We start from the raw sequence: 88344 nt of genomic DNA, 5'->3' as shown, positions 1-88344 counted from the left end.
AAGCAGCACCACAGGCAGCAGCCCCACCCGAACCACCAGCCCCACCACCGCCCGACCCGCCCGCACCGCTGCCGCCAGCCGAACCGATCAGCGATCCGTGGAGTGGCGACTGGAACACCGACGACACCAACCCGAAACCGTTCTGATTCGCGAAGTACTTGCGCACACCGCAGGGCCGACCGGTCCGCACGCGTACCGCAGGCTGTTTTCGCCGTCGGCCCTAACGACCGCAGCGCGACCGACTTGAGGTTCGCGAAGCGCTGCTCATAGCGTGCGGCCAGCACGATGAGCAGTATGCCCCCGCCACCGAGCCAGAGGAACCACGGCATCGCGCTGTAGGCGAGGGAGATCCACGGCACGCGCCCGGGCCGAAGCCGGTGCAACGCCCGCGGCGGTTTCAAAGCGGATGCGCCCGATCAGCTCGGCGCGCCGCTCCAACGCCAGTGCGGCCTCCGTTGAACTGACCAGGAGCTCAGTCGATGACGGATGCCGCAGATCGAGCCGACAGACGGAACACACCGCCGACTTCAGCCCCGCGTGGCAGGCCGGGCAGAGTGCCGGGTCGGTGAGGTCGAGGGAGTCGCGCGGCCAGACGATGCGCCCGGCGTGCCGGAGGTAAAACTGTCCACGCTGAACTGGCTCGTGCTCTGACATCGATATCCCCGCGTCGATCGCCCTCCGCACAGGCTATCGGGCGGAGAAAACCTCCGGCTGGGCCGACGCGGCGGGTCTGCACAAGCGGGGGCGGTGAAGGAGCGCTGCCGATCAGAGGTTGTTCGTAGCGAGCCATCTGATCAGCACACGCTGAAATTCCAGCGGATGCTCCACGCTCGGCAGGTGCGCGGTGTCGCGGAACGTGCATCCGCTTGATTGCGGCAGCATCTCCAGCAGAAATTCATAATGGGCCAGCGCTGAAGTGACGTCGAGCTCGCCCACGGTGACGAGCGCCGGAACATCGATGTCGCTGACCCGGTCGAGCGCGGGCGGCTCAAGCGGAATCGAGATCGGCGCCTCCGTGGCGTGGATGACGTTGCGCAGGTTGAGTTCTTGCGCCAGGGCGAGAAAGGTCGGGTCGACGTCGGCCGGCTTACGGGTCGGCCCGACCGCCCACAGGGTGACCTCAAGCCGGGCCAGCCGGGGCCACTGGCGGGCGGTGAAGGCCGCATCGAGCTTGTCGAACAGGGCGTCTTCCCGCTCGGTGAGCGCCACCTCTGGAAATCCGCTGGGGCCGGAGCCGATCGTGACCAGGCCCGCCACCCGCTCGGGACTGGCCACGGCCAGGTCGATCGCAATCGTGCCACCGCGTGAGCAGCCGATGAGGGTAGCCCGAACGACGCCGAGATGATCGAGCAGCGCCGCGGCATCCGCTCGATTGGAGAATTCCACATTCTCGGTCGTCGTCTGGCCGAAACCGCGGGCATCAAAGCGAATGACGAAGTGGTGCGCAGCGAGTGCCGCGACCTGCGGATCCCACATGCGCAGGGTCGCAATGTCGGCGTGCAGCAACAGCAGGGCGGGGGATTCGGGGTCGCCCAGCGTTTCGTAGTAGAGCGAAGCGCCGGGAACATCGAGTCTGGGCATGCCCCGAGCGTAGCGCCACGTCCGGTGCGCCCGAAAGACCGGGCTCGTGCGATGGTTGGAATCGGCAGAGGCTGTTTTGACCTGGTGCGCGGTCCGAAACCCCTAGGCTCAACATAATGGGCGGTGTACTGGTCGGGTTTTCGATTATCGGATTTGTGATCCTGATCGGGTACTTTGTTGAGCGGTTCGGCATCGTCGGTGTCGGCACCGGCCGGGTGCTCAATCGGATGGCCTTCTTCGTGGCGACTCCGGCGCTGCTGTTCACGGTGCTCTCGCACGCGGATGTGACCGTGCTGTTCTCTGAATTTCTGCTCGCCATTGTCTGCACCATCGTGGTCGGTGTCGTCGTCTATGTCATCGCCGCCCGCTTGTTTTTTCGTCGACCGCTGGCCGAGACGGTGCTCGGTGCATCGACCGCGACGTACGTCAACGCCAACAACATCGGGCTTCCGGTAGCCATCTACGTGCTCGGCAGCGCGCAGTACGTGGCTCCCGTGCTGCTGCTGCAGCTGGTCATTCTGGCCCCGACCATTCTGGCCATTCTCGACCTCGCCACCCAGGGCCGAGCGTCGTTTCGGTCGATCGTGACTCAGCCCATTCGCAACCCGATGATTATCGCCTCGCTCGCCGGTGTGCTCGTGGCGATGCTGGGCATCACGCTGCCCAAACCCGTGCTGGCCCCGTTCGAGCTGATCGGCGGTGCCGCCATTCCCCTGGTGCTGCTGTCGTTTGGCATGTCGCTGCACGGCCAGCGCCTGCTGAAGGCCGGAACCGGGCGCAAACAGGTCGTCGCCGCGACCGTGATCAAGGTCGCGCTCATGCCGATCGTCGCGTACCTGTTCGGGCACTTCGTGTTCGACCTCGCCGGTGCCGAATTGTTCGCCGTCGTCGCCGTGTCGGCGCTGCCGACCGCGCAGAACATCTTCAACTTCGCCTCGCGCTACGACCGGGCCATGGTCGTCACCCGCGACACCGTGTTGCTCACCACGATCCTGTCCATGCCCGCCCTGCTCGTGATCGCGGCCCTCCTTGCCTGAGTGCCGGCAGAACTGCGGAGATTTTGCTCACATCTCCCGAAATCACTGGGTCACCGCACGGTGCGTTCGCGCGTGACCGTGAAGTTCTCCGCAGGTATGCAGGGGCACCAAGTGATTTTGCACGTGAAAGGATGAAAATGTCGCTCAGCACCCCCGAGGCCGGCTTGCCGGCCCCGTTCTCCCCGCCGAAACCCACCAGCCTGCCGATCAGTGACTCGGCCGACCGGTTCTACCTGAACCGGGTCTACTGCGTCGGCCGCAACTACGCCGACCATGCGCGAGAAATGGGCAATGACCCCGATCGGGAGCCGCCCTTCTTCTTCGCCAAACCGGCCGACGCCGTGTTCGCCGTGACCGAGGGTGTTCCCGCCCGGGGCGTGGGTGCGCGTGAGGTTCCCTACCCGCCCGAGACCGACAACCTGCACTTCGAGATGGAACTCGTTGTCGCGATCGGCGTTGGCGGCGCCGACATCGCGGCAGCGGATGCCCTCGGTCACGTCTTCGGCTACGCCGCCGGCGTCGACCTCACCCGCCGCGACCTGCAGGATGCAGCCAAGGCCGTGCGTCGCCCGTGGGACCTCTCCAAGGGCTTCGACTTTTCCGGACCGTGCTCGCCGATCGTCGCCGCGGCCACGATCGGTCATCCGGCCGCGGCCCGCATTTGGCTCGACGTCGACGGTGACACCCGCCAGGACGGGGACCTCGCCGACCAAATCTGGCCCGTCCCCGACGTGATTGCCGCGCTGTCCCGCTTCGTCACGCTGCGTCCGGGTGACCTGATTTTCACCGGGACTCCCGCCGGTGTCGGCCGCATTGAGCCCGGTGACGACGTCACCGCCGGAATCGAGGGGATCGGCGAGCTCGCGTTCCGCGTCGTCTGACCGGCATCCGCTTGCCTGGCAGCTCAGGCCAGCAGCGCGCCGAGGGCGGTCGTGGCGTGGCCGCGATGCTCATCGAGCAGGCCGATGACGAGCTCGGTGTCCCCGGCGGCGAAGGCGTCGACGATGGCGGCATGCTCGTGCTCGACCAAAGCCCGGTTGCCCGCCTGCTCGTAGTAGAGCCGGCGGTAGGCTTCGGTCGAATCCCAGAGCGCACGCAGAATGCGTTCCAGCCGGGGGAGCCCGGATGACGTCACGAGTACGAAGTGAAACCGCCGGTTGGCCTCGTTCATGGCGAGCAGGTCGCCGGCCGCATTAGCCCGCTCCACCTCGACGGCGGTGGCGCGCAGTGCGGTGAGCACGTGTTCGCCGCCGCGCGCGATCGTGGCGCGCACCGCCTCCGCCTCGAGCAGCTGCCGCAGTCGGTACACTTCGAGCAGGTCGGCGACCGAGAGCTCGGTCACCCGGTAGCCGCGATGCGGCTCGTGCACGACGTGCCCCTCGGTTTCGAGCGTGTTGAGGGCCTCCCGCACCGGAACCCGGCTGACGCCGAGGCGTTCGGCCAGATCCTCCTGTCGCAGTGGCTGCCCGGGAACAAACTCGCCGACGGCGATCAGGCGCCGCAGCTCAGCGAGCACGAATGCCGGAACGGTCGGCGGGCGCTGGGTCGGATTGGGAGAAGACACTGTCAAAACTCTAGCGAAAGGCCGGGATACCAGTGATGTGCTGGCCGAGAATGAGGGTGTGCACCTCGTCGGTGCCTTCGTAGGTGCGCACGCTTTCGAGATTGTTGGCGTGGCGCATCGGGGAATAGTCCAGCGTGATGCCGTTGCCGCCGAGCATGGCGCGGGCCTCCCGGCAAATGGCGATGGCTTCGCGGCAGTTGTTGAGCTTGCCGACCGAGATCTGGTGCGGAGCGAGCGTGCCGGCGTCCTTGAGCCGGCCGAGCTGCAGGGCGAGCAGCGTGCCCTTGTTGATTTCGAGCGCCATGTTGACGAGCTTCTGCTGGGTCAGCTGGTAGCCGGCGAGCGGCTTGCCGAACTGCATCCGTTCCTGCGAGAAGGCCAGCGCCGTAAGGTAGCTGTCGCGGGCCGCACCCATGACGCCCCAGACGATGCCGTAGCGGGCCTCGTTCAGGCACTCGAACGGGCCGCGCAGACCGCGCGCCTTGGGCAGCATCGCCGAGTCGGGCAGGCGCAGCTCGGTCAATTCAATCTCGCACTGAATCGAGGCTCGCATCGAGAGCTTTTGCTCGATCGGCGTGGCGACGAATCCGGGGGTATCGGTGGGGACGACGAAGCCGCGGATTCCGTCATCCGTCATCGCCCAGATGATGGCGACCTGTGCGATCGAGGCCAGGCCAATCCAGCGCTTGGTGCCGTTGAGAACCCAATCGGTGCCGTCGCGGCGCGCGAAAGTGGTCATGCTCGCCGGGTCGGAGCCGGCCGAAGGCTCGGTCAGCCCGAAGCAGCCGATCACCGAACCGGCGGCCATGCGCGGCAGCCACTCGTTTTTCTGCTCCTCGGAGCCGTGCTTGTGGATTGCGCTCATCGCGAGCGACCCCTGCACGCTCACGAAGGTGCGCAGCCCAGAATCGCCGGCCTCGAGTTCGAGCGCGGCGAGGCCGTACTCGACCGAGCTGCGCCCGGGGCAACCGTAGCCCGTAAGGTGCATGCCGAGCAGGCCGAGCCTGGCCAGCTGCGGAATGATCTCGAGCGGAAAGAACGCGTTCTCGTACCACCCGGCGATGTTCGGTTTGATCGTGGTGTTGACGAAGACCCGCACCGCATTGCGCAGGGCGATCTCGGGCTCGGTCAGCAGGGAATCGATGCCCACGAGGTCGGCGGCGTCGGTCAGATCGGTGTCAATGGCGGTAGTCATGAGTCGTCTTCCTTCAGTAGAGCGGATGCTTATGGTCAGAAAAAGGTCGCACCATTGTGTTCCCCGAGCAGTGGCGGCGGGCGCCGGTATCGTGCGGGGGTCGCGGAGAGGCTGATCGGGTTGGCGATCTGCTGGCTCACCCGCGACCGGTTCGAATCGGTCACCGGCACGACCGGGGCGAGGCCGAGTTCGGTGGCCAGTTCGAGCGCCTCGGCGATCGAATTCACCTTGCCGGCCGGCACACGCGCGGTCGCCAGCAGTGCGGTCCATTCCGTGGCCGGACGGGCGGCGAGCCGCGCTTCGAGCAGCTCCTTGAGCGCAGCGCGATGTGCGAGGCGGTCGGCGTTGCAACCGAACCGGTGGTCGCGTGCCAGCTCGGGGCGGTCGAGCACCTGTACGAGCGCGCTGAACTGCTTGTCGGTGCCGACCGCGATCGCGATCGGGTCGTCCAGGGTTCGAAACGTTTCATAGGGCGCGATGCTCGGGTGGGCGTTGCCAAGGCGCTGGGGGGCGACCCCGGTGGCGAGGGTGCTCGAGGCCTGGTTGACCAGCCCGGCGAGTAAAGACGAGAGCAGATTCACCTCGACTCGCTGGCCCAGGCCGGTCTGCTCGCGCGAGCGCAGTGCGGCGAGAATGCCGACGACCGCGTTCTGCCCGGTCAGTACATCGACGAGGGCGACCCCGACCTTGCTCGGTTCTTCGGCGGCCGAGCCGGTCACGCTCATCAGCCCGCCGACCGCCTGCACGAGCAGGTCGTAGCCGGGGAGCGCCGCGCCGCCGGCGCGGCCGAATCCGGTGATCGAGCAGTAGACGAGCTCGGGGCGCTCCGCGGTCAAACTGGCGTAGTCGAGGCCATATTGTTCCATGACGCCCGGGCGAAAGTTTTCGATCAAGACGTCGGCGCTCAGCGCGAGGGCGCGCGCTTCAGCCAGGCCGTTCTCGGTGCGTAAATCGCAGACCACAGAGCGTTTATTGCGGTTGACGCTCGCAAAGTAGCTACCCATGCCGTTCGGGTCGACCGGCGGCACCCATGCGCGGGTGTCATCGCCGAGCGGGTGCTCGATTTTGATCACGTCGGCGCCGAAATCGGCCAGCATCATGGCGGCAAATGGCCCGGCGAGCACGCGAGAAAAATCCGCAATACGGATGCCGTCCAGCGGACCCGTCGTGCGCGCCTCGTCAATAATCCCGGTCATTTGGATACTGTATCCAATTTGGCTAGGGAGGGAAAGGGCCGGACGCCTCGTGCGGTCATTGTGGGCACGTTTAGGGCGACCGCGGGCAGGGGGTAAGCCCTTCGTTACCAAACGGTTACGGGGGCGAATGGGTCGTCAAATATGGCGCAATGCCCATATTCCTGCGAGACTAGAGTTTTGAGCTTGCTCGCACCTCGAGTAATCACGTCCAGTACGTCGGGCATCCCAACAAAGGAATCCCATTGACGGATCAAACATTTCAACTCATTGCAATCGTTCTATATCTCGCAGGCATGGTCGCCATCGGCTACTTTGCCTTTCGTCAGACCAAAGACCTTGACGACTACATGCTCGCCGGCCGAGGACTCAAGCCGGGCACAGCAGCCCTGAGCGCGGGTGCTTCGGACATGTCCGGCTGGCTGTTGCTCGGTCTGCCCGGAGCCATCTACGTGTCCGGTCTCGTTGAGGCCTGGATCGCCATCGGCCTCACCATTGGCGCCTGGCTGAACTGGAAGTACGTGGCCCCGCGGCTGCGCTCCTACACCTTCGTGTCGAAGAACTCGATCACCATCCCGAGCTTCTTCGAGAACCGACTGAAAGACACGTCGCGCCTGCTGCGCGTGGTCTCCGGTCTTATCATTTTGGTGTTCTTTACGTTCTACGTCTCCTCCGGTATGGTTGCCGGAGGTGTGTTCTTCGAGGAGTCTTTCGGCTCCACGTTCGTCACCGGCATGCTGATCGTGGGCGGCGTCACCCTGCTGTACACCCTGTTCGGCGGTTTCCTCGGCGCAACCCTCACCGACGTTGCCCAGGGCCTCCTGATGCTCGCGGCTCTCATCGCCGTTCCCCTCGTAGCGCTGAACGCCACCGGCGGAGTCGTTGCGACCCTCGACTCCATCCGGGAGTTCAACCCCGACCTGCTGTCTTTGACCGCCGGCGGATCCGTGCTCGGTGTCATCTCGGCTGCCGCCTGGGGACTCGGTTATGTCGGCCAGCCGCACATTATCGTGCGTTTCATGGCCATGCGTACCCCGCAGGACGCCAAGGCTGGTCGCCGCATCGGCATCGGCTGGATGATCCTCACCGCCCTCGGTGCTATTGCGACCGCCCTGATCGGTATCGCGTACTTCCAGCAGAACCCCGACCTGGATCTCGCAAACCCGGAGACTGTGTTCCTCATTCTCTCGCAGACCCTGTTCCACCCCTTCATCGCGGGCCTCGTGCTGGCCGCCGTGCTTGCCGCGATCATGAGCACCATCTCCTCGCAGCTCATCGTCTCGTCGTCGGCGCTCGTTGAAGACCTCTACAAGATTGTGGGCAAGGATGCCGCGCCCAAGCAGCTGGTCATGCTCGGCCGTATCGGCGTGCTGCTCGTGGCCGTCATCGCAGGACTCATCGCGCTGCAGCAGAACTCGACCATTCTCGACCTGGTCGGGTTCGCCTGGGCGGGCTTCGGTGCCGCCTTCGGCCCGGTGGTCATCCTCTCGCTGTACTGGAAGAAGCTCTCCACCTGGGGTGCCTTGGCCTCCATGATCACCGGCGCTGTCGTCGTGTTCATCTGGGGCAACTCCACCCTCGGCGACACCCTGTACGAGATCGTGCCCGGCTTTGCGGCCAGCATGATCGTGGCCGTCGTGGTCTCCCTCGCCACGTACAAGCCGAACGCCGAGATCGATGCCGAATTCGACCTTTCCGCTGAGCAGGCACACCCGAAGTACAAGGCTCCGGAGAAGGTCTCCGTCTAACCAGTCCCAGACCGCGCACACCAACGGCACCCTACGTCGGCCTCACGGCTGACGTCGGGTGCCGTTGGTGTTGATATCAGCCCACCGGTGCCACGACGAGCAGATCATCGATGGTGCCGATCACCGGAGCATTCGTTGCCGAACTCGACAGGTAGACGGTGACACCAACACCACCGGCCGTCTGGAGCGATGCCGTGGCATCTGTTATGGCGCGCTGCCAGGTTGTGGGTTCGGTCGCTCCCAGCTTCCAGACCTTGGCCCGGATCGTGGTCGGGCTCGTTCCGGTGACCTGCAGCCGCATCTTGAGTTGATCGCCGGCGGCGAAGCTGAGGCTCGGCGCGTTGGTCGCCGACTGCAGCGTGACTTCCCCCGCTCCGGCCGAGTTCACCCTCGAGAGCGACAGGCCAACCAGCCCGGTGGAGCGCAGCACGATCTTGGCCCGGTAGGCGCCGACGCCGACGATGTTTCGTCCGCTTGCCGAGACGTAGATACCGGTTCCGGTGGGCATTTTGTCGACGGACACGGTGAACAGCAGGTCGCTCGCGGTGGAGGACACCTGGCCCAGGAAGGCGTTGGCCGTGGTGCCCGGGGTCGCGAGACGGATTCGGCCGGTACCGTCGACCGAGTACATGCTGACGCTGCCGGTGGTGGTCCAGGGTCCGCCCGAAAGCGCCGTACCGAGGCCGTTCGTCACCGCGCGCGTGAAGGCGTCGGTTGCGAGCACGGTGGCGTCCGGTGGCTTTGCCGGGCTGACGCCGCGCGTTGTGCTGTCGGTGGCGCTCGCAGCGTCGGTCACGGTCACGGTCAGGGTCACCGTGTAGTTTCCGGCAATGGCGTAGTCGTGGCTGGCGACCCGGCCGGTTGCGGTTGCTCCGTCACCGAAGTTCCAGGCGTAGCCGGCGATGGTGCCGTCCGGGTCAAATGACGCTGCCGCATCGACGCTGCAGGTCAAACTGGGACAGACGGCGGTGAAGGAGGCTACCGGGAGCTGGTTTTCCTGCGGACCCCCCGAAGCGATGGTGAAAGCATCCGTGAACGTGCCCGTTGCCGGCATAAACCGGGCAGCGAGTGAGTCCGGGGTGACCGACACGTCGAGGTTCCCGAAGCTGGGAGTGAGATTAAGTCCGGAGGAGGAGGCAAAATAGGGGGCTTCCGAGTCGGTCGTGACTACGTCCCGCAGGGGCGTGCCACCGGTACCCACGATGGCGAACACCGTTCCGGCGCCCTTCGAAAGGGCATTGTCGCCATCGGCGACGCAGCCGGCCGAGTAGCTCCCCGGCACGATCTGGCTGCAGGAGGCACCCAGAGCGAGCTGCCTGCTGCGGGCATACACGTGCTCATGACCGCTCAGGACGAGGTCTACACGCTTGTTGACCAGCAGATTCAGCAGTGCGGCACCGGGGTCGCACGCGTACTGACCAACCGACAGGCACGGCTTGTGCATTCCCACCACCACCCACGGAATCGCTTTCGTTCGGGCGTCGTCGATGGTGCTGGCGGTCCACTGGTAGCGCGGGCTGCCGGCGGCGTAGGACCAGACTCCATCGGGGTAGGTGAGTGCGGGGGAGATCATGACGTAGCGCACGAGCGGATTGACCTGCGGAACATCCACGTAGTATTGCCGCCCATACGTTCCGACCACGCCCGGAAGCTGATTGGGCAGACAGGCCGCGAAATCATTCACGTTGCCGTTCAGACCGTTGCTCTCGTGGTTTCCCGAGATGACTTCGAACGGGAACCCGGCTCCTACCCTGGAGGTGACGAAGTCACACCAGGCCTGTTCGGCGCCAGTGGCACCGTAGGACAGGTCGCCGAGCGCGAGGTGGAGGTCCGGCGCGATCGCGGCCACCTGGGTGAGTGTCGCCGCTGCCCCCGCACTGGCCGAAATATCGCCGGAGGCGGTGAAGTGCACCGAGGTGGCGGTAGCGGCGGCAGCAGCCTCGAACGCGGCGGGCGACGAGACTGAGCCCACGCACGCGATTAACACCAAGGTTGCCCCAGCAACTCCGGCCATAAAGGAAGTGACTGCCCGCATGAGCCTGCTCCTTGCACAGGGGAATGAATCGCGTTCGGGCGGTGGTGCGTGCGCCGCAGTCGGAGCGCGCGCCAGACGTCTTGCCCAGCAGGCTAGACCCTGCAGGTGGGGTGGGACAACCCCTCGGTGCGGCAGAAGAGACGAGGGCCTAGAAGATCATCGGGCGGTCGTCATCGTCGCCGCCCAGATCGAGGTCGACGAGCACCGGAACGTGGTCGCTCGGGGCGTCGCCCTTGCGCTCGTTGCGGTGGATGCTGGCATCCGTTACCAGATCGGCGAAGGCGGGCGAGCCGAGGATGAAGTCGATGCGCATGCCCTCGTTGCGCGGAAACCGCAGCTGCTTGTAGTCCCAATAGGTGAAGCCCTCCGGCACGATCGGGCGCACGACGTCGGTCAGGCCGGCTGCCTGGAAGGCCTCGAACGCCGCGCGTTCCGGCGGCGAAATGTGCGTGGAGAGACCGGGAACCAGCGTCGGGTCGCCGGCGTCTTCGTCGCGGGGCGCGACGTTCCAGTCGCCCATCATGGCCAGCGCGAGCGTGGGATGGGCCTCGAGCTCCGCGACCGCGTGGGCTTCGAGGGCCTTCAGCCAGGCCAGCTTGTAGTCGTAATGCGGGTCGCCGAGCGCCCGCCCGTTCGGCACGTACAGGCTCCACAGGCGCAGGTCGTTCACGGTCACGCCGAGCGCGCGCGCCTCGAGCGGCTGGTCTGGACCGACCGCACCCTTCAGAAAGCCGGGCATATTCGGAAAACTGGTGACGACATCCGTCATCGGCTCGCGGCTGGCAAACGCCACGCCATTCCACTGGCTCAGACCGTGAATGGCGAGGTCGTAGCCGGCGTCCTCGAACACCTGCGAGGGAAACTGCTCGGGCTTGCACTTGATCTCCTGCATGGCGAGAACGTCGATGTCTTCGCGTTCCATCCAGTCGACGATTCGTCCGGAGCGGGCACGAACGGAATTGACGTTCCAGGTGGCGATGCGCATGCCTCCAGCCTATAAGGGCCAGCGTGCCGCCCGGCCAAGCGGATGCCGCCTTCCGCGGTATCGAACGCAGCCCCGACCGTGTTGCGATTGAATGGACACGGATACACGGTAATGGGCGGAAAGGTTATTTTGACGGAGTTGCGGATTGGCTACGCGGCCATGTTGGAGCAGTTTGCACCGGCTGAGGCGGTCGCACTGTCGGCCTACGCGGAGCAGCACGGTTTCACCGGCGTGATGGCGGCTGACCACTTTCAGCCGTGGGTTCCAGCGCAGGGTCAGTCGAGCTTCGTCTGGAGCGTGCTCGCCTCGATCGCCGAGCGCACCACGGGCGACTTCGGTCCCGGTGTGACCGCCCCGACCTTTCGGTGGCACCCGGCGATGGTGGCCCAGGCTTCGGCGACGCTCGCGTCGATGCATCCCGGCCGGCACTGGCTGGGGCTCGGCAGCGGCGAAGCGCTGAACGAACACATCGTGGGCGCGTACTGGCCCGAGGCTCACGAGCGCATTAACCGCATGTTCGAGGCCATCGAGATCATCTCCAAGCTGTTCGCCGGATCCCTGGCCGACAAGGACGTCAAGCACTCCGGGCAATTCTTCAAGCTTGAATCCACCCGGCTGTGGACCATGCCCGAGGTCGCCCCCGAAATCCTGGTAGCCACGGCCGGCCCGGTCACCGCCAAACGCGCCGGTCGGCTGGCGGACGGCCTGATCACGGTCGGCGCCCCGCTGGAGAAGATCGCGATGCTGTTCGGCAAGTTCGACGGCGGCGCCCGCGAGGCCGGCAAAGACCCGTCGACCATGCCCAAGGTGTTGCAGTTGCATATGAGCTGGGCCGAGACCGACGAGGAAGCCATGACCAATGCCCTGCACGAGTGGCCGAACGGCGGCATGAAGTTTCCGAAGAGCGATATTCGATCGCCGTTCGAGTTCGAGCAGCTGGCCAAGATGGTGCGTCCGGAGGACTTTGAGGGCCGCATGGTCATCTCGGCCGACCCCGACGAGCACCGCAAATACATTCAGAAATTCGTGGACCTCGGCTTCGATCGCATCTACCTGCACAACGTCGGCCGCAATCAGAAGCAGTGGATCGACGTGTTCGGCGCATCCGTTCTGCCGAAGCTGGTGCGCTGATGCCGCACGACGCCCGGCCCGACGCGGCCGCCGCGGAAGTGGGGGCAATGGAACTGTTCGGCCTGAAGGTGTTCACCCTCGGTGGGTTCGGTGAGATCACGGCCGGTGACGACCTCGCAGCCCTAATCGCGGAAGCCGCTCGGTCCCGCCTGATTGACGGCGATATTGTGGCGGTGACCAGCAAGATCGTTTCGAAGGCCGAGGGGCGGGCTGTGCCAGCGGCCGACCGCGAACAGGCGATCACCGACGAGACCGTTCGGATCGTGGCCTCACGCGCCTACCCGGGCGGAGTCACCCGCATCGTCGAGAACCGGCAGGGACTCGTGATGGCGGCGGCCGGCGTCGACACCAGCAACGCGCCCGCGGGCGTAGTGCTGCTGCTGCCGGTCGATCCGGATGCCTCCGCTCGCGCGCTCTGCACAGCCCTTCGCGAGCGCACCGGCCTGCGGCTCGGCGTGCTGATCACCGATACTGCCGGGCGCCCGTGGCGCGAGGGCCAGACCGACATCGCTATCGGTGCGGCGGGGCTTGCGGTACTCGACGACCTGCGCGGTACAACGGATGTCTCGGGTCGCCGCCTCGACGTCACCGTCGCGGCGGTCGCCGACGAGATCGCCGGAGCCGCCGATCTGGTCAAGGGCAAGACCAGCGGCAACCCGGTCGCCGTGCTGCGCGGACTCGGCCGGCTGGTCGGCGACCTCGATGCCGTCGGCGCCCGGGCGTTACAGCGCCCGAGCGACACCGACATGTTTAGGCTCGGTACCACCGAGGCCCGCGCCGAAGGGTATCGCGAGGGGTTCGCCGCCGGGTTGGCTGCAGCAGCCGAGAAAAGCTAGATCGAGATCGTGAGGTTCTGGATCAGGCCGGTCTCGGCGGCGAGCTCGAAGCGGTAGCTGAGGTCGACGCTGCGGCCGGGAAAGTTGCCCTCGATGCGGTTGATGACGGTCGTTGCCGCCTCGTCCTTCTCGGTGCGCAGCAGGGTGGTCGTGTATTCGAACTCGGCGGCGCTGCCGGCCAGCCAGGCCGTTATGGCCGGCTCGCCGGTGTACGTCTTGCCGTCGTCGTCGACGACAGCGTTTTCGACAAAGGTCGCTCGAGCGGAGGCGGGCTTGGCGCTCGCGCTGCGCTCCAGATAGGTGACGATCGCCATGGGAAGCGCGCGAGCCTGTGCGGTGAGTGACTGTGACATGGGACCTCCTGGGCCGTTCAATCGAACGTACGGATGTTGACTACTCGACTCCTGAGGCTACCGCTTGCCGGGTTGCGCGGGGTTGCGCGGGTTTGCCGGCGGCGCGCTGATAGCGTGTTTACCGTGGATCAGACTCGGTGGGTGGTGGTCGTCCCGGTGAAGGGAACCGCCGGGGCGAAGAGCCGCCTCGGGGCCGGGGCCGGGCGGGCGGCGCTCGCCGATGCGTTCGCGTTGGACACGGTAGCGGCGCTGGTGGCGGCATCCGCTGTGGAGCGCGTGTTCGTGGTGACCGCGAGTGCACGGCTCGGCGTGCTGCTGGCCGCACTCGGCGCGGTCATCGTGCCGGAGGTGCCGGGCCCGGAGGCGGGGCAGGACCGATTGAACGCCGCGATCGAGCAGGGTGCCGAGGCCGCCCGGTTCGCCTGCCCCGACGCGAATCTGGCCGTTGTGACCGGAGACCTGCCGGCCCTGCACGTGGCCGATGTAGAAACGGCGTTCGCGCTCGCGGCCACGCACCCGCTCTCGATGGTGGCCGATGCGGAGGGCGTGGGAACAACGACGCTGCTCGCGCAGGCCGGCTACAGGTTCACTCCGCGGTTCGGTCTCGGCTCCCGCGCCGCGCACGAGGGCGACGGGCACGTCGTGCTGGACTTGCCGCCGAGCTCGTCGCTGCGACGCGACGTCGACACCGCAGCCGACCTCGACACCGCCCGGGCGCTGGGGCTCGGGCCGCACACGAGCGAACTGGTCTAGCTTCTGGCTCCGGGCCACAGCGCCAGGGCGGCGGCCGCCATCGCGGTCGTGGCGGGCAGGTCGGTCATCCACAGCGGCACAGCGGCAGAGCGGATGCCGGCGGCCCCGAGAGCGGGCAGGGCCACGGCATCCGTTTCGTCGATGAGCCAGCCGTCGAGGATGCCGCCCCGGCTGCGGGCACCGTAGTGCAGCCCGACCGCGAGTGCACTGGTCTCGACCCCGATCGTGCGGAGGCAGGCGTCGGCCATTCCGCGCACCGCCGCACCGCCGACAATCGGAGAGACGCCGACCACGCGGGCCGCGGTCGACCGCAGCGCATCACGTATGCCCGGAACGGCCAGGATCGTGCCGACCGACACGACCGGATTCGACGGCGGCAGCACGACGAGGTCGGCCTCGGTGATGGCTTCGAGCACCCCCGGCGCGGCGACCGCGTCAGCGAGTCCCCGCTGCTCGAACCCGGTGATCGGCACCTGCGCCCGGTAGCGAACCCACCATTCTTCGAAGTGGATATAGTCGCCCACGGAGTGCTCATCTATATTCTCGGCGAGGCATACGTGGGTTTCCACGGGCTGATCACTCATCGGCAGCAGCCGCACGCCGGGCTGCCAGCGGCGGCAGAGAAATTCCGTCGCCTCAGAGAGCGTCGAACCGCTGCGCAGCAGATCGGTGCGCACGATGTGGGTGGCCAGATCGAGATCGCCGAGGGTGAACCAGGACCAGCCGCGACCGTAGGCCGCGATCTCGGCGGAGGTCCTCCGGGTCTCGTCGGGGCGGCCCCAGCCCTGCTCCTCGTTGATGCCGTCACCGAGCGTGTACATGACCGTGTCAAGGTCGGGGCAGATGCGCAGCCCGTCCAGCCACATGTCGTCGCCCGTGTTCACAATCACCGTCACGGTGGCGTCGGGAGCTTCCGCCGCGAGCTGCGCCAACATGCCGCGGGTGAAACGGGCCCCGCCGACACCGCCGGCCAGAACGGTCACGCGCTTCAGGCTCGTCATGCCGACGCCGCTCATGCCGACACCGAAGCAGCCGCATAGACGATGACCGGATGACCGCCGCGCGGATGCTCGAGAATGTAGCAGTCCACGCCGTAGACGGCGCCGATGATCTTGGGGGTGAGCACCGCAGCGGGCGTGCCGGAGGCTACCAGCAGGCCGCCATCGAGCAGCAGGATGTGGTCGCAGTAGGCCGCGGCGAGGTTGAGATCGTGCAGGGCCATGATCGCCGTCACGCCCAGCTCGCGCACCTGCTCGAGCAACGAGAGCTGGGCACTCACGTCGAGGTGGTTGGTCGGTTCGTCGAGCAGAAGCAGGCTCGGTTGCTGCGCCATGGCCCGGGCGATCTGCACGCGCTGCTGCTGCCCACCGCTCAGAGTGTGCCACGACCGCTCGGCCAGAGTTTCCGCGCCGACCAGTTCGAGGGCGTCGAGAGCGACCGTGCGATCCTCCTCGCCGCTGAACGAGCCCATGAGTTTGGTGCGGTGCGGAATGCGCCCCAGCAGCACAACCTCGAGCACGGTCAGTTCCACACTCGGAGCCGCGTTCTGTTCGAGCAGCGCGATCCGCCGGGCCGCCTCGCGCCGCGGAAGGGAGCCGATGGCGACGTCGTCGAGGGAGGCGGTGCCGGCATCCGCTGTGTCGATACCCGCGATCAGGCGAAGCAGGGTGGACTTGCCGGCGCCGTTCGGCCCGAGCAGGCCGGTGACGCTGCCGGTGGGCAGTGACGCCGAAACGTCCCGCAAAATGCTGGTGCCGTCGATGCTGAACGACAATCGATCGAGTTCTACGCCCACAGCTTCGACTTCTTTCTCTTGATCAGCAAAATGAACACCGGCACGCCGATGAACGCGGTGATGATGCCCACCGGCAGCTCGCGCGGGTCGAACACGGTGCGCGCGAGAGTATCGGCGATCACCAGGAACAGCGCCCCGCAAACCGCGACCAGCGGCAACAGGCGGCGGTGGCCCGGGCCACTGATGCCGCGCACCAGGTGCGGCAGAATGAGTCCGACGAACCCGATGGACCCGCTCACGGCCACCATAGCCCCGGTGAGCAGAGCGACCGAACCGAGCAGCGCCCAGCGGGTGCGATTGACATTGATGCCGAGGCTGGCCGCCGACGTGTCACCGAAGGCGAACGCGTCGAGCCGGGTCGCCGACAGGACAATGCCGGTGCCCACGACCAAAACGGCTGTCGCCGCGATCATTACGCTCTGCCAGGTGGCACCGGCCACCGAGCCGAGCAGCCAGTTGAGGATCTCGCGGTAGGAGTCGCCCTTGGCCGCCCAGAAGATGATGAACGAGGTGAGGGCACCTGCGAGCTGGGCGATGGCCAGGCCGGCGAGCACGGCCCGCACCGGGGTGATCGTTCCGCCGACCTTGGCGATGCTGAGCGTCGCCACTAGGGCCAGCAATGCCCCGGCAAACGCTGCGGCCGGCAGGGCAAATCCGATGCCGAGAATGACCACGCACACCGCACCAACGGATGCCCCGCTCGATAGCCCGAGCAGGTACGGGTCGGCGAGGGGGTTGCGCGTCACGCTCTGCATCACGGCGCCGCTCAGGGCGAGGCCCGCGCCGACCAGGGCGGCCGTGAGCACGCGCGGTAGTCGGAGCTGCCAGACGATCGAGTCGATGAGTAGAGGTACCGGCTCGACGGGCAGACCGAGGTGCGCGCCGATGCTGCCCGCCACCTGGGCGAGGCTCACCGCTGCCGGCCCGATGGTCACGGCGACCGCGCACCCGAACACGAGCAGAGCGGCTGCCGCGACCAGCCACCCGAGGTACTTACTGCGGGTCACTCGTCGAGCGCGGCTAGCTGCGAGATCGTGGACGCCGTCGCTTCGACGTTGCGGATGCCGGCCTCGGTCGCGGCGAACGGCAGGATGATGTAGCGCTGGTTCTTGACGGCGTCGAGCACCTGCGTGGCCGGGTCGGACTCCAGGTGGGCGATCTTCGACTCGGCGGTGTTCCAGGTGGCGTCGACGAGCACGATGACGCTCGGGTTGGCCTCGATGATCGACTCCCAGCCCGCCGAGGTCCAGGTGTCGCTCACGTCGGCGAAGATGTTGGTGAGCCCGGCGGCGTCCATGATCATCTCGGGTGAGCCGATACCGGCACCGACATAGGGGGTCGTGGTGCCGCTCGAGTACCACAGGGCCGTGGTGTCGGTCGCGGTCGGCTTGAGGGCGGCGAGGTCGGACTGCAGGCCGCTGACCAGCTTGGCTGCGGCATCCGTTGCGCCGAAGATGGCACCGGCCTCGTCGATTTCGGCGAAAACCGTGTCGAAGGTGAGCGGGTTCGGCATGGAGTCGCCCTTGCAGGCGGCCGGCGAGACGTAGGTGCCCACGCCGAGAGCCTCGAGGGCGGGGCGCTCGCCCACGCCGTCGGCGCTGAAGTTGGATTCCCACCCGCCGTAGATGAAGTCGGGGTTCAGGCCAAGCACCGCCTCCTGTCCGGGCAGAAAGTCGCTGATCACGGTGAGGTCGGCACCGGCTGCCGCGAGCGACTCAGGCAGGGGGCCGTCGAGAAAAGCCGAGCCGACGATGCGGTCGCCGAGCCCAAGGGCGAGCAGCAGTTCGGTGGCCGAGGACTTGATCGACACGATCCGTTCGGGGGCGGCTGCGACGGTGACGCTGGTGCCGCAGTTGTCAGCCGTGATGGGGTAGCCCGCGCGGGCAGTTGTTGACGAAGCGGGGGACGAGGCCAAAGTGGCGGCGGGCGTTGTCGTGGCGGCGCATCCGCTGAGCAGCAGGGCGGCGTTGATGCCGACGCCGATAAACAGAAAACGGGAACGACGGAGCATGCTGGACCTCACAAAATTTGGGCGCGGGAAACTGGACTGTCCAGCGACCTGCTGCCCAAATCGAGGCAAGCTCAACCAATAAAATCTAATCGGTGGTCGTGAACACCGTATCAGGGGCGCAGAAAAAACAGGGCATAGGCTGAACAGGCTGAGTAACTCGACGAGGGAGAGCGCATGTTGAAGCTGGGACTGAAGGCGTCGGCGGAGCAGTTCGCACCGCGAGAATTGGTCGAACTCGGTGTCATGGCCGAAGAACACGGGCTCGACAGCGTGACCGTGAGCGACCACTTCCAGCCCTGGCGGCACGAGGGCGGGCACGCGCCGTACGCCATGGCCTGGATGGCCGCCGTCGGCGAGCGCACGAAGCGGGTGCAGATCGGCACGTCGGTGATGACCCCCACCTTTCGCTACAACCCGGCCGTGATCGCCCAGGCCTTCGCCACCATGGGCTGCCTATACCCGGGGCGCATCATGCTCGGCGTCGGAACCGGCGAAGCCCTCAACGAGATCGCCACCGGTTATCAGGGTGAGTGGCCCGAGTTTAAGGAGCGCTTCGCCCGCCTGCGCGAGGCCGTTGACCTCATGCGCCAGCTCTGGACCGGCGAACGAACCGACTTCGACGGTGAGTACTACAACACGGTCGGTGCCACCCTGTACGACGTTCCGGATGCCCCGGTGCCGGTCTACATCGCGGCTGGCGGCCCCGTCGTGGCCCGTTACGCCGGCCGGGCGGGTGACGGCTTCATCTGCACCTCGGGCAAGGGCATGGAGCTCTACACCGAGAAGCTCCTGCCCGCCGTCGCTGAGGGCCTCGAAAAGGTCGGGCGCCCGCAGGACGACATCGATCGCATGATCGAGATCAAGATCTCCTACGACACCGACCCAGAGGCAGCCCTCGAGAACACCCGCTTCTGGGCGCCGCTGTCACTCACCCCCGAACAGAAGCACTCCATTCAGGACCCGCTCGAGATGGAGGCCGCCGCCGACGCCCTCCCGATCGAACAGGTCGCCAAGCGCTGGATCGTGGCGTCCGACCCCGACGAGGCCGTCGCCCTGATCAAGCCCTACCTCGACGCGGGCCTCAACCACCTGGTCTTCCATGCCCCCGGCCATGACCAGAAGCGTTTTCTCGACCTGTTCGAGCGCGACCTGGCCCCCCGGCTGCGTCAGCTGGGCTGATCCGCGCGCTGGCCGAAGCCCGCTACGCCCAGCGCGCCCCGACCTCGTGCACGGCCGAATCAAGCGGATGGGCCGCCGCGGCCAGGGCCTCGGCCACCGGCCGAATATCGTCGGGCAGGGCACCGGCGGTCACGCGAATGAACGCGGGACCGCCGGTGCTGGAAAGGTGCGGGGTTGCGAGAAACGGCGAGCCGCCGGCCACCCGAATGCCGGAGGCGGCCAGGCGCACCATGGCGTCCCGTTCGTTTTGCACCGGCAGCCAGGTGTTGATGCCGTCGGCCTGCACCACGTCGAGGCCGAACTCGCCCAGGGCATCGGCGAGGGCACGCTGCCGGGCGAAGTAGATGCGCCGGGCCTCGCTGATCTGCGCCATGCTCTCGCCGTTGGTGAGCAGGTCGTGCAAAATTGTCTGGAGCATGCGGCTGGTCCACCCCGGGCCGAGCATCCTGCGGGATACGATCGGGTCGATCAATGCGGCCGGACCGCCGAGGGCGGCCATTCGGAGGTCGGGGCCGTGCGACTTCGAGAAGCTGCGCACGTGCAGGGTTCGTTCGGGCAGCCAGACGCCGAGACTCACGTCGGGGGCGATGCTGATCTCGGCGGAGTGGTCGTCTTCGATCACGATGGTGTCGGCGCTGGCCGCCGTTGTGCGCAGCAGGTGGGCGAGTTCCTCGGCGCGCTGCACGGTCATCGACGCGCCGGTGGGATTGTGCGCGCGCGGCTGCAGGAGCACGACGGCCGGACCGAGCTTGAGGGCTTCGGCGAAGTCGGCCGGGATGATGCCGTGCTCGTCGACGGCCACCGGCAGCCGTTCCAGGCCGAGCTGGTCGAGCAGGTCGAAGAACGGCGGGAACGATGGGTTCTCCACGATGACCCGGTCGCCGAAGCGAGCGACCGCATCGAGGCTGCGCGAGATGGCGTCGAGGGCACCGTCGACGATGGTGATCGTCTCCACCGGGTATGGCCACGAAGTCCGCAGTACCTCGAGCAGCTCCGGAATAATGGGCAGATCCTGATAACTCGGCGTTTCCGCGCGCTGCGCTACCCGGGAGAGCGCCGGCCCCAGCGCCGGTAACAACCGCGGGTCTGGCGTGCCGCGGGAGAGGTCGAGGCGGGCCGGACCGACCTCGCCGATCATGGACTGGCTGCGGGCCGGCAACCACCTGGGCGCGGCATCCTGAACGAAGGTGCCGCCGCGACCACGCGACACGATCAAGCCGACCGCGGAGAGCGCCTGCCAAGCGTGGCTGACGGTCGCGGGGCTCACGCCGAGCTCGCCGGCCAGCAGCCGCACGGTGGGCAGGCGGTCGCCCGGTGCGAGGCGACCGGAGGCGATCAGCCGCCCGATGGCCGCGGCAATCCCCGCCGGGGTGCGCTGCTCAATCTCGTCGATAAAGTTCTGCATTGCTCTTGCCCCTGGGTGCGTCGGCCGACAGGATGATTAATGCGTGCGATACACAGAGAAACACATTTGAAATGTTTACGTCAAATAATAACAAAACGAACAGCGCGGTTCGTTACGGTCATTGACTAACGAAGCAAGTGGAAGGCACAGCATGAGTAACGGCACCACCTCCGACACCAGAAACATCGTTCGAACGGCGATCACTCAGGCCACCTGGACCGGTGATGAAGAATCCATGATTCAGAAGCACGAGGGATTCGTGCGCACCGCGGCCGCCCAGGGCGTTCAGGTGATCTGCTTTCAGGAACTCTTTCACGGCCCCTACTTCGGCATCGTGCAGGACGCCAAGTACTACGACTACGCTCAGCCCGTTCCCGGCCCCATCGTCGAGCGGTTTCAAAAGCTCGCGAGCGAGTACAACATGGTCATCGTCGTGCCGATGTACGAGGAAGAACAGCCCGGCGTGCTCTACAACACCGCCGCGGTCATCGATGCCGACGGAACCTATCTCGGCAAGTACCGCAAGCACCACATTCCGCACCTGCCCCAGTTCTGGGAAAAGTTCTACTTTCGCCCCGGCAACACCGACTACCCGGTTTTCGACACCAAGTACGGCAAGATCGGCGTCTACATCTGCTACGACCGCCACTTCCCGGAGGGCTGGCGCGCGCTCGGCCTGAACGGCGCCGAGATCGTGTTCAATCCCTCGGCGACCAAGCCCGGGCTGTCCAACCGGCTGTGGGAGCTCGAGCAGCCAGCCGCCGCGGTCGCCAACCAGTACTACGTCGGCGCCAACAACCGCATCGGCAACGAAGAGGCCGAGTTTGGCGACGAGGCCGTGACGTTTTACGGCAGCTCGTACTTCGTTGATCCCAAGGGCAACTACGTGGGCGAGCGGGCCTCGACCGACACCGAGGAGATCGTCGTGCGTGACCTCGACCTCGGCGTCATCCGCGAGGTGCGCCGCGACTGGCAGTTCTACCGCGACCGTCGCCCCGACTCGTACGAGCCCCTCGTCGCCCCTTAAAGCGCACGGCGCAGTTAAATCAGCACTGCGGATTGTGCCGACCGACCCGGTCGGCAGAATCCGCTATCCCTGACACTTTCAGCGAAGAGGATGCCATGAAGACTTTGATCAAGAACGGCACCGTGGTCAATGCCACGGGCCGAGGACTCGCCGATGTGCTGATCGACGGGGAGAAAATCGCTGCCGTGCTCGCGCCCGGCTCGAACCTGCTCGGCTTCGATGTGGCGGGCAATGTCGACCGCGTCATCGACGCCGGCGGCAAGTACGTCATTCCCGGCGGCATCGACGCCCACACCCACATGGAGATGCCGTTCGGCGGCACCCAGGCCAGCGACACCTTCGAAACCGGAACCCGCGCCGCCGCCTGGGGCGGAACCACGAGCATCGTCGACTTCGTCGTGCAGTACGCCGGCGAGGACGTGCTCGAGCGCTACGCTGCCTGGCAGCAGAAGGCTGCCGGCCAGTGCGCCATCGACTACGGCTTCCACCAGATCCTCAGTGACGTGCAAGACAGCTCACTGACCGCCATGGACGAACTCGTCGACGAGGGCGTCTCGAGCTTCAAACTGTTCATGGCCTACAAGGGCGTGTTCCTCAGCGACGACGGTCAGATCGTCAAGGCCATGCAGCGCGCGGCCACCAACGGCAGCATGATCATGATGCACGCCGAGAACGGCAGCGTCATCGACCTGCTCGTACAGCAGGCCGTCGCCGCCGGCAACACCAGCCCGCTGTACCACGGCCTCACCCGGCCCTGGCAGGCCGAAGAAGAAGCCACACACCGGGCGATCATGCTCGCCAACCTCACCGGCGCTCCTCTATATATAGTGCACGTGTCTGCCAAGCAGGCCGTAGACCAGATCGCTCAGGCCAGGGACAACGGCCAGAACGTCTTCGGCGAGACCTGCCCGCAATACCTGTACCTCTCGCTCGAGGATAACCTCGGTGCTCCCGGGTTTGAGGGCGCGAAATGGGTGTGCTCGACGCCGCTGCGCGCCAAGGCCGAGGGCCACCAGCACCACATGTGGCAGAGCCTCGCCACGAACGACATCCAGATGGTCTCCACCGACCACTGCCCGTTCTGTATGAAGGGTCAGAAGGACATGGGCCTGACCGACTTCTCTAAGATTCCCAACGGCATCGGGTCGGTAGAACACCGCATGGACCTGCTCTACCAGGGCGTGGTCGACGGCAAAATCTCGCTCGAACGCTGGGTCGAGGTCTGCTCCACCACCCCGGCGCGCATGTTCGGCATGTACGGCCAGAAGGGCGTGATTCAGCCCGGCGCCGACGGCGATGTGGTCGTCTACGACCCGAACGGGCACACGTCGATTGGTGTCGATAAGACTCACCACATGAACATGGACTACTCCGCCTGGGAGGGCTACGAGATCGACGGCCACGTCGACACCGTCATCTCCCGCGGCAAGGTCGTCGTCGACGGCTTCGCCTACCTCGGCGCCAAGGGTGACGGCCGCTACATCAAGCGCGGCCTGAGCCAGTATCTGATTTGAGGGGGAAGACATGGATTTCGGAGCAGTACTACAGACCAACCCGCCGTCGGCGCGCACCGTGCAACTGGCCAAACTGGCCGAGGCGCACGGGTACAGCCACGTCTGGACCTTCGACTCGCACCTGCTCTGGCAGGAACCCTATGTGATCTTCAGCCGTATCCTGGCCGAGACCAGCAAGATCATCGTCGGCCCCATGGTCACCAACCCGGCGACTCGCGACTGGACGGTGACGGCATCCACTTATGCAACTCTCAATGAGATGTACGGCAACCGCACCATCTGCGGCATCGGCCGCGGCGACTCGGCGGTGCGCACCACGAATGGCGCGCCGACCACCCTGAAAACCCTGCGTGAGTCGATCCATGTCATTCGGGAGCTTGCCAACTCCCGCCCGGTCGAATACAACGGCGCCACGGTGCAGTTTCCGTGGAGCCGCGGCTCAAGCCTGGAGATCTGGGTCGCCGCCTACGGTCCGCTCGCGCTCAAACTCGCCGGCGAGGTCGGCGACGGCTTCATTCTGCAGATGGCCGACCTCGACGTCGCCCAGTGGATGATCGAGAGCGTGCGCACCGCAGCCTCCAACGCCGGGCGCGACCCGATGGCGATCAAATTCTGCGTCGCCGCCCCCGCCTATGTCGGTTCGGACTGGGAACACATGCGTAACCAGTGCCGCTGGTTCGGCGGAATGGTCGGCAACCACGTGGCCGACATCGTGGCCAAGTACGGCACCGATTCTAACGTTCCCGCGGCCCTCACCGACTACATCAAAAACCGTGAGGGCTACGACTACAACCAGCACGGCAAGGCGGGCAACGAGCACGCCGCGTTCGTGCCCGACGAGATCGTCGACCGATTCTGCCTGCTCGGCACCGCGAAAGACCACATCGAGAAGCTCGAGGCACTCAAAGACCTCGGCGTCGACCAGTTCGCCAGCTATCTGCAGCACGACAACAAAGAAGAAACGATGCGCGTCTACGGCGAAACCGTGATTCCGGCCATGACCGATTCCATCATGGCCACGAAATAGCCAAGCGGATGCCGGCCACCAGCGAGCAGACCGCCCCGCTCACACGCGGCGCGCTTGGAGTGCCTAAACTGCGCGTACCCCGCCGCCGGGCGGTCGTGCACCCGCGCCTGCGCGGGAGCCTGTTCGGCCTGGCCGGACTCGCGCTGCTCGCCCTGATCTGGGAGCTCTACAAGACCTTCGGCCCGGCCGACGGCGTGATCCTCGGCGGCGTCACGGTCCTGCCGCGCACGAGCGATCTCGCCATGCCCCACCTCTGGGTGATGTTCGAGCGAGTCCTCGATCCGGTGACCGGCGCGGCATCCGCTCTGCCGCTGTGGCAGGCGGTGCTGCAAGGGTCGCTGTTCACCCTCGGCATCGCGGCCGTTGGCTGGCTGGTCGGCGTGGCCGTCGGCCTGGCGCTCGCGCTGCTCATGCAGCGGTTTCGGCTGGCCGAGTCGGCGGTTTTGCCGTGGATCATTTTGAGCCAGACCGTGCCACTGATCGCGATCGCCCCGCTGGTTCGGCGCTGGGGCGCGCAGATCCAGTTCGGCGAGTTCACCTGGGAGAGCTGGATGTCGGTGGCCCTGATCGCCTCCTACCTCGCGTTCTTTCCGGTGTCGATCGGCGCCCTGCGCGGCCTCGGCTCGCCCGACGCCAATCACGTCGACCTCATGCACTGCTACGCGGCGGGTTGGTGGAAGACCCTCTGGCGACTGCGCCTGCCGGCCAGCGTCGGCTATCTGCTGCCGGCCCTGCGCCTGGCCGCGGTCAGCGCGGTCATCGGCAGTGTCGTCGCGGAGGTGTCGATCGGGCTGCGCGGCGGTATCGGCCGACTCATCGTGGAATACGCCGGTGCGGCCGGCAACGACCCAGGAAAGCCCTGGGCACCCATCTTCGGATCGATCCTGGTCGGCCTGGTCGCCGCAGGTTTTGTGGGTCTGATCGGCCTGTTCCTTCGTCGTTTTCGCAGGGGAGAGGCCACGACATGACTACGCCTGCTATTAATGTGCCGGCTGTTGACATACGTGGCGTCAGCCGCATCTTCGCCGCCCGCAAGGGCCCGGGCGTCACCGCCCTCGACGACGTGAGCCTCACGGTCGCGCCCGGCGAATTCGTTTCCCTGATCGGGCCGAGCGGATGCGGCAAGAGCACGTTGCTGAGGCTCGTCGCCGACCTCGACGTGCCCACGAGCGGCAGCATCGAGGTGTTCGGCAAGCCGGCCCGGCAGGCCCGCGTCGACCAGGACTACGGTATTGCCTTTCAGCAGGCCGGCCTACTGCCCTGGCGCACCGTGACCGGTAATATCGAGCTGCCGCTCGAGTTGCATGGAGTGGGCCGGGCGGCCCGTCGTAAGCGTGCGGCCGAACTGATCGCCCTGGTCGGGCTGTCCGACTTTGCGAGTCACTATCCCGACCAGCTCTCCGGCGGTATGCAGCAGCGCGTCGCAATCGCCCGCTCGCTCGCCGAAAGCCCGAGTCTGCTGCTCATGGACGAACCGTTCGGCGCCCTCGACGAGATGACCCGCGAGCGCATGCAGAACGAACTCGTGCGCATCTGCGCCGAGACGAAAGCGGCCGTCGTGTTTGTCACGCACTCCATTCCCGAGGCGGTGTTCCTGTCCAATCGGGTGGTGGTCATGTCGCCGCGGCCCGGACGCATCCGCTCGATTGTCAGTGTCGGGCTCGGCGACATGGCTGGCCGGGGCGAAGACCTGCGCGAAGACGAGGGCTTCTTTCACTCGCTCGGCGAGGTACGCGAGCTGCTGCACGGCGACGAACCTGCCCCGACCGGTGCCCGCGGAGTCGAGACCCGGTGAGAACGACCCAGCCGCGCCGTGCCCACAACACCGTGATTCAGACCGTGCTCGCCCCGATCGTGTTCGGGGTGGCCGTGATCCTGCTGTGGCAGGGCCTCGTTACCGGGCTGGCTATTAAGGCGTTCATTCTGCCCGCGCCGTTCGCCATCGGCGCCGAATTCGCCGCGAACCTGCCGAACGTGGCAGACGGCATGCTCATCACCGGCCGCAATTCACTGATCGGGCTGCTGATCGGGGCCGTCCTCGGCATCCTCCTGGCCATCATCTCAGCGCTCACGCGCGTGTTCGACGAGATGGCAGCGCCGGTCGTCGCCGCACTCTCGGTGGTGCCGATCGTCGCGCTCGCCCCGGTGCTGTACACGATGTTCGGCGCCGGGGCCGAGACCGCAAGGCAGCTCGTCGCGGCGCTCGCCGTGTTCGTGCCGGTCTACTTCAACACCCTCAAGGGGCTGCGTCAGGTGCGACCGGTGCACCGCGACCTGATGCGCGCCTATGCGGCATCGAGCTGGCAGGCGACGCGGGTGGTCACCCTGCCGACCGCGCTGCCCTTCGTCTTCACCGGACTGCGCATTGCCTCGTCGCTCGCCGTGATCAGCGCCCTCATCGCCGAATACTTCGGCGGACCGGTCGGCGGCCTCGGCAAGTCGATCACCTCGGCCGCGTCGAGCAGTAACTATGGGCTGGCCTGGGCCTATGTGCTCGGCTCGATCCTTCTCGGACTCCTCTTTTATTGCGCAGCTCTCGCCGTGGAGAAGCTCGTGACCCGTCGATCCGGCGGCTAATCGATCACCCCAGAACCAACCACAGCACCAGCAATCTAGGAGGCAGTCATGAAACATCGCATCAAATGGCTCGGCACAGTCGGTTCACTCGCGGCAGTCGGTGCCCTGGTGCTCAGCGGATGCAGCGGCCCAACCACGCCCAGTTCGAGTGACGGGAGTGGCGACCTCACCCCGATCACCCTCCAATTGCAGTGGTTCGCGCAGGCCCAGTTCGCCGGCTACTACGCCGCCCTCGATCAGGGCTATTACGAGGAGGAAGGCCTCGACGTGACCATCGACGAGGGTGGTGCCGACATCGTTCCGCAAGACGTTCTCGCCGCCGGCGACGCCGACTACGCCATCTCCTGGGTGCCTAAGGTGCTCGGCTCGATCGAGCAGGGCGCCAACATCACCGATGTGGCTCAAATCTTTGAGCGCAGTGCCACCACCCAGATCTCCTTCAAGGACAAGAACATCACCACGGCGGCCGACCTCAAGGGCAAGAACGTCGGCAGCTGGGGCTACGGCAACGAGTGGGAACTCTTCGCCGGCATGCAGAAGAGCGACGTCGAGCTCGGCGACATCAACCTCATTCAGCAGGCCTTCGACATGACCGGGTTCCTGGCCGGCGACATCGACGCGGCCCAGGCCATGACCTACAACGAGTACGCCCAGGTGCTGGAAACCGTCAACCCCGACACCGGCGAGCTCTTTCAGCCCGACGAGCTCAACGTGATCGACTGGAACGATGAGGGCACTGCGATGCTCCAGGACTCCATCTGGGCCAACGCCGACAAGCTTGAGAGCGACGCCGACTACGCCGACAACACGGTGAAATTCATTAAGGCATCGATCAAGGGCTGGATCTACGCCGCCAACAACCCGGCAGAGGCCGCCGGTATCGTCACGGCAGCCGGATCGACCCTCGGTGAGAGCCACCAGCTGTGGATGACCAACGAGGTCAGCAAACTGATCTTCCCGTCGACCGCTGGCGTGGGAATGATCGACGACGCGGCCTGGGCCAACACCGTCGACATCGCCATGAATACCAAGAACGAGACCGGCGCCACCATCATCACGGCCGAGCCGCCCGCCACGGCGTACTCGAACGAGTACGTGACGAAAGCACTCGACGAGCTGAAAGCCGAGGGCGTCGACGTGATGGGCACCGATTGGACGCCCACCGAGGTCACCCTCAACGAGGGCGGCAACTAACACTGCCCGAATTACTGCACAACGGCCGGGCGGCGCGAGTCGCCCGGCCCTCAGGAATTTACCGTTACGACAACCACCACCACATAGAAAGCCAGCGATATCCGTGACTGATACCAGCACACCCACCGTTTTCCCCGCATCCGTCGACTCGGCGCCGAGTCTCAATGCGCGCACCGGCGAACTCGATCGCGCTCACGTGTTCCATTCCTGGTCGGCGCAGGCGGCGCTGAAGCCGCTCGTCATCGCCGGCGGGCTCGGCTGTCGCGTCTGGGACCACGATGGTCGCAGCTATCTTGACTTTTCGAGTCAGTTGGTGAACGTGAATATCGGCCATCAGCATCCGTCTGTCGTGAAAGCCATCACCGAGCAGGCCGCTCTGCTGACCACCATTGCGCCGTCGACGGCGAACCTGGCCCGAGGCGAAGCTGCCCGGCGCATCACCGATCGCGCTCCGGCCGGATTCAACAAGGTCTTCTTCACCAATGGGGGAGCGGATGCGAATGAAAACGCCATGCGCATGGCCCGCCTGCACACGGGTCGCGACAAGGTGCTCTCCCTCTATAAGTCGTATCACGGCAATACCGGGGCGGCCGTGGTCGCCACCGGCGACTGGCGCCGCATTCCCAACGAGTACGCGCGCGGCCACGTGCACTTCTTCGGACCGTTCCTCTACCGCAGCGAATTCTGGGCGAGCAGCGAAGAGGAGGAATGCGCCCGCGCGCTGCACCACCTCGAACGTGTCATCCAGGGTGAGGGCGTGGCCTCGGTCGCCGCTATTCTGCTCGAGTCGATTCCCGGCACCGCCGGAATCATGATGCCGCCGGTCGGCTACCTGCCCGGGGTACGCGCGCTCTGCGACAAGTACGGCATCATGCTGATTCTCGACGAGGTCATGTGCGGCTTCGGGCGCACGGGCAACTGGTTCGCTTTTCAGGCCTATGACGTCGTGCCCGACCTGATCACTTTCGCCAAGGGCGTCAACTCCGGTTATGTACCGACCGGAGGCGTAATCATCTCCGATGCCATCGCGGCGACCTTCGACGAGACGGTCTTTCCCGGCGGACTCACCTACAGCGGGCATCCGCTCGCCATGGCGTCGATCGTCGGTGCGCTCGACGCGATGGAGGCCGAGGGAATCGTCGAGAACGCGGCCCGGATCGGGCGGGACGTGCTCGAGCCTGGGCTGAAAGCCCTGCAGGCCAAGCACCCGATTATCGGCGAGGTGCGCGGGGTCGGCGTGTTCTGGGCGCTCGAACTCGTCGCCGACCCGGCAACTCGCGAGCCGGTGAGCGGCGCCGTCATGGCCCGAGTGAAAGCCGAGCTGCTCGGGCGCGGCCTGCTGCCGTTTCTGATGGAGAACCGCATCCACGTCGTGCCGCCCTGCGTCGTCACCGACGCCGAGGTGGCCGAGGCGCTCGCCATCTACGACGAGGTGCTCAGCCTCGACCTGCTTTCCTAACCGAATTCAACCCTGAAGGACGTTTCACCATGACCGACACCCCCACCATTCAGCACTACATCGACGGCGCAGCTGCCGCTGGCACCTCCACCCGCACCGCGCCGGTTTACAACCCGGCCACCGGCATAGTCGCCAAGAACGTATTGCTCGCGAGCACGGCCGACCTCAACGCTGCCGTCGCGGTCGCCCAGGCCGCCTACCCGGCCTGGCGCGACATGAGCCAGGCTCGCCGCCAGACCATCATGTTCAATTTCCGCGAACTGCTCAACGCGCGCAAGGGCGACCTAGCCGAAATTCTCACGGCCGAACACGGCAAGGTCACCTCCGATGCGCTCGGTGAGATCATTCGTGGCCTCGAGGTCGTCGAATTCGCGCTCGGCATGCCGCACCTCTCCAAGGGCGAGTACTCCGAGAACGTCTCGACCGGCGTCGACGTCTACACGCTGCGCCAGCCGCTCGGCGTGGTCGGCATCATCAGCCCGTTCAACTTTCCGGCGATGGTGCCGCTCTGGTACTTCCCGATCGCCATCGCGGCCGGCAACACCGTCGTGCTCAAGCCGAGCGAGAAGGACCCGTCGGCGTCGAACTGGCTGGCCGAGCTGTTTACCGAGGCCGGCCTGCCCGCCGGTGTGCTCAACGTGGTGCACGGCGACAAGGAAGCCGTCGACGCACTGCTCGTGCACCCCGACGTGCAGGCGATCTCCTTCGTCGGATCCACCCCGATCGCCCGCTACATCTACGAGGAGGCGGCCAAGCACGGCAAGCGCGTGCAGTCCCTCGGTGGCGCAAAGAACCACATGCTCGTGCTGCCCGATGCCGACCTCGACCTGGCAGCGGATGCCGGCGTCAACGCCGGGTTCGGATCCGCCGGTGAGCGCTGCATGGCCATCAGCGTCATCGTGGCCGTCGAGCCCGTCGCCGACGAGCTCATTGCGAAGATCGCCGAGCGCGTCAAGGGCCTCACGGTCGGTGACGGCACGCGCGGCTGCGACATGGGCCCGCTAATCACCAAGGTGCACCGCGACAAGGTCGCCGGCTACATTGACATCGCAAAGGCCGACGGTGCCGAGGTCGTGATCGACGGTCGCGGAATCAAGGTGAACGGTGATCCAGACGGTTTCTGGCTCGGCCCGACCCTGTTCGACAAGGTCAGCGTGGACTCGGCCGTGTACCTCGACGAGATCTTCGGACCGGTGCTGTCGATCGTGCGAGTCGCCAGCTACCAGGAGGGCCTCGATCTCATCAACGCGAGCCAGTACGGCAACGGCACCGCGATCTTCACCAACGACGGCGGGGCCGCTCGTCGGTTCCAGAACGAGGTGCAGGTCGGCATGGTCGGCATCAACGTGCCGATTCCGGTGCCGGTGGCGTACCACTCCTTCGGCGGCTGGAAGAACTCGCTGTTCGGCGACGCGAAGGCCTACGGCCCCGCCGGCGTCAACTTCTTCACGAGAGAGAAGGCAGTCACGAGCCGCTGGCTCGACCCGAGCCATGGAGGAATCAACCTGGGCTTCCCCCAGAACCAGTAGTTCCTCCCCGCGGCCTAGTGGGCGGCGTGGGACTGCTGTACCCTCGCGGCCTCGGATTGCAGGGCTTCTATTACGGTGCGCACGGCCAGGCGCTCGGCCCGGTCGGGGCGCATCAGGGCCACGATTTGGCGCTCGGATTCGATTCCGCGCAAGGGCTTCAGCACGAGACGGCCGGGCTGGCCGCCGCCGGAGGTGTAACGCGGCACCAGCGCGATGCCGAGCCCGGCGATCACGAACGATTCGATCAGGGCGAGGTCGGCGAACCGCTGCGACATCGACAGCCGCGCGCCCGCCTCCTGCTCGATCGCGTGCAGAATCCGCTCGAACGGATACCCGTCGGTCACGCCGATCCAGGTCTCGCCGATCAGGTCGCTCGGACGCACCCAGGCGCGATCGGCAAGCGGATGCCCCACCGGCAGCCCCACATCCAGCGGCTCGGTCATCAGCGGCACCACTTTCAGGCCGCGACCGGCCCAGGAAAGCTGCCCACTCATCGAGTGGGCCAGCACGATGTCGTACTCTGCTGTGAACGCGGGAAAGTCGCTCAGTTCGGGGTCTTCGTCGGCGCAATTGAGCACGAGGCCGGGCCTCAGGTGCTTGATCACGCCGGGCAGCAGCATCTGGCCGGCGGTGGGAAAGGTGACGAGGCTGACTTCGCCGGTGGCGAGGTTCCGAAATTCGTCCCAGAGGGCGGTCGCCTTCGCGAGTGACACCGCGACATCCGTTGCGCTGCGGGCGAGGGCACGGCCGGCGTCGGTGAGCACGAGTCCGCGACCCTGACGCTGGGTGAGCGGCAGACCGGCTTCGCGTTCGAGCACCTTGAGCTGTTGGGAGACCGCCGAGGGGGTGCGGTGGGTGGCCAGGGCGACCGCTGTGACGCTGCCGCGGTCGGCGAGTTCGCGGAGTAGTTCGAGTCGTTGCACGTCCATGTAGTTAGCCTAAACAGTTCATGCAACATAAAGCGATTGTGCTGCACGGTTGATGGTGGTCTACTAAAAGAGTCATACACGAGCAATGTCGCGTCCGTGCCGGGCCACTCCATCTCCTCTGAAAGGCACCTCGTGTTCATCCTCATCGCACTCCTGCTCGTTGCCGGTGTCTCCATCGCCGCCCTCGTCGTTGAGGTTCGCCGCGATGGCTACCGTCAGGTCGAGCGTCGCAACCTGGTGCGCGCCTTCTAACTCCCACCGCTTCTCCACTTCACTTCCCGCTCTCGCGTGAGGTTGAGGCGTTGGCGCGCGCATCCGCCCCTCGTAGGGCCGTTTGCGAAACCGAGCCATCTGCGTCCTCACTGGCTGCGCTTGTGCACTCCTTCATGGGGATCGGCGGTGGCAGGGTCAGCTGCTCCTCGCTCAAACATTGAGATGTTTCGGGGACCACCGCGAAAGGCGTGCGGCGGCCCCCGAAACACCTCAAAACTCGCAACCCCGCAGGAAACCCCGCCCCGCCTTGTCTTCTGGTGGCTGCGCCACATCTGATGGGGGGCGCTGGCAATACCCTAAACTGGCGAGCGTGACTGATACGCGGCAAAAACTCATCGACTTCATCTCGGCCGAGGCCGTCTTTCACGGCGACTTCGTTCTCACGAGCGGCAAGAAAGCCACGTACTACGTGGACATGCGCCGGGTGAGCCTCGACCATCGAGTCGCCCCGCTCATCGGGCAGGTCATGCTCGACCTGATTCAGGACGTTCCCGACGTCGTGGCCGTCGGTGGCATGACCATGGGCGCCGACCCGATCGCCGCCGCCGTCATGCACCAGGGCGTGGCCCGCGGCGCGAGCTACGACGCGTTCGTCGTGCGCAAGGAGCCGAAGGACCACGGACGGGGCCGCCAGGTCGAAGGCCCCGAACTCGCCGGCAAGCGCGTGATCGTGCTCGAAGACACCTCGACGACCGGGGGGTCGCCTCTCGCCGCCATCGAAGCCCTGCTCAAGATCGGCGCCGAGATCGCCGGCGTCGCCGTGGTGGTCGACCGCGACACCGGTGCCCGTGAAGTGATCGAAGCCGCCGGCTACCCCTATTTCGCTGCGATCTCCCTTGAGGACCTGGGGCTGAACTAGTGGCGCCAGACGACGACGAGCTCGGAATCGCCTGGCTCGCGTCGCAGCTCGGCAAGCCCGTCGGCGAGTCGAGTGTGGAATCCCGTGCCGATTCGACGGCGGCATCCGGTCCTGACGAAGCGGATGCCGCCGCGCTCTCTCCGGCGCTGCTCGGGCGAAGAGTCCGACGCACCGCTGAGGCACAGGCCGAGCCGGTTACCGCCATCGAGCCGGCCCCCGTCGCCCCCGCCGCCCTGGCGGCGACGGTCATCCTGCCCAGTTCTGAAACGGATGCTGTCGTGCAGGACCCGGCGGCGAGCATCCGCTCTCAGACCGGTGAGGACGTCGTCGATCAGCCGACCGCACCGGGCGCTTTCGATCAGCCGACCGAGCTGCTGCCCACCCCGAGCACGTTCGGTGCCACAGGGTCTGGGGCCAGCGGTGCTGCGGCCGCCACGACCGTCATCGCCCGCACTGCGCCCGCGATCGAGCCGCCGACAGCTTCCGAGCCGCCGAGCCACCATCGCTCCCGGCGGGGTACCGGCGGCTCCCGGCAGGCCAGCCTGGTCTGGACTGCCGTCGGACTGCTCGCGGCCATCGTGCTCGCTGGGCTGTTCTATCTGGGCCAACGGCTCGTCGCGAGCCCGGTTCCGGTGGCCGCGCCCACCCAATCCGCTTCGCCCACGCCGACACCGACTCCCTCGCCGACCCCGACGCCGGAGATCACTGCGATGCAGCCGGCCGGCGTGCACGAGTGGAACACCTTGTTCAGCGGGGAATGCCTCGAACCCTATGTCTCGCCGTGGGAAGAAGACTTCATGGTCGTCGATTGCGCAGCTTCGCATACGGCTCAGCTGGTGTTTCGTGGCGACTTCGGCGGCGACGCGACTACGGCCTTTCCGGGTGAGGCCGCATTGGCCGCACAGATCAACCTGCTGTGCACGAGCCCCGGAATTTTGGACCTGAGCGCGGCCGCCGCCTACCCGAACCTGCAAATGCAGGGGAGCTACCCCGTCACCGCCGAACAGTGGATCGACGAGCCGCGCAACTTCTACTGCTTCGCCAGCCGTGCCTCGGCCGAGCCGCTCAGCATGAGCATCATGGGAGCCGGCCCGGGCGTGTGAGGGCCTAAATCTCGTCGCTCTCGATGAGCTCGGGGGAGAGCAGCTCGTGCACTCCGGCCACGATCTCGTCTGGCCGAAACGGGTAGCGGTTGATCTCGGCCTCGTCGCTGATGCCGGTCATCACGAGAATCGTGTGCAGCCCAGCCTCGATGCCGGCGACGATGTCGGTGTCCATGCGGTCGCCGATCATGCCGGTGTTCTCCGAGTGCGCGCCGATCTTGTTCATCGCCGAACGGAACATCATCGGGTTGGGCTTGCCGACGACATAGGGTTCCATCCCGGTGGCCTTGGAGATCAGCGCGGAAATCGCGCCGGTCGCCGGCATCGGGCCGTCTTTGCTGGGCCCGGTCGCATCCGGATTCGTCGCGATGAACCGCGCCCCGCCGAGAATGAGCCGAATCGCCTTGGTGATGGCCTCGAACGAGTAGTTGCGGGTCTCGCCGACGACGACATAGTCCGGGGAGGTCTCGGTCATGATGAACCCGGCTTCGTGCAGCGCGGTCGTGATGCCGACCTCGCCGATCACAAACGCGGTGCCTCCGGAGACCTGGGACTTCAGAAAGTCCGCCGTCGCGAGCGCTGAGGTCCAAATGCGGTCCTCCGGCACGTTCAGCCCGCTCGAACGCAGCCGGGCGCTCAGGTCGCGCGGCGTGAAAATGGAGTTATTGGTGAGCACCAGAAACGGCGTTCCTGAGTCGGTCCACTGCTGCAGCAGCTCGGCCGCCCCGGGGAGGGCCTGGTTCTCGTGCACGAGCACACCGTCCATGTCGGTGAGCCAGCATTCGATTTCGTCGCGTCGTGCCATCAGGCGCTCCTTTTCGTCGACTCTCAGCCTAGCTGCGCGACGTTTCGCCTCGGTTACATCTGAGGCAATGAAGCGGATGCCGCGGACCGGAAATCGCCAGTCTGCTGTCGCCCGGTCTGTGCGTCCGAGGTCGAAATCGTCGAAAAGCTGGCCAGCGCCTCAGGCGGTGACCCAGATCGACGCCGCAGCCGCCGGCGTGACCAGCCGGCTTTGGCCATCCGCTAACACAATGGTCAACGGCGCCGCGAGCGTGAACGCGGTGCCGGGGCCGATCAGATCCACCGCGAGCTCGCGCAGCACTGCGGGGTCGCGGTCGCTGATGCGCAGCACGGTCGCCCGGTGCCCGACCGCGGCCTCGGCCAGCAGCACGGACGGCTCGCGCACGACCGAGCCGTCGGCGGCCGGAATCGGATCGCCGTGCGGATCGTGCGTCGGAAATCCGAGCCGGGCGTTGATCGCTTCGAGCAGCCGATCCGAGATGGAGTGCTCAAGAATCTCAGCCTCGTCGTGCACCTGGTCCCAGTCGTAGCCCATTTCGCCGACCAGCCAGGCCTCGATCAGGCGATGCCGGCGCACGACCGCGGTCGCGCGCAGCCGGCCGGCATCCGTCAGCGCCAGCGGCCCGTACGGCACGTGGGTGATGAGCCCGCTCGCGGCGAGCTTCTTCACCATTTCGGTCACGGACGACGGAGCCACCCCCAGCCGCACGGCCAGCGCCGACGGGGTGATCAGGTCGCTCTGCCACTCGGTGTGGGCGTAGATGGTCTTGAGGTAGTCCTCGGCGGCGCCGGTCGTGTAGGTCATATCGCTTTAAGGGTAACCGCTCACGCTCTGGTGAACTCAGGCTCCGGTGAAGACGAGTACGAGCAGCACCACGTTGAGGGCGACCAGCGCCAGCGCGCACACCACACCGGCGGCGGTCGTGAACCAGCGGTTGGTGAACGTGCCGAGCAGGCCGCGCTGCGCGGTCAGCCAGACTAGCGGAATCAGCGCGAACGGAATGCCGAACGAGAGCACCACCTGGCTGAGCACGAGCGCCTGGGTGGGGTCGAATCCGACGCCCAGAATGAGCAGAGCCGGAATTAGCGTGACCAGCCGTCGAAGCAGGAGCGGAATGCGCACGTGCAGCAGGCCGTGCATAATCTCGGCCCCGGCATAGGCGCCGACCGAGGTTGAGGCGAGCCCCGACGCGAGCAGTCCCACCGCAAACAGCGTCGCGACGATCGGTCCGAGCGTGTCCTTCAGCGCCGCATAGGCTCCCTCGAGCGTGTCGGTTCCGTCCACACCCTGCAAAGCGGATGCTGCGAGCAGCAGAATCGCCAGATTCACCGTTCCGGCGATGGCCATGGCGATCGTGACGTCCCATTTCGTGGCCCAGAGCAGGCGGCGGGTCGCGACCACGCCCTGCCATTCCGGGAATCGGTCGCGGGTGAGCGAGGAGTGCGCATAGATGGCGTGCGGCATGATCGTCGCGCCGAGAATGGACGCGGCGAGCAGTACCGAGTTGCTGCCCTCGAAGCGCGGAACCAGACCGTCGAGAACGCCGCCGGCATCGGGCGGGGAGACGAAGACGCCAGCAGTGAAACCGACGGTGATGATGAGCATGAGCATGATGATGACGCGTTCAAAAATTCTCGGGCCCCGCCGCGAGTGCACCATGAGCACAATCATCGAGATGGTTCCGGTAATCACGCCGCCCCAGATCAGCGGCAGGTTGAACAGCAGGTTGAGGGCGACGGCGCCGCCGATGATCTCGGCGAGGTCGGTGGCCATGGCGACGAGTTCGGCCTGAATCCAATACAGCCGCCGCGCGGTGGGCCGTTTCATGCGCACCCCGAGGATCTCGGGGAGGCTCTGCCCGGTGACGATCCCAAGCTTGGCCGAGAGGTACTGAATGAGCCAGGCCATCACGTTGCCGGCCACGACCACCCAGACCAGCAGATAGCCGTAACGGGCTCCGGCGGTCATGTTGCTTGCGACATTGCCCGGGTCGAGGTAAGCGACCCCGGCGACGAGGGCCGGTCCGAGCAGCCACAGCAGGCGGCTGGAGGCGATCGTGGTGGGAGCCTGGGCGAGCACGCGATCGGGAGCGGGGGCATCCGTTTTAGTCATTCCGAAACCCTAGCCGAAATTTAGGTACACCGAAAGCCCGAATCTGGGCGCGGCCGGCGGGTTACGGTTAAGCAGTGATCGAACCAGCAGCCCCCACCTTCGCCGTCGACAGCTCTTCCCCCGAACGCTCCACCTACGGGGTCGGTCCGTGGTCGGGGGAGTGGCCGAGCGAAGACCGGTACGACGCCGAGCTGCTCGAGCACGGCGACACCCGCAACGTGATCGACCGGTATCGCTACTGGAATATGGCCGCGATTGTGGCTGACCTGGATGAGCACCGGCATCCGTTTCACGTGGCGATTGAAAACTGGCAGCACGACATGAACATCGGTTCGATCGTGCGCAGCGCTAACGCGTTCGGCGCCGACACCGTGCACATTATCGGGCGCAAACGCTGGAACAAGCGCGGTGCCATGGTTACCGACCGGTACCAGCATGTGCTGCACCACACGGATGTCGCCGCGTTCGTACAGTGGTGTGCCGCAGAGGTGCTGCCGGTGATCGCGATCGACAACGTGCCAGGAAGCGTTATTATCGAGACCTTCAGCTTCCCAGAGCGCTGCGTGCTTCTGTTCGGCCAGGAGGGCCCCGGACTGTCGGAGCAGGCCATCGCCGCCGCGGAATCCGTCGTCGAAATCAGCCAGTTCGGGTCGACCCGCTCGATCAACGCCTCGGCCGCCGCGGCCGTCACCATGCATTCCTGGGTGGTTCAGCACCGGTTCTGATTTTTCCTTCATTCGGTGACGGTTTGGGGCTAGCGTGACGGTATGACTGCGATCACTGACGATCTACCCGCCCGCCTGCTCCACGAAGAAAACGCCGGATGGGAGGCCATTCTGGGCGGTACGGGCGGCGCCTACTACCAGCGCGAAATGACCGACGACGGGTTGATGATCGTGCCGGGCGCTGTCATCACGCGCGACCAGGTCACCGCCTACTTTGATCAGGCGGCGCCGTGGGAGAGCTACGGCATTCACGAGCCCGCCATCATTCGCCTCGGCGAGCACGCCGGTGTCGTCGTCTACAAGGCGATCGCCCGGCGCGGCGAGGTGGTGGCCGAACTGAACATGTCGACCACCTATCTGTTCGTCAACGGTGGCTGGCGCGTCGCCGCCCGGCAGCAGAGCCCAGCGTAGCCTGGCCCATCCGTTCAGCAGTCTGGCGTGCATGAGCGCGCCCGATGTGGGTGCTCGCTACGGTAACCGTGCGTAGCGCCCACCGATATGGGGCGCGGTCAGGAGCTAGGTGGCGGCAGCGCACCGAAAGCGGCGGCCTGCGGTCTTGGTAGGATTCAGTGTGACCGGCGACAATTTGATTTCAGAGCCCGAGACCCTTCTTCCCGCGGAACCGGAGGTGCTCGAGGCCCTTCGCCGAACCGCGTGGAGCGAGATCGCCGCTGTGGTGCAGGTGCACCCGACGTCGCCGCTGGCCTGGGCTGAGCTGGCCGATGCCACCCATTCCGAGGGCCGTGTGCTCGAGTCGTACGCCTATGCTCGGGTCGGTTATCACCGCGGACTCGACGCCCTGCGCAAGGCCGGCTGGCGCGGCCACGGCCCCATTCCGTGGCGCCACGAACCCAACCGCGGGGTGCTTCGCGCCTTGTTCGCGCTGCGCCGCGGTGCCGAAGAGATAGGTGAGGCCGACGAGGTCATCCGTCTCACCGCTTTTCTGACGGATGCCGATGCGAGCGCCATTGACATCATCGGAGCCCGTTACACCGGCAGCCCCGGCTTCGACCCGGCGCCGCCGACCGAAGCCTTTGTTATTCGAGGAGAAGACTAAATGCCCGCGATCGTACTCATCGGAGCCCAGTGGGGCGACGAGGGCAAGGGCAAGGCCACCGACCTGCTCGGTAGCCGGGTCGACTATGTCGTCAAGTTCAACGGCGGCAACAACGCCGGACACACCGTTGTCATCGGTGATGAGAAGTACGCGCTGCACCTGCTGCCGTCGGGCATCCTGAGCCCCGGCGTGACCCCGGTCATCGCGAACGGCGTGGTCGTCGACGTCGAGGTGCTGTTCGAAGAGCTCGACGCGCTGATGGAGCGCGGTGTCGACGTCTCCCGGCTCAAGGTCAGCCTGAACGCGCACGTCATCACGGCGTACCACCGCACCCTCGACAAGGTCACCGAGCGTTTTCTCGGAAAACGCCAGATCGGCACCACCGGGCGCGGCATCGGCCCGGCGTATGCCGACAAGATCAACCGCGTCGGCATCCGCGTGCAGGACCTGTTCGACGAGAACATTTTGCGCCAGAAGGTCGAGGGCGCCCTGGACCAGAAGAACCACATGCTGGTCAAGGTGTACAACCGTCGCGCCATCGAGGCCGAGGAGATCGTCACCGAGCTGCTCGGTTACGCCGAACGCCTGCGCCCGATGGTTACCGACACCGCGTTGCTGCTGCACCAGGCGCTGACGGCGGGCAAAACCGTGCTGTTCGAGGGCGGCCAGGCCACCATGCTCGACGTCGACCACGGCACCTACCCCTTCGTGACCTCGTCGAACGCCACCTCGGGCGGCGCGGTGACCGGTTCCGGTATCGCACCCAACCGCATCGACCGCGTCATCGCCGTGGTCAAGGCGTACACGACCCGGGTCGGCAGCGGGCCGTTCCCGACCGAGCTGTTCGACGAGTCCGGCGAGTACCTGCGCGCCAACGGTTTCGAGTTCGGCACCACGACCGGCCGTCCGCGTCGCTGCGGCTGGTACGACGCCCCGATCGCCCGGTACACCGCACGCATCAACGGTGTCACCGACTTCGTGCTCACCAAGCTCGACGTGCTCACCGGCCTGGCCGAGATTCCGGTCTGCGTGGCCTACTCGGTCGACGGCGTGCGCGTCGACGAGGTGCCCGTCTCGCAGAGCGACTTTCACCACGCCGTGCCGATTTACGAGAACTTTCCCGGTTGGACCGAGGACATCACCGGTGTGCGCACGTTCGAGGAGCTGCCGCAGGCCGCGCAGAACTACGTGCTCGCGCTCGAAGCCATGAGCGGATCGCGCATGTCGGCGATCGGCGTCGGCCCGGGCCGTGAAGCCATCGTGGTGCGGCACGACCTGATCGACTAAAGCCGCTACCCGTTTCGGGGTTGACCTGCCACACTGGGCGGGTGACCGCCCTGAGACCCCATTCCCTGACCCTGACCGGTCGTTTTGTGCAGCTGCAACCGCTCGGCAGCGTGGTGCTGCCCGACCTGCACCGCGCCATCGCTCGCCCCGAGGTGTTCGCCGCCGGCTTCGGTGGTGGCCCGGCAGCGTTGCACCGGGACGTGGACGGGTTTATCCAATGGGCCGACACCTACTTTCAGTGGGAGAGTCTGCCCTACGTGGTGCGCCTGCTCGGCGGCCCGCACGACGGCGACGTCGTCGGCACCACGACCCTCGGCGACATCGATGTCGTCAACGAGTCGATTCACCTCGGCTGGACCGCCTACGACCCCCGCGTCTGGGGCACCGCCGTCAACGCGGAGACCAAGATGCTCGTGCTTGGCGCCGCCTTCGACAATGGTTTCGGCCGGGTCAAAATTCAAGCGGATGCCATCAACGAGCGTTCCCGCGCCGCCATCCTCGGTATCGGAGCGACCTTTGAGGGCATCCTCCGCCGGGATCGCCCGGGCGCTGACGGCACCTGGCGGGACAGCGCCGTCTATTCGATCCTCGCCGATGAATGGCCAGCCGTTCGCGCCGGACTCGAGGCCCGCCTGGGCGCGTTCGAGTCCCGGTTCGTGTCCTATCGGAGCCTGCGCAAGGCCGGGCCGGGCGGCACGATCAGCGGCGGTGGCCCGCAGAGCGGCGTGCGCAGCGGCGTGAACGCCGGGAGCGCGCCGAATCTGCCGGGGGCGGCGCCCGGAGCCGCGCCAGATTCGACCCGTGCGGCGGCCGGTTTTGACGCGGAACGAAATGCCGGGGCCGATGCCTCGCAGTAGTGGCCTGGGGGCGTTCGTGCTCTCCACGAGGTGCTCGGCGCGCTGAAAATCGCACGGGCGGGCGTCGGTACCGGAGGGGCCGTTCATAACTGCGGAGATTCTCATCTGGCGGCCATTGCGAGTAGGGCGAGGCGAACCGCCGAATTGTGCGGCGGTTGATCCCCGGCCGGCGGGAATTCCCGCCGGCCGGGTGCGGCATCTGCTGCCATTCTTCGGCGCTTTTCAGACGTTGAGCTCGGCGGGGCGCTGGTGCGCCGACGCCCGCTATAGGCTCGGACCGTGCCCCCACCGCCTGCCGCCAGCAAGACCCTCGTCACCCTGCAATTTCTCGGTATGGGGCTGATCTGGGGCTCCAGCTTTCTGTTCATGAAGGTCGCGCTCGACGGGGTCAGCTTCGGTCAGGTCGCTTGGTCCAGACTCGTGCTCGGCGGACTCACCCTCGGCCTGATCGTGCTCGTGAACCGGCCGCGGGTGAACAACGGGCCGGTGCTGCCGCGCGAAGGCGTGGTCTGGCTGCACTTTCTGGTAATTGCGATCACCGGATGCGTGATTCCGCACCTGCTCTTCGCCTGGGCCGAACAGTACGTCTCGTCGAGCCTGGCGAGCATCTACAACGCGGTCACTCCGATCATGACGGCGCTCCTGGCGACGCTGGCGTTTCGGGTAGAGAAGCTCGTGCGCGCCCAGGTGGCCGGGGTGATGCTCGGAATTTTCGGCGTCGTCGTGATCATCGGTCCGTGGCAATACTCCTCGCTCACCGGCGACTTCTGGGGTCAGCTCGCCTGCCTCGGCGCGGCCGTCAGCTACGGCTTCACCTATGGCTACACGCGTCGTTTTCTGAGCGGCCGGCCGATCGCCGGCAGCACCTTCGCCTTTCTCAATATCGGCATCGGCGGCGGCATCATGTTGCTGCTGACTCCCGTGCTGGCCTGGAGCCCGGTGCAATTGACGCTGCCGATCGTGCTGTGTCTGCTGGCTTTGGGTGCCCTCGGCACCGGAGTCACCTACATCTGGAACATCAACGTGCTGCGCGCGTGGGGCCCGACCAACGCGTCCACGGTGACCTACGTGACACCCGTCGTCGGAGTGATTCTAGGGGTGCTCGTGCTGGCCGAAACGTTCTCCTGGCACGAACCGACCGGGGCGCTGCTGGTGCTCGTGGGCATCCTGCTCACGCAGAAACGGTTGCGGCTCGGGTGGTTCGGGGTGCGGGGCCGGGAGGCGGTGGCATCCGTTTGACGCGGGCAGCATGCATTATCGTAAAACCATGGCCGTACACGAGGAACTATCCCCAGAAGCCGACGCGGCTGCGATCGACCAGCTACACAGCATTCGCGAGAGCATCGACAATATCGACGCCGCGCTCATTCATCTGCTGGCCGAGCGGTTCAAATTCACCCAGCAGGTCGGGCGTCTGAAGGCTGCCCACGGGTTGCCGGCCGCCGACCCGGCGCGTGAGCTCATGCAGATCGATCGCCTGCGCGGGCTCGCCGAAGAAGCGCACCTCGACCCGGCCTTCGCCGAGAAGTTCCTCAATTTCATCATCGCCGAGGTGATCCACCACCACGTGAAGATCGCCGGCGGCGAGCCGGTCGTGGTGGGACGGGCCGCTGGGGCTGCGGCCGGGCTTCCGGCTGGGTCGGCGACTGTGCCCGCTGTGCCTGCTGTGCCCGCTGCGACGCACCCGGTGCCGCACCCGCCTGCCGCGCATGCACCGAGCCGGGCGTCGTGATCGTTCGGCGCCGCGCTGTGGGAACCGTGTGGTCAGCAACGTGAGCTGGGATCTGCGCTCCCTCCCCGACCAGAGCGGCAAGACCTTCGTGGTCACCGGCGCCAACGCGGGCCTTGGTTATTTCACCAGTGAGCAACTCGCTGGGGCTGGCGCGCACGTCATTCTGGCCTGCCGCAACCTGAGGAAAGCGGATGCAGCAGAGGCGGCCATCCGCGATCGCGCGCCCGGGGCATCCGTTTCTGTGCTGCAGCTGGATGTATCAGACCTGCAGTCGGTGCGCGAGGTCAGCGAGACCCTGCGTGCTCTGCCGCGTCTCGACGGTCTGATTCTGAACGCCGGAATCGTGCACCCGTCTGCCGACCGGCAGGTGAGCCTCGACGGCAACGAGCTCATCTTCGCGACGAACTTTCTGGGCCACTTCGCGCTCACCGCCGGCACCCTTACGGCCTTGCGCCGCACGCCCGGCAGCCGGGTGGTGTCGCTCGGGTCGCTGATTTCCCGACTGATGGACTCGTCCCTCGATGATCTGCAGCTCGCCACCACGTACAACGGGTGGAAGGCGTACGCGCAATCCAAGATAGCCATGCAGGTGTTCGGATTCGAACTCGACCGGAGGCTGCGGGCGACCGGCGCCGGCATGGTGCAATCCCTGGTGGCACATCCGGGATATTCCATTTCGGGGCTGACTCCGACCATTCCCGGTGTCAATAGCGTCTCGCGGATCAAACGGGTGATCGACGGTGCGCAAACCGTGGTCGGCGCGCAGGGCAAGCATCACGGCGCCTGGTCGACCGTGCGTGCTGCAATCGACCCGGATGCCCACGGTGGCGACTACTTCGGCCCGCGCCTGCTCACCCGTGGCCGCCCCGTGCGCCAGCCCGCCACCCGCACCTCCCGCGACCGTGCCGTGGCAGCGCGTCTCTGGGAGCGAGCCGAGACCCTCATCGACGAGCCCTTCCTCTAATCCCTCTCGCGAAAGCGCAAAAAGTGCCCGATTGAGAGGTCCAATCGGGCACTTTTTGCGCTCTCGCGTGACGTAATACGCGTGGCATCGTGTCGCCACGCCGCTATCCTGACCAAATGAGTACAACTCCCGCCACCCTGCTGACTGCAGTCACACTGGGCGACGGCCTCACGGTCAGCCTGCAGGGCTACGGAGGCATGTCGCTCACTCCGGTCTACGGACCCATCGACCCCGATGACGCCCTGCGCACGGTGACGCATGCTGTTGACTCCGGCCTCACCTTCATCGACACGGCCAACGTCTACGGCAACGGGTTGAGCGAGCAGACCATCGCGCGCTTGATCGCCACCCGGCGCGATGAGGTTCAGCTGGCGAGCAAGTTCGGCATCCTCTCTGGTGGCGGCATTGGAGCGCGCGGCATCCGCGGTGACCGTGCCTACGTGTTCGAGCAGATCGATTTGAGTCTCGCCCGCCTCGGCACCGACCACCTCGACCTCTACTACCAGCACCGGGTCGACCCCGAAGTGCCGATCGAAGAAACCGTCGGTGCACTCGCCGAGCTCGTTCAGGCGGGAAAGATTCGCCACATCGGCTTGTCCGAACCGACCGGTGATGAACTGCGGCGCGCGGTGGCCGTGCACCCAATCGCTGCGGTGCAGTCTGAGTGGAGCATTATCAGCCGGGACGTCGAACGGCACGTTATTCCGACGGCGATCGAGCTGGGAGTCGGGTTCGTTCCGTACTCGCCGCTCGGGCGCCAATGGCTCACCGGACTCTTCGACCGTGCCTCGCTCACCGACGGCGACGGTCGCCACAAGTTTCCTCGGTTCGCCCCTGAGGCTCTCGCCGCCAACCAGCCAGTGCTCGACGAGGTGCTGGCGGTGGCTCGTGAGGCCGGGGTCTCACCGGCTCAGGTGGCGCTCGCGTGGATTTATGACAAGGGTCGCGCTCTCGGGGTTGCCGTGTCGCCCATCCCCGGCTCAAGGTTTATTGAGCGCGTGGACGAGAACCTGGCGGCCGCGGGCATCCGTCTCGATGCTGCGCACGTCGAGCGCCTGGACGCGCTCGCCGACCGCGTCGTCGCCGGCCGGTCATTCAACCCCCAGTGGGTCTCCGCCGGCCGCGAATAGTGACTCGCCTTCCTCGCGAGAGCGCAAAAAGTGCCCGATTGGACCTCTCAATCGGGCACTTTTTGCGCTCTCGGCTCACGGCTCACGGCCGCCAGCCGCCGGCCATGAGCGCCACCGTCACCCTGCGGATCACCTCGGGCGGATTGCGGAGGTGGGATTTGTTGATGCGGATGACCCGCCAGGTCTCCTCCATGAGCGCGTCGAGGCGGTCAACGTCCCAGTGGTACTGGTTCTCGTCGGTGCGATGCTGCCCGCCGTCGTACTCGAGCAGAACACGGTACCGGCGAAAGACCAGGTCCCCGGTGGCAAGTTTCACGCCGGTGCGGCCCAGAATCAGGCCATTGACCTCGGGCTCGGGCAGGCCGGACCGCACGATCAGCAGCCGCAGGTCGGTCTCGCGGGGTGAGTCGACGCCCGGTCGAATCCAAATCAGCGCCTCGCGCAGGAGCTTCACGCCCCGGTGTCCCGAATAGCGACGAACGGCGGTGAGCAAGTCGCGCGTCGTTGCGAACGGATGCTTGCGGCGCATGAGTGCGTCGCCGATTCGGATCAAGTCGTCGCGTCCAAGCATGGTGGACAGCTGGCACCAGGTGTCGACCGCACTCGTGACGTGCAGGCCCTGAACGTCAACCACGGTGACTGTCTGGGGGGCGACGTGGTGGCCGCGAACCCCGCGTACCCGGTCGCGCAGCGCGGGTGCTTCGGTTGAGACATGAATGGTTTGGGTGCGTTCGACGGCGTAGGGCAGTGGGAGCCCGTGCACGCGAGCAGCAGTCACATGGCTGAAAAAGTCTGATTTGGACATGCGGTGGGCGTAGGTGTGGATGAGCAGGTCTACCGAGTTGTTCTTTCCACGCGGGGTGCGCGTTGCCGGATAGGGACGCGCCAAGTCGGACGCCCGCATCCGCTTCTTGGTTAGGCCGGCGCCACTGCCCTCGGCCGTGCTGAATGGACGTCCGTCAAAGTCCGGTGGAAGTCTGTGAGACCGATTCATGCCCACAGTGTGACTCAACTTCAACGAGTCCCAAGAGTTATCCACACCCCAAGCCCCTGGCAAGGTTCGCGACCGGGCTACGCGAAGGCGGCGGGGAGGGTGGTGCGGTGACGCGACTGCATCTCGGCGAGGGAGGCTGAGAAGACGTCCTGCACCTCCAGGGCGTGCAGGGTGTTGTCCGTCACACCGATGCGCAGCACCGGAATGTAGCGGCCGGCACACAAGCCAAGAAACTTCACGTCGTCTTCGCGCGGCACGCTGACGATGACTCGCCCGGCTGACTCCGAGAACAGGGCAGTGGATGCGTCCACCCCGTCCCGATCCAGAATGTCACCCAGCCAGACCCGTGCGCCCACCCCGAAGCGCATCACGGCTTCGGCGAGGGCCTGGGCCAGCCCGCCCTCGCTCAAGTCGTGGGCGCTGTCGATGAGCGCTTCCTTCGATGCGGCGTGCAGCAGACCGGCGAGGGCCTTCTCTCGGCCTAGATCCACGACCGGCGGCCGACCGCCGAGGTGGTCGTGCACGACGCCGGCCCAGGCCGAGCCGTCCAGCTCAAGGCGGGTCTCGCCGAGCAGGTAGATGTTGTGGCCGTCGTCCTGCCAGCCGCTGGGGATGCGGCGGGCGACGTCGTCGATCACGCCGAGCACGGCCACGACCGGGGTCGGGTGGATCGGCTGGTCGCCGGTCTGGTTGTAGAACGAGACGTTGCCGCCGGTGACGGGAATCTCCAGCTCGAGGCATCCGTCGGCGAGGGCGGTGACGGCCTCACGGAACTGCCACATGACCTCGGGGTTCTCGGGCGAGCCGAAGTTGAGGCAGTCGCTGACCCCGGCCGGCACCGCGCCGGTCGCGGCGACGTTGCGGTACGCCTCAGCGAGGGCGAGCTGCGCGCCGCGGTACGGGTCGAGCTGGCAGTAGCGGCCGTTCGCGTCGGTGGCGATCGCGAAGCCGAGGCCCGACTCTTCGTCGACGCGGATCATGCCGCCATCGTCGGGAAAGGATAGCGCCGTGTTGCCCTGCACGTAGTGGTCGTACTGGTCGGTGATCCAGCTCGGGTCGGCCAGGTTGGGCGAGCCCAGCAGATCGAGGAACTGCTCGCGCAGGGTCTCGCCGTCGAGTGCACGGGGCAGCACGGAGGCGGTGTCGGCCTGTAGGGCGTCGATCCAGGTGGGGTAGGCCAGCGGGCGCTCGTAGACCGGGCCGTCGACGGCCACGGTGCGCGGCAGCACGTTGACGATCTCCTCGCCGTGCCAGTTAATGATCAACCGGCCGGTATCGGTGACCTCGCCGAGCACGCTGGTCTCAACGTCCCACTTCGTCGTGACGGCGAGAAAACCCTCGAGCTTCTCGGGAGTGACGATCGCCATCATGCGTTCCTGACTCTCGCTCATGAGGATCTCTTCGGCGGTGAGCGTCGGGTCGCGCAGCAGCACCTTCTCGAGTTCGATGAACATGCCGCCGTCACCGTTCGAGGCGAGCTCAGAAGTGGCGCAGCTGATGCCGGCCGCGCCGAGGTCCTGAATACCCTCGACGAGCTTGCCCGCGAACAGTTCGAGACAGCACTCGATGAGTACCTTCTCGGCGAACGGGTCGCCGACCTGCACGGCCGGGCGCTTGGTCGGCCCGCCGGCGCTGAACGTGTCCGAGGCGAGAATGGATGCCCCGCCGATGCCGTCGCCGCCGGTGCGGGCTCCGAACAGCACGACCTGATTGCCGACGCCGCGGGCGTTGGCGAGGTGCAGATCTTCGTGGCGCAGCACGCCGACCGAGAGCGCGTTGACCAGCGGGTTGCCCTGGTAGACCCGGTCGAACACGGTTTCGCCACCGATGTTCGGCAGGCCGAGGCAGTTGCCGTAAAAGCTGATGCCCGCCACCACGCCGTGCACGACGCGGGCAGTGTCTGGATCATTGATGTCGCCGAAGCGCAGGGCGTCCATGACCGCGACCGGGCGGGCGCCCATCGAGATGATGTCGCGCACGATGCCGCCGACGCCGGTCGCGGCGCCCTGAAACGGCTCAATATAGGACGGGTGGTTGTGCGATTCGATTTTGAACGTGACCGCCCAGCCCTCGCCAACGTCGAGCACACCGGCGTTTTCGCCCATGCCGACCATGAGGTTTTTCTTCATGGCGGGGGTGACCTTGTCGCCGAACTGGCGCAGGTACATCTTCGAGCTTTTATACGAGCAGTGCTCGCTCCACATGACCGAGTACATGGCGAGCTCGCCACTCGTTGGGCGGCGGCCCAGAATTTCGCGAATCTTCGCGTACTCATCGGCCTTGAGCCCGAGCGCGCCGTATGGCTGCTCCTTCTCCGGCGTCGCAATGGCGTTGGAAACGGTGTCGGCGACGCCGCGGGAAGAGGTGTTGGAAACAGCGGTCACGTGTGGAATTCTCCCCGAGATAGCGGATGCTTGACCCGGTCAGTCTACCGGTTGCCCCGAACCCGTCCTCATCTAACGTATCGACACGGTCGGTACTGATCGCCAACGCATTCGCACGACATTCCCCGAGGTAGAGGAGCGGGTCGCTTACCCTGTATGCACCACGGCAACGAATGCGGGCTACGAGCGATACGTCATCCCGAGGCACCCGTCGAGCCCACCTCGCCCGGTCTATCTTGGGCGTGCTTCCGGCATTGACCTAGGGTGGACGCATGGACGCCGACATCAACTTCTACTTCGACCCGGTTTGCCCCTTCGCCTGGATGACCAGCAAGTGGGTGCGACAGGTGCAGGCGCAGCGCGACTACACCGTGGACTGGCGGTTCATCTCGTTACGCCTGATCAATGCCCACGTCGACTACGACGCGCATTTCCCTCCCGAGTACGAAGCAGGACACACCGCCGGGCTCCGGCTTTTGCGGGTAGCCGCCCGCGCGCGCGCCGAGCACGGCCGCGAGGCGATGGCGCCGCTGTACGCAGCCTTCGGGGCCCACATCTTCGACACCGCCCCCGGCCCAGACGACCATCGGAGCGAGGGCGAGGTGCGTGAGCTCCGCGGGGCGCGTGCGTTTGCGGAGCCGATCCTCGCCGAGGCGGGCCTGCCGCTCGAGCTGGTGGAAGCTCTCGACGACGAATCATGGGACATCGAGATCCAGCAGGAGACGGACGAGGCACTCTCGCTGACGGGAAAAGACGTGGGCACGCCCATCATCCACTTCGAGCCGCCCGCCGGTGTAGCCTTCTTCGGACCGGTGATCAGCCGGCTTCCCCCCGAGGAATCGGCGGTCGAGTTGTGGGACCACGTGGTTGGGCTGTCCCGCTTCCCGGGTTTTGCCGAGCTCAAGCGCAGCCTGCGCGAGCTGCCACAGCTGGCGGCGTTCGGAGTCGAAGCGAACACGGTCGGAAAGCAAGAAGACTGGCACGGCGGCAGCAGGCGGCAGCAGAAATGACTCCCTCCATTAGGGTAAATGCATGAATGAGACGAGCACCCTCAGCCACCAGGAGTCCATAATCGTCGAGGCGTCGGCCGCGTTTCTCTACGACCTACTCTCTGACATCACCCGCACCGGCGCGTGGAGCCCGGTCTGTACGTCATGCTGGTGGGACGACGAGGCCGAGGCCGGTCGGGTCGGTGCCTGGTTCACCGGGCACAACGAGCTCCCGCATCGGACCTGGGAGACGCGGTCTGAGGTAGTGACGGCAGAGCGCGGTCGCGAGTTCGCTTGGGTGGTGGGCGGCAGCTTCGTCCGCTGGGGCTTCAGCTTCGCCGCCGCGGAGACCGGCACGATGCTCACCGAGTCTTGGGAGTTCTTGCCGGACGGGATCGCCATGTTCGAGGAGAAGTTCGGCGAAGAGGCGCATGCTGAGATCACCGACCGCACCCAGCAGGCCCTCGATGGCATCCCGAAAACCCTCGCCGCGATCAAGCGGATCGCCGAAGTCTCCATCGACGCAGGGGAGCCGGCCCAGCCATAACCCGGTCGCTCGGAGAGAGGCTGTCTTTCAAACGGTGTTTCAGCGCCATAGACGTCGATCAGGGAAATTACTGAACCCAGTAATCTATGGATCTAATGAGAAAAAGAATTAGGGAGTCGTCCGCGGAGGGCGACCGGACCCCTCGGGAACAAGCCGTTGCCGCATTTACGGCATTAGTTCTTCCCTCCCGAGTGTCGATCCCGAGCATTGTGTCCCTCGTCGAGCAGTCAAGAAAGACCCACATCTCGATCGCATCCTCGCCGCTACTGAATGGAACCGAGATTTGCGGGCTCTGGCTGTCGCGCGAAACCGACGATCTGATCTTCCACGTCGAAACGGATTCGGAACATCATCGGTAGCAGATTGTTTGTCATGAGTTAGCGCACATGATCTTGCGTCATGACGGGGTGGCCGACCCGACGTTGCACGGCATGCTCGGAGCGGAAGGTCCGGTAATCGCGTTCGGACGTTCCGATTTTCGCGACGAGTTCGAGTTCGCTGCAGAGCCGCTGGCCGACCTTCTGACCAGCGCCATCCGCACCAGCACCAAAGAGCCCGAGGGGTTCGAGGGAGTTTTCGGATGATGCAACTGATCGTCGCCGTGGCACTCTGGGGGCTCGTGGGCGCGCTGGCGATCGGTACCCGTCGACGCACTGATCAGAGCATTCTGTATGCCGCCGTCATGATTGCGGTCTCGCTGACCCTGAACATTGACGCGGTGTACTTCGCGGCAGACGGGGTTCTCGGAGGCCGTAACTATGCGGACGTGCCCGCGAACCTTCTCCTTCTCCTAGGCGTTTATTTTCTGTCTCGAGCCATTCTGCGAGCATCGTCGCCGAGCCGCGCGCACGCGACGGCCAGGCCGTTTCGGATCGGCGCCATCATCACGGCCAGCCTCATGGTGACGACCTTTGTTTTCATCGACGCGCCCACGACCTCGGGAACGTTCATGAGGGATTTCGGCAATCAACCCGCAGCTGCCGCCTACTCTCTAGTCCAATTCACCTATTTGGGCATCGTCGTGGCCCTGACTGGAACGATCTGCCTGCGCTTTGCGGGGCGCATGAGTACCGCCGCTCGTCGACTCGGATTCCGTGTCGTGGGCACCGGCTGTGGCGCGGCCGTCCTCACCGCGCTCAGCGTCGTGGGCATGGATCTCGCGCACGTCTTCGGAGCGATGCCTCTGCTTGCCCTGTTTGCGGGTGCCTACAACGTGCTGAACCTGGCCGCGATTCTGCTCCTTTGCTTTGGATTATCGCTCCCGCCGATTCTGGGTTGGGTAAGCAATACGATCGACCGGCGGAAACTGCAGGCGGTTCTTCCCGACCTCACTCGCATCTGGATCGAGGTCTCTGCCCAACACGTTGAGTTGCGTGATGAGTCTCACCCCCACGCCCCAGGTTCGGTACCGCGCGACGTCGACAAAGTCGTGCACCGCACGCTGGTCGAGATCCGTGACGCTCTTCTGTTCGACCCGAGTGCTCGCGATCGGCTCACGGACGAGGATCTCGAGTTGCTCACAGCAACCGAGACGCGCATCGGTGCGCAACGGACATCCGCGTGAAACTGGGCTACCTGCTGACCGCAGGCGGTCTCGCCGCCAGCGGTCTCATGATTGCGAGTCTGGCTGTCGTCAGGCAGATCGTGAGAACGGATGCGCCCAGGCGCGAACGACTCCGCGTCCTCGCGGTCGATAATGTCTCGTCGTCGACTGACACCGTGACCCTGTCGTTGAACGAGGCGACACGGGCGCCGGGGCACTACGCGATCTGGTTCGACTCCGGCCGCGGCTACGCACAGCTCGGGGGAGCCCTTGCTGTGGATGAGCGTGCCTCCACCGTCACGCGTGAGGTCGTCAGCTCCCGCGGCACTCGGCTGCGAGCGGGCCTCTCGGCGAGGTGGAGCGGTGTCGTACCGTCGCAAGCAGTGGATGTCGGACTGCCGTTCACCGCAGTCATCATCCCGACCGCGCTCGGTCCTGCGCCCGCTTACCGCTTCGATGCCCCCATCGACCGGCCACCCACCTCGACGTGGGCGATCCACATCCACGGGCAGGGCGCGAGCAGGGCGGGCCCGCTGCGCGGCGTTCCGGTCGCCCACCGTGCCGGCCTCACATCGCTCGTGGTCTCATACCGGAACGACCACGAGGCCCCGAGCTCGCGCGATCGAAAGTCGATGCTGGGCCAGACCGAGTGGCACGATATCGACGCGGCCCTCGAGTACGCCGTGGCCCACGGCGCCGAAAGTATCATTCTCGTTGGCTGGTCAATGGGCGCGATAATCGCTCTACAGCTCACCCGGTCAGCGCAGCAGCGGAAGCGAATCGCCGGGCTGTGCCTCATCGCCCCGGTCGTGGATTGGCGGTCGACGATTCTCGCCGCCGGCCGTCGAGCGCGCGTGCCGGCACCCGTTACCCGTTTGGCGCTGGGTGCGCTCGGAAGCTCCTTGTGGCGACGGGCAACTGGTCTGCAGGAGTCGATGCGCCTCTCGGATTTGAACTGGATCAACAACGGCCGCGACCTCAATGTCCCAACGCTGGTACTGCACAGTTCCGGCGACCGATCCGTTCCGATCACCCTGTCGCAGGCGTTCGCGGATGCCCACACAGAGCTGGTCGAGCTCGTCACGCTGCCCCCGGCTCCGCACACACTCGAATGGAACAGAAGCCCCCACCTCTGGGAAGACGCGCTATCCGATTGGCTGCATCGCCTACAGCTTTCAAGGGCTCTCTCGCGCAGCTCGGAATAAGCGCAACAAACCAGCAGAACAGGAGGACCACTCCGCGACGAAACTAGCCGGCTAGACGTTCATTGGCCTCATTCGCCTTGACAAAGTCCGCGACCATGATTGGCTCGTACTACGCGATAATCTCCGGCAGACCACCCCGATTGTGAAAGGAGGTGGCTCGTGAGCCACCACGCCGTTGTCAACCCCGCCACGGGCGAGACCATCAAGACTTACCCCCAGATTTCGGATGATGAAGTCGAGCAGGTCATAGCATCGGCAGACAAGGCCCACGTCGGCTGGTCACGGAAGTCTTCAACCGACGAGCGGGCCGCGCTCCTGCGCAGGGTCGGCGATTTGCATGCGGAGCGCCGCGACCAGCTGGCCGCTATCATCGTGCGCGAGATGGGAAAGCCCGTCGACGAAGCGCTCGGGGAGATCGACTACGCCGCCGACATCTACCGGTACTACGCCGACAACGCACAGGAATTTCTGAAGGACGAACCAATCACCCTTCTCAGCGGCGAGGGTTCCGCATTCATGCGCTCCAAATCTCTCGGTGTGCTGATTGGGATCATGCCGTGGAATTTTCCGTATTACCAGGTTGCGCGCTTCGCCGCACCGAACCTCATGACCGGCAACACGATCATCCTCAAGCATGCGTCGCAGTGCCCGGAGTCGGCCGCGGCGATTGAGCAAATCTTCCACGACGCAGGCTTCCCGGCTGGCGCCTACATCAATGTGTATGCGGACAGCGAGCAGGTCGCCACGATCATCGCCGACCCGCGGGTACAGGGCGTGTCCCTCACCGGTTCGGAGGGCGCCGGCGCGGCCGTTGCCGAGGTGGCCGGTCGCCACCTCAAGAAGGTCGTGCTGGAACTGGGCGGGTCAGACCCGTTCATCCTGCTGAGCACCGACGACATGGCCGCCACAGTGGATGCCGCCGTCGAAGGTCGCCTCCGCAATGGCGGGCAGGCCTGCGACGCAGCTAAGCGATTTATCGTGATCGACGAACTTTATGATGAGTTCACGGAGAAGTTCACCGCAGCCATCCTGGCGAGGTCACCCGGCGACCCGACCGTTCACGGTGCAGACTACGGCCCACTCTCTTCGCTCGGCGCGGCCGAGCATCTGGAGGAGCAGGTAGAGCGCGCGGTCGCGCAGGGCGCGACCCTGGCGAGCACTGGCAAACGGTCTGGTTCCCTCTACCCGTCGGCCGTGCTCACCGGCGTCACGCGGGACAACGACACGTACCACGAGGAGTTCTTCGGCCCGGTAGCGTTCGTCTACCGGGCAGGCTCCGAGGATGAAGCCGTTGCCTTGGCGAATGACACTCCGTTCGGGCTCGGCTCCTACCTGTTCACGACCGATCCCGAGCAGGCACTGCGGGTCGCCGACCGTATCGAGGCCGGCATGGTCTACGTCAATCTCGTCGGCGCCGGCAGCGCAGAGCTGCCGTTCGGTGGGGTGAAAAGAAGCGGCTTCGGGCGCGAACTCGGACGCTACGGTGCCAGCGAATTCGTGAACAAGAAACTCATCCGCATCGGCTGACCCTGGCCGACCGTGGCGGCTAAACCGCCGCTGCACGCTCCTGCGCGCGAAGGTCCTTACGCAGAATCTTGCCGGAGGCCGACTTCGGAATCAGCTCGATGAATTCGACCGCTCGCACCTTCTTGTGCGGGGCGACCCGCTCGGTGACGAACGCTATGACCTCGTCGGCGGTAAGAGCCGACTCGGCCACGATCACGACGAAGGCCTTGGGAATCTCCTGGCCGTCGGCATCCGCTACCCCGATCACGGCCGCATCCTTGATGCGCGGATGGGTGAGCAGCAGCGCCTCGAGCTCGGCCGGCGCGATCTGGTAGCCCTTGTACTTGATCAGCTCCTTGCTGCGGTCGACGATGGTCACCTCGCCGAGCGCACTCACCGTGGCGATGTCGCCGGTGTGCAAAAACCCGTCGGCGTCGATGGTCTCGCGGGTGGCCTGCTCGTTGTTCAGGTAGCCGAGCATCACGTTGGGGCCGCGCACGAGCAGCTCGCCAGGCTCGCTCACCCCCGCTGAGGGCACCTCGATCTCCTCGCCGGTTTCGGTCGAAATGAGCTTGCAGTCCATGTTCGGCACGGTCATTCCGACCGAGGCGCGCGACAGGTGCGGCGCGTCGATCGGAATCAGGTGACTCACGGGGCTGACCTCGGTCATGCCGTAGCCCTGCAGAATGCGGCAGTCCAGCCGGGCGGCGACGGCCGCGGCGAGAGTGCCGTCGAGCGGTGCAGCGCCGGAGAGAATCGTGTGCACGCTCGACAGATCGTAGCTTTCGACGAGTGGATGCTTCGCCACGGCGACCGCAATCGGCGGCGCGATGAACACGTAGCTGCAGCGATGATCCTGAATCATTCGTAGAAATTCGACGAAGTCGAACTTCGCCATCGTGACGAGGGCGGCCCGCTGTTTGAAGGCGAGGTTGAGCAGAACCGTCATTCCGTAGATGTGGTAGAACGGCAGCAGTGCGAGCACCCTGTCTTCGGGCACGACGCCGATCAGGTCCCGCGCTTGCTGCACGTTCGCGACCAGGTTGCGGTGGCTGAGCATGACGCCCTTCGGCGCCGCTGTCGTGCCCGAGGAGTACGGCAAAACGGCCACGTGCGTGGCCGGGACGATGGTCACGACCGGCGCTGCGGCATCCGCTGCCAGCAAATCAGCCAGCGACGGATGCCCCGGCTCGCCGTCGATCACCACGATGCGCTCGTCGGGAATGCCGGCGGCGTGCGCTGCCGCCTTGGCACCGGGCAGCAGCGGCGAGACGGTCACAAGCCAGGTCGCGCCGGAGTCGACCAGCTGACGCTGGATGTCGTCAGGGGTGTAGAGCGAATTGATGGTGGTGACCGTGGCGCCGGCGCGCAGAATACCGTGGAAGACGGCGGTGAACTCCGGTGTGTTGGGGCAGAGCAGGCCGATGACCGTGCCGGGGCCGACGCCCTGGGCGGCGAGAGCGCCAGCCACTCGGGTGATCTGGTCGACCAGGGTGCGATAGCTGAGAGCCTCGCCCGTGGCCCCGTCGATCACCGCGGTGCGCTCGAGCTCGGCCTCGGTCAAATCGCCGAACAGAAAATCGAAAATGCTCAGGTTGGGAATCTCGACCGGAGCGTAGGGGCTCGTGAACACGGGGATCTCCTTTGATCGGGTGCGGCGGTTCACCGTACCGCTCGGGGCTGGCGCGAAACTGTGCATGTCACGAAAGTGTCGGTCGCGGCACCAGGTGTAGCTGGCGCGTTCGCCGGCAGGTGGTGCGGTGACCGAGTGTCACGGAGCCCCAATTGCCATGGCGCGTTCACCTGCCGGTTACCCGGGTCGCCTTGGCTGTTGGCGTGGTCTGCCTAGCGTTGCAGAACGTCCTGGCCGCGCGGGCGTCGGCCGCGACCGGAATCGGTGTGACGACCGGTCTCGGCGAGCACGTCATTTCTACTGTCTGCGATCACCTCTCTGAAAGGCATTTCATGAGTACTGCACCGCTCTCTCCCGACCTGGACTCAGACCTCGACCTCGATGATTTCGAACCGGACGACGTCGAGGTTGAACTCGTCGTCTTCGACATGGCCGGCACCACCGTGAGCGACAACGGACTCGTCGAGCGGGCGTTTGTGCTGGCAGCGCAACGCAGCGGTATCGCCGACACCGCCGACGCGTTGGAGGAGGCCGTCGCCTTCGTGCGTGAAACCATGGGCCAGTCCCAGCTGGATGTTTTTCGCGAACTGACCGACTCCGAAGAGGATGCCCTGGCGGCCACGGAAGCCTTTGAAACCGCCTACGGTGAACTCGTCGAGCGGGTCGGGGTGAGCGCGATCGATGGTACGTCCGACCTGTTTCAGGAGCTGCGCGACAACGGCCTGAAAATTGCCCTGGTCACCGGTTTCTCCCGCGCGACCCAGGACACGCTGATTGACGCCCTAGGCTGGAGCGATCTGATCGATGTGAGCCTGTGCCCGGCCGAAGCCGGTCGCGGCCGCCCCTATCCTGACCTGCCGCTCACCGCCTTGTTACGCACCGGTACGTCGAGCGTGGCGGCGATGGTGGTCGTGGGAGACACCGCCAGCGACATGCTCTCCGGGCTGAGTGCGGGCGCTGGACTCGTGGTCGGCGTGCGCACCGGTACCCATGACACCGAGACCCTGGAGGATGCCGGGGCCGACGTGGTCATTGACAGCGTGGCCGACCTCGCCGAGCTGCTCGGCCTGCGTGAGGAAACGATCGAGTAGTCATGTCGAAATCGGACCCGCACTCGAGGCCACCGTCGACGGACGGGATGCTGGCGACCGCTGCCGGGGATGTACTGCCGGTGAGCGGCTACCGGCTCGGCCGCGAGATCGTGCTGCCGCGCACCGCCGAGGCGATGGTCTGGTTGGGAGCAGGCCTGCCGCTGGAGTGCGTGGCGGTGCCGGGAGTGCTGCTGCGTCCCGGCGACGTGCTGGTCGAGGTCGAGTTGGCGACCGTCTGCGGATCCGACGTGCACACGGCGCTGGGTCACCGCCCGGCCGCGAAGCCGCTCGTGCTCGGCCACGAGCAGGTCGGTCGCATCGTCGCGACCGGCGACCCGGCATATGCCGCAAATGGAATGCCTCTGCGGGTGGGGCAGCGCGTGGTGTGGTCGGTCACCGTGAGCTGTGGAACGTGCCCCCGTTGTCGCCGCGGAGTCCCGCAGAAATGCCTCGAGCTGGCCAAATACGGCCACGAACGGATGCAGCGGGGCTGGGAACTCAGCGGCGGCTTCGCCACCCACGTGCAGGTGTGTGCCGGCACGGCGATCGTGGTGGTGGACGAGCTGGTTCCGGCGTCGGTGCTCGCGCCGGCCTCCTGCGCGACCGCGACGGTCGTCGCCGCGCTGGCTGCGGCATCCGCTCTGGTGCCGCTGGCCGGAGCCACGGTGCTGGTCACCGGTGCGGGGATGCTCGGGTTGACGGCCTGCGCCATGGCGACGGATGCCGGTGCCCGCGTGGTCGTGAGCGACCCGGATGCTGCGCGGCGCCAGCTCGCCCTGGCTTTCGGAGCGGCCGCCGTTGCCGACCCGAGTGCGCCCGGCGAGTCGCCGACCGGAGTGGCGAGCATTCTCGCCGCGCTGCAGGATGCCGGTGCGGCCGAGCCGACGATCGCGCTGGAACTGAGCGGTGCCCAAACGGCGGTGCAGACCGTCATCGACCTGATCGGCATCGGCGGAGTCGTCGTGCTGGTCGGAAGCGTTTCTCCGGGGGAGCCGGTGCTGCTCGATCCGGAGTCGATGGCGTGCCGCCTGATTACGCTGCGCGGTGTGCACAACTACACGCCAGCCGATCTGCAGCAGGCGGTGACCTATCTCACCGGCGGCTGGCATCGGCATCCGTTTTCGGCGCTGGTGGGGACGACGTTTCCCCTCGAGAAAGCGGATTCTGCCCTCTTGAAGGCCGCCACCGCCCGCTACCCCCGCGTCGGAATCACCCCGCAGCAGCCCGCTACTCTCGGCTGACCTGACCCGCCGTTTCGCTCCATCGCTTTCGCGGGCCCCGTCCCCATTGAATCCGTATTGAGGGGGAGGCTAGCTGACGCCGCCGGGCGGGCCAAGTGTGAGCAGCGTGGCCATGATCGACACCAGGGCGACCGCCATGGCTGTCACGAGCAGCACCGGGCGGGCCAGCACCCAGCGGAGCAGGGCGCTCACCCGGGTCTGATCGCGGGGATCATCGGTGCGAGTACGGCGCCAATCGCCGTCCAACAGGCCATTCTTCTCCAGCCCGCGGTCGAGGGAGATCGTGACGAACGGAACGATCGCGGTGACCATGGCGATCGCGGTGCGCTTCGGGCCCCAGTGCTGGTTGACGCCGACGAACCCGGCCGTCAGGCCGAAGGCGATGAAGACGAGGCCGTGCAGGAACCCGCCGATCTGCACCCCGAGCTCCCCGACCTGAAGGACATATTTCAGGAACATCCCGGTGAGCAGCAGTGCCCAGGTAATGGCTTCGGCAATGGCGACGGAACGAAACAGCAGGCGCGGGGTCATGGTGACTTTCAACTCAGGGCAGGGGCAGGGGCATTCCCATCGTCGCAGCCGCAGCTGAACAACCCCCGGCGGGCACGCCTGAGCGTTCGCCAAGAAACATGCATCACTAGAAACTTGCAGTGGCGCAACCGAGGCCGGGTTTTTGATGATCCCGATGATGGCCGCGCTGCTGATCAGCTCGATCGGTTCCGGCTGGCTGGTCAGCAAGTTCGGGCGCTACAAGTGGATGCCCATCGCCGTACCCGGCCGCTGCTACCGTGAACCCATGCGCACGCTTTCGCCCCGCCCTAACCGCCCGGCTGCGGCATGATCGGGGTCGTGCTCGCCCTCGTTTCGGCCGCGGCCTATGGTATGAGCGACTTTCTCGGCGGCATCGCGTCCCGCCGGGTGGCCGCACTCCGGGTCGTCCTCCTGTCGTATCCGATCTCGGCCCTGATTATCGCCGTCGCTGCCGCGTTCGTCGGCGGCGAGTTCTCCTGGCGGTCGATGCTGTTCGGCGCGGCGTCCGGCGTGGTGATGGCCCTGGCCATGTGGTGGTTCTACATCGCCCTCGCCGAGGGGCCGATGAGCGTGGTGTCGCCGCTGACCGCCGTGATCGTCGCCGGCATTCCGGTCATTGTGGGAGTGCTGATCGGGGAGCGGCCCTCGGTCATCTCCTACGCCGGAATTGCGCTGGCGATCGTCGCGGTGATCATGGTGAGCCGCGAGCCGAAGGGGGTCGAAGACCACACCGTTTCCGGGGCCAATGCGCCGCGGTTCACCCGCCGGGTGGCCTGGTTCACGGTGGGATCCGGCGTCTGCTTCGCCCTGAGTTTTGTCTTCACCAACGAGATTGAGGTCGGCACCGGGCTGTGGCCGCTGGTGGTGGCGCGCACCGTGGCATCCGTTATCGTCATCGCGGTGGCGACTGGAACCCGGCAGTTGGGCAGGCCGCCGCTGACGATTCTCGGCTTCGCCGTACTCGTGGCGACGCTCGACGTCATTGCCACGATCACGCTGCTCTACGCTCTGCAGGGTGGCCTGCTGTCGCTGGTGGCGGTACTCGTGGCGCTCTACCCGGCCGTGACCGTGCTGCTCGCGGTGCTCGTACTCAAGGAACGGGTCGGCGGCTGGCAGGTCGCCGGCATGGGCCTCGCCCTGGCCGCGGTCGCCGCCATCGCCGCCAACGGCTAGCTGCCCGGCTCGCCAAGCGGATGCCTCGCCAAGCGGATGCCGTGCACGGACGTGATGAGGCGAGCGCGGGCGCGGCGATCTGGCCGAACCGACGCAGCGCGGCTACGCGCCGACGAGCGTCTGGGCGATGACCGAGGTGAAGAACGTGAGCCCGTCGACGCCGCTCGCCATGGCGGTGTCGGTGTCGGGCCCGAAGCCGGCCTCGACGGCGTGCTCAGGGTGCGGCATGAGGCCGACGACGTTGCCGCGGGCGTTGGTGACGCCGGCGATGTCGTTCAGCGACCCGTTCGGGTTGCCGCCGATGTAGCGGGCCACGATGCGGCCCTCGCCCTCGAGCGCCGTGAGGGTCTCGGCGCTGGCCATGAACGAACCCTCGCCGTTCTTTAGCGGAATGACGATTTCGGCGTTCGCGGCGAACCCGGTGGTCCAATCGCTCGCGTTGTTCTCGATGCGCAGGCCCTGGTCGCGGCAGATGAAGCGGCCTTTGTCGTTTCGAATGAGGCCACCGTCGAGCAGGTGGGCCTCGGTGAGCATCTGGAAGCCGTTGCAGATGCCGAGCACGGGCATGCCCTTATTGGCCGCGTCGATGACCTCGGTCATGATCGGCGAGAGGCTCGCGATGGCGCCGGCCCGCAGGTAGTCGCCGTAGCTGAATCCGCCGGGCAGCACGAGGGCGTCGACGCCGTGCAGGTCGTGATCGCCGTGCCAGAGGGCTACGGCGTCGGCGCCGGCCAGGCGGATCGCGCGTGCAGCGTCACGATCATCGAGCGAGCCGGGAAAAGTGACGACGCCGATCCGCATCAGACGACCGCTGCCGAGGGCGCGTTCTGCACGTGGATGCCGACGACATCCTCGATCACGGAGTTGGAGAGCACGGTGTCGGCGAGCTCGCGCACGGCGGCGAGGGTTGCGGCATCCGCTTCGCCGTCAACGGAAATCTCGAAGCGCTTGCCGACGCGCACGCCGGTGACGTTGGCCAGCGCTGACTGGGTCTGACCGAGGCGACCGAGGGCGCCGGCGACGGCCTTACCCTGGGGGTCAAGCAACTCGGCCTTGGGCATTACTTCGACGACGATCGTTGGCACAGGGCACTCCGCATACAGTCTGGGGCTTATAGTCGTGGCAAATCACTGCAATTCTACAGGTCGAGCCCGACCTGGCCCGCCGGTCTACTGGCTCAGCCCGCTTTGGCCGAGCAGAATGCCGCGCAGCACGTCGCGTACGGCGGCCACGCCGTCGTAGGTTTCGACGAAGCTCGTGCTGAGCGGAGCCAACCCGAGCCGCAGCCCGTTTGGGGCGCGAAAGTCGGGAATCACATCGTTATCCCACAGAATCTTGGTTACCTGACGCATGAGCGGATGGCTGATCGTCACGTGCCCGCCGCGATGCGTCTGTTCGCGCGGCGATGCCACGGTGACGCCCATCGGCGCGAGCCACTCGTCGACGAGGGTGATCGCGAACTCGGTCAGCGCCACCGACTTCGCGCGCACCGACTCGATCGTCGCCTCGTCGAGCATGGCAATCGTGTCCTGCATCGCGAGCATGCCCAGCACGGCGGGCGTTCCGCTCATGAATCGACGGATGCCGGTGGCCGGCCGATACCCCGGCCCCATTTCAAAGATGGCCTGCGCTCCCATCCAGCCCTGAATTGGCTGGGTCAGCACATCCTGCAGGTCACTCTTGACGTACCCGAAGGCCGGCGCGCCGGGCCCGCCACTCAGGTACTTGTAGGAGCAGCCGACCGCGAGGTCGACGTCGCAGAGGTCGAGCTGCACCGGAACCGAGCCGACCGAATGGCTCAGGTCCCAGAGCACGAGGGCGTCGTGTTCGTGGGCGATGGCGGTGATCGCCCTCATATCGGCGAGGTAACCGGAACGGTAGGCGACGTGGCTGAGCAGCACCAGCGAGGTCTGCGACCCTACGACCTGGCGCACCTGTTCGGCCGTGACGCCACCCGCCGGATCGGAGTCGATCCAGCGCAGCGTGAGGCCACGCTCCCGCGCGATGCCCTCGAGAATGTAGCGGTCGGTGGGAAAGTTGTCGCTGTCAAGCACGATTTCGGTGCGGTTGGGACGTGAATCCACCGCGGCGCGGGCAAGTTTGTAGAGCAGTACGGTCGTCGAGTCGCCGACGAACACCTGCCCGGCGGCCGCGCCGAGGCAGGCCCGGCCGAGGTCGTCGCCGATTTGCAGGGGCAACTCCATCCACTGCTCGTCCCAGCCGCGAATGAGTCGTGTGCCCCAGTCTTGCTGCAGAAAGTCGGCGATGCGTTCGGCGCTCGCCCGCAGTGGGCGGCCGAGCGAGTTGCCGTCGAGATAAGAACGGGGGTTGGCGGTCTCGGGGTCGGCGTCGGTGCCGAGAAAACGGCCGCGGTAGTGCGCCAGGCCGTCGATGCGGTCCATTCGGCGCGCAAAGGTGAGCTGGGCGTCCAGGCCGGTTGCTCCGGCAAGGGTGGGCGTCATTCGAGTACCTCGAGTTCTGAGTGGGTGAGGGCGCGGGCGCTGCCGAGCCACTCGGTAAATTCGTCTGGATCGCGTGGTCGCTCGCCGGGAATGAAGGTCACCCGCGTGTCAGCGCGGGCCAGACCGAGCGGTGCGCGCGGGCACAGGGCGTCCAACACGTCGTCGGGGGTCAGCCCGGCGCCGAGCAGGGCGCTGATCTCGCGACGGTTGATGCCGAGCGGGAGCGGCCCGTTGCCGAGGTCGGTGCCGTACAGCACTCGCCCGCCTGCGGCATGAAATCGACTCAGATTGTCACTGGCAACGTCGAATTCGTCGGTGGCTGAGCCCCAGCCGTGAATGTCCAGGGTGCTGATCCAGGTCATGCTGGCCGCCATCGCCGTCACCAGATCGTCGCCGAGGCGCTCCGAAAACGGCGTGTGCGCGAACGCATCGACTCCCGCGGCGAAGGCCCGACCGGCCTGCCCGGCGCCCTCGGCGTGTGCCACGACCGGCAGCCCGCATGCGTGGGCCCGACCGACCGCCGCGGTCAGTGCCTCGGCATTCAACACCGGACCGGCCACGGCATTCAGCGTGACCTTCAAAACGGATGCCCCCGCCGCGGCCTGTAAATCGACCGCCGCCGCAGCATCCGCGGCTGTTGCAATCTCCCGGCACCAACCGGGTTCGGCCCAACCGGACTGGCTCGGGTAGCCGGCCGGCGCCGTGAGGAATTGGTAGGCATATGCCACTTCGGGCATGTCTTCGCGTTTGCCGTCCGGTAGCCAGCCGCCGAGGTCAATCACTCGGGCGATGCCGCCGTCGACCAGCTGGCCCGGATCAATCAGGGCCAGGTGCACGTGGGCGTCGAGAAAGCCCCGATAGACCGCGCCCCGCCCGTGCAGAAAGTGCCCATGAAAGGACTGGCCGGTCACGCGCCGATCTCCGTGCGCACCGCGAACAGCTCCGGAAAGAACGTGAGCTCGAGGGCCTTTTGCAGAAAGGCCGCGCCGCTCGAACCGCCGGTGCCGTGCTTCATACCGATGATGCGCTGCACGGTCTTCAAGTGGCGAAAGCGCCACAGTTGAAAGTTGTCTTCAAGATCGACCAGTTCTTCGCAGGCCTCGTAGGCGGCCCAATTCTCGGACGAGTTCTCGTATATTCCGCGAAAGGTATGCACGAGTTCGGGGTGAAACGTCCAGGCCTCGGTGACGTCGCGGCCCCGGATGGCGGCCGGAATGTCGAAGCCCGCGCGGTGCAGGTAACGGAGAAATTCGTCGTACAGGCTCGGTGCCTCGAGCATGTCGGTCAGCAGGGCGTGAGCCGGGGCATCCGCTTCAAAGACCGTCAGCATGCGGCGGTTCTTGTTGCCCAGGGCGAATTCGACCGCACGGTACTGGTACGACTGAAACCCGCTCGAATTACCGAGAAAGTGCCGAAACTGCGCGTATTCAGTCGGGGTGAGGGTGGCGAGCACCGACCACTGCTCGGTCAGCGTGCGCTGGATGTGTTTGACCCGGGCAATGCCTTTGAGGGCCGGCGCGAGTTGATCCTGGCGCAGCGCTTCGATGGCTGCGCGAAGCTCATGCAGCATGAGCTTGAGCCACAGTTCGGTGGTCTGGTGCTGAATAATGAACAACAGCTCATCGTGGTGTTCCGGAACGCTGACCGGATTCTGCGCAGCGAGCAGCATGGGAAGGTCAAGGTAGGTCCCATAGCTCATCTTCTCTCGAAAATCGGTGACGATCTCGGGGTCGAACTCGCGGGTGTTGTTTTTGAGGGTCATGGGTTCCGTTCGGCTTGTTCAAATTGTGCCCACGTTGCGGCGGCGGGTGCAACACCGGGGGCGAAGCGCACAGGGCGAAGTTCTAGACTGGACCGCATGACCTCGCCGACCCGAAAGCCCCAGGATGGCGTACCGGCTGCCTCGGCTGCCGAGCGAAGCACGCCGCCGCGTCGCCGCGACGCCCGGCTGAACCGCGACCGTCTCATCGTCAGCGCGCGCGCTCTGATCGCGCAGCACGGCGTCGACGCATCGCTCGAAGAGATCGCCCGCCAGGCCGAGGTCGGCGTGGCTACCCTGTACCGCAACTTTGCGACCAGAGACGATCTGGTGCGCACCCTCTACGAACTGGCCTTGGCTGAGCTGCACGCGGTGCGCGGTGAGATCGAGGCCGCGCCCACACCGTGGGACGCGCTCGTCGTCTACACCGAACGGGTCGCCGAATGGCTGGTCGCTGACCCGTCGCTGCCGCCGATTCTGCGGCGCATGGCCCAGCTCGACCCGTCGGCACGGCCGGCTGCCGAGTTCGACGGCTTCATCGCGAGCCTGGTAGCCCGGGCGAAGAAGGACGGCACCCTGCGCCGCGACGTCGACGCCGTCGATCTCGCCGTTCTCGTCACGATGGTCGGCTCACTTGGCAGCCTCGGAGCCGGTTACGCCGGTCAGTGGCGGCGTCAGCTGTCGATCGTGCTCGACGGCCTGCGTGCGGCGGATGCGCCCCGTCCCCGGCTGCCCGGTCGCCCACTCAACGTGAAGGACTACCAGGCGACCGTGCACGGCCTCACCCGGCGGGCGGCCCGCGCCGCCCGCTGAACGTCACCGGAAGCGTCGTTCGTTGCTCTCCGGGAAGTTACGGCATGGCGACGGGGTTCGTGGCGGATGCGGGGGCGCCTGGAGTTTCAGCGACATCCGCCGCGCGCACGCGGATGCGGTTGGCCCAGGGGTCGTCGAAGCGGAGGGTCTGCCCGTCGTGACGGGTGTCGACGTTGTAGTGGTCCAGGCGCTCGTGGAGGGCACCCAGGTCGTCAGTGCTGGGCACGATGATGCTGACTTCGCCCAGACCGAGGGCCAGGCGGCGCTTGCCGCTGCCCGAGCTCTCCCAGGTGTTCATGGCCATGTGGTGGTGGTAGCCGCCGGCCGCGACGAACAGGGCGGAGGGGCCGAAGTTCGCGGTCGCCTCGAAGCCGAGTCGGTTCACGTAGAACTCGCGGGCACTGGCGACGTCGCCGACGGAGAGGTGCACGTGGCCGACGATCGCGTGTCCGGTGCTCGGCCGCTCCGACATATGCTCCGAAATGAATGCGTTGGGATCGAGGTAGAGCGAGGCCATTTCGACCTGGCCGTGGGTCCAGCTCCACAGTGTGCGATCGCGGTCCCAGTACAACTCGATGCCGTTGCCCTCCGGGTCGGTGAAGTAGAAGGCCTGGCTGACCAGGTGATCCGCGCTGCCGGTGAACGTTTCGGGGGATTTCGTGCCGATCGAGTACACCGCAGCGGCGAGGTCGGCCTGCGTGTCGAACAGAATGGCCGTGTGGTACAGCCCGGCCGAGCGCGGTTCGGCGGCCCTGAGCTCGGGGGCGTGCTGCAAAATGACGAGCGGAAGAGGAGCACGGCCGAGCACGGCGACGGGGCCGTCCTGGCTGATGAGGTCGAGGGTCACGATGTCGCGGTAGTACGCGATCATGGCGTCGAGGCTGCCCACGCGCAGGGTCACGGCGCCCATTCCGGTGTCGGCGGCCAGCAGATCTTTCGCAGTTAGGGTCACAGCAAGCACAACTGAGGCGTCGCCCGGGCTATTCCGCGATCCGCGCAGTTATGCTCCCCCCGACTAAGGGCCGGCTCGACTGCTGCTGCGCCGGTTGCGGCGCGCAGGGCGTCGTGCGCCGACAGACGCCTCAGCTCCGCGACGGGTCAGGCCCGCGACAGGCGCTCGAGCAACTCGCGGTAGCGGGCCGCGGTCTGCTCGACGATCTCGTTCGGCAGTACCGGCGGGGTGCCGGCGCCGTCCCAGTGCGCGGCGAGCCAGTTGCGCACGATCTGCTTGTCGAAGCTCGCCATCCGGGTCTCCGGCGTGGTGCCCGTATTCCAGGCTTCGGCATCCCAGTACCGACTGGAGTCGCTCGTGAACACCTCGTCGGCGAGCACGGTCACCCCGGTCTGCCGGTCGGTGCCGAACTCGAACTTGGTGTCGGCGAGAATGACGCCGGCCTGTTCCGCGATCGCGCTAGCGGTAGCGAACAGGGCGAGCGACAGGTCACGCAGCTCGGCGGCGACCTGCGCGCCGACGAGCTCGACCGTGCGCTCGAACGAGATGTTCTCGTCGTGCTGACCCATCGGCGCTTTCCACGCCGGTGTGTAGATGGGTTCGGGCAGTCGGTCACCGTTCTGCAGGCCGGACGGAAGCGCAATGCCACACACCGACTGAGACTCGAGGTATTCCTTCCAGCCGCTGCCGGTGAGGTAGCCGCGCACGACGCACTCGATCGGGTACATGTCGAGGGTGCGGCAGAGCATGGCTCGGCCGGCCACGGCGGCGGGAATCAGCTCGCGCACCGAGTTGTCGACTAGTTCATGGTCGGCAACGAGGTGGTTGGGAACGTCGCGCAACCGGTCGAACCACCACAGGCTCAGGGTGGTCAGCAGTTCGCCCTTGCCCGGGATTTTGGGCTCGAGCACGTGGTCGAAGGCGCTCACCCGGTCGCTGGCGACCACGAGCACACGTGAGGCAGTCTCGAGGGAGGGGGCGGCATCCGCTGTCTCGATACCGCTTGATTCAACGTAGAGGTCGCGCACCTTGCCCGAGTAGACGAGCGCCCACCCGTCAAGGACGGCGGCAGCGGATGCGGGGGACTCGTGCTCAGATTGGCTCACTCGTTCATTGTCCCGCATCTCCACTGCACACAACTCCTGCTGAAAATCTGCTCGGCGGGCGGCGTCCCCGCTAGGACGGGGAAGTTCTGGCGCCCGTCAGCAAATTGCAGGAGTTATGCACGGCGCGAGTGGGGACGGCACCGGCGCGGGGACTCAGGCGACCCGGGCAGCGATATCCGTGCGAAAGTGCGCGCCGGCCAGGGACACGTGCCCGAGAGCCTCGTAGGCGCGGGCCCGAGCCTCGGCGAAGGAGGCCCCGACGGCGACAACGCTGAGCACCCGTCCACCGGTTGATACCAGGGTGCCTCCGTCGAGCCGGGTCGCGGCGTGCGCGATCGTGACGCTGTCCACGGCCAGGGCGGCGTCGAGCCCGGTGATTTCGCGTTCGACGAGCGGCTCTTGGGGGTAATTTTCGCTCGCGAGAACGACGGTGACGGCCACGTCGGCCGAAAAAACCGGCCGGGGCAGCCCGCCGAGCAGGCCGGTCGCCGCGGCGAACAGCAGCCCGGAGAGCGGCGTGACCAGGCGCGGCAGCACGACCTGAGTCTCTGGATCCCCGAAACGCGCGTTGAATTCGATGACGCGAATGCCGGCATCCGTCAAAATAAGGCCGCAGTAGAGCAGGCCGACGAACGGGGTGCCCTCGGCCGAGAGCTGGCGCACGGTCGGCAGCGCGACGGTTTCGATGATCTCGTCGACGAACGCGTTCTCGCTGCCGAACTGGGCGTCGAGCCAGGGCAGCGGGGAGTACGCGCCCATGCCGCCGGTGTTGGGGCCGGCGTCGTTGTCCAGGGCGCGCTTGTAGTCCTGAGCGGGGGAGAGCGGCAGCACGTTCTCGCCGTCGCTGAGCAGAAAGAGCGAAATCTCCTGGCCCTCGAGAAATTCTTCGATCAAAACGCTGCCGTGTTCGAGCCAGAAGGTCGCGTGACTGATCGCGGCGTCGCGGTCAGGGGTGACCAGCACGCCCTTGCCCGCGGCGAGGCCATCAGCCTTGACCACGTAGGGGGCGCCGAACTCGTCGAGGGCGGTTTCGGCCTCGGCCAGGGTGCCGGCACGCACGGCACGGCCGGTGGGAACGCCGGCCGCATCCATGATGCGTTTGGCGAAGGTTTTGCTGCCTTCGAGGGCTGCGGCGGCTTTGTCCGGCCCAAACACGGCGATGCCGCGGGCGCGCAGGGCGTCGGCGACACCGGCCACGAGCGGAGCCTCCGGACCGATCACGACGAGCTCGATGCTGTGCAGCACCGCATAGTCGGTCACGGTGACCGGGTCGTTCGGATCGAGAGCCACAACCGGCACCTGGGCCGCGATTCCGGCGTTGCCGGGGGCGCACTCGACGCTGGGCCGCGGCTCCTCACGGAGCAGCGCGGTGATGATGGCGTGCTCGCGGGCACCGGAACCAAGGACCAGAATTTTCACGGTTTCAGGCTACCCGATGCCTCGGGCCCGCCACGGCAATGGGATATGGGCATGCCCCTGATCCCGGACTCTCGTCACCGTCACCGGCTACCGGTTGGAAGCCGCCGTCGAGGCATTGCACCGCGCGCTGATTCCATACGCGGACGCGCGCATCATCGCGCTCACCCAGAGCACCAATTGGATCTCCGCCAGGTTCGCCCGAACATCGTTCTCGCCGTGGTGGAGTACACGCCCGCCGCCTGATCCGGCAGACTGGAGCCATGGCACGAGCGCGCATCGACGACGGAGCCGGCCGGGCGGCCGTGCGGGCAGCGCTCGAGGGCGGCTGCGCCGCGAGCCGGGATATCCGCGCCCAAGCGGTGCGCTACACCCTGCAACTGCTGGCCGAACAGGCCGAAGGAAACACCCTCGAGGTGCGCGTGCCGCCATTTGGCGCCACGCAGTGCATCGAAGGCCCCCGGCACACCCGTGGCACGCCGCCCAATGTGGTCGAAATGGATGTCGCCACCTGGCTTGGCCTCGCCACCGGCACCCTCGCCTTCGCCGAGGGTGTCGCGTCGGGGGCCATCCACGCCTCCGGGGCCCGCGCCGACCTGACCGGCCACGTGCCCGTGCTGCCCCTGCACTAGCGGCGTGCCTTGATGGCGCGAGATGCCATCTTCGGCCCCGTGGCGAGGTTCAGGTCTCGTTGCCAAACGGGCGTTTGTGCGCTTTCGCGAACGTGCTACACGAGGATTGCCTCTACTTCGTCGCGGGTAGGCATCGACGAGGTCGCCCCCGCTCTGGTCACCGCGATCGACGACGCGACGGTCGCGAAACGCACGGCCTCGATCATCTCATCCGGCGTCACGGCCGTGCCACGGACGTATCCCGCCGCCAGGCGCGCCACGAGCGCCCCGACGAAGGTGTCGCCGGCCGCGGTCGTATCGACGGCCGTCACAGGCCGGGCCGGTGCGAGTCCGAGGACCTCGCCGTCATAGGCGACGACCGAACCTTCCGAACCCAGCGTCACGATCGCCCAGGTCTGGTCAGCGCTGAGTACCTCGGCGGCTCGCACCGGGTCGCTTTCCCCGGTGAGTTCGGCGGCCTCAATCTGGTTCGGAACCACGAGGTCGACCGAGGCGAGAAACCCCTCGGGCAGCGGCATGACCGGCGCCGGGGTCAGCACGGTGAACACTCCGGCGGCGTAGGCCGCGGCGATCCCCTCGACCAGTACGGAGATCGGTAGCTCGCACTGCATCACCAGAAACGCCGACTCCGCGATCGCCGCCCGCTGCGCCTCGCTCAGCGTCGTGACCGCGGCGTTCGCGCCCGACACCACCACGATCGAGTTCTCGCCACTGTCCACGACGGAGATGTGGGCGGTGCCGGTGGGGGCATCCGCTATCGCGAGCCCAGCAGAACGGATGCCCTCGGCCAGCATCAGCGCGCGCAGCTCGCTCCCGTAGGTATCCGCTCCCACAGCTCCCAGAAAGTTCACGGCCCCGCCCAACCGGGCCGCGGCGACCGCCTGGTTGAGCCCTTTCCCACCGGGAACGGTGCTGAAGCCAGCCCCGAAAATCGTCTCGCCTGGTCGGGGCAGGCGCGACTGCCGCACGACGAGGTCCATGTTGGCGCTTCCGAGTACCGCAATCGAGTTCATAAAGTCAGTCTCGCATCCGCTCATGGGACAATAGGGGCGTGAGTCCTTCTGAGCAGCCCCAGAACCCGTCGGCCGAGAACGAGATCGTGCGCGCCGAGGCGACCGTGACCCTGCACCGGGCCCCGCGGTACCGCAATTTCATGTTGCTCGGCGCCATCGTCGGGGTGCTGCTCGCGCTCATTCTCACCGTCTCCTTCCCGGAGACCGAGGAGTACGAACGGATGCAAATCTTCGGCTTTCTGCTGCTCGGCGGGGTCGCCATCGGCACTGCGCTCGGCGCGGTGGTGGCCCTCGTGATCGACCGAATCATCGGCCGCTCCAAGATGTCGGTCGTCGCGGATAGACTGGGCACGAACGGTGTCAGCACCACAAGCGAATTGCGTGCCGCTGAGCCTGGCTCCGGCACCCCCGATGACGAATTCCCCACGTTCAACGAGAAGTAAAGAGGCTGCGGCTTGCCCGGTGGCGACGGACTGTTAAATCACGATCTTCTTCCTAACGAGAAGGGCCCACAAGACGCTTGTGGGGTCTTCGGGGTCTGGGCTCCCGGCGAAGAGGTGGCCAAACTCAGCTACTTCGGCCTCTACGCCCTGCAGCACCGCGGCCAGGAATCGGCCGGAATTGCCACGAGTGACGGCAGTAAGATCCTCATCTACAAAGACATGGGATTGGTCTCGCAGGTCTTCAACGAAGCCTCGCTGAGCACCCTGCTCGGGCACATCGCCGTCGGGCACACCCGCTATTCCACGACCGGGTCCTCGAGCTGGCAGAACGCCCAGCCAACCCTCGGCCGCACCTCGAGCGGAACGGTGGCCCTCGGCCACAACGGTAACCTCACCAACACGGCTGAGCTGCTCGAACTCGTGCGTGAACGCTACCCCAAGGTCGACGGTGAGCTGGCCAGGGGCAACACCACCGACACCGCAGTGATCACTGCCCTGCTCACCGGCGACCTCGACCACACCCTCGAGGCCACGGCGCTCGAGGTGCTGCCGCGGCTGCGTGGGGCGTACTGCCTCGTGTTCATGGACGAAACCACCCTCTACGCCGCTCGCGATCCACAGGGCGTTCGCCCGCTCGTGCTCGGCCGCCTCGAACGAGGCTGGGTCGTCGCCTCCGAAACCGCAGCCCTCGACATTGTCGGCGCGAGCTTCGTGCGCGAGGTCGAGCCCGGCGAGCTCATCACGATCGACGAGAACGGGCTCCGCACCCAGCGGTTCGCCAAGGCCGACCCCAAGGGCTGCGTCTTCGAGTACGTCTACCTCGCCCGCCCCGACACCACGATCGCTGGTCGTGGCGTGCACGAGGCACGGGTCGAAATGGGTCGCAAGCTCGCGGCGGAGTACCCGGTCGAGGCCGATCTCGTGATCCCCACGCCAGAATCCGGCACTCCGGCGGCCATCGGCTACGCGCAGGCGTCCGGCATTCCGTTCGGTCAGGGTCTCGTGAAGAATTCCTACGTCGGGCGCACCTTCATCGCGCCGTCGCAAACCATCCGGCAGCGCGGCATCCGTTTGAAATTGAACCCGCTCAAGAACGTGATCAAGGGCAAGCGCCTCATCGTGGTCGACGACTCAATCGTGCGCGGCAACACCCAGCGCGCGCTCGTGAGCATGCTGCGGGAAGCCGGCGCCGCCGAGGTGCACGTGCGCATCTCAAGCCCGCCGATCACCTGGCCGTGCTTCTACGGCATCGACTTTGCCAGTCGTGCCGAGCTCATCGCGACCGGCCTCGAGGTCGACGAGGTGCGCCAGTCGATCGGCGCCGACTCGCTCGGCTACCTCTCCGAAGACGGCATGATCGAAGCCACCGAGCAGCCGCGGGAGCGTCTCTGCACCGCCTGCTTCACCGGCGTATACCCGATCGCGCTGCCCGAATCGCAACACCTCGGCAAGAACCTGCTCGAGCGGCCGGCCGCATCAAACGGATGCGACCCGGGTCCCGATTCCGATCTGGAAGCCGTGCTGGCACCCGCCGCACGACAAGAAGAAGCCCTCGCCCGCCTGGGCCAGGTACCGTTCGGTGACCCGGGAAGACCAGAATGAGCAACAACTCGTCCAGTATCTCCAACGCGTCTTATGCAGCGGCCGGAGTCGATACCCGAGCCGGTGACCTCGCGGTCGAGCTCATGAAGTCCGCCGTCTCGAAGACCCACGGCCCCGAGGTCTGGGGCGGGGTCGGCGGCTTCGCCGGACTGTTCGACGTGTCTTTCCTCACCAAGTTTCGGCAGCCGCTGCTGGCCACCTCAACGGATGGCGTCGGCACCAAGGTCGCCATCGCGCAGGCCATCGACAAACACGACACCATCGGCCAGGACCTCGTCGGCATGGTCGTCGACGATATCATCGTCGTCGGAGCTCGGCCGCTGTTCATGACCGACTACATTGCCTGCGGCAAGGTCGTGCCCGAGCGCATCGCCTCGATCGTCGCCGGAATCGCCCGCGCCTGCTCCGAGACCGGAACGGCCCTCGTCGGCGGCGAAACCGCCGAACACCCCGGCCTGCTCGGCCCCGACGACTATGACGTGGCCGGCGCGGCCACCGGCGTCGTCGAAGCCGACCAGGTGCTCGGCGCCGACAAGGTTCTCTCCGGTGACGTCGTCATCGCCATGGCCTCGAGCGGCCTGCACTCCAACGGCTACTCGCTCGTGCGCCACATTCTGGCTCAGCGCGGCATCGGTTACACCGACACTTCGGCGGAGCTCGGCGGCGTCGTCGGTGAGGTTCTGCTGGAGCCGACCCGACTGTACACCGGCCCACTGCTCGACGTGCTCGGCGACCCAGAGCTGGCCGGCGCCATCCACTCACTCAGCCACGTCACCGGCGGCGGTATCGCCGCCAACCTCGCTCGTGTGCTGCCCGTTGGCTCCTGGGTCGAGGTTGACCGGTCCACCTGGTCGCCCGCCCCCGTGTTCCGGGTGCTCGGTGACATGGCCGGGTCAACGCTCGAAAGCGCGGAAGGAACCTGGAACCTGGGAGTCGGCATGTTTGCGGTCGTGGATGCGGCTTCCGCTTCATCAGTCATCGCGCGGCTGGCACTCAGCGGAATTCCCGCCTGGGTCACTGGCCGCGTTTCACGCGCCGCGCACGACCTGGCCGGGTTCGAACAGGGTGCCAAGGGCGTCAACGGCGGCGCCGTGCGTCTCGTCGGCGCCTACGCGAACTAGGGTTCCCTCCTCAGGGGCACTCACCCGGTCGCTTGTTGCCCGGGGCCCCCGGGGGGCTCGCGGGGCGGCAGCAGCGCGGCCGGTCGCTGCACGCGCGTCCGTGCGCGCCAAGAGCGGAGTGGCCGGTTGCAGCACGGGCTGCCTCGTGGTGATCGCGCGCGTGGCGTGCCGAGCGCGCGGGCCACAAATAGGCAGCACGACCCGCGTGCACCCCAAGCAGCGCGCGACACCCGGCATCGCGACCGAGGCCGCTGGCGGCGTTAGGCGCGCTTCTGCTCGTCTTCGGTGGCGTAGTGGTCGACGTAACGGTCGTCGTCATCCGGATCGTCGTCGTCGTCAGCGGAATCAACGGTGTCGCCACCGGCGGCCTTCTTGGCCTTGTCCGCTTCATACTCCGGCCACTTGGCGAGGTCTTCGTCGAGCCGAGGATCGGACGGATGCCCGGTCAACTCGCGTTCGAGCGCGTTGTAGTTGGTATCCGGGCTGAAGTACTTCAGCTCCCGAGCTACCTTGGTGTGCTTTGCTTTTTGACGGCCGCGCCCCATGCGTGACCCCCTTACGATGCCAGGCCGAGCGAGTCGCGAGACACTCGGGATTTGCCGAACGGAATGTGTAAAAACTAGAGTTTAGTTTAGCATGACGGGCCTTGCCGCCCACTGACGCTGCTCAGAGATCAAACGGGCCGGTCAGACCGTAAGAATGGATAGTGGGCCGGTTCTCCGGCCCGGCCTGGTCGCGCAAATCATGGCGAGCGGATGCCGCTGGCTGGTCCCGGGCGCCGGCCCGACGCTACTTGCGCTTGCGGCGACGCGATGCCGTCGGCCGAGACTGCGACGGCACAAGGACCGGGCTCGACTTCGTCGCCGTGTCGGGGGCTCCGGTCGGGGGCGCGAGGGGGCGCCGCGACACGGGGCGTGAGCGCACGGGCTCGCCGCGACGGTCCTGTCCGGGGATGGGGCGCGACCGTCGACCGTAGATAAGCTCGGACGAGTCGAGCAGCCACGGCACGAGCGCGATCGTCACTCCGTGCACCATCATGAGTTTTTGGCGTAGTCGGCGGGCCTTGTGGTTGTGCAGCAGGTTCTCCCACCAGTGGCCGACGATGTAGATCGGCGTGTAGACGGTAATGACCTCGGCGCCGTGATCCTCGCGACGATCCTTGATGTAGCTAATCAGTGGCCAGCTGATGTCCCGGTAGGGCGAGGCGACGATGCGCAGCGGCACCTGAATGTTCTGCTTCACCCAGGCGCGTTTCAGTTCCTTGGTCTCGGCGTTGTCGATCGAGACGTGCACCGCCTCGATGCTCACGTGGCGGGCGGCGATGGCGTAATCGAGGGCCTTGAGCACGGGCTTTTGCATCTTGCCGACGAGCACAATGGCATGATCACCCTTTGCGCCGAACGTCGTGATCGGGTCTACCTCGATCTCCTTGGCGACGTCGCGATAGTACCGGTTGACGCCCATCATGAGAAAGAACAGCACCGGCATCATCACGAACACGAGCCAGGCGCCGTGAGTGAACTTGGTGACGGTCACGACGATCAGCACGACACCGGTTAGCAGGGCGCCGAATCCGTTGATGGACAGGCTCATGATGATTGAGCCGCGGTTGGGCGGGTTCTTTTTCAGTAGTTTCAGCCAGTGCCGAACCATGCCGGTCTGCCCGAGCGTGAACGACACGAAAACGCCGATGATGTAGAGCTGGATGAGCACGGTGAGGTTGGCCCGGTAGACGACCACGATTACGCACGCGGCGAGGGCGAGCAGCACCACTCCGTTGGAGTAGATCAGGCGGTCGCCACGGGTGCTCAGTGACTTGGGGGCATACTTGTCGCGCGCGAGCACCGAGGCGAGCAGCGGAAAGCCATTGAACGCGGTGTTCGCGGCCAAAAGAAGCACGGCAGCCGTCGCTGCCTGCAGCACGAAGAACATGATGGAGAAGTCGCCGAAGGTTGCCGCCGCCACCTGTGCGATCAGGCTGCGCTGCGGCGCGGTGGCGCACTCGGCCCAGCCGATCAGGTCGCAGGCGTGTTCCGCATAGTGCACCTGCGAGATCAGCGCCAGGGCGGTCAGCCCGATGAACAGCACGATCGCGATGGCGCCCATCAGCGTGAGGGTGCGCTGCGCGTTCTTAACCTTGGGGTGTTTGAAGGCGGGGACCCCGTTGGCGATCGCTTCCACACCGGTGAGGGCGGAGCATCCGCTCGCGAAGGAACGCAGCAGCAGCAAAATGAACGCGGCCTGCGCGAGGTTCTCGCCCTGCACGTCGTAGCCGGCTGATTCGGCGACGGGGGCGTCGCCCATCAGCGCCCGACCGAGGCCGACGACGATCATGAGCAGGACGCTGCCGATGAACAAATAGGTCGGAATGGCGAAGGCATTGCTCGACTCGCGCACGCCGCGGAGGTTCACCGCTGCGAGCAGAATGATGAAGATCACCGCGAGCTCCACGCGGAGCGGGGCTAGAGCTGGAATGGCGGAGATGATGTTGTCCACGCCGCTGGCCACCGAGACGACCACGGTCATCACGTAGTCCACGAGCAAAGCGGATGCGACGACCAGGCCAGCCTTTTCGCCCAGATTCTTGTGGGCGACCTCGTAGTCGCCGCCGCCAGATGGGTAGGCCTTGATAAGTTGGCGATACGACGCCACGACAACGATGAGAAGCATGACGACGACGGCAGCGACCCACGGCGCGAAGCTCAAAAAGGCGAGCCCGCCGAGGGTCAGAATCATCAGAAGTTCTTGCGGAGCGTAGGCCACGCTCGACAATGGGTCGCTGGCAAAAATAGGAAGAGCAAGGTGCTTGGGTAGCAGCTGGCCGTCCAAATGCTCGGTGGGGAGTGGATCGCCGATGATCCACCGCTTGGGTGATCGGCTTTCCGGTATGGGGGCATTCGCCTCGGGTGTCACGAGGGTCGACATTACACCTAAGGCCGCTCGTGTCAAATCGGGTCGCTATTTGAAGCGGATGCGTGTGGGCCGCGACGACGGGTCATCCGCTGCCCACTCAGACATTGCGGATCTGCCGGAGCTGAGGGAGTGGGCATCTATGGGGCTGGGCCGTGCTGCGCGGGATCTGCGCCAGTGCGCGGGACTTGTGGCCCGGGGGCAAAGTTCAACGCGACCGTGTCTGCGGACCGCAACCATCCGCTGGTCGAGCCCGCCGAGACCACCACCGACTCGCGCTGGAAGTCTCGAAAAGCGGAGCCTACGGGTGCAGGGTCGCGAGGATGCTCGCGCGTACGTCGGCGAGCTGCCGGCGCAGCGCGGGCACCGTGTCTGGCGGAACGGCCGAGCGGGCGGCTTGCGTACGCAGGTCCGTGCGCAGCTGCTGCCGGAATTCGTTGAGCACCATGTCGGCTTTGTGCAGGGCTTGGCGGGAGTCCTGACGAGCGGGGGTCGCGTCGTTGGCTGATAACGGCGCATCGGTCGGCGGCGTCGGCCGCGGTTGCTCCGTGTTGGGGTTGTCCCAGGACTCGGGCGTGCCGTCGTAGCCGCGCGAAGCCGGCGACCCTGCGTCGCGGGCCTGCCGGGCCGCGGAGGCCAGGTCGGCGCGCAGGGACTTCATGGCGGAGTTGACGCCACTGCGCACCTGGTCGGCGAGGCGGCGCACCGAGTCGGTCACCTCGTCTTCGATCGCGCCGAGTTCTCCGGCGCGGGCGAGCAGCTCGGCGCGACCGGCATCGGTGATCTCGTAGACGGTCTTGCGGCCGTCGGCCTGCTTGGTGACCAGGCCCTTTTCCTCGAGTTTGGCCAAGCGCGGGTAGATCGTGCCGGCGCTGGGGCTGTAGGTTCCGCCGAATCGGTCGCTGAGCGCCTGAATCAGCTCGTAGCCGTGTCGGGGCCGCTCGGCGAGCAGGCTCAGCAGGTAGAGGCGCAGGCTCCCGTGGGCGAACATGGCGCTCATGCCGGGTCTGCCTGGGTAGTGTCGGCAGCGGCGGGCGCTGCGGCATCCGCTTGACTGGAGGCTGCACTCTTCGACGCTGCACCGCCCGGCGCGCTGCCGCCGCTCTCCCGCCGCACGACCGAGATATCGCCAGACACCGAATTGCCACGCAGGTCGAGCCAGCTGCCGTCGAGGGTGCCGGTGGAGCCTTCGTAGCCTTTGCCGAAGGCGGTGCGCACGGTCTGGTCGTCGAGCTGCAGCGTTCCGGAGAGGGTGTTGAGGTGGTACCGCGCGGCAACGCCCGGCTCGAGCCGCACCGTGAGGTTGCCGCTGACCGAGTTCGTCACGATCTGGTCTGGTGTGCCGGCCAGGTCGAGAAACACGTTGCTCGATACCCCGTCGAGCGTGAATCGATGGATGCTGCCGCTCGCCGTGATATCGCCCGATACGGTGTGCACGGCCAGTGCTCCGACGTGGTTGCGTACCGAGATTTCGCCGTTAACCGCGTTGAGTTCGAGGTCACCCTCGACGTCGTCGATCACGACATCGCCGGAGACGGTGCTGAGTTTGGCATCATTGCGCAGTCCGGACACGAGGGCATCCGCCGAGACGACACCGAAGCGCAGGGCGACGTCGCGCGGGACCAGTACGCTCACCTCGGCGCGGGCGGTGCCGCGGAACGAGGCGAACACCTCGAGAAAGTTATCCCAGCGCAAGTGGGGGTGGTCGATTTCGAGGCGGTCGCCGTCCATCGAGATCTTCAGGTCTTTGCCGGTGACGCCGTGCACTTCAATGCGGGCGCCGGGTTCGTCGTGGCCGATGATGTCGACCGTGCCGCCGATCAGACTGACCTTCAGCTTACGCACCAGCTCGACATCGATGATTTTGGTCTGCCCGGGGGTGACCAGCCATTTTTCCAATGACACTGGGTTGTCCTTTCAGGAGAGTGAACTCGCGTTATATCGCGTGTGGTGCAAGACGCGATATATCGCGTTCCTGAAGGTTGCAATCAGTACAGAAAAATATCCAGCCACTGGCGATTGTGGGCGTGTACCAGCACGGCGAACACCACGACGTCGAACAGCAGATGCACGCAGACCACGTAGGTGAGCGAGCGAGTGCGGGCAAAGGTGTAGCCCTGCAGCAGCGCGAACGGCACGGTCAGCAGCGGCCCCCAGGCCTGGTAGCCGAGCTCCCAGAGGAACGACGAGAAGATCACGGCCTGCAAAATATTGGCCTGCCAATCGGCAAAGTGCCTCCGCAGCAGGGTGAAGGCGACGCAGATGAAGAACAGTTCGTCCCAGATCCCCACGAAGCCCACGCCCACGAACAGTCGGGCAATCTCATCGGGAGCGGTCACCGCTGGCCAATTCTGGTACGCGCCGCTTCCGATGAAGTAGCTCGGTAGAATCAGGTACCCGAGCAGCACTACGAGTGGCAGGTAGGCGCGTTCGAGCCGGGTCCAGCGTTGCCCGGTGCGAATCGGAAACCGGATCGCGTGGTCCTTGAAGTAGTACCGCGAGAGCAGATACGGCACGAGCACCGACAGGCTGAGCACCGTGCCCATCAGGGCGATATTCGGGTAGCTGATGTTCGCCTCAACCGAGATGGTGCTGATGATCCCCAGCCCAACGGCAATCAGCAGCAGATCGCGAAACAGCGCCCGATTGATCAGGAACGCGAGCGCCAGGGCCGCCGCCAGCACGCCATAGCCGGCCACCGGCATTCGCAGCGCAAACAGCAGCACAGCGGATGCGCTCACCAGCGCCGCCGGAAGCAGCCCCCACCGCGATCTAGTACCCATGCTGCACCCTACCCAGAGCACCTCTCAATTTAACGAGAGCGGACAAAGTGCTGCTTCGGCACCCCGGAGGCAGCGATTTTCCCGCTCTCGCGGGGAGGGCCTAGATTCGAGGGATGAAGCGTTTTCCCAGCGACCCGGTCGCGATCTTGCAGCACCTCGTGCGCATCGATTCGGTCAATCCTGACCTGGTTCCCGGGGCGGCGGGTGAAGCCCAGATCGCAATCTGGTGCAGTGAATGGCTGCTCAAGCAGGGTTTTCAGGTCACCCTGCTCGAGCAGGTTCCCGGGCGGCCCTCGGTCGTCGGCATCAAACGCGGCACCGGCGGCGGACGCTCGCTCATGCTCAACGCCCACCTCGACACGGTCGGCGTCGCCACCTACGCGGGCGATCCGTTCAGCGGCGACCTTCGCGCCGGCCGGGTGTACGGGCGTGGGGCCGTCGACACCAAGAGCGGGCTCGCGGCCATCCTCGTGGCGGCAGCGCGGGCATCCGCTGTCGGGCTGGCCGGGGATGTGATCGTGACGCTGGTCGCCGACGAAGAATTCGGCAGCATCGGAACGGAAGAGGTGCTGCGCACATTGAGCGCCGATGCCGCCCTCGTGATCGAGCCGAGCAGCCTGGAACTGACCACAGCGCACCGCGGATTCGCCTGGTTCGAGCTCTGCCTGACCGGCCTGGCCGCGCACGGATCGCAGCCGGAGCTCGGCGTGGATGCCATCTGGCATGCCGGGCTCGCGCTGCGTGCCCTCGACGAGCTGCGGCAGCAGCTGAACTCGGCCCCGGCGCATGCCACACTCGGCCACGGTGCCGTGCGGGTGTCGAAGATTGTCGGTGGTGACGATGCCGCCACGGTCGCGGCCCGCTGCGTGCTCACCCTGGAACGACGGATGCTGCCCGGCGAGTCCTCGGAGCGCGTCGAGTCCGAGCTGTGGGCACTGTTCACCGAGCTGGCGCGCACGGAGCCGCAGTTTCGGTTTGAGCTGACCCGGCTGGTGGCGCGGGCGGCCTTTGAGGCCGAGCCGCACTGGCCGATCCTGCGCGCGCTCAGTGGCAATGCCGAGCGGGTGCTCGGCCCCCCGGCGAAAACGCGCGGCGAACCGTTCTGGACCGACGCCGGGCTTATTCTCGAAGCCGGTATTCCGTGTGTGGTCTTCGGAGCCGACGGTGAAGGCCTGCACGCCGACACGGAATGGGTCGACGCGCAGTCGGTGCGCGCGCTCGCCGAGATTCTTGAGGGCACGATCACCGAGTTTTGCGGGCCTACAGTCGGCTGATTCGATCCCACCCCCGGCCCTCGTGCCACGATTCGATGATCAGATGGGTGTTGTCGGGGTCGATGCAGGTGAGTACGACCTCGTGTACGTGCAGCTCGAAACTGGATGTATCCGGCGGATCGATCGGTTCCGGCTCGGTCACCACCAGCACCCCGGCCAGTTTCGCGTCGCCGGCCCAGTCCGACGGCTGCCCGACTGGCGGCTCAAGGGTTGGCGAGTGGATGGCCACCCGCGAGTCCCGCAGCACATCGTGCAGCTTGAGCGAATGGGGCATCATGCCCAGGGTGATGCGCCCGTTGTTGATCACGAGCTCGGTGCCGCTGATCCGGGGGGCACCATTCCGGCGCAGGGAGGCCATTGTTTTGTTGGTGCCCGCGTCGAATCGTGAGCGTACCCGCGCTGCGAACTGCAGAACATCCGCTTCAATTTCTCGCCATGTTGCGATGCGTTGAACGCTACCTCTCGGCACCGACACGAGGGCTTAACGCACCACGCAGTAGCTACCCGGCAACGCGCTCGGCATCAGGACCAGGCACCGGCGAGACGGCCGCGGGGCGGTGGACTGCGAAGAAGGGGATCGTGCGCTGGCAGAGGGGGCCGATCAAGACGGCGAACAGCACGGTGCCGATTCCTACGTTGCCGCCGAGCACCCAGCCGATGCCGAGCACCATCACCTCGATGCCGGTGCGCACGATCCAGATCTTCCAGCCGGTGCGCTGGTGCAGCCCGGTCATCAGGCCGTCGCGCGGGCCGGGGCCGAAGTGTGCCCCGATGTAGAGGCCGGTGGCGACGGCGATCAGCAGGAGTCCCGCGGCGAACAGGAGGATGCGGGCCCAGAGGTCGAGGTCGGCCGGAATGAGCCACAGGCCAACATCGGCTGACGGGCCAACGAGAAGCGCGTTGAGCAGAGTGCCGGCACCGGGCTTCTGGCGGATGGGGATCCAGAGCAGGAGTACGACACCGCTCAGCAGAATCGTGATCAGTCCGAAGCCGAGGTGCGTGTGGTTGTCGATGCCCTGGGCGAGAACGTCCCATGGGGCTACGCCGATGGCGGCGCGAACGATCAACGCGATGCCGATTCCGTAGAGGAACAGGCCAATCAGCAGTTGAATCACACGACGAGTCACGAGAACTCAGTCTAAATGCCGCTCGGCGCCCACGTCGGCCACAGGTCCCTGCGGGGCTCAACCGCCGAGGATGATTCCGCGGTTGAGGAAGAACGGCTGGGGGTCGATCCTTACGCCGTCAACCCGAACCTCGATGTGGGTGTGACAGCCGGTGGACAGACCGGTGCTGCCGACCCGTCCGATCTGTTGGCCGGCGCCGACCCGATCGCCGACATCGACCAGGGTCTCATCGTCGGCCAAATGGGCGTAGCCGCTCTGCACTCCTTCGCCGTGGTCGATCAGGATCCAGTTGCCGTAGCTGCCGACCGCTCCGGCGGCGCGCACAATGCCGGAGGTGGCCGCGAAGACCGGTGCCAGACAACCCGCTCCAATGTCGGTGCCGTAGTGGAACGCGCCCACTCCGGGGAGGGGGCGGACCGGCCTGGGCCCGTAGACATCCGTTGTGGGGCCGCTAGCTGGATTTGCCCAGCCCTGATCGCTCAGCTGGCCGTAGTCGGTTGGAGTAATCGGACGCAGGTCCAGTCCGGACAGGCCGGCAGCGGCGCTCGCGGCCTGAGCTGCGGCGTCTACCAGAGCCAGGCCGGCAGCTTCGAAGTCGTTTTGGGCAGCGTCGAGCGCTGCCCGGCTCGCGTCGACTGACAGGCCGCTCGCGGCAGCACGAGTCTCGGCATCTTGCTCGTTCAGCCGCTGCGCTCGGGCTTCGTCGGCCTCGGCGCGGGCCTGAATCGTCTCGATATTGTCGGTGACATGATCCAGCTGGTCGAGTGTGCTGAGCTGGTCGAGCACGTTGCCGAGGGAATTACCGCCGAGGAAGACCTCGGTCACGACAGCGCCGGATTGCTGCTGCGCCAGTTTGCGCGCGAGCACGGCAAAGCTTCGTTTGGAGTCGGCGGCTTGCTGCGTGGCCTCCACGGCGAGCCGGTGCACCAGTGCGGAGCGACCGCGCGCGAGCGTCTGACTCGCCTGCGTCGACTCGAGCGTACGCTGGGCGGTGGTCAGCACCGCCTCCGTTGACTGTGACCGGGTGAGCGCCAGGGCCAACGCTGCGGCTCTTTGTGTCGAGTCTTGTTGAGCGGATGCGCGCCGCGCGGCTGCCAGCGCGGCGGCCGCCTGACTCTCGGCGAGGGCGGTTGCGGCTGTCGCGCGAGCGGCTGCGGCCGCTGCCTGGGCTGCCGCCTGCGCCTCGATGCCAGTGTCGCTGGGAGTCGGCGCTACCTTGGGTGGAACGGGGAGATCGACAACGGGCGGGATCGGTCCGTCTGTCGGCTCGGGAACTGGTTCGTTGTTCGGTTCTGGGGTTGGTTCGACCGTGGGTTCCGGGGTCGGCTCGATGGTCGGTTCTGGGGTCGGTTCGGCGGTGGGCTCCGGGGTGGGCTCCGGGGTTGGCTCAGTCGTAGGTTCCGGCGTCGGTTTGGGGGTCGCTTCGGTCGTGGGCTCGGGAGTGGGCTCCGCGGTCGGTTCCGCGGTCGGTTCTGCCGTCGGCGCGGGCGTCGAGCTGCTGGTTGGTTCGGCGGTTGGTTCAGCGCTCGGTTCCGGGTTCGCGCTCACGGTCGGCGTGGACGTGCCGGTCGAACCGGCTGGAAGTTCACCGGCGCTCGCCGCGATCGGAGCGCCGAAGAGGAGCAGCGCGGTCACGACAATGATCGCCAGCGGGCCGCCTGGCCCCCGATGTGTCGCGGCCCGCTGCCGTGCTCGCAGGAGCAGCGCAGCGGGACCGTGACTTGGGGGTAACAACATCGGCAAACCTGATCCATTCGGGTATGGACTAATGCGGGCGGGCGGGCTGGCGTGGCGACAGTATGGCACGCCAGCCCCACGCTCACAACAGGTCAAACGAGCAGTCCAAGGTGCCTACAAGGTGCGGTTCGCCCTAGACCAACTCGGGCGCTTCGCATTCCGCGGCCGCGCGCACTGCCCCCGAAGCGACGAGCGCCACGACTCCCTCAATTTCGGGGGAGAGAAAGCGATCGTGGCCGGGACCGGCGGCCACGGTGCGCACGAGGTCGCGTACCGCGCCGGTCGCGGCGCCCGGCTCAAGCGGTGCCCGCAGATCGAGCGAGCGCGCCGCCGTCATGATCTCGATCGCGAGCACCCGGCCGAGCCCGTCGAGCGAACGGCGCAGCTTGCGGGCCGCATGCCAGCCCATCGAGACGTGGTCCTCCTGCATCGCCGACGAGGGAATCGAATCAACGGATGCCGGCACCGCCAGCCGCTTGAGCTCCGACACGATCCCGGCCGCTGTGTATTGGGCGATCATGAGCCCGGAGTCCACGCCCACCTCGTGCGCGAGGAACCGCGGCAGGCCCTTGCTGCGGCTCCCATCGAGGTGACGGTCGGTGCGTCGCTCACTCATGCTCGCGACATCCGCTGCGGCAATGGCGAGAAAATCGAGCACGTAGCCGAGCGGGGCGCCGTGAAAGTTGCCGTTCGACATAACTCGGCCGTCGACCGTGACAACCGGGTTGTCGATGGCGCTGTCCAGCTCGCGGCCGGCCACGAGAGCGGCGTGGGTGGCGGTATCACGTGCGGCGCCGTGCACCTGCGGGGCGCAACGCAAGGAGTAGGCGTCTTGCACCGAGGGATCCTCGGGGCCGGCGTGGCTCGCGACGAGCGGGGAGCCCTGCAGCAGGCGGCGCAGGTTGGCGGCGCTGTCGGCCTGGCCGAGCTGGGGCCGCAGTTGCTGCAGATCCGCCGCGAAGACAGCATCCGTTCCGAGCAGAGCCTCGACACTCATCGCCGCGGCGATGTCGGCGGTCACGAGCAGGCGGGCCAGGTCGTCGAGGGCGAGCACGAGCATGCCGAGCATACCGTCGGTGCCGTTGATCAGGGCGAGGCCCTCTTTTTCGGCGAGCACGACCGGCCTGATGCCGGCTGTGGAGAGGGCGTCACCGCCGCCGAGCAGGGCGCCGCTGGCATCGCGCGCCTGCCCCTCGCCCATCACGACGAGCGCGCAGTGGGCGAGCGGCGCGAGGTCGCCGGAGCAGCCGAGCGAGCCGTATTCGTGCACGACCGGGGTTATTTGTGCGTTGAGCACGGCCGCGTAGGTCTCGGCGGTGGCCGGGCGCACGCCGGTTCGCCCGGTCATCAGCGTCGAAAGCCGCAGCAGCATGAGGGCGCGTACGACCTCGCGTTCCACTTCGGGGCCGTTGCCGGCGGCGTGCGAACGCACCAGGCTCGCCTGCAGCTGCGCGCGCCGGTCGGAGGTGATGAACGTCGTCGCGAGGGCGCCGAAACCGGTCGAGATCCCGTAGTGCGGTTCGGTGTCAGCCGCGAGGGCATCGATGATGGTGCGGGTCGCCCCGACCTGTTCCAGACTCGCCGGGTCGAGGGTGACGCGCGCATTGTGGCGGGCGACGGCGATCACGTCGGCGAAGGAAAGGGCGCCGGTTCCGACGACAACGGTGGCTGCGATAACGGATGCCCCGCTCTGGTCGTGCGCGGATGCGGAAGTCTGAGGCGTGGTCGTGAGGGTCATGGTTCGATTCGACACCCCCAGGGCCCTAGACGATAGGGCGCTATGCTGCTTCGTGTCCGGGATACCGGACAGAGGTAATCGCCCTGAACGAACGCGGCAGCATTTTCTTCGACTCGAAGTGGCAGCCGTTCGGCGAGGACGTGAGAGGAACGCCATGGCGACCGCATCGAAGGTTCCGGCCGCCGAAAGCACGCTGCGCGTGCTGACCCACCTCGCTGCGCAGCGCGGACCGATCCCCGCGGCAGCGCTGGCGACCGCCCTCGGCTTGCCGCGCTCGACCGTCTACCAGCTGCTCGATGCGCTCGTGGCGCAGGGATTCGTCGTGCACCTGCCCGAGGAGCACCGCTACGGACTCGGCATCGCCGCCTTCGAACTGAGTTCGGGGTTCAGTCGGCAGGAACCGCTCTCCCGGCTCGGCCGCCCGCTGATCGCCCAGCTCGTCGACCGGCTGGGGGAGAGCGCGCACCTCGTGGTGTTGCACGGGCGTGACGTGATCTACCTGGTCGAGGAACGCGCCGCGCACCGCCCGTCCCTCGTTTCCGACGTGGGGGTGCGGCTGCCCGCCCACCTCACCGCCAGCGGACGCGCCCTGCTCGCGGCCCTGCCTGCCGCCCAGTTGCGTGCGCTCTATCCGAACCAGGCGGCGCTCGAACAGCGCGACGGCCGTGGCCCGCGCACGAGGCTCGAGCTGCGAGCGGTGCTCGACCGCGTCAAAACGGATGCCTATGCCACCGAAAACGGCGAGATCACGCCCGGCATCGCCTCCGTCGCGCTCGCCGTGCACGACCACGCCGGCTGGCCCGCCGCCGCCATTGCGGTGACCTTCGCGCAGGACCGGTTCGCACCCGGGGATTGGACGGCGCTCGCCGAAACCGTGGCGGCGACGGCCGCGGAGCTGTCCCGTCGGATCGGTGGCCGGCCGCGCTGAGCCTGGCCGCGGTGAGGCCCCCTGCGGTGAGCCTAGCCGCGCTGAGCGTCGTGGCACGCCTCCAGGAAGTTGGCACGTGTTCAAACCAGTGCCAACTTCTCAAACACGTGCCGCGACCGCTGCGAGGGCCGCGCGGCTAGCCCTGGCGTGCTTTGGCGCGCGGATTGAGCTTGTTGATCACGAACGTGCGTCCGCGTCGCCGCACGATTTGCGAGCCCGGAACCGCCTTGAGCGCCTTGAGCGAATTGCGTACCTTCATATTTCCCCGATTCAGATTTCTTATTGAGAACGAATGTCAATTAGACTAACAGGCATGCAGACAGAAACGTATCTTCGGGTGAATGTGGTGAGCGGCCTGGCCGGCGCCGGTAAATCCTCGGTGGCCCTGACCCTCGGGCGGCAGCCATTCGCCCTGACCACCTCCGTGTCCGATGCCCTGCGCACGGTGCTCACCGAGGTTGCCGACGCGGTGCCGGTCGGCCAGGGGGAGGCGTGCGCCATTGATGTCTTCGTCGAAGCGCCAACCGCGGTGGGCCCGCTGGAAATTGCCAGTTCCCTCGTTGAAACCGGCGACTCGCCGGAGCGGCTGGCGAATGGGCATGCGGTGCGGCTCGGTGACCTCATCACCGTGCTCGATGCCGAGCGATTCTGGGCCGACCTGCGCAGCGAAGCCCTCGCGCCGGTCCCGGAAGAACACGACGTCAACTTCTCCGATACCCACGACGATCCCGACCGCACCGTCGGCGACGTATTGATCGAGCAGGTCGAGTGGGCCAGCATCGTCGTGATCAATAAGACCGACCTCGTGCACGCCCGCGACGCTGCCGATATTCGGGACTTCGTGCGCCTGCTCAACCCGGCCAGTCACGTCGTGTTTGCCGAACACGGCCGCGGCAGTGCCGAGGGTTGGCCGGTGCCACGCCGGGACATGTTCGCCTGGCTGCAACGCAGTCCCGGCTGGGTACGCCAGCTCAACGGTGACGCCCTGCTCTCACGCAGTCCGCAGGGGCTGATCTGTGTCGTCTACCGTGACGTGCGCCCGTTCCATCCGCTGCGCCTGGCCGAATTCTTTCGTGACCGCGCCGAGGAGTCGGGTGAGATCCTGCGTTCCCGTGGCCTGTTTCGCCTCGCCACTCGGCCGTCGACGGTCGGCTCGTGGAGCAGTGCCGGCCCCACGATCACCTTCGAACCGACCGGCATGCAGAGCCATGACCCGGATTCACCGCTAGGCCAGGAGATCGCCTTCTTCGGACGTGACCTCAACGCCTGTCTGCTCAGCGCCAACCTCGATGCCTGCCTGCTTACCGACGCTGAATTTCTCGCCGGACCCATGTTCTGGAACACCCTGGCCGACCCGTTCCCCGCCTGGGTGCTCGAAAGCGCTGCCTGAGTTACAGGCTCTTGGCGAAGCAGACGCTGAACTCTTCGCCGATGTACTGGCCGAACAAGTCGATCTGTTCGTAGCCGCGACCGCGGTACAGCGCCATAGCCGCGTGTTGCAGTGGGCCGGTTTCCAAGGCGAGAGAGCGGATGCCGCGGCCAGCGGCATCCGCTTCGATGCGGTCGAGCAGGCGGCCGGCTATGCCGCGCCCCCGAACCTCGTCGTAAACGAACAGTCGCTTCAGCTCGGCAGCCAGATCGGAGCCGAGTGGAACCAGGGCGGCCATGCCGCAGGCTGCGCCGTCTTCGTTCCTGGCCACGTAGACGGCAACGCCCGGGCGCTCGAGCTGGTCGGTGCTGAGCAGAAAGCTGTTCTCCTCGGGGTAGAGGGAGTGCGCGAAGACGGTGCCGGCGGCCAACAGTGCCTCAACGTCGGCCTGCCGCGGCGGCTCGATACTGATCGAAATGGTCATGTCCTCAGAATAGAGCGAGACCAGTGCACCTATCTGCGTGACTTTTCAGGAGGCATAGGGTAACGTCGATAGGTCGGCTCTTGACACCGCGCTGTGCGCGGATGGGTTTGTAAGTCAAGTTGGGCCGGTTTCCCAGTAATCCGCTGGTGAAAAATCACTGTATGTGAACGGCCCCGACCACAGATTGCTCGGGTTCTCAGTTACGTCGCGTGTGCGATGTTGTTCTGCCATGTACTGAACACAACCCAGAGATATCTTTATGCCTCAAGGCAATTCGCACAACTCTACCGTCGGTCGTGGCGGTAAGAACTTCGATCCCAAGTACGCCTCCAAGGGCGGATCGGGCCACGGCGGTTCCAACAACGCCGGCAGCAAGAGCCCCGGACACCGCGGATACCGCGCTGACGAGGGTGCCCCCAAGAAGCAGCGCTGGAATGCAGACGAGCGCGCCGCGCGCTCGAACGAGCGTCCCTCGAGCGAACGTCCGGCCTACGGCTCGCGTTCCGTTCGCCCCGAAAACGGCGGCCGCACCAACACCGAGCGCAACGAGCGCCCGACCTACNTACGGCTCGCGTTCCGTTCGCCCCGAAAACGGCGGCCGCACCAACACCGAGCGCAACGAGCGCCCGACCTACAACAACGACCGTACCCGCACGGATCGCCCGTCTTACAACAATGACCGTCCGTCTTATGGTGACCGCAACAGCGCTCCCCGTACCGAGCGTCCGTCCTATGGTGACCGTGCGCCGCGCACGGATCGTCCGGCCTACAACAACGACCGCCCGGCTCGTACCGAGCGTCCGTCCTATGGTGACCGCAACAGCGCTCCCCGTACCGAGCGTCCGTCCTATGGTGACCGTGCGCCGCGCACCGACCG

Annotated in this window: 86 protein-coding genes; 45 read left to right on the top strand and 41 right to left on the bottom strand. The window is 66.4% G+C overall.

Going from position 1 to position 88344, the window contains the following annotated elements; genetic code table 11:
* Positions 1-264 precede the first annotated feature (264 nt).
* Both E3T31_RS14035 and E3T31_RS14030 read right to left on the bottom strand, forming a co-directional pair.
* Complete coding sequence (locus E3T31_RS14035) at positions 265-654, bottom strand: hypothetical protein (RefSeq protein ID WP_134469517.1); 390 nt, start codon at positions 652-654, stop codon at positions 265-267.
* 111 nt (positions 655-765) lie between these two features.
* Positions 766-1581 (bottom strand): alpha/beta fold hydrolase, encoded by an 816-nt coding sequence (locus E3T31_RS14030; protein WP_134469515.1) that lies wholly within the window; start codon positions 1579-1581, stop codon positions 766-768.
* Between the two features lie 116 nt (positions 1582-1697).
* Here E3T31_RS14030 and E3T31_RS14025 point away from each other — a divergent pair, with 116 nt between their 5' ends.
* Both E3T31_RS14025 and E3T31_RS14020 read left to right on the top strand, forming a co-directional pair.
* Entirely contained in the window at positions 1698-2618 is a 921-nt protein-coding gene (locus tag E3T31_RS14025) for an AEC family transporter (RefSeq protein ID WP_134469513.1), read from the top strand.
* 137 nt (positions 2619-2755) lie between these two features.
* Positions 2756-3499, top strand: a complete 744-nt coding sequence (locus E3T31_RS14020; RefSeq protein WP_134469511.1) for a fumarylacetoacetate hydrolase family protein — start codon at positions 2756-2758, stop codon at positions 3497-3499.
* A gap of 23 nt (positions 3500-3522) precedes the next feature.
* On the opposite strand, the gene E3T31_RS14015 is transcribed toward E3T31_RS14020, so the two are convergent.
* From E3T31_RS14015 to E3T31_RS14005, 3 genes are read right to left on the bottom strand one after another with little or no spacing between them, the layout of a single operon-like run.
* A complete protein-coding gene (locus E3T31_RS14015) occupies positions 3523-4182 on the bottom strand; it encodes a GntR family transcriptional regulator (RefSeq protein ID WP_134469509.1) in 660 nt (219 codons plus the stop codon).
* A gap of 10 nt (positions 4183-4192) precedes the next feature.
* A complete protein-coding gene (locus tag E3T31_RS14010; RefSeq protein WP_134469507.1) occupies positions 4193-5377 on the bottom strand; it encodes an acyl-CoA dehydrogenase family protein in 1185 nt (394 codons plus the stop codon).
* A 35-nt stretch (positions 5378-5412) separates the two neighbouring features.
* Complete coding sequence (locus E3T31_RS14005; RefSeq protein ID WP_134469506.1) at positions 5413-6573, bottom strand: CaiB/BaiF CoA-transferase family protein; 1161 nt, start codon at positions 6571-6573, stop codon at positions 5413-5415.
* A 242-nt stretch (positions 6574-6815) separates the two neighbouring features.
* Between E3T31_RS14005 and putP the strand changes: the two genes are divergently transcribed.
* Positions 6816-8318: a sodium/proline symporter PutP gene (putP, locus tag E3T31_RS14000; RefSeq protein ID WP_134469504.1), complete on the top strand. Its 1503-nt coding sequence runs from the start codon at positions 6816-6818 to the stop codon at positions 8316-8318.
* A 76-nt stretch (positions 8319-8394) separates the two neighbouring features.
* Here putP and E3T31_RS13995 read toward each other — a convergent pair whose 3' ends face one another.
* Both E3T31_RS13995 and E3T31_RS13990 read right to left on the bottom strand, forming a co-directional pair.
* Positions 8395-10290, bottom strand: coding sequence for a PKD domain-containing protein (locus tag E3T31_RS13995; RefSeq protein ID WP_241977977.1), 1896 nt, complete (start codon positions 10288-10290; stop codon positions 8395-8397).
* 211 nt (positions 10291-10501) lie between these two features.
* Entirely contained in the window at positions 10502-11338 is an 837-nt protein-coding gene (locus E3T31_RS13990; RefSeq protein ID WP_092447921.1) for an exodeoxyribonuclease III, read from the bottom strand.
* A gap of 111 nt (positions 11339-11449) precedes the next feature.
* Here E3T31_RS13990 and E3T31_RS13985 point away from each other — a divergent pair, with 111 nt between their 5' ends.
* The gene (locus tag E3T31_RS13985) at positions 11450-12469 is read left to right on the top strand and encodes a TIGR03557 family F420-dependent LLM class oxidoreductase (RefSeq protein WP_134469500.1); all 1020 of its coding nucleotides are present in this window, start codon (positions 11450-11452) and stop codon (positions 12467-12469) included.
* A 47-nt stretch (positions 12470-12516) separates the two neighbouring features.
* Entirely contained in the window at positions 12517-13305 is a 789-nt protein-coding gene (locus E3T31_RS13980) for a coenzyme F420-0:L-glutamate ligase (protein WP_134469530.1), read from the top strand.
* On the opposite strand, the gene E3T31_RS13975 is transcribed toward E3T31_RS13980, so the two are convergent.
* Positions 13302-13658 (bottom strand): DUF5110 domain-containing protein, encoded by a 357-nt coding sequence (locus E3T31_RS13975; RefSeq protein ID WP_134469498.1) that lies wholly within the window; start codon positions 13656-13658, stop codon positions 13302-13304. The genes E3T31_RS13980 and E3T31_RS13975 overlap by 4 nt on opposite strands.
* 123 nt (positions 13659-13781) lie before the next feature.
* Here E3T31_RS13975 and cofC point away from each other — a divergent pair, with 123 nt between their 5' ends.
* Entirely contained in the window at positions 13782-14411 is a 630-nt protein-coding gene (cofC, locus tag E3T31_RS13970) for a 2-phospho-L-lactate guanylyltransferase (protein ID WP_198417030.1), read from the top strand.
* Here the strand turns inward: cofC and cofD are convergent.
* From cofD to E3T31_RS13950, 4 genes are read right to left on the bottom strand one after another with little or no spacing between them, the layout of a single operon-like run.
* Positions 14408-15427: a 2-phospho-L-lactate transferase gene (gene cofD / locus E3T31_RS13965; RefSeq protein ID WP_241977975.1), complete on the bottom strand. Its 1020-nt coding sequence runs from the start codon at positions 15425-15427 to the stop codon at positions 14408-14410. The genes cofC and cofD overlap by 4 nt on opposite strands.
* Entirely contained in the window at positions 15424-16206 is a 783-nt protein-coding gene (locus tag E3T31_RS13960) for an ABC transporter ATP-binding protein (RefSeq protein WP_134469492.1), read from the bottom strand. The genes cofD and E3T31_RS13960 overlap by 4 nt, the downstream gene beginning before the upstream one ends.
* Positions 16197-17213 (bottom strand): putative F420-0 ABC transporter permease subunit, encoded by a 1017-nt coding sequence (locus E3T31_RS13955; protein WP_134469490.1) that lies wholly within the window; start codon positions 17211-17213, stop codon positions 16197-16199. Before E3T31_RS13955 ends, E3T31_RS13960 begins: the two co-directional genes overlap by 10 nt.
* On the bottom strand, positions 17210-18217 hold the full coding sequence (locus E3T31_RS13950) for a putative F420-0 ABC transporter substrate-binding protein (protein ID WP_134469488.1): 1008 nt from the start codon (positions 18215-18217) through the stop codon (positions 17210-17212). Before E3T31_RS13950 ends, E3T31_RS13955 begins: the two co-directional genes overlap by 4 nt.
* A gap of 174 nt (positions 18218-18391) precedes the next feature.
* Here E3T31_RS13950 and fgd point away from each other — a divergent pair, with 174 nt between their 5' ends.
* Complete coding sequence (fgd, locus tag E3T31_RS13945; protein ID WP_134469486.1) at positions 18392-19396, top strand: glucose-6-phosphate dehydrogenase (coenzyme-F420); 1005 nt, start codon at positions 18392-18394, stop codon at positions 19394-19396.
* Positions 19397-19418: 22 nt separating this feature from the next.
* Here the strand turns inward: fgd and E3T31_RS13940 are convergent, their stop codons facing one another.
* Complete coding sequence (locus E3T31_RS13940) at positions 19419-20801, bottom strand: PLP-dependent aminotransferase family protein (RefSeq protein WP_134469484.1); 1383 nt, start codon at positions 20799-20801, stop codon at positions 19419-19421.
* Between the two features lie 151 nt (positions 20802-20952).
* On the opposite strand from E3T31_RS13940, the gene E3T31_RS13935 reads away from it, so the two are divergent.
* The 9 genes from E3T31_RS13935 (at position 20953) to E3T31_RS13895 (ending at position 31128) form a co-directional block, all read left to right on the top strand.
* Positions 20953-21828, top strand: a complete 876-nt coding sequence (locus E3T31_RS13935) for a nitrilase-related carbon-nitrogen hydrolase (protein WP_134442224.1) — start codon at positions 20953-20955, stop codon at positions 21826-21828.
* 95 nt (positions 21829-21923) lie between these two features.
* On the top strand, positions 21924-23342 hold the full coding sequence (gene hydA, locus E3T31_RS13930; RefSeq protein WP_134469482.1) for a dihydropyrimidinase: 1419 nt from the start codon (positions 21924-21926) through the stop codon (positions 23340-23342).
* A gap of 10 nt (positions 23343-23352) precedes the next feature.
* Complete coding sequence (locus E3T31_RS13925) at positions 23353-24369, top strand: TIGR03842 family LLM class F420-dependent oxidoreductase (protein WP_134469480.1); 1017 nt, start codon at positions 23353-23355, stop codon at positions 24367-24369.
* A 59-nt stretch (positions 24370-24428) separates the two neighbouring features.
* Complete coding sequence (locus E3T31_RS13920; RefSeq protein ID WP_241977974.1) at positions 24429-25337, top strand: ABC transporter permease; 909 nt, start codon at positions 24429-24431, stop codon at positions 25335-25337.
* The gene (locus E3T31_RS13915) at positions 25334-26164 is read left to right on the top strand and encodes an ABC transporter ATP-binding protein (RefSeq protein ID WP_134469476.1); all 831 of its coding nucleotides are present in this window, start codon (positions 25334-25336) and stop codon (positions 26162-26164) included. Before E3T31_RS13920 ends, E3T31_RS13915 begins: the two co-directional genes overlap by 4 nt.
* Positions 26161-26946 (top strand): ABC transporter permease, encoded by a 786-nt coding sequence (locus E3T31_RS13910; RefSeq protein ID WP_198417029.1) that lies wholly within the window; start codon positions 26161-26163, stop codon positions 26944-26946. The genes E3T31_RS13915 and E3T31_RS13910 overlap by 4 nt, the downstream gene beginning before the upstream one ends.
* A gap of 48 nt (positions 26947-26994) precedes the next feature.
* A complete protein-coding gene (locus tag E3T31_RS13905; RefSeq protein ID WP_134469474.1) occupies positions 26995-28140 on the top strand; it encodes an ABC transporter substrate-binding protein in 1146 nt (381 codons plus the stop codon).
* Positions 28141-28243: 103 nt separating this feature from the next.
* Positions 28244-29599 carry an aspartate aminotransferase family protein gene (locus E3T31_RS13900; protein ID WP_134469472.1) on the top strand — a complete coding sequence of 452 codons (1356 nt, stop codon included), beginning with the start codon at positions 28244-28246 and terminating at the stop codon, positions 29597-29599.
* 29 nt (positions 29600-29628) lie between these two features.
* Positions 29629-31128, top strand: a complete 1500-nt coding sequence (locus tag E3T31_RS13895) for a CoA-acylating methylmalonate-semialdehyde dehydrogenase (RefSeq protein WP_134469470.1) — start codon at positions 29629-29631, stop codon at positions 31126-31128.
* A 14-nt stretch (positions 31129-31142) separates the two neighbouring features.
* Here E3T31_RS13895 and E3T31_RS13890 read toward each other — a convergent pair whose 3' ends face one another.
* The gene (locus tag E3T31_RS13890) at positions 31143-32057 is read right to left on the bottom strand and encodes a LysR family transcriptional regulator (RefSeq protein WP_134469468.1); all 915 of its coding nucleotides are present in this window, start codon (positions 32055-32057) and stop codon (positions 31143-31145) included.
* Between the two features lie 583 nt (positions 32058-32640).
* Between E3T31_RS13890 and pyrE the strand changes: the two genes are divergently transcribed.
* Complete coding sequence (pyrE, locus tag E3T31_RS13885) at positions 32641-33189, top strand: orotate phosphoribosyltransferase (RefSeq protein ID WP_134469466.1); 549 nt, start codon at positions 32641-32643, stop codon at positions 33187-33189.
* A complete protein-coding gene (locus E3T31_RS13880; RefSeq protein ID WP_134469464.1) occupies positions 33189-34292 on the top strand; it encodes a hypothetical protein in 1104 nt (367 codons plus the stop codon). Before pyrE ends, E3T31_RS13880 begins: the two co-directional genes overlap by 1 nt.
* A gap of 4 nt (positions 34293-34296) precedes the next feature.
* Here the strand turns inward: E3T31_RS13880 and E3T31_RS13875 are convergent, their stop codons facing one another.
* The 3 genes from E3T31_RS13875 to E3T31_RS13865 form a co-directional block, all read right to left on the bottom strand.
* Positions 34297-35097, bottom strand: a complete 801-nt coding sequence (locus E3T31_RS13875) for an HAD-IIA family hydrolase (RefSeq protein ID WP_134469462.1) — start codon at positions 35095-35097, stop codon at positions 34297-34299.
* A gap of 159 nt (positions 35098-35256) precedes the next feature.
* Complete coding sequence (locus E3T31_RS13870; RefSeq protein ID WP_134469460.1) at positions 35257-35901, bottom strand: metal-dependent transcriptional regulator; 645 nt, start codon at positions 35899-35901, stop codon at positions 35257-35259.
* Positions 35902-35937: 36 nt separating this feature from the next.
* Positions 35938-37209 carry an Nramp family divalent metal transporter gene (locus tag E3T31_RS13865; RefSeq protein ID WP_134469458.1) on the bottom strand — a complete coding sequence of 424 codons (1272 nt, stop codon included), beginning with the start codon at positions 37207-37209 and terminating at the stop codon, positions 35938-35940.
* A gap of 77 nt (positions 37210-37286) precedes the next feature.
* Between E3T31_RS13865 and E3T31_RS13860 the strand changes: the two genes are divergently transcribed.
* The 9 genes from E3T31_RS13860 to E3T31_RS13820 all read left to right on the top strand — a co-directional run bounded on the left by E3T31_RS13860 (position 37287) and on the right by E3T31_RS13820 (position 44961).
* Positions 37287-37934 carry an RNA methyltransferase gene (locus E3T31_RS13860; RefSeq protein WP_134469526.1) on the top strand — a complete coding sequence of 216 codons (648 nt, stop codon included), beginning with the start codon at positions 37287-37289 and terminating at the stop codon, positions 37932-37934.
* Positions 37935-37976: 42 nt separating this feature from the next.
* A complete protein-coding gene (locus E3T31_RS13855; RefSeq protein WP_104135897.1) occupies positions 37977-38345 on the top strand; it encodes a nuclear transport factor 2 family protein in 369 nt (122 codons plus the stop codon).
* A gap of 160 nt (positions 38346-38505) precedes the next feature.
* Positions 38506-38991: a DUF3151 domain-containing protein gene (locus E3T31_RS13850; RefSeq protein ID WP_092447899.1), complete on the top strand. Its 486-nt coding sequence runs from the start codon at positions 38506-38508 to the stop codon at positions 38989-38991.
* Positions 38992-40278 carry an adenylosuccinate synthase gene (locus E3T31_RS13845; RefSeq protein ID WP_134469456.1) on the top strand — a complete coding sequence of 429 codons (1287 nt, stop codon included), beginning with the start codon at positions 38992-38994 and terminating at the stop codon, positions 40276-40278.
* 41 nt (positions 40279-40319) lie between these two features.
* Positions 40320-41135, top strand: a complete 816-nt coding sequence (locus tag E3T31_RS13840) for a GNAT family N-acetyltransferase (protein WP_134469454.1) — start codon at positions 40320-40322, stop codon at positions 41133-41135.
* 279 nt (positions 41136-41414) lie between these two features.
* Complete coding sequence (locus tag E3T31_RS13835) at positions 41415-42374, top strand: DMT family transporter (RefSeq protein WP_370304615.1); 960 nt, start codon at positions 41415-41417, stop codon at positions 42372-42374.
* 28 nt (positions 42375-42402) lie between these two features.
* Complete coding sequence (locus tag E3T31_RS13830) at positions 42403-42867, top strand: chorismate mutase (protein ID WP_134469452.1); 465 nt, start codon at positions 42403-42405, stop codon at positions 42865-42867.
* Positions 42868-42895: 28 nt separating this feature from the next.
* Positions 42896-43831, top strand: coding sequence for an SDR family NAD(P)-dependent oxidoreductase (locus tag E3T31_RS13825; protein ID WP_241977973.1), 936 nt, complete (start codon positions 42896-42898; stop codon positions 43829-43831).
* A gap of 116 nt (positions 43832-43947) precedes the next feature.
* Positions 43948-44961, top strand: coding sequence for an aldo/keto reductase (locus E3T31_RS13820; protein WP_134469448.1), 1014 nt, complete (start codon positions 43948-43950; stop codon positions 44959-44961).
* An 82-nt stretch (positions 44962-45043) separates the two neighbouring features.
* Here E3T31_RS13820 and E3T31_RS13815 read toward each other — a convergent pair whose 3' ends face one another.
* Positions 45044-45955, bottom strand: coding sequence for a hypothetical protein (locus E3T31_RS13815; RefSeq protein ID WP_134469446.1), 912 nt, complete (start codon positions 45953-45955; stop codon positions 45044-45046).
* A 77-nt stretch (positions 45956-46032) separates the two neighbouring features.
* Entirely contained in the window at positions 46033-48339 is a 2307-nt protein-coding gene (gene purL / locus E3T31_RS13810) for a phosphoribosylformylglycinamidine synthase subunit PurL (RefSeq protein WP_134469444.1), read from the bottom strand.
* 272 nt (positions 48340-48611) lie between these two features.
* On the opposite strand from purL, the gene E3T31_RS13805 reads away from it, so the two are divergent.
* From E3T31_RS13805 to E3T31_RS13780, 6 genes are all read left to right on the top strand, one after another.
* A complete protein-coding gene (locus tag E3T31_RS13805; protein ID WP_134469442.1) occupies positions 48612-49349 on the top strand; it encodes a hypothetical protein in 738 nt (245 codons plus the stop codon).
* Positions 49350-49371: 22 nt separating this feature from the next.
* A complete protein-coding gene (locus E3T31_RS13800) occupies positions 49372-49875 on the top strand; it encodes an SRPBCC family protein (RefSeq protein WP_134469440.1) in 504 nt (167 codons plus the stop codon).
* Positions 49876-50261: 386 nt separating this feature from the next.
* A complete protein-coding gene (locus tag E3T31_RS13795) occupies positions 50262-50459 on the top strand; it encodes a hypothetical protein (RefSeq protein WP_134469438.1) in 198 nt (65 codons plus the stop codon).
* Complete coding sequence (locus E3T31_RS13790) at positions 50456-51439, top strand: hypothetical protein (RefSeq protein WP_134469436.1); 984 nt, start codon at positions 50456-50458, stop codon at positions 51437-51439. Before E3T31_RS13795 ends, E3T31_RS13790 begins: the two co-directional genes overlap by 4 nt.
* The gene (locus E3T31_RS13785; protein ID WP_134469434.1) at positions 51436-52623 is read left to right on the top strand and encodes a S9 family peptidase; all 1188 of its coding nucleotides are present in this window, start codon (positions 51436-51438) and stop codon (positions 52621-52623) included. Before E3T31_RS13790 ends, E3T31_RS13785 begins: the two co-directional genes overlap by 4 nt.
* 159 nt (positions 52624-52782) lie before the next feature.
* Positions 52783-54150 (top strand): NAD-dependent succinate-semialdehyde dehydrogenase, encoded by a 1368-nt coding sequence (locus E3T31_RS13780; protein WP_134469432.1) that lies wholly within the window; start codon positions 52783-52785, stop codon positions 54148-54150.
* A 19-nt stretch (positions 54151-54169) separates the two neighbouring features.
* Here the strand turns inward: E3T31_RS13780 and E3T31_RS13775 are convergent, their stop codons facing one another.
* Positions 54170-55762, bottom strand: coding sequence for an AMP-binding protein (locus E3T31_RS13775; RefSeq protein ID WP_198417028.1), 1593 nt, complete (start codon positions 55760-55762; stop codon positions 54170-54172).
* Between the two features lie 332 nt (positions 55763-56094).
* Between E3T31_RS13775 and E3T31_RS13770 the strand changes: the two genes are divergently transcribed.
* Together E3T31_RS13770 and E3T31_RS13765 are read left to right on the top strand one after the other, a co-directional pair.
* On the top strand, positions 56095-56853 hold the full coding sequence (locus E3T31_RS13770; protein ID WP_134469428.1) for a phosphonatase-like hydrolase: 759 nt from the start codon (positions 56095-56097) through the stop codon (positions 56851-56853).
* A 2-nt stretch (positions 56854-56855) separates the two neighbouring features.
* Positions 56856-58094, top strand: a complete 1239-nt coding sequence (locus tag E3T31_RS13765; RefSeq protein ID WP_241977971.1) for an alcohol dehydrogenase catalytic domain-containing protein — start codon at positions 56856-56858, stop codon at positions 58092-58094.
* A gap of 69 nt (positions 58095-58163) precedes the next feature.
* Here the strand turns inward: E3T31_RS13765 and E3T31_RS13760 are convergent, their stop codons facing one another.
* Positions 58164-58625, bottom strand: coding sequence for a DUF3817 domain-containing protein (locus tag E3T31_RS13760; RefSeq protein WP_134469426.1), 462 nt, complete (start codon positions 58623-58625; stop codon positions 58164-58166).
* A gap of 145 nt (positions 58626-58770) precedes the next feature.
* Here E3T31_RS13760 and E3T31_RS18000 point away from each other — a divergent pair, with 145 nt between their 5' ends.
* Together E3T31_RS18000 and E3T31_RS13755 are read left to right on the top strand one after the other, a co-directional pair.
* Positions 58771-58935: a hypothetical protein gene (locus tag E3T31_RS18000; protein ID WP_174844887.1), complete on the top strand. Its 165-nt coding sequence runs from the start codon at positions 58771-58773 to the stop codon at positions 58933-58935.
* Entirely contained in the window at positions 58932-59798 is an 867-nt protein-coding gene (locus tag E3T31_RS13755; protein WP_134469424.1) for an EamA family transporter, read from the top strand. The genes E3T31_RS18000 and E3T31_RS13755 overlap by 4 nt, the downstream gene beginning before the upstream one ends.
* Positions 59799-59900: 102 nt before the next feature.
* Here the strand turns inward: E3T31_RS13755 and purQ are convergent, their stop codons facing one another.
* The 5 genes from purQ to kynA all read right to left on the bottom strand — a co-directional run bounded on the left by purQ (position 59901) and on the right by kynA (position 64022).
* The gene (purQ, locus tag E3T31_RS13750) at positions 59901-60599 is read right to left on the bottom strand and encodes a phosphoribosylformylglycinamidine synthase subunit PurQ (RefSeq protein ID WP_134469422.1); all 699 of its coding nucleotides are present in this window, start codon (positions 60597-60599) and stop codon (positions 59901-59903) included.
* Positions 60599-60883, bottom strand: a complete 285-nt coding sequence (locus tag E3T31_RS13745) for a phosphoribosylformylglycinamidine synthase subunit PurS (protein ID WP_134469420.1) — start codon at positions 60881-60883, stop codon at positions 60599-60601. Before E3T31_RS13745 ends, purQ begins: the two co-directional genes overlap by 1 nt.
* Positions 60884-60967: 84 nt before the next feature.
* On the bottom strand, positions 60968-62260 hold the full coding sequence (locus E3T31_RS13740) for a kynureninase (RefSeq protein ID WP_134469418.1): 1293 nt from the start codon (positions 62258-62260) through the stop codon (positions 60968-60970).
* Positions 62257-63171 (bottom strand): amidohydrolase, encoded by a 915-nt coding sequence (locus E3T31_RS13735; protein ID WP_134469416.1) that lies wholly within the window; start codon positions 63169-63171, stop codon positions 62257-62259. The genes E3T31_RS13740 and E3T31_RS13735 overlap by 4 nt, the downstream gene beginning before the upstream one ends.
* Complete coding sequence (kynA, locus tag E3T31_RS13730; protein WP_134469414.1) at positions 63168-64022, bottom strand: tryptophan 2,3-dioxygenase; 855 nt, start codon at positions 64020-64022, stop codon at positions 63168-63170. The genes E3T31_RS13735 and kynA overlap by 4 nt, the downstream gene beginning before the upstream one ends.
* Positions 64023-64118: 96 nt before the next feature.
* On the opposite strand from kynA, the gene E3T31_RS13725 reads away from it, so the two are divergent.
* Complete coding sequence (locus tag E3T31_RS13725) at positions 64119-64832, top strand: TetR/AcrR family transcriptional regulator (protein ID WP_134469412.1); 714 nt, start codon at positions 64119-64121, stop codon at positions 64830-64832.
* Positions 64833-64869: 37 nt separating this feature from the next.
* On the opposite strand, the gene E3T31_RS13720 is transcribed toward E3T31_RS13725, so the two are convergent.
* From E3T31_RS13720 to purD, 3 genes are all read right to left on the bottom strand, one after another.
* Positions 64870-65742: a VOC family protein gene (locus E3T31_RS13720; protein WP_134469521.1), complete on the bottom strand. Its 873-nt coding sequence runs from the start codon at positions 65740-65742 to the stop codon at positions 64870-64872.
* A 188-nt stretch (positions 65743-65930) separates the two neighbouring features.
* On the bottom strand, positions 65931-66908 hold the full coding sequence (locus E3T31_RS13715) for a phosphoribosylaminoimidazolesuccinocarboxamide synthase (RefSeq protein WP_134469410.1): 978 nt from the start codon (positions 66906-66908) through the stop codon (positions 65931-65933).
* A 135-nt stretch (positions 66909-67043) separates the two neighbouring features.
* Positions 67044-68309, bottom strand: coding sequence for a phosphoribosylamine--glycine ligase (gene purD / locus E3T31_RS13710; RefSeq protein WP_134469408.1), 1266 nt, complete (start codon positions 68307-68309; stop codon positions 67044-67046).
* A 260-nt stretch (positions 68310-68569) separates the two neighbouring features.
* Between purD and E3T31_RS13705 the strand changes: the two genes are divergently transcribed.
* Positions 68570-68938 (top strand): sterol carrier family protein, encoded by a 369-nt coding sequence (locus tag E3T31_RS13705; RefSeq protein WP_134469406.1) that lies wholly within the window; start codon positions 68570-68572, stop codon positions 68936-68938.
* Between the two features lie 95 nt (positions 68939-69033).
* On the opposite strand, the gene E3T31_RS13700 is transcribed toward E3T31_RS13705, so the two are convergent.
* Positions 69034-69951, bottom strand: coding sequence for a ribokinase (locus E3T31_RS13700; protein ID WP_134469404.1), 918 nt, complete (start codon positions 69949-69951; stop codon positions 69034-69036).
* Between the two features lie 38 nt (positions 69952-69989).
* Here E3T31_RS13700 and E3T31_RS17995 point away from each other — a divergent pair, with 38 nt between their 5' ends.
* From E3T31_RS17995 to purM, 3 genes are read left to right on the top strand one after another with little or no spacing between them, the layout of a single operon-like run.
* Positions 69990-70394, top strand: coding sequence for a hypothetical protein (locus E3T31_RS17995; RefSeq protein ID WP_174844886.1), 405 nt, complete (start codon positions 69990-69992; stop codon positions 70392-70394).
* 12 nt (positions 70395-70406) lie between these two features.
* The gene (gene purF / locus E3T31_RS13690; RefSeq protein ID WP_134443043.1) at positions 70407-71996 is read left to right on the top strand and encodes an amidophosphoribosyltransferase; all 1590 of its coding nucleotides are present in this window, start codon (positions 70407-70409) and stop codon (positions 71994-71996) included.
* Positions 71993-73117, top strand: a complete 1125-nt coding sequence (gene purM, locus E3T31_RS13685) for a phosphoribosylformylglycinamidine cyclo-ligase (protein WP_134469402.1) — start codon at positions 71993-71995, stop codon at positions 73115-73117. Before purF ends, purM begins: the two co-directional genes overlap by 4 nt.
* Positions 73118-73377: 260 nt before the next feature.
* Here purM and E3T31_RS13680 read toward each other — a convergent pair whose 3' ends face one another.
* From E3T31_RS13680 to E3T31_RS13660, 5 genes are all read right to left on the bottom strand, one after another.
* Entirely contained in the window at positions 73378-73662 is a 285-nt protein-coding gene (locus tag E3T31_RS13680; RefSeq protein ID WP_134469400.1) for a DUF3073 domain-containing protein, read from the bottom strand.
* A gap of 244 nt (positions 73663-73906) precedes the next feature.
* On the bottom strand, positions 73907-76042 hold the full coding sequence (locus E3T31_RS13675) for an APC family permease (protein WP_134469398.1): 2136 nt from the start codon (positions 76040-76042) through the stop codon (positions 73907-73909).
* A 286-nt stretch (positions 76043-76328) separates the two neighbouring features.
* The gene (locus E3T31_RS13670) at positions 76329-77027 is read right to left on the bottom strand and encodes a PadR family transcriptional regulator (RefSeq protein WP_134469396.1); all 699 of its coding nucleotides are present in this window, start codon (positions 77025-77027) and stop codon (positions 76329-76331) included.
* The gene (locus E3T31_RS13665) at positions 77024-77932 is read right to left on the bottom strand and encodes a DUF4097 family beta strand repeat-containing protein (RefSeq protein ID WP_134469394.1); all 909 of its coding nucleotides are present in this window, start codon (positions 77930-77932) and stop codon (positions 77024-77026) included. Before E3T31_RS13665 ends, E3T31_RS13670 begins: the two co-directional genes overlap by 4 nt.
* Before the next feature lie 83 nt (positions 77933-78015).
* On the bottom strand, positions 78016-78810 hold the full coding sequence (locus E3T31_RS13660; protein WP_134469392.1) for a CPBP family intramembrane glutamic endopeptidase: 795 nt from the start codon (positions 78808-78810) through the stop codon (positions 78016-78018).
* Between the two features lie 113 nt (positions 78811-78923).
* Between E3T31_RS13660 and E3T31_RS13655 the strand changes: the two genes are divergently transcribed.
* Positions 78924-80084 (top strand): M20/M25/M40 family metallo-hydrolase, encoded by a 1161-nt coding sequence (locus E3T31_RS13655; protein WP_134469390.1) that lies wholly within the window; start codon positions 78924-78926, stop codon positions 80082-80084.
* Here E3T31_RS13655 and E3T31_RS13650 read toward each other — a convergent pair.
* From E3T31_RS13650 to hutH, 4 genes are all read right to left on the bottom strand, one after another.
* A complete protein-coding gene (locus tag E3T31_RS13650; protein WP_241977967.1) occupies positions 80071-80559 on the bottom strand; it encodes a pyridoxamine 5-phosphate oxidase in 489 nt (162 codons plus the stop codon). The genes E3T31_RS13655 and E3T31_RS13650 overlap by 14 nt on opposite strands.
* A 25-nt stretch (positions 80560-80584) precedes the next feature.
* Positions 80585-81211 (bottom strand): YitT family protein, encoded by a 627-nt coding sequence (locus tag E3T31_RS13645; protein ID WP_134469388.1) that lies wholly within the window; start codon positions 81209-81211, stop codon positions 80585-80587.
* Positions 81212-81268: 57 nt separating this feature from the next.
* Positions 81269-82948, bottom strand: coding sequence for a peptidoglycan DD-metalloendopeptidase family protein (locus tag E3T31_RS17900; protein WP_166788513.1), 1680 nt, complete (start codon positions 82946-82948; stop codon positions 81269-81271).
* 133 nt (positions 82949-83081) lie between these two features.
* Entirely contained in the window at positions 83082-84686 is a 1605-nt protein-coding gene (gene hutH, locus E3T31_RS13635) for a histidine ammonia-lyase (protein ID WP_134469386.1), read from the bottom strand.
* A gap of 154 nt (positions 84687-84840) precedes the next feature.
* Between hutH and E3T31_RS13630 the strand changes: the two genes are divergently transcribed.
* Positions 84841-85614 (top strand): IclR family transcriptional regulator, encoded by a 774-nt coding sequence (locus E3T31_RS13630; protein ID WP_134469384.1) that lies wholly within the window; start codon positions 84841-84843, stop codon positions 85612-85614.
* 136 nt (positions 85615-85750) lie between these two features.
* On the opposite strand, the gene ykgO is transcribed toward E3T31_RS13630, so the two are convergent.
* Positions 85751-85873 (bottom strand): type B 50S ribosomal protein L36, encoded by a 123-nt coding sequence (ykgO, locus tag E3T31_RS13625; protein WP_092338025.1) that lies wholly within the window; start codon positions 85871-85873, stop codon positions 85751-85753.
* Between the two features lie 54 nt (positions 85874-85927).
* Here ykgO and E3T31_RS13620 point away from each other — a divergent pair, with 54 nt between their 5' ends.
* Positions 85928-87004, top strand: a complete 1077-nt coding sequence (locus tag E3T31_RS13620; protein WP_166788512.1) for a GTP-binding protein — start codon at positions 85928-85930, stop codon at positions 87002-87004.
* A 1-nt stretch (position 87005) separates the two neighbouring features.
* Here the strand turns inward: E3T31_RS13620 and E3T31_RS13615 are convergent, their stop codons facing one another.
* Positions 87006-87467 (bottom strand): GNAT family N-acetyltransferase, encoded by a 462-nt coding sequence (locus E3T31_RS13615; RefSeq protein ID WP_134469380.1) that lies wholly within the window; start codon positions 87465-87467, stop codon positions 87006-87008.
* Positions 87468-88344 lie beyond the last annotated feature (877 nt).

Origin of the sequence: Cryobacterium sp. TMS1-13-1 (assembly GCF_004403125.1) — a bacterium.
Classification (GTDB): domain Bacteria; phylum Actinomycetota; class Actinomycetes; order Actinomycetales; family Microbacteriaceae; genus Cryobacterium; species Cryobacterium levicorallinum.
Note: the sequence above shows the minus strand (reverse complement) of the source record. Positions and strands in the feature narration are given on the sequence as shown.

What these genes read in the sequence shown, in the direction of transcription:
- fgd (WP_134469486.1), top strand. Translation starts at nt 18,392, where the DNA reads ATGTTGAAGCTGGGACTGAAGGCGTCGGCGGAGCAGTTCGCACCGCGA.
- E3T31_RS13765 (WP_241977971.1), top strand. Translation starts at nt 56,856, where the DNA reads ATGTCGAAATCGGACCCGCACTCGAGGCCACCGTCGACGGACGGGATG.
- E3T31_RS13915 (WP_134469476.1), top strand. Translation starts at nt 25,334, where the DNA reads ATGACTACGCCTGCTATTAATGTGCCGGCTGTTGACATACGTGGCGTC.
- E3T31_RS13740 (WP_134469418.1), bottom strand. Translation starts at nt 62,260, where the DNA reads ATGACGCCCACCCTTGCCGGAGCAACCGGCCTGGACGCCCAGCTCACC.
- E3T31_RS13865 (WP_134469458.1), bottom strand. Translation starts at nt 37,209, where the DNA reads ATGACTAAAACGGATGCCCCCGCTCCCGATCGCGTGCTCGCCCAGGCT.
- E3T31_RS14005 (WP_134469506.1), bottom strand. Translation starts at nt 6,573, where the DNA reads ATGACCGGGATTATTGACGAGGCGCGCACGACGGGTCCGCTGGACGGC.
- E3T31_RS13675 (WP_134469398.1), bottom strand. Translation starts at nt 76,042, where the DNA reads ATGTCGACCCTCGTGACACCCGAGGCGAATGCCCCCATACCGGAAAGC.
- E3T31_RS17900 (WP_166788513.1), bottom strand. Translation starts at nt 82,948, where the DNA reads ATGTTGTTACCCCCAAGTCACGGTCCCGCTGCGCTGCTCCTGCGAGCA.
- E3T31_RS13895 (WP_134469470.1), top strand. Translation starts at nt 29,629, where the DNA reads ATGACCGACACCCCCACCATTCAGCACTACATCGACGGCGCAGCTGCC.
- E3T31_RS13980 (WP_134469530.1), top strand. Translation starts at nt 12,517, where the DNA reads ATGGAACTGTTCGGCCTGAAGGTGTTCACCCTCGGTGGGTTCGGTGAG.
- E3T31_RS13705 (WP_134469406.1), top strand. Translation starts at nt 68,570, where the DNA reads ATGGCACGAGCGCGCATCGACGACGGAGCCGGCCGGGCGGCCGTGCGG.
- E3T31_RS13680 (WP_134469400.1), bottom strand. Translation starts at nt 73,662, where the DNA reads ATGGGGCGCGGCCGTCAAAAAGCAAAGCACACCAAGGTAGCTCGGGAG.
- E3T31_RS13855 (WP_104135897.1), top strand. Translation starts at nt 37,977, where the DNA reads ATGACTGCGATCACTGACGATCTACCCGCCCGCCTGCTCCACGAAGAA.
- hutH (WP_134469386.1), bottom strand. Translation starts at nt 84,686, where the DNA reads ATGACCCTCACGACCACGCCTCAGACTTCCGCATCCGCGCACGACCAG.
- kynA (WP_134469414.1), bottom strand. Translation starts at nt 64,022, where the DNA reads ATGACCCTCAAAAACAACACCCGCGAGTTCGACCCCGAGATCGTCACC.
- E3T31_RS13805 (WP_134469442.1), top strand. Translation starts at nt 48,612, where the DNA reads ATGGACGCCGACATCAACTTCTACTTCGACCCGGTTTGCCCCTTCGCC.
- E3T31_RS13790 (WP_134469436.1), top strand. Translation starts at nt 50,456, where the DNA reads ATGATGCAACTGATCGTCGCCGTGGCACTCTGGGGGCTCGTGGGCGCG.
- E3T31_RS13950 (WP_134469488.1), bottom strand. Translation starts at nt 18,217, where the DNA reads ATGCTCCGTCGTTCCCGTTTTCTGTTTATCGGCGTCGGCATCAACGCC.
- E3T31_RS14025 (WP_134469513.1), top strand. Translation starts at nt 1,698, where the DNA reads ATGGGCGGTGTACTGGTCGGGTTTTCGATTATCGGATTTGTGATCCTG.
- E3T31_RS13905 (WP_134469474.1), top strand. Translation starts at nt 26,995, where the DNA reads ATGAAACATCGCATCAAATGGCTCGGCACAGTCGGTTCACTCGCGGCA.
- E3T31_RS13660 (WP_134469392.1), bottom strand. Translation starts at nt 78,810, where the DNA reads ATGGGTACTAGATCGCGGTGGGGGCTGCTTCCGGCGGCGCTGGTGAGC.
- hydA (WP_134469482.1), top strand. Translation starts at nt 21,924, where the DNA reads ATGAAGACTTTGATCAAGAACGGCACCGTGGTCAATGCCACGGGCCGA.
- E3T31_RS13925 (WP_134469480.1), top strand. Translation starts at nt 23,353, where the DNA reads ATGGATTTCGGAGCAGTACTACAGACCAACCCGCCGTCGGCGCGCACC.
- purM (WP_134469402.1), top strand. Translation starts at nt 71,993, where the DNA reads ATGAGCAACAACTCGTCCAGTATCTCCAACGCGTCTTATGCAGCGGCC.
- E3T31_RS13985 (WP_134469500.1), top strand. Translation starts at nt 11,450, where the DNA reads ATGGGCGGAAAGGTTATTTTGACGGAGTTGCGGATTGGCTACGCGGCC.
- cofD (WP_241977975.1), bottom strand. Translation starts at nt 15,427, where the DNA reads ATGAGCGGCGTCGGCATGACGAGCCTGAAGCGCGTGACCGTTCTGGCC.
- E3T31_RS13815 (WP_134469446.1), bottom strand. Translation starts at nt 45,955, where the DNA reads ATGAATCGGTCTCACAGACTTCCACCGGACTTTGACGGACGTCCATTC.
- E3T31_RS13990 (WP_092447921.1), bottom strand. Translation starts at nt 11,338, where the DNA reads ATGCGCATCGCCACCTGGAACGTCAATTCCGTTCGTGCCCGCTCCGGA.
- E3T31_RS13755 (WP_134469424.1), top strand. Translation starts at nt 58,932, where the DNA reads ATGATCGGGGTCGTGCTCGCCCTCGTTTCGGCCGCGGCCTATGGTATG.
- E3T31_RS14035 (WP_134469517.1), bottom strand. Translation starts at nt 654, where the DNA reads ATGTCAGAGCACGAGCCAGTTCAGCGTGGACAGTTTTACCTCCGGCAC.
- E3T31_RS13725 (WP_134469412.1), top strand. Translation starts at nt 64,119, where the DNA reads ATGACCTCGCCGACCCGAAAGCCCCAGGATGGCGTACCGGCTGCCTCG.
- E3T31_RS14030 (WP_134469515.1), bottom strand. Translation starts at nt 1,581, where the DNA reads ATGCCCAGACTCGATGTTCCCGGCGCTTCGCTCTACTACGAAACGCTG.
- E3T31_RS13760 (WP_134469426.1), bottom strand. Translation starts at nt 58,625, where the DNA reads ATGACCCCGCGCCTGCTGTTTCGTTCCGTCGCCATTGCCGAAGCCATT.
- E3T31_RS14010 (WP_134469507.1), bottom strand. Translation starts at nt 5,377, where the DNA reads ATGACTACCGCCATTGACACCGATCTGACCGACGCCGCCGACCTCGTG.
- purQ (WP_134469422.1), bottom strand. Translation starts at nt 60,599, where the DNA reads ATGCGGATCGGCGTCGTCACTTTTCCCGGCTCGCTCGATGATCGTGAC.
- E3T31_RS13615 (WP_134469380.1), bottom strand. Translation starts at nt 87,467, where the DNA reads ATGACCATTTCGATCAGTATCGAGCCGCCGCGGCAGGCCGACGTTGAG.
- E3T31_RS13620 (WP_166788512.1), top strand. Translation starts at nt 85,928, where the DNA reads ATGCAGACAGAAACGTATCTTCGGGTGAATGTGGTGAGCGGCCTGGCC.
- E3T31_RS13870 (WP_134469460.1), bottom strand. Translation starts at nt 35,901, where the DNA reads ATGACCTACACGACCGGCGCCGCCGAGGACTACCTCAAGACCATCTAC.
- E3T31_RS13935 (WP_134442224.1), top strand. Translation starts at nt 20,953, where the DNA reads ATGAGTAACGGCACCACCTCCGACACCAGAAACATCGTTCGAACGGCG.
- E3T31_RS13830 (WP_134469452.1), top strand. Translation starts at nt 42,403, where the DNA reads ATGGCCGTACACGAGGAACTATCCCCAGAAGCCGACGCGGCTGCGATC.
- E3T31_RS13655 (WP_134469390.1), top strand. Translation starts at nt 78,924, where the DNA reads ATGAAGCGTTTTCCCAGCGACCCGGTCGCGATCTTGCAGCACCTCGTG.
- E3T31_RS13770 (WP_134469428.1), top strand. Translation starts at nt 56,095, where the DNA reads ATGAGTACTGCACCGCTCTCTCCCGACCTGGACTCAGACCTCGACCTC.
- E3T31_RS13890 (WP_134469468.1), bottom strand. Translation starts at nt 32,057, where the DNA reads ATGGACGTGCAACGACTCGAACTACTCCGCGAACTCGCCGACCGCGGC.
- E3T31_RS13715 (WP_134469410.1), bottom strand. Translation starts at nt 66,908, where the DNA reads ATGCGGGACAATGAACGAGTGAGCCAATCTGAGCACGAGTCCCCCGCA.
- E3T31_RS13875 (WP_134469462.1), bottom strand. Translation starts at nt 35,097, where the DNA reads ATGGCACGACGCGACGAAATCGAATGCTGGCTCACCGACATGGACGGT.
- E3T31_RS13795 (WP_134469438.1), top strand. Translation starts at nt 50,262, where the DNA reads ATGATCTTGCGTCATGACGGGGTGGCCGACCCGACGTTGCACGGCATG.
- E3T31_RS13845 (WP_134469456.1), top strand. Translation starts at nt 38,992, where the DNA reads ATGCCCGCGATCGTACTCATCGGAGCCCAGTGGGGCGACGAGGGCAAG.
- E3T31_RS13940 (WP_134469484.1), bottom strand. Translation starts at nt 20,801, where the DNA reads ATGCAGAACTTTATCGACGAGATTGAGCAGCGCACCCCGGCGGGGATT.
- E3T31_RS13975 (WP_134469498.1), bottom strand. Translation starts at nt 13,658, where the DNA reads ATGTCACAGTCACTCACCGCACAGGCTCGCGCGCTTCCCATGGCGATC.
- E3T31_RS13720 (WP_134469521.1), bottom strand. Translation starts at nt 65,742, where the DNA reads ATGGGCGCCGTGACCCTGCGCGTGGGCAGCCTCGACGCCATGATCGCG.
- E3T31_RS14020 (WP_134469511.1), top strand. Translation starts at nt 2,756, where the DNA reads ATGTCGCTCAGCACCCCCGAGGCCGGCTTGCCGGCCCCGTTCTCCCCG.
- E3T31_RS18000 (WP_174844887.1), top strand. Translation starts at nt 58,771, where the DNA reads ATGATCCCGATGATGGCCGCGCTGCTGATCAGCTCGATCGGTTCCGGC.
- E3T31_RS13820 (WP_134469448.1), top strand. Translation starts at nt 43,948, where the DNA reads ATGAGTACAACTCCCGCCACCCTGCTGACTGCAGTCACACTGGGCGAC.
- E3T31_RS13800 (WP_134469440.1), top strand. Translation starts at nt 49,372, where the DNA reads ATGAATGAGACGAGCACCCTCAGCCACCAGGAGTCCATAATCGTCGAG.
- E3T31_RS13700 (WP_134469404.1), bottom strand. Translation starts at nt 69,951, where the DNA reads ATGAACTCGATTGCGGTACTCGGAAGCGCCAACATGGACCTCGTCGTG.
- E3T31_RS13670 (WP_134469396.1), bottom strand. Translation starts at nt 77,027, where the DNA reads ATGAGCGCCATGTTCGCCCACGGGAGCCTGCGCCTCTACCTGCTGAGC.
- ykgO (WP_092338025.1), bottom strand. Translation starts at nt 85,873, where the DNA reads ATGAAGGTACGCAATTCGCTCAAGGCGCTCAAGGCGGTTCCGGGCTCG.
- E3T31_RS13630 (WP_134469384.1), top strand. Translation starts at nt 84,841, where the DNA reads ATGGCGACCGCATCGAAGGTTCCGGCCGCCGAAAGCACGCTGCGCGTG.